The organism is Streptomyces sp. NPDC058665 (assembly GCF_042714995.1).
Lineage (GTDB): Bacteria > Actinomycetota > Actinomycetes > Streptomycetales > Streptomycetaceae > Streptomyces.
Genome location: NZ_JBHXRX010000013.1, coordinates 56468 through 158374, shown reverse-complemented (window position 1 = coordinate 158374; position 101907 = coordinate 56468). Strand labels below are relative to the sequence as shown.

72 protein-coding genes, 2 tRNA genes and 3 pseudogenes (1 of these 77 running past the window's edge) are annotated in these 101907 nt (G+C 70.4%); 45 read left to right on the top strand and 32 right to left on the bottom strand.

What is annotated here, in order from left to right; all coding sequences use genetic code 11:
• Nucleotides 1–278: 278 nt before the first annotated feature.
• The 3 genes from ACFWV8_RS11295 to ACFWV8_RS11285 all read right to left on the bottom strand — a co-directional run bounded on the left by ACFWV8_RS11295 (nt 279) and on the right by ACFWV8_RS11285 (nt 3101).
• Nucleotides 279–887 (bottom strand): TetR/AcrR family transcriptional regulator, encoded by a 609-nt coding sequence (locus tag ACFWV8_RS11295; protein WP_384199844.1) that lies wholly within the window; start codon nt 885–887, stop codon nt 279–281.
• 83 nt (nt 888–970) lie between these two features.
• Nucleotides 971–2167, bottom strand: a complete 1197-nt coding sequence (locus tag ACFWV8_RS11290; protein WP_384199842.1) for a hypothetical protein — start codon at nt 2165–2167, stop codon at nt 971–973.
• A gap of 292 nt (nt 2168–2459) precedes the next feature.
• Nucleotides 2460–3101: a LuxR C-terminal-related transcriptional regulator gene (locus tag ACFWV8_RS11285; protein WP_384199840.1), complete on the bottom strand. Its 642-nt coding sequence runs from the start codon at nt 3099–3101 to the stop codon at nt 2460–2462.
• Between the two features lie 221 nt (nt 3102–3322).
• Between ACFWV8_RS11285 and ACFWV8_RS11280 the strand changes: the two genes are divergently transcribed.
• A complete protein-coding gene (locus ACFWV8_RS11280; RefSeq protein WP_384199838.1) occupies nt 3323–5449 on the top strand; it encodes a lantibiotic dehydratase in 2127 nt (708 codons plus the stop codon).
• Between the two features lie 36 nt (nt 5450–5485).
• Here the strand turns inward: ACFWV8_RS11280 and ACFWV8_RS11275 are convergent, their stop codons facing one another.
• The 5 genes from ACFWV8_RS11275 to ACFWV8_RS11255 are packed head-to-tail and all read right to left on the bottom strand — an operon-like array spanning nt 5486 to nt 14563.
• Complete coding sequence (locus ACFWV8_RS11275; RefSeq protein WP_384199836.1) at nt 5486–6316, bottom strand: ABC transporter permease; 831 nt, start codon at nt 6314–6316, stop codon at nt 5486–5488.
• Complete coding sequence (locus ACFWV8_RS11270; protein ID WP_384199834.1) at nt 6316–7161, bottom strand: ABC transporter permease; 846 nt, start codon at nt 7159–7161, stop codon at nt 6316–6318. Before ACFWV8_RS11270 ends, ACFWV8_RS11275 begins: the two co-directional genes overlap by 1 nt.
• Nucleotides 7139–8278 (bottom strand): ABC transporter ATP-binding protein, encoded by a 1140-nt coding sequence (locus ACFWV8_RS11265; protein WP_384199832.1) that lies wholly within the window; start codon nt 8276–8278, stop codon nt 7139–7141. The genes ACFWV8_RS11270 and ACFWV8_RS11265 overlap by 23 nt, the downstream gene beginning before the upstream one ends.
• Nucleotides 8232–9014, bottom strand: a complete 783-nt coding sequence (locus ACFWV8_RS11260; protein WP_384199830.1) for a thioesterase II family protein — start codon at nt 9012–9014, stop codon at nt 8232–8234. Before ACFWV8_RS11260 ends, ACFWV8_RS11265 begins: the two co-directional genes overlap by 47 nt.
• A complete protein-coding gene (locus ACFWV8_RS11255; RefSeq protein WP_384199828.1) occupies nt 9014–14563 on the bottom strand; it encodes a beta-ketoacyl synthase N-terminal-like domain-containing protein in 5550 nt (1849 codons plus the stop codon). The genes ACFWV8_RS11260 and ACFWV8_RS11255 overlap by 1 nt, the downstream gene beginning before the upstream one ends.
• Before the next feature lie 244 nt (nt 14564–14807).
• Here ACFWV8_RS11255 and ACFWV8_RS11250 point away from each other — a divergent pair, with 244 nt between their 5' ends.
• Together ACFWV8_RS11250 and ACFWV8_RS11245 are read left to right on the top strand one after the other, a co-directional pair.
• Nucleotides 14808–20399 carry an SDR family NAD(P)-dependent oxidoreductase gene (locus tag ACFWV8_RS11250; RefSeq protein ID WP_384199826.1) on the top strand — a complete coding sequence of 1864 codons (5592 nt, stop codon included), beginning with the start codon at nt 14808–14810 and terminating at the stop codon, nt 20397–20399.
• A gap of 39 nt (nt 20400–20438) precedes the next feature.
• On the top strand, nt 20439–21572 hold the full coding sequence (locus ACFWV8_RS11245; RefSeq protein WP_384199824.1) for a helix-turn-helix domain-containing protein: 1134 nt from the start codon (nt 20439–20441) through the stop codon (nt 21570–21572).
• A gap of 78 nt (nt 21573–21650) precedes the next feature.
• Here ACFWV8_RS11245 and ACFWV8_RS11240 read toward each other — a convergent pair whose 3' ends face one another.
• Nucleotides 21651–25454, bottom strand: a complete 3804-nt coding sequence (locus ACFWV8_RS11240; protein ID WP_384199822.1) for an SDR family NAD(P)-dependent oxidoreductase — start codon at nt 25452–25454, stop codon at nt 21651–21653.
• The gene (locus tag ACFWV8_RS11235; RefSeq protein ID WP_384199820.1) at nt 25447–30228 is read right to left on the bottom strand and encodes an SDR family NAD(P)-dependent oxidoreductase; all 4782 of its coding nucleotides are present in this window, start codon (nt 30226–30228) and stop codon (nt 25447–25449) included. Before ACFWV8_RS11235 ends, ACFWV8_RS11240 begins: the two co-directional genes overlap by 8 nt.
• A gap of 209 nt (nt 30229–30437) precedes the next feature.
• Here ACFWV8_RS11235 and ACFWV8_RS11230 point away from each other — a divergent pair, with 209 nt between their 5' ends.
• The 7 genes from ACFWV8_RS11230 to ACFWV8_RS11200 all read left to right on the top strand — a co-directional run bounded on the left by ACFWV8_RS11230 (nt 30438) and on the right by ACFWV8_RS11200 (nt 42361).
• On the top strand, nt 30438–31301 hold the full coding sequence (locus ACFWV8_RS11230; protein ID WP_384199818.1) for a 3-hydroxyacyl-CoA dehydrogenase family protein: 864 nt from the start codon (nt 30438–30440) through the stop codon (nt 31299–31301).
• 2 nt (nt 31302–31303) lie between these two features.
• The gene (locus ACFWV8_RS11225; RefSeq protein WP_384199816.1) at nt 31304–31555 is read left to right on the top strand and encodes an acyl carrier protein; all 252 of its coding nucleotides are present in this window, start codon (nt 31304–31306) and stop codon (nt 31553–31555) included.
• Nucleotides 31552–32697 (top strand): acyl-CoA dehydrogenase family protein, encoded by a 1146-nt coding sequence (locus ACFWV8_RS11220; protein WP_384199814.1) that lies wholly within the window; start codon nt 31552–31554, stop codon nt 32695–32697. Before ACFWV8_RS11225 ends, ACFWV8_RS11220 begins: the two co-directional genes overlap by 4 nt.
• Nucleotides 32694–33821, top strand: a complete 1128-nt coding sequence (locus ACFWV8_RS11215; RefSeq protein ID WP_384199812.1) for an HAD-IIIC family phosphatase — start codon at nt 32694–32696, stop codon at nt 33819–33821. Before ACFWV8_RS11220 ends, ACFWV8_RS11215 begins: the two co-directional genes overlap by 4 nt.
• Complete coding sequence (locus tag ACFWV8_RS11210; RefSeq protein WP_384199810.1) at nt 33818–34732, top strand: LLM class flavin-dependent oxidoreductase; 915 nt, start codon at nt 33818–33820, stop codon at nt 34730–34732. Before ACFWV8_RS11215 ends, ACFWV8_RS11210 begins: the two co-directional genes overlap by 4 nt.
• An 80-nt stretch (nt 34733–34812) precedes the next feature.
• A complete protein-coding gene (locus ACFWV8_RS11205) occupies nt 34813–37203 on the top strand; it encodes a lantibiotic dehydratase (protein WP_384199808.1) in 2391 nt (796 codons plus the stop codon).
• Nucleotides 37204–37222: 19 nt separating this feature from the next.
• Nucleotides 37223–42361 (top strand): amino acid adenylation domain-containing protein, encoded by a 5139-nt coding sequence (locus tag ACFWV8_RS11200; protein ID WP_384199806.1) that lies wholly within the window; start codon nt 37223–37225, stop codon nt 42359–42361.
• 64 nt (nt 42362–42425) lie between these two features.
• On the opposite strand, the gene ACFWV8_RS11195 is transcribed toward ACFWV8_RS11200, so the two are convergent.
• The gene (locus ACFWV8_RS11195) at nt 42426–42665 is read right to left on the bottom strand and encodes a hypothetical protein (protein ID WP_384199804.1); all 240 of its coding nucleotides are present in this window, start codon (nt 42663–42665) and stop codon (nt 42426–42428) included.
• Between ACFWV8_RS11195 and ACFWV8_RS11190 the strand changes: the two genes are divergently transcribed.
• Both ACFWV8_RS11190 and ACFWV8_RS11185 read left to right on the top strand, forming a co-directional pair.
• Nucleotides 42658–43485, top strand: a complete 828-nt coding sequence (locus tag ACFWV8_RS11190; protein WP_384199802.1) for a transposase — start codon at nt 42658–42660, stop codon at nt 43483–43485. The two genes, ACFWV8_RS11195 and ACFWV8_RS11190, sit on opposite strands and share 8 nt — an antisense overlap.
• 57 nt (nt 43486–43542) lie before the next feature.
• Nucleotides 43543–43974: a DUF4259 domain-containing protein gene (locus ACFWV8_RS11185; RefSeq protein ID WP_384199800.1), complete on the top strand. Its 432-nt coding sequence runs from the start codon at nt 43543–43545 to the stop codon at nt 43972–43974.
• A 106-nt stretch (nt 43975–44080) separates the two neighbouring features.
• On the opposite strand, the gene ACFWV8_RS11180 is transcribed toward ACFWV8_RS11185, so the two are convergent.
• The 3 genes and pseudogenes from ACFWV8_RS11180 to ACFWV8_RS11170 form a co-directional block, all read right to left on the bottom strand.
• Entirely contained in the window at nt 44081–44209 is a 129-nt protein-coding gene (locus ACFWV8_RS11180; RefSeq protein WP_384199798.1) for a DUF397 domain-containing protein, read from the bottom strand.
• 39 nt (nt 44210–44248) lie between these two features.
• The gene (locus ACFWV8_RS11175; RefSeq protein ID WP_384199858.1) at nt 44249–44515 is read right to left on the bottom strand and encodes a Scr1 family TA system antitoxin-like transcriptional regulator; all 267 of its coding nucleotides are present in this window, start codon (nt 44513–44515) and stop codon (nt 44249–44251) included.
• Nucleotides 44493–44879, bottom strand: a pseudogene (locus ACFWV8_RS11170) (Scr1 family TA system antitoxin-like transcriptional regulator); the annotation flags it as partial. The gene ACFWV8_RS11175 and the pseudogene ACFWV8_RS11170, both read right to left, overlap by 23 nt.
• Nucleotides 44880–45018: 139 nt before the next feature.
• On the opposite strand from ACFWV8_RS11170, the pseudogene ACFWV8_RS11165 reads away from it, so the two are divergent.
• A pseudogene (locus ACFWV8_RS11165) lies at nt 45019–45509 on the top strand (peptidylprolyl isomerase).
• 590 nt (nt 45510–46099) lie between these two features.
• Here the strand turns inward: ACFWV8_RS11165 and ACFWV8_RS11160 are convergent.
• Nucleotides 46100–46396 (bottom strand): hypothetical protein, encoded by a 297-nt coding sequence (locus ACFWV8_RS11160; protein WP_384199796.1) that lies wholly within the window; start codon nt 46394–46396, stop codon nt 46100–46102.
• Between the two features lie 86 nt (nt 46397–46482).
• Between ACFWV8_RS11160 and ACFWV8_RS11155 the strand changes: the two genes are divergently transcribed.
• Entirely contained in the window at nt 46483–47418 is a 936-nt protein-coding gene (locus ACFWV8_RS11155) for a hypothetical protein (protein ID WP_384199794.1), read from the top strand.
• A gap of 302 nt (nt 47419–47720) precedes the next feature.
• Here the strand turns inward: ACFWV8_RS11155 and ACFWV8_RS11150 are convergent.
• Together ACFWV8_RS11150 and ACFWV8_RS11145 are read right to left on the bottom strand one after the other, a co-directional pair.
• A tRNA-Pro gene (locus ACFWV8_RS11150) sits at nt 47721–47794 on the bottom strand.
• A gap of 97 nt (nt 47795–47891) precedes the next feature.
• Nucleotides 47892–48830 carry a metallophosphoesterase gene (locus tag ACFWV8_RS11145; protein ID WP_384199792.1) on the bottom strand — a complete coding sequence of 313 codons (939 nt, stop codon included), beginning with the start codon at nt 48828–48830 and terminating at the stop codon, nt 47892–47894.
• 99 nt (nt 48831–48929) lie between these two features.
• On the opposite strand from ACFWV8_RS11145, the gene ACFWV8_RS11140 reads away from it, so the two are divergent.
• A complete protein-coding gene (locus tag ACFWV8_RS11140; RefSeq protein ID WP_384199790.1) occupies nt 48930–49391 on the top strand; it encodes a GatB/YqeY domain-containing protein in 462 nt (153 codons plus the stop codon).
• An 86-nt stretch (nt 49392–49477) separates the two neighbouring features.
• Here the strand turns inward: ACFWV8_RS11140 and ACFWV8_RS11135 are convergent, their stop codons facing one another.
• Complete coding sequence (locus ACFWV8_RS11135; RefSeq protein ID WP_384199788.1) at nt 49478–51736, bottom strand: transglycosylase domain-containing protein; 2259 nt, start codon at nt 51734–51736, stop codon at nt 49478–49480.
• 397 nt (nt 51737–52133) lie between these two features.
• On the opposite strand from ACFWV8_RS11135, the gene ACFWV8_RS11130 reads away from it, so the two are divergent.
• Nucleotides 52134–52511: a WhiB family transcriptional regulator gene (locus tag ACFWV8_RS11130; protein ID WP_329383894.1), complete on the top strand. Its 378-nt coding sequence runs from the start codon at nt 52134–52136 to the stop codon at nt 52509–52511.
• Between the two features lie 58 nt (nt 52512–52569).
• Here the strand turns inward: ACFWV8_RS11130 and ACFWV8_RS11125 are convergent, their stop codons facing one another.
• Nucleotides 52570–53919, bottom strand: coding sequence for an ArsA-related P-loop ATPase (locus tag ACFWV8_RS11125; protein ID WP_384199786.1), 1350 nt, complete (start codon nt 53917–53919; stop codon nt 52570–52572).
• A complete protein-coding gene (locus ACFWV8_RS11120; protein WP_384199784.1) occupies nt 53919–54878 on the bottom strand; it encodes an ArsA family ATPase in 960 nt (319 codons plus the stop codon). Before ACFWV8_RS11120 ends, ACFWV8_RS11125 begins: the two co-directional genes overlap by 1 nt.
• Before the next feature lie 118 nt (nt 54879–54996).
• On the opposite strand from ACFWV8_RS11120, the gene ACFWV8_RS11115 reads away from it, so the two are divergent.
• The 4 genes from ACFWV8_RS11115 (at nt 54997) to ACFWV8_RS11100 (ending at nt 57508) form a co-directional block, all read left to right on the top strand.
• The gene (locus ACFWV8_RS11115) at nt 54997–55158 is read left to right on the top strand and encodes a DUF4177 domain-containing protein (protein ID WP_075033571.1); all 162 of its coding nucleotides are present in this window, start codon (nt 54997–54999) and stop codon (nt 55156–55158) included.
• Complete coding sequence (locus ACFWV8_RS11110) at nt 55155–55625, top strand: RidA family protein (RefSeq protein WP_384199781.1); 471 nt, start codon at nt 55155–55157, stop codon at nt 55623–55625. The genes ACFWV8_RS11115 and ACFWV8_RS11110 overlap by 4 nt, the downstream gene beginning before the upstream one ends.
• A 162-nt stretch (nt 55626–55787) precedes the next feature.
• A complete protein-coding gene (locus tag ACFWV8_RS11105; RefSeq protein ID WP_384199779.1) occupies nt 55788–56666 on the top strand; it encodes an NUDIX hydrolase in 879 nt (292 codons plus the stop codon).
• On the top strand, nt 56663–57508 hold the full coding sequence (locus ACFWV8_RS11100; protein WP_384199777.1) for an MBL fold metallo-hydrolase: 846 nt from the start codon (nt 56663–56665) through the stop codon (nt 57506–57508). Before ACFWV8_RS11105 ends, ACFWV8_RS11100 begins: the two co-directional genes overlap by 4 nt.
• A 168-nt stretch (nt 57509–57676) precedes the next feature.
• Here the strand turns inward: ACFWV8_RS11100 and ACFWV8_RS11095 are convergent, their stop codons facing one another.
• Nucleotides 57677–58351, bottom strand: coding sequence for a Crp/Fnr family transcriptional regulator (locus ACFWV8_RS11095; protein ID WP_023539685.1), 675 nt, complete (start codon nt 58349–58351; stop codon nt 57677–57679).
• A 312-nt stretch (nt 58352–58663) separates the two neighbouring features.
• On the opposite strand from ACFWV8_RS11095, the gene nth reads away from it, so the two are divergent.
• The 3 genes from nth to ACFWV8_RS11080 all read left to right on the top strand — a co-directional run bounded on the left by nth (nt 58664) and on the right by ACFWV8_RS11080 (nt 61919).
• Nucleotides 58664–59566 (top strand): endonuclease III, encoded by a 903-nt coding sequence (gene nth / locus ACFWV8_RS11090; protein WP_384199775.1) that lies wholly within the window; start codon nt 58664–58666, stop codon nt 59564–59566.
• Between the two features lie 417 nt (nt 59567–59983).
• On the top strand, nt 59984–60592 hold the full coding sequence (locus ACFWV8_RS11085; RefSeq protein ID WP_384199856.1) for an NUDIX hydrolase: 609 nt from the start codon (nt 59984–59986) through the stop codon (nt 60590–60592).
• A gap of 127 nt (nt 60593–60719) precedes the next feature.
• Nucleotides 60720–61919, top strand: coding sequence for a MarP family serine protease (locus ACFWV8_RS11080; protein WP_384199773.1), 1200 nt, complete (start codon nt 60720–60722; stop codon nt 61917–61919).
• Nucleotides 61920–62120: 201 nt separating this feature from the next.
• On the opposite strand, the gene ACFWV8_RS11075 is transcribed toward ACFWV8_RS11080, so the two are convergent.
• The 6 genes from ACFWV8_RS11075 to ACFWV8_RS11050 all read right to left on the bottom strand — a co-directional run bounded on the left by ACFWV8_RS11075 (nt 62121) and on the right by ACFWV8_RS11050 (nt 70154).
• Nucleotides 62121–62300: a hypothetical protein gene (locus ACFWV8_RS11075; RefSeq protein ID WP_229700978.1), complete on the bottom strand. Its 180-nt coding sequence runs from the start codon at nt 62298–62300 to the stop codon at nt 62121–62123.
• A gap of 135 nt (nt 62301–62435) precedes the next feature.
• Nucleotides 62436–63398, bottom strand: coding sequence for an alpha/beta fold hydrolase (locus tag ACFWV8_RS11070; RefSeq protein WP_384199771.1), 963 nt, complete (start codon nt 63396–63398; stop codon nt 62436–62438).
• A complete protein-coding gene (locus ACFWV8_RS11065) occupies nt 63395–63895 on the bottom strand; it encodes a phage holin family protein (protein WP_384199769.1) in 501 nt (166 codons plus the stop codon). Before ACFWV8_RS11065 ends, ACFWV8_RS11070 begins: the two co-directional genes overlap by 4 nt.
• Nucleotides 63896–63978: 83 nt before the next feature.
• Nucleotides 63979–65394 (bottom strand): Na+/H+ antiporter NhaA, encoded by a 1416-nt coding sequence (gene nhaA, locus ACFWV8_RS11060; RefSeq protein ID WP_384199767.1) that lies wholly within the window; start codon nt 65392–65394, stop codon nt 63979–63981.
• Nucleotides 65395–65561: 167 nt separating this feature from the next.
• Nucleotides 65562–67517 (bottom strand): acetate--CoA ligase, encoded by a 1956-nt coding sequence (gene acs, locus ACFWV8_RS11055; RefSeq protein ID WP_384199765.1) that lies wholly within the window; start codon nt 67515–67517, stop codon nt 65562–65564.
• A 201-nt stretch (nt 67518–67718) separates the two neighbouring features.
• Nucleotides 67719–70154, bottom strand: coding sequence for a SulP family inorganic anion transporter (locus ACFWV8_RS11050; protein ID WP_384199763.1), 2436 nt, complete (start codon nt 70152–70154; stop codon nt 67719–67721).
• Nucleotides 70155–70452: 298 nt separating this feature from the next.
• Between ACFWV8_RS11050 and ACFWV8_RS11045 the strand changes: the two genes are divergently transcribed.
• Nucleotides 70453–71760, top strand: coding sequence for a hypothetical protein (locus ACFWV8_RS11045; protein WP_384199761.1), 1308 nt, complete (start codon nt 70453–70455; stop codon nt 71758–71760).
• A gap of 93 nt (nt 71761–71853) precedes the next feature.
• Here ACFWV8_RS11045 and ACFWV8_RS11040 read toward each other — a convergent pair whose 3' ends face one another.
• A complete protein-coding gene (locus ACFWV8_RS11040) occupies nt 71854–72840 on the bottom strand; it encodes an ATP-binding protein (RefSeq protein WP_384199758.1) in 987 nt (328 codons plus the stop codon).
• A gap of 102 nt (nt 72841–72942) precedes the next feature.
• Between ACFWV8_RS11040 and ACFWV8_RS11035 the strand changes: the two genes are divergently transcribed.
• Nucleotides 72943–73884 (top strand): oxidoreductase, encoded by a 942-nt coding sequence (locus tag ACFWV8_RS11035; RefSeq protein WP_384199757.1) that lies wholly within the window; start codon nt 72943–72945, stop codon nt 73882–73884.
• A gap of 391 nt (nt 73885–74275) precedes the next feature.
• On the opposite strand, the gene ACFWV8_RS11030 is transcribed toward ACFWV8_RS11035, so the two are convergent.
• A complete protein-coding gene (locus tag ACFWV8_RS11030; RefSeq protein WP_329383851.1) occupies nt 74276–75112 on the bottom strand; it encodes an HAD-IB family hydrolase in 837 nt (278 codons plus the stop codon).
• Between the two features lie 573 nt (nt 75113–75685).
• Between ACFWV8_RS11030 and ssd the strand changes: the two genes are divergently transcribed.
• From ssd to ACFWV8_RS10995, 7 genes are all read left to right on the top strand, one after another.
• On the top strand, nt 75686–76801 hold the full coding sequence (ssd, locus tag ACFWV8_RS11025) for a septum site-determining protein Ssd (RefSeq protein WP_384199754.1): 1116 nt from the start codon (nt 75686–75688) through the stop codon (nt 76799–76801).
• Nucleotides 76798–77979: a TadA family conjugal transfer-associated ATPase gene (locus tag ACFWV8_RS11020; RefSeq protein ID WP_384199752.1), complete on the top strand. Its 1182-nt coding sequence runs from the start codon at nt 76798–76800 to the stop codon at nt 77977–77979. Before ssd ends, ACFWV8_RS11020 begins: the two co-directional genes overlap by 4 nt.
• Before the next feature lie 23 nt (nt 77980–78002).
• The gene (locus ACFWV8_RS11015) at nt 78003–78929 is read left to right on the top strand and encodes a type II secretion system F family protein (protein ID WP_384199854.1); all 927 of its coding nucleotides are present in this window, start codon (nt 78003–78005) and stop codon (nt 78927–78929) included.
• Entirely contained in the window at nt 78926–79726 is an 801-nt protein-coding gene (locus ACFWV8_RS11010) for a type II secretion system F family protein (RefSeq protein ID WP_384199750.1), read from the top strand. Before ACFWV8_RS11015 ends, ACFWV8_RS11010 begins: the two co-directional genes overlap by 4 nt.
• Nucleotides 79727–79772: 46 nt before the next feature.
• Nucleotides 79773–80051: a DUF4244 domain-containing protein gene (locus tag ACFWV8_RS11005; RefSeq protein ID WP_384199748.1), complete on the top strand. Its 279-nt coding sequence runs from the start codon at nt 79773–79775 to the stop codon at nt 80049–80051.
• Nucleotides 80052–80124: 73 nt separating this feature from the next.
• Nucleotides 80125–80442 (top strand): TadE family type IV pilus minor pilin, encoded by a 318-nt coding sequence (locus ACFWV8_RS11000; RefSeq protein ID WP_384199746.1) that lies wholly within the window; start codon nt 80125–80127, stop codon nt 80440–80442.
• Nucleotides 80439–80855 (top strand): Rv3654c family TadE-like protein, encoded by a 417-nt coding sequence (locus tag ACFWV8_RS10995; protein WP_384199744.1) that lies wholly within the window; start codon nt 80439–80441, stop codon nt 80853–80855. Before ACFWV8_RS11000 ends, ACFWV8_RS10995 begins: the two co-directional genes overlap by 4 nt.
• Here ACFWV8_RS10995 and ACFWV8_RS10990 read toward each other — a convergent pair.
• A complete protein-coding gene (locus tag ACFWV8_RS10990; protein WP_384199742.1) occupies nt 80852–83383 on the bottom strand; it encodes a DEAD/DEAH box helicase in 2532 nt (843 codons plus the stop codon). The genes ACFWV8_RS10995 and ACFWV8_RS10990 overlap by 4 nt on opposite strands.
• An 80-nt stretch (nt 83384–83463) precedes the next feature.
• Between ACFWV8_RS10990 and ACFWV8_RS10985 the strand changes: the two genes are divergently transcribed.
• The 11 genes from ACFWV8_RS10985 (at nt 83464) to ACFWV8_RS10935 (ending at nt 100185) form a co-directional block, all read left to right on the top strand.
• On the top strand, nt 83464–83817 hold the full coding sequence (locus ACFWV8_RS10985) for an STAS domain-containing protein (protein WP_003967428.1): 354 nt from the start codon (nt 83464–83466) through the stop codon (nt 83815–83817).
• Nucleotides 83818–83922: 105 nt separating this feature from the next.
• Nucleotides 83923–84387: an ATP-binding protein gene (locus ACFWV8_RS10980; protein ID WP_384199740.1), complete on the top strand. Its 465-nt coding sequence runs from the start codon at nt 83923–83925 to the stop codon at nt 84385–84387.
• A gap of 305 nt (nt 84388–84692) precedes the next feature.
• Entirely contained in the window at nt 84693–87101 is a 2409-nt protein-coding gene (locus tag ACFWV8_RS10975) for a sodium-translocating pyrophosphatase (RefSeq protein ID WP_384199738.1), read from the top strand.
• A 239-nt stretch (nt 87102–87340) separates the two neighbouring features.
• A complete protein-coding gene (locus ACFWV8_RS10970) occupies nt 87341–87952 on the top strand; it encodes a small secreted protein (protein ID WP_384199736.1) in 612 nt (203 codons plus the stop codon).
• 172 nt (nt 87953–88124) lie between these two features.
• A complete protein-coding gene (locus tag ACFWV8_RS10965; RefSeq protein WP_384199734.1) occupies nt 88125–89705 on the top strand; it encodes a methyltransferase in 1581 nt (526 codons plus the stop codon).
• Between the two features lie 298 nt (nt 89706–90003).
• Nucleotides 90004–90201 carry a hypothetical protein gene (locus ACFWV8_RS10960; RefSeq protein ID WP_384199732.1) on the top strand — a complete coding sequence of 66 codons (198 nt, stop codon included), beginning with the start codon at nt 90004–90006 and terminating at the stop codon, nt 90199–90201.
• Nucleotides 90202–90607: 406 nt separating this feature from the next.
• On the top strand, nt 90608–93520 hold the full coding sequence (topA, locus tag ACFWV8_RS10955; RefSeq protein ID WP_384199730.1) for a type I DNA topoisomerase: 2913 nt from the start codon (nt 90608–90610) through the stop codon (nt 93518–93520).
• Nucleotides 93521–93643: 123 nt separating this feature from the next.
• On the top strand, nt 93644–96922 hold the full coding sequence (gene tmk / locus ACFWV8_RS10950) for a dTMP kinase (RefSeq protein ID WP_384199728.1): 3279 nt from the start codon (nt 93644–93646) through the stop codon (nt 96920–96922).
• Between the two features lie 203 nt (nt 96923–97125).
• Nucleotides 97126–98331 carry a DNA polymerase III subunit delta' gene (locus tag ACFWV8_RS10945; RefSeq protein ID WP_384199726.1) on the top strand — a complete coding sequence of 402 codons (1206 nt, stop codon included), beginning with the start codon at nt 97126–97128 and terminating at the stop codon, nt 98329–98331.
• Nucleotides 98332–98466: 135 nt separating this feature from the next.
• Nucleotides 98467–99996, top strand: coding sequence for an alpha/beta hydrolase (locus tag ACFWV8_RS10940; RefSeq protein ID WP_384199724.1), 1530 nt, complete (start codon nt 98467–98469; stop codon nt 99994–99996).
• Between the two features lie 115 nt (nt 99997–100111).
• Nucleotides 100112–100185, top strand: a tRNA-Thr gene (locus ACFWV8_RS10935).
• 89 nt (nt 100186–100274) lie between these two features.
• On the opposite strand, the pseudogene ACFWV8_RS10930 reads toward ACFWV8_RS10935, so the two are convergent.
• Nucleotides 100275–100607 (bottom strand): annotated as a pseudogene (locus tag ACFWV8_RS10930) (DUF317 domain-containing protein); the annotation flags it as partial.
• A 246-nt stretch (nt 100608–100853) separates the two neighbouring features.
• On the bottom strand, nt 100854–101219 hold the full coding sequence (locus ACFWV8_RS10925) for a hypothetical protein (protein ID WP_384199722.1): 366 nt from the start codon (nt 101217–101219) through the stop codon (nt 100854–100856).
• Between the two features lie 150 nt (nt 101220–101369).
• On the opposite strand from ACFWV8_RS10925, the gene ACFWV8_RS10920 reads away from it, so the two are divergent.
• The gene (locus ACFWV8_RS10920; RefSeq protein WP_384199720.1) at nt 101370–101723 is read left to right on the top strand and encodes a hypothetical protein; all 354 of its coding nucleotides are present in this window, start codon (nt 101370–101372) and stop codon (nt 101721–101723) included.
• Nucleotides 101720–101907, top strand: partial view of a DUF4388 domain-containing protein gene (locus ACFWV8_RS10915; RefSeq protein WP_384199718.1) — the beginning only. It continues 625 nt past the right edge of the window; 188 of the gene's 813 nt are visible here — the first part of the coding sequence; its start codon is at nt 101720–101722; the stop codon falls past the right edge of the window. The genes ACFWV8_RS10920 and ACFWV8_RS10915 overlap by 4 nt, the downstream gene beginning before the upstream one ends.

Here is a 101907-nt window from a genome sequence, read left to right as displayed (position 1 = left end):
AGTGGTGCAGTCCTAGACAGCTCCACCACACCGGAGGTCTTCGCCATGATCAAGCCCGACCAGTGTCAACAACGCTCGTGATCAATACACCTAGGCCGTGCCTTCGAAGTAGCGCCGTCCGCCTGCAAGGCGGGGCCCGCGGCGTCTGGTGCGGTGCATCGCAAGGCGGAGGATCGTGCTCGTACTGGACGTACTTGCACGACTCCGACAACGCAGCGAGGTGCCGTGCCAGACGCCGCGGGCCAGGCGGGACTTTGAAGACACGGCCTAGGGCCAAGTCAGGCGGGCGGCCAGCTCCGCAGGGCCGCGTCCGCCACTCGTCGGAGTTCGTCGTGGTCGGCGCCGCCGGCGGCCTGGACGGCGATGCCGTTCGCGACGGTCATGAGGTAACGGGCGAGCAGCGCGGTGTCGGCGTCCGCCGGCAGATCGCCCTCGTCGACGGCCCGCCGGAAACGCTCGTTCAGGTGCGAGAGGGCTTCCTCGCGCCAGGCGGCCAAGGTGTCGCGGGCCGGCCGCCCGGCGGTGCCGGCGGCCAGCGATCCCTGCACGGAGAGGCATCCGGCGGGTCGGCCGGGGAGCGTGGTCGTACGGGCCGACCCGGCGAGGACCGCGGCGGCCACCTCCCGGGCGGTCGGCTCCTCCAACGCCAGACCCACATAGGCGGCGGGGCCTTCGGCGTATCTCCGCAGCGCCTTCCGGAACAGCTCTTCCTTGTTCCCGAAGGCCGCGTACATGCTGGTACGGGTGATGGCCATGGCGTTGGTGAGATCGGTGAGGCTGGCGCCTTCGTAGCCCTGCGCCCAGAAGACCACCATGGCCCGCTCCAGGGCCTCGTCGGCGTCGAAGCCCCGGGGGCGGCCGATCGGAGACTTCCTGGTGGATTCCATGGCCGACATTCTACCGCTCTTCGGTACCGAACGGTCTGGAGGACCTCGTGCCCTGGGCGGTCAGTCGGCTCCTCCGAAGTGAGTCAGTCCGTCGGCAGGTCCTCAAGTACACGGTCGAGGCGCGTCGTTGCCCAGTCGGTGTCGGCCAGGGTGCGCAGCGTCGTCGTCCAGTTGGTGAGGATCCGGTCCAGATCGCCCCGGGTGACAGACGTACGCGAACTCATCGCTCCGATGCGCAGGAGCGGGCGGTGGCCGTCCTCGTGGGGTGGTGGGTGTTCGACCACGAAGAGGTCGACGTCCGCTCCCGTGGGGCAGATGGATACCCCGACCCGTGTGGCTTCATGGCCCGCCAGGGTGCGTTCGTTCTGTTCGCCGCCGCTCAGTTGGTTGGGCAGGAAGAGAAGGGAGAACGACAGGCCGTCGTCGGTGAGAGGGCCCTGGAGGGCGCCTTCCAACTGGTCGTACGGCACTCGTTGTTCCGTGAGGATCGTGAAGACCTCCCTGCGGAGGGAGGACAGATGGTCCTTGACCGTGCCCGTTCTCGGTGGGACGACAAGCACCCCGTCCGTGGAGAACCGTCCGACCACGCCCTCCTCGTCGGGCCGGCGTGCCGCCAGGGTGGTGGTGAGTGCCAGTGGGGTCCGGGGGTCCGACGTGGCGCCCGCGCTCAGGGCCAGGGCCTGTGCCGTCACGGCCAGCAGGCTTCCGCGTATGTGGCGGATCTTGTCCTTCAGCGTTTTCGCCAAGGCGTCGTCGAGGTCGAGGACTTCTTCGGCGGGGCCGGGCGCCGTGGCCGTGCTCGGGGACGGCCGGGCCCCCGGCCAGAACCGGAGAGCGCCCCGCACCTCCGACTCGCGCTGGGCGACGGCAGCCCGGCCCTCGGAGCTGGTCAGCCATTCCAGGCGTGAGGCGCGAGCCTGTGCGTGGTCGGACGCCGGTCGGTGGCGCTCCCCGTCGAGAAGGTCCTCCACCACCAGATTCGCCGACCAGGCGTCACAGACGCGCGGGTCCATGACGACGAGAAGCAGATGGCGGTCGGTGTCGAAGCTGAAGACCACGGCCCGTATACGGGGCACCGGGCCGGAGGGGAAGGGCTGGTGGGCTTCGCGCCGGGCGCTCGCGAAGGCGCCGCGCCGGCGGTCATCGGCCGTCTCGCCCTCCGTCCACCGACGGTCCAGGGGGACGGCAAGCTCTGCTTCGGGGCCACGGAGGGCGGAATGGCGGGCGACGACCCGCCGCAACTCCGCCTGAATGCCGGGCTCGTCGAGTGTTCCACGCAATTCCAGCGCCGCCGTCAGGCTGTGCTCCGGGCATTGCGCCGGTATGTCGTGAGTATCGGGGGAGGCACGTCGCGTCGCGCTGCCGGCGAGTGCGCCATTTTCGCCCTGCCACGCTGAGTTCACTGTCACCTGTCCCCGTGCGTACGTCATCGACAGCCACACGCTAGGCACGCGCCACGCGCTTGGCAACGCTCCCCCTGTATGTCAGTCATTGGCTGTCGCACTTTTCATGACTGGTTTCGGGGCGCCGGTGCGGTCAGACTGGAGCGGAGGTCATTCGTCGCGCGCCTGCCTACTGCACCAACCCGACTTCCACGGCGAATCTGGTGAGGCCGGCCTTGTTCACGGCTCCCACTTTCTGCCGTATTCGATATGCGTATGTGTCCACCGTGGCCTTCGAGAGAGTGAGGCGATTGCCGATCTGCTTGTGCGTGAGTCCCTGTGCGATCATGACCAGGACATCCTTTTCGCGGCGGGTGAGTTCCGGTACGCGCGCGGGCTGCTCCTCCAGCGGATCTATTTCGCGCGGCAGGAAGAGCACATCGGCGATCCGCAGTCCGAGAAAGAAGCCCCCTGAGGAGACTGCCGCTGTCGCGGCCACCAGATTCGAAGGATCCACGTCCTTGCTCACATACCCATGGACCCCGCTACGGAGAGCTTGCAGCACATAGCCCTGTTCCACCTGCGCCGACATACCGAGCACCGGAACCCTGTCGGTCATCTCGGAGAGTGACTCCGGGGAAATGCCGGGTGCGAACGGGTCGGCGATCACCGTAAGACTGTCGAGGCGTTCCTCGCCGATCCCGTAAACGCCGCGGACGTGGGGGAAAACTCCCGAAAGATGGATGTGGCGGGAATTCTCCAAAACCTTTATGGCGCCCTGTATCGCCAGGGAGCCGTCGTCGATGACGGCGACATTGATTCTTGATTCCATGATTCCCCGTTTGTGCGTGCGAAGGAGATGGAGTGGAGCAAGCCCGACTTCCGCTACCCGGGACTTCCTGGAAGGTATGGCGGAATTTTGCCCTCCGGAGCACTGCCTTCCCGCTTGCGGACCTCACCGAGGCCGTCGCGGGGGAGAAATGGGCCGAGGGTCCCCCGGACGCCCAGGCACTGGAACCGGCCGTGGAACTCGCGTCCGCTGACCACTTTCTCATGGCACTCCTCTGGCAGAACCCTCGTGCCGTCGAAGAGGTGGTCGGTCGGCTTCGGCGTCATGTCCGGGGAGAGTCGCGATCGGCGGGCGCCACCGGACGGGCCGCCCGGCGGGCCGAACGCGGCCGGCGCTTCACCACGCGTCTGCTCGGGCAGTACCTCCAGCGCTACTACACCCGGAACGAAAGCGTCGGTTTCTTCGGTCCGCTCACCTGGGGCACCTTCGCCGGCGCGCCGCGGATGACCCTTTCCGTGGGGCCCGGTCTCACCGACCAGCAGCACGTGATGTTCGAGGACTGGGCCATCCATGAACTGGGCACTGTCCTGTCCCGTCGACGGGACATCAGACGGCATCTCCCGCCGGCCATGGCGGTGGGCACCACACGTATGGGACGGATCCTGCTCCGCAGGGGCGGGGCGTCGCGCAGACTGAGTCCGGCGGAGGCGGCGGTGCTCGATCTGACCGACGGGAGGCGGACCGCCGCCGAGATCATGGCCCAAATCGGAGCAGAGGATTCCGCTCTGGACGTACTGGATGTACTGGAGGCCCTGGCCGACGACTCCGTCATCACCTGGACCTTCGACGTGCCGGTCGACCTGCGCCCCGAAGCCGCGCTGGCACGCGAACTGGCGGCACTGCCGGATGCCCGGGATACCCGGGACGCCCGCGACAAGCTGGACGAGCTGATCGCGACACGCGAAGAGGTCGGGGCCGCCGGTACGGCCGGCGAACTCGCCGAGTCCCTGGCGCGCGCCGACCGGACCTACACGGAGCTGACCGGGCAGCCGGCCAACAGGTCCCGGGAACAGGCGGAGTTCGGACACCGGCTGTTCGTGGGTGCCGACCGTCGTGCCGTCGACCTCACCGTCGGCACCCAGGTGCTGGACGAGCTGGCCGGGCCGCTGGGCCTGGTCCTGGACAGCGCGCGCTGGTTCTGCGCAAGGATCGGCGCCGAGGCCGACACCTGGTTCGCCGGGGCGTACCGGGACCTCACCCCGTTGTTCGGGCCAGACAACGTACCGCTCGACGCGCTGATCGGCCGGGTCGACGACCGCTTCTGGGACGCCGCCAGTTGCGCACACGTCCGCGACGAACTGACCGCCCGCTGGGAGCGGGTGCTGCGTCCCGACCCCGGGGCCCGGCGCATGGAGTACACCACCGCCGAGCTGGCGGGACGGGCGGCCGAGGAGTTCGCCGCCGGGCCCCCGGCCTGGTACGGGGGCCGGCACCACAGTCCCGACCTGATGCTCGCCGCGTCCGGCGTGGACGCCGTACGACGCGGTGACTACCTGGCTGTCCTCGGCGAACTGCACGCCGGCATCGTGACCGCCGACTGCCACAGCATGACGATGTGCGCCGCCGACCCGCACACGGTGGTGCGGCGGCCGGCCGAGGCGGCGCTGGAGGACGGGCCTCCGCGGTTCGTTCCGCTGCACCACCGTGCGCCGGGCGGGCCGACGGGCTTCGACTACCCCCCGCCCGAGACCTTCTCGCCGCGCTACACCTATCTGTCCTTCGGCGAGCGGACCGGTGCGCGCAAACCGCCTGTGGAACCGGTCCTGGCCCGCGAGGTGACCGTCGGTCAGACGGATGGTGACGGCCTGACGGCGCGGCTGCCCGACGGCCGGCGCCTGCCGCTGCTCACCGTGCTGGGCGAGTACCTGATCTTTCAGACCGGTTCCGGTTTCCGGGTGCTGCCGGACCTTCCCCACACCCCCCGCATCACCGTGGACCGGCTCGTCGTGGCTCGCGAGAGGTGGCGGACACCGGTCGGCCACCTCGTCCCCCGCCCGGACATGAGCGCGCGGGAGCGCTACGCGCGGGTCCGGGAGGTCGCCGAGGAGATCGGACTGCCCCGGCACAGTTTCTGGCGGTACGCCGGCGGGGGCCAGGGCAAGCCCGGTACCGGCCAGGGCAAGCCCCTCTATCTCGACACGCACAGCCCTCTGCTCACTCATGTTCTGGTCGACACCCTGACCAAGGGCACCACGGCCGGCGGGACCGTGACGTTCTCCGAGATGCTGCCGGACCCCGACGGGCTCTGGCTGCCGGACGCGGCGGGCCGCCGGTACACCAGTGAGCTGAGGATCACCGTCGCGGACGGAGCGGACGGAGCGGACGGATGAGACCAGCCCGGCTCCGGCGGTCCCGGCCGCCGGAGCTCAGAACTGGTTGAGCGCTCCCGTGCCCTGGACACGCCGCTCGGCCCGCAGGAACAGCCGTCGCCCCAGCAGCAGCCAGCCGGCCGCGGTCACCATCGCGACGGCGAGTTCGACACCCGGTGGCAGCAGGGTGTCGGTGCCCAGCGTCACGTGCCGCATCAGGTCCAGCGGCATGGTGCCGGGCAGCAGATAGGTCACCCAGCGCACGGCCTCCGGCAGTACGGTGAGGGGAAAGGCGACTCCGGAGAACGCCGCCACCAGCGGGGTGACCGGGCCCAGCAGGTCGTCCGGCCTGCGCATGGTCAGCGCCAGCGCGGCGGCCAGATAGCCGAAGCCGCAGTTGCCGACCAGCAGCAGTACCACGACGGGCAGGGCCAGCAGCACCCCATGAGGGCTGAAGGACGCTCCGAGCGCGACGACACCGAAGGCCACCAGCAGCATGCTCGCCACGGCGGTGAAGACCGTGCCCGCGGCCACCCCGCCCATGACGAACACCTCCCGTGACACGGGGACGGACCAGTTGTGCTCCAGAACTCCGGTGCTGCGGTCGGATTCCAGCGGCCCGGCCACCCCCCTGACGGCGCCCACCATCAGCGTGGCCACCAGCAGACCGACGGACACCCAGCCGACCAGGTCGTCGGTGCCCACGCTGCGGGCCAGACCGGTGGCTGAGCCGTTCACCAGGAACGCGGCGCCCAGCAGCAGGGTGGGGATCACCATCTCGTAGAGCGGCGTGAGCAGGACCAGGTTGATCATGCTCACCGGATAGCGGTACTGCACCCGGAGTTCGCGGGTCATGACGGCCCTCGCCGCCACCACTGTCGGTGTCATCAGTACTGCCCCATCTGTCCGGTCCTGCGGGCATGGCGAAGTGCTCCGCCCAGTGCCAGCACCGCCACCGCCCCCACGGCCACTCCCACGCCGATCAGCGTCAGCAGCCGGGTGGCGATGTCCGTCCGCCAGGCATGATCGAGGATCGCCCCGCGCAACAGTTCCAGGATCTGTGTGGGTGGCAGTCCCTCGCTGACGGGCTGTATCCAGTCCGGCAGCACCGCGATCGGATAGGAGACTCCGCACAGGATTCCGAGGGCGCCACGGAACACCTCGGTGATTCCCTCCGCGTCACGGAAGCGCAGCGAGACGACCGCCATGAGCGCCCCGATGGCGAAGAGCACGGGGACGGAGGCGACGATCACGCTTACGCCGGCGAGCAGTTCGTCAGGGCCGAGCGGAATGCCGAAGGCGAACCGCAGCATCAGACCGACAACACCGAACAGCAGCGCCGCGGGCAGGAGTTCGGCCACGGCCGGCCCGAACAGCACGGTGAACCGGGAGACCGGCGTCAGATGAACCATCTCCAGTGACCCCTGGATCCGTTCCAGCCGCAGGGCCGATCCGGGACCCCAGAGCATCAGGGAGATCCACAGGAACACCGCCCAGCCGAGGTAGATGAACCCGGCCACCTCCGCGGTGCCCGCGCGCGCCGCGAAGGCGTCCACCGAGTCCTGGTGCCCGCCGCCCGAGAAGCCGCTGGCCTGCGCCACGTAGGAGGCCGGTACCACCACGGCGGTCACGGCGAGTACCACCAGGTTGGCGGGGTAGCGGAGCGTTACCTGCAACTCCTTGCGTACCGTGGCCGCGAAGGAGACGGCATCAGCTCTCAGCCCTCCCGGCAACGGACTCTCCTCCCTTTCGCTCGTCGTCCGTGGTGAGGGCGAGGAAGGCGTCACGGAGACTGACCATCTCGTTCTCAAGCCGGCTGACCGTCACGTGGTGCCTGGACGTCACCTCGAAGAGCCAGGGCCCGAGGTCCTCCTCGTCCCGGCTGGACAGCGTGAGATCCGCTGTCCACCCGTCGCTCCCCGAGGCCTCGTTCCGTACGGTCACCAGGGCGCGGCGCGCCAGTTCGGCCCGCAGGGCGTAGAACGTGGCCCGTCCCGGATGGCGCACCTGGACGTTGAGGACCCGGGCGGCTCCCACCGAGCGTTTCAGTTCCACCGGTGTGCCGACGGCACGGACCCGGCCGGCGTGGATGATGCCCACGCGGTCGGAGAGGAGGTCGGCCTCGGCCATGTCGTGCGTGGTGAGCAGAATCGTGTGTCCGTCGTCGCGCAGCACACGGATGAGACTGTGCAGATCCTCCGCCGAGTGCGGGTCGAGCCCACTGGCCGGTTCGTCGAGCAGCAGAACACCGGGACGGTGCAGCACGGCCCTCGCGATCACCAGGCGCTGCCGCATACCGGTGGAGTACCGCTCCACATAGTCGTCGGCACGGTCGGTGAGGCCCACCTGCTCCAGGAGTTCGGCGATACGCGCCCGTGACCGCCGCCGGGGCACACCGTGCAGCGCGGCGAAATACTCCAGGTTCTGCCGGGCGGTGAGTTTCCAGTAGACGCTCCGCTCCCCGCCGAGGGCGACGCCGAGTTGGGCACGTACGGCGCGGCGGTGCCGCCCGGCGTCGAGGCCGTACACCCGGATACTGCCCGAACTGGGTTCGAGGAGAGTCGCGATCATCCGTACGGTGGTGGACTTGCCCGCGCCGTTGCGGCCGAGCAGCCCGAAGACCTGACCCCTCGGCACCCGCAGATCGATGCTGTCGACCGCCGGGACCGGCCGGTTCTCCTCGTCCTTGCGTCCGGGGTAGAACTTGGTCAGCCGCTCAAGTTCGATCGCGTGGTCCGCGCCCGGTTCGGAATGCCCGTAATGCCCGGTTGGTGCGGCCACGGCGAACGGGCCAGCGGCGGCCTCAGAACCGCTCCTGCCGAACGCCCTCGCCAGTGGTGTGCGCTGCACGGCGGATCACCTCCATCAACCGGCCCATGCCCCTGAACTCCGGGAAGTGCCCGCCTTCCAGGACGATGGTGTCGAAGGAGGCGGTGGTGACGCTCTGCCAGTGCGGCAGCAGCGCCGCCGGTACGGTCGCGTCGCTGCGGCCCCCCACCGCCGTGACCGGACAGTCCAGCCACGGCAGTTCGGGCCAGGGCGCGATCTCACTGACCCGCAGATCGGCCCGCGCCGTGGCCACCGCCCGGTCGAGCAGCTCGGGATAGGTGTGGAGTTCGCGGGGAATCCCGCCGTACGTCTCCAGCTTGGCCAGCAACGCCTCGTCGGTCATCGCGTGGATCGGTGTGTCCGGGTCCGGGTGGGTGGGCGGGCGCGAGGCGCCGACACACACGTGCCGGGGCGCCGGCAGGCCGCGTTCGGCCAGCCGCGCGGCGAAGGCGCAGGCGAAGCGGGCGCCGACGCTGTGCCCGTAGAGGGCGTACGGCAGCTCCGCCAGCCGCCCGCCGACGGCATCGGCGAGAGTGGCGGTCAACGCCGTCAGATCGGTCGGCAGCGGTTCGTTGTACCGCCTGTCCCGGCCGGGCAGTTGCACCGGCCAGACCTCGATCCCGTACGGGGCGAGGGCGCGCGGCCAGTCCCGGAAGAAGGACGCGCCGCCCCCGGCATGGGGGAAGCAGACCAGGCGCATACGGACATCGGCGGACGGGCGGGCCGGCTGGACCCAGGGTTCGAGCGTCTCGGTCATCACACGGCTCCGGCCTTGTCGTCCGCGGTTGTTCTCAGGAGTTCGGCCAGCAGCCTCACCGTGGAGTTCTCGAACAGGTCGGCCATGGAGACGGACTGCTGGAGGGTTTCCCGGATCCGGGTCATCACCTGCACCGCGACCAGGGAGTTGCCGCCGAGTTCGAAGAAGTCGTCGTCGACGCCGATGCTCCCGACACCGAGCGTGCTGCTCCACAGGTCCACGAGATTTCGCTGGAGGCCCGGCTCGGGCGCCACGTAGTCCGTGTCGACCAGACGGTCCTCGGTGGCCGTGGCGGTGTTCCCGTCCTCGTCGGCCCCCAGTTGCTTGCGGATGGTCTCCAGGTTCAGCGCGTCGGCGTGCCTGAGCGTGTTGTGGATTCCGACCGGGCAGACGACGAGATGCGGTTCGGGACGCCAGTGCACGATCCTGCTCAGCAGATCGAGCCCGACCTCCGCGGTGATGCCGAACTTGGCGAGACCCAGGGTGCTCGCGTCCTGGCCGAAGGTCTCGTCGTCGTGGTCCTGCCCGTCCTGCCCGTCCTGGCCGCCGGGGGACGCCGTGAGGGCGCGGATCTGGATCGGGTCGATGCGGCGCTCCGCGTAGCCGGTGATGTCGGCGAGCACCCGGCCGTCGTCGCCCAGCAGGGTGATGTCGGTGCTGCTCACTTCCGCCCCGTCGTCGGACACGCGACGGAAGTGTGCCCAGAATCCGGCGGGCAGCGGCTCGTGCACCCGGATACGCCCGTAGCCGAGCGGGAGGTAGGACTCGCCGTCGGCGATCCGCTCCGCGCCGTACTTGGCGTCGACAGCGGAGTCGAGCAGAGCGGGATGGAGCCGGAACAGGGCGGTCTCGGCGCGGTACTCCCCGGGCAGTTCGATCCGGGACAGTTCCTCGCCGTCACCGACGTCGATGCTCTTGATCGAGCCTTCCCAGCGGGAACCGAACTGGACCAGCCGGGCGGCGCCGTCGATGTACTCCCTCGCGACCGAGAACTTCGAGCACCGTGCGGACAGTTCCGCCAGGTCGAGGCGGGGCGCGGGCTCGATGAGGACGGGGGCCATCCGGCACCGCATCTTCTGCGTCCACTGCCGCGCCCCGCCGCCGGCCGGTGCTGTCGCCACCGTGACGAGGTGGCCGGCGTCGTCGGGGGTCAGCACCAGGCGCAGTTCGGTCGGCCCGGACACGGAGACCGGCCCCAGGAAGATCACGTCGGTGATGTCCGCGGTACCACCCACGGCCTCGCGGTAGGCGCCGTCGGCCATCTCGACCAGCGCGGCGCCCACCACGATGTCGGTGTCGCCGATGCGGTGTTCGCTGTGGATCCAGTGCTCGCCGGGCTCAAGGACGGTGGCGAACTCGATGTCGTCGCCCTTGCGGGTGATCCGCTGGAGCAGGGGATGGCGGGCGGGTTCCGAGCGGACCCCCGCCTCCAGCCTGCGGAACGCCTCCGGGGCCGCGGTCTCCACGGCCATGCCGAAGTCCTTCCAGCCCGTCCAGCCGATCGAGGTGACGGGCCGGCCGGCACGGGAGGCGACACAGGCGAAGCGGTCCATGAACGTGTTGGCGCCGCAGTAGTCGACCTGGCCGAACATGCCACTGACCGCGATGACCGACGAGAAGAGCACCATGAAGTCGGCCTCGTCACCGAGCAGCCGGTACAGGGCGAGCGTCCCGGCCACCTTGGGACCCAGCACCTGCTGGGCGTCCTGGTCGCCGCGTACGGCGATCATTCCGCCGCCCGCGACGCCCGCGGAGTGGAAGACACCGTGGACGGTTCCCACCCCGGGGTGCTCGCCGCGAACATCGTCGAGTGCCGCGGCCAGCGCCGCCTGGTCGGACACATCGCAGCGCAACAGGTGCACCGTGGCCCCGAGTTCCTCGATGTCGAGAAGCGAGCGCAGCTTGCGCCGCTGCCCCGGTTCGGTCTCGGGGTCGTCCGCCAGCTTCCGCCACCGCTCCCTCGGCGGCAGGGCGGAACGGCCGGCCAGCAGGAGAGTGACGGGGCCCTTCCGGGCCAGGTCCTCGGCGACGGCGAGGCCGAGACCGCCGAGACCGCCGGTGATCAGATACGTGCCGTCGGGGCGGATGGCGGGGCTGGTGGCCGGGGTGGCGTCCAGGGGTACGGTCCGGTAGTCCAGGAGCCAGCGCTTACGGCCCCGCCAGGCGACCTGGCGGTCGTTGGCCGGTGCGCCGAACTCCATGAGCACACGGCGGGCGAGGACCTCGGGTGCCTCCTCGCTGGGCAGCGCGAGGTCCACCGACCGCGCGCCGACACCGGTCAGTTCGCGTTCCATCACGAGCACCGGGCCCAGCAGGGACGACTTGGCCGGCTCCAGGGTCTCGATGCCGGTGACCTCCTGGATGTTGCTCGACAGGACGTGCAGCCGGATCCGGCCGGGGTCCCGGCCCTCCCGCGGGGTCTGGAACCGGTCGAGCCGCTGCGCCAGATGCAGCAGGTCGTAGAAGCCGTGCGTGAGACCGTCGGTGACGGCGGCGTCGGACAGCGGGTCCCCGGACGGCTCGGTCAGGGTGAAGGCATGGACGACATCGGTCGGAGGCGCCTCGTCCGCCAGCGCGGTGAGCAGGGCGTCCAGGTCCTCCGCGACGCCCGGCCGCACGGTGAAGCGGGCGGGACCGGTCTCGGCGAAACCGGCACCGGCCCGCACCACGGTGACCTTGGTGCCTTCAGCGCGTGTCAGCTCCGCGAGCAGACTCCCGGTGACCGGGTGGTCCGATCCGAAGACGAGCCAGTGCCCGGCGGTGACCGTGGGCTGCGCGCCGAGCAGCGGGGCCTCCCGCCACACCTGCGCGAAGGCGGACTCCTCGGGCGGGAGTTCACCGGCGTGCTCCTCGGCCCCGGCTGAGGCGCCGGGCCGTACCGGGTCGGGAGCCACCCAGAACTTCTGGCGCTCGAAGGGGTACGTCGGCAGCGACACCCGCGGCCCCGGTCCCGACCACCGCTCCCAGTCGATGTCGAGGCCGTTGACCCACAGCGATCCCAGGGCCTCGGCGAACACCGCGTCATCGGCGGCATCGCGCCGGGGGTGCCGCATGGTCGGGACGATGGGGACCGCGTCGAAGCCCACGTCCTGCCGGGCCAGCCGGCTCAGGGTGTCGCTCGGGCCGGCCTCGACCAGGCAGGTCTCACCGTCGACGAGGGTGGCGAGGCCGTCGGCGAACCGTACGGGGGAGCGCAGATGGGCGGCCCAGTAACGAGGGTCCTGTGCCTGGGCGTCGGTGATCCAGTCGCCGGTGACGTCGGAGACGAAGGGGAGTTGGGGGGCGTGGAGACGGTAACGCGCCACCGTGGCCGCGAACTCCTCGACGCACGGCTCCATCATCCGGCTGTGGAAGGCGTGCGAGGTCTGGAGCCGGGTGTGCGCGACCCCGGCGGACTCAGCTGCCGCCACGACGGCGTCGAGAGCTTCGATGGGACCGGCGACGACGGTGCTGAGCCGGCTGTTGACCGAGGCGATCTCGACGCCTTCCGGCAGAAGCGCCGCGGTCTGCTGCTCGGGCGCGGCCACCGCGATCATGCCGCCGGGGGGCATCTCGTTCATCAGCCGGCCGCGCGCGGCGACGATCGCGAGCACGTCGTCGAGGGTGAACACACCGGCCAGATGGGCGGCGACGTACTCACCGACCGAGTGACCGATCATGCCCCGCGGTTCGAGTCCGGCGCTCCTCAGCAACATGGCCTGGGCGTAGGAGACGGCGAAGAGCGCGGGCTGGCTGTGGCGGGTCTCGCGCAGCCGTCGTTCCGCCTCGTCGGCCGGCAGGTCCTCCGGATAGAGCAGTTCCCGCAGATCCAGGTCGAGATGGGGGCGGAGCAACTCGGCGCAGGTGTCGATCGCCTCGCGGAAGACGGTTTCCGTACGGTACAGCTCGCGTCCCATCCCGGCGTACTGGGAGCCCTGGCCGGGGAACATCAGCACCGGGCGGCGCGGGATCACCGCCCCCGGCGCCTTGATCTGACGGCTGGAGCGGGTCGACCGAAGTCCGCTCGCCACCTCGGAGACCGAGCCGCCGGCCACAACTCTGCGGAACCGGTGGGCGGTCCGGCCGCTCTGGAGGGTGCGGGCCACATCCGCGAGGCGGGCGTCGGGATGCGCGTCGAGGTGCCGGCCCAGCAGCCGGGCGGCGTTCTCGGCGGCGTCCGCGGTACGGCCGGAGACCGGGAGGGTGTATGTCCGGCGGCCGGAGGGGACCGCCTTCCCGGGTTCGCGGACGACGGGCCTGGGAGCCTCCTCGATCACCACGTGGGCGTTCGTACCGCCGATGCCGAAGGAGCTGACGCCGGCCCGGCGCGGCCGGGTACCGGCCTTCCAGGGGGTGACCTCGGTGGGGACGTAGAACGGGCTGGTGTCGAGTTCGAGGCTGGGATTGGGGCGCTCGAAGTTGATGTTGGGCGGAATGGCCTCGTGCTGGAGGGCCAGGCATATCTTGATCAGCCCGGCGGCTCCCGCCGCGGGACCGAGGTGTCCGATGTTGGCCTTGACGGAGCCGATGGGGCAGGTGCCGGTTCCCGTGGCGCCCGCGGTACGGAACGCCTTCGTGAGACCGGCGACCTCGATGGGGTCGCCGACGAGGGTGCCCGTCGCGTGCGCCTCGACGAAACCGATGGTGTCCGGGTGCACCTCGGCGACCGCCAGCGCCTCCGCGACCAGCTGGATCTGGCCCTGCACACCGGGAGCTGTGAAGCCCGCGCGGTCGCCGCCGTCGTTGTTGACGGCTGATCCCCGGACCACGGCGTAGATGTGATCACCGTCGGCGAGCGCGTCACCCAGCCGCTTCAGCGCGACGACCCCGACCCCGGTGCCGAACAGGGTGCCGGAGGCGTCGGCGTCGAACGGTCTGATGTGACCGGTACGGGAGTAGATGCCTCCCTCGTGCCAGGTGTAGCCGGTGGCGTAGGGGAGTTCCACCTCGACACCGCCGGCCAGCGCGTAGTCGCACTCGCCGCCGCGCAGCGCCTGGGAGGCGAGGTGTACGGCGACGAGCGCCGTCGAACAGGCCGTCTGCACGTTCACGCTCGGCCCGCGCAGGCCGAGCCGGTAGGAGACGGTGGTGGTGAGGTAGTCGGGACTGTTGCTGACCTCGATCGCCATGTTGCCCACGGCGGACTTGGCGGCGGCGTTGCGTGCCACGTTCCGCTCGCCGTAGAAGTTGTTGGCCATGCCGCCGAAGACACCGACCTGGCCCGGCATCCGGGTCACGTCGTAGCCACTGTCCTCGATGGCGCTGTGACAGGCCTCCAGGAACATCCGGCCCTGGGGGTCGCGGATCTCCGCCTCGCGAGGCGTGTAGCCGAAGAAGCGGGCGTCGAATCCCTCCATGTCGTCGATGAGGGCGGCGGCGTTGACATAGTGCGGGTGGCGGTGGGTACGAGGAGCGACACCGGCGTCCTCAAGCTCCTCCTCGCTCAGCATCGTGATCGACTCGACACCGCCGACGAGGTTCTCCCAGTACTCACCGGGATTGTTCGCCCCCGGGAGCCTGCATGCCATGCCCACGATCGCGATGTGGTCCTCGCGAGGTTCTTCCGCCATAGTCCGTAGTCCCTTTGAGCAGCAGACAGTTTGGGCGGCCACCGTAGGTATGCCTGCTGATTACCGGCAATGTCATATTTGTCTGACCATCAGGATGTGACGAGGTAATGGCCGACCTGGATCCGCCGAGGTGTCACGGGCACGCCGGTGACCGCCGTCGGTGTCATGTAAATCTGACATGGCTGGTGGCAGGTCTCCTCGCGTAGCTTCAGTCACCCCGACGAGCTCCGCAGGGGGACATCTCATGAGCACGCAACAGGTGGCCGCGGGTCCGGCCACGCGGCGCTTCGCCGTCATCGGCATGGCCGGCAGGTTTCCCGGTGCGCCGGACATCGACCGGCTGTGGGGCAATCTGCTCGACGGCGTGGAGTCCCTCACGGAGCTCACCGAAGAGCAACTCCGCGGCAGCAACGTGCCGGAGAAGCGCATCGCCAACCCGCGCTATGTCCGGCTCCGGCCGCTGATGGACGATCACGAGGGCTTCGACGCCCCGTACTTCCGGTATCTGTCGCGCGAGGCCGACATCGCCGACCCACAGCATCGGATCCTGCTGGAGGTCAGCAACTCCGCGCTGGAGAACGCCGGTTACGACCCCCGGCGCTACAGCGGCACCGTCGGGGTGTTCGCCGGAAGCAGCCCCGACCGCTATCTGTTCTCGAACGTCTACGAGAACGACGCGGTGCGTGCCGCGGTCGGCACCATGGCCATCGAGGTCGGCAACGCCCCGGACTATCTCGCCACGCGTGTCGCCTACTCACTGGGACTGGACGGTCCCGCCATCTCCCTCTACACCGCGTGTTCCACCTCCCTCGTGGCCATTCACTCCGCGTGTCAGTCCCTGGCGAGCGGCGAGTGCGACATGGCGCTCGCCGGCGGCGTCAGCCTCCAGTTCCCGTACTTCACGGGGCAGGAATGGGCGGAGGACAGCATCTATACGCGGGACGGCCACGTCAGGGTCTTCGACGCCGAGGCGAGCGGAACGAACTTCGGCAGCGGGGCCGGGGTCGTTGTGCTCAAGCGGTACGAGGACGCGGTGGCCGACGGCGACCACATCGAGGCGGTGGCGATAGGTTCGGCCGTCAACAACGACGGAGCCGCGCGGACGGGGTTCACCGCACCGGGCCACGACGGACAGGCCGCCGTCATCACCAAGGCGCTCGCCGCCGCCGGGGCGCACCCCGACAGCATCGGGTACGTCGAGGCACACGGCACCGCGACCGCCCTGGGGGACCCGACCGAGGTCGCGGCCCTCACCTCCGCCTACCGCCGGGCGGGCAGCGCCGCCACCCAGAGCATCCCCATCGGCTCGCTGAAGGGGAACATCGGTCATCTCGGGCCCGCCGCGGGCGTGGTGGGGCTGATCAAGGCGACGCTGGCGATCCGGCACGGTGTCATTCCGCCCGTCATCAATTTCAGCAGCCCGAATCCCCGTATCCCCTTCGCCGATTCACCGTTCTTCGTCAACACCGAGAGCGTGTCCTGGGCCGGCGACGGATCACCGAGGCGTGCCGCGGTCAGTTCCTTCGGGATCGGAGGGACCAACGCGCATCTGATCATCGAGGAGCCGCCGGCCCAGGAGCCGGCGACCGGGGCGGGCCGGCGGGCCACCGGGTCGTACGAAGTCCTCCCGCTGTCCGCCGCGAGCGAGGAGGCGCTGGCCGCGGTGCGCGGCCGGCTGGCCGAGCGGCTGGGCACGGACCCGGCGCCCGAGCTGGCGGACGTCGCCCACACCCTTCAGGAAGGCCGCCGCCCGAGCCGGCACCGTACGGCGATCGTCTGCCGGGACACGGACGAGGCGGTCACCCTGCTGAGCCGTACGGGCGGCCGGGCCCCCGTCCTGGCGCGCCGGGACGCCTCGGTGGCCTTCCTCTTCCCCGGGCAGGGCGCCCAGAGCCTGGGCATGGCCGCCGGGACGTACGCGTCCGAACCCGTCTTCCGCGACACCGTCGACGAGTGCGCCGACCTCCTCGTCGGGCACCTCGGACTCGATCTGCGGACCTACCTGTGCACGCGGCCCGAGGACTCCGGGGCCTCGGCGGAGATGAGCGAGCGGCTGCGGCAGACGGAACTCGCCCAGCCCGCGCTGTTCGTGACCGAGTACGCGCTGGCCAGGCTGTGGGAGAGCCGGGGCGTGACACCCGCCGCCCTGGTCGGCCACAGCGTCGGTGAGTACGCCGCCGCCGCGCTCGCGGGCGTGTTCTCCCTGCCGGACGCCCTGCGGCTGGTCGCCCTGCGCGGCCGGCTGACCCAGGCCATGCCGCCGGGCGCGATGCTGGCCGTGGAGCTCCCGGAGAGCGACCTCGCTCCTCTGCTGACCGACGAACTGAGCCTCGCCGCGGTCAACGGGCCGAAGGCGTGTGTGGTCGCCGGTCCCGACAGCGAGGTGGAGCTGCTGGAGGAATGGCTGGGCACCCAGGGCGTACGGCGTCGGCGGCTGGTGACCTCGCACGCCTTCCACTCGGCGATGCTCGACCCTGTCGTTCCCGAGTTCCGCGCGGTGATGGCCGGGACCGAACTCCACCCGCCGCGGATCCCCATGGTCTCCACCCTCACGGGCCGGCCGCTCGACGACGACCGGGCCACGGACCCCGGCTACTGGGCCGACCAGCTGCGGGGCACGGTGCGCTTCGCCGACGCCTGCGCCGCCGTCCACGGCCCTGGGGTCGTTCTCCTGGAGGCCGGCCCTGGGCAGACGCTGACCACGCTCGCACGGCAGTGCCTGCCGTCCGGCGCGGCTGTCGTACCCTCGCTGCCGCCCGCCGGGTCCGAGCGCCCGGAGTCGCGGACGCTCACCGAGGCCGCCGGACTGCTCTGGTGCCACGGTGTCGACGTCGACTGGGCCGCGGTGCGCGGCGCCGGGACGCGCCGGCGGATCGCGCTCCCCGAGTACCCGTACGAGCGTGCGCGCCACTGGGTGGAGCCGGACCCGGACGTGAGCGAGGAGCTGCCCGCCGCCCCGGCCGAACCGGCCGTGCTCGACGCCGCCGACGCGACACATCTGCCCGTCTGGCGCCGGCGCCCCCTGCCCCCCCGGCCGTCGTCGGCGGCCCTGTCCGGGGACGGCCTGTGGCTGGTGCTGACCCATGGCGAAGGCCCCGCCGAGGAGTTGGCCGCGGCTCTTGAGGGACGCGGCTCGCGGGTGGTACGGGCGGTGCCCGGCGACACCTTCGCCGCTCTCGGCGAGAACCGGTTCACCATCGACCCGGGCAGCCGCGCCGACTACGACGCCCTGCTCACCAGCCTGCGCGCGGGCCCCGGCCACCCCACCGCCGTGCTGCACGGACTGACCGCCGGGGCCGCCTCCGCCGATCCGTTCTCGGCCGAGGAGACCGAGCGGGTCCGCACCACCGGTTTCGACAGCCTTCTGTTGCTGTCCCAGGCGCTGTCGCAGGCCGGGCCGGATCTGACGGTGGACATCCGCGTGCTGACCACGGGGTCGAGCGACGTGACGGGCGGCGATCCGGTGGAGCCCGCCAAGGGCCTTCTGCTCGGCCCGTGCCGGGTCATCCCGCACGAGTCACCCGCACTCGGCTTCCAGCTTCTCGACCTCGACACCGCGACCCCGGGCGGGCGTCTGCTGGACGAGGTCCGTACCCCCGTCACCGATCCTCTGGTGGCCTACCGCACGGGCCGGCGCTGGGTCGCCGACCACGAGCGGGTCACCCTGCCCGAGCACACCGAGATCCCCCGCCTGCTGCGGCGGCGCGGTGTCTACCTCGTCACCGGCGGGCTCGGCGGCATCGGGCTGGAGACGGCCAAGGAACTGGCCCGTACCGTGGCCGCGCGGCTTGTGCTGGTGAACCGCACCGCGCTGCCCGAGCGAGCCTCCTGGGACGCCCATCTCGCGGAGCACGGCCCCGGCGACGAGGTCAGCCGCCGCATCCTGAGCGTCCGTGAGGTGGAGGAGCTGGGCGGCGAGGTCCTGATCGCGGCGGCGGACGTCGCCGACGAGAAGGCCATGCGCGAGGTCGTCGACGCCGCCCGGGACCGGTTCGGCCGGTTCCACGGGGTGTTCCACGCGGCCGGTGTGCCCGGCGGCGGCCTCGCCGCGCTGCGTACGCCGGAGCAGGCCCACGCGGTGTTCGCCCCCAAGGTCGACGGCACCCTGGTGCTCGACCGGCTGCTGGGCGACGAACTGGAGGTCATGGTCCTCTTCTCCTCGATCGTGTCGGTCTCCGGTGACTACGGTCTGGTGGACTACTGCTCCGCCAACGCCTTCCTCGACACGTTCGCGCAGGCCCGCCGCGGCGCGGGCGCCTGCCACACCGTGGCCGTCAACTGGTGCGGCTGGACCGAGGTCGGCATGATCGGGAACACCGCCGACGCCGCGCCCGAGATCTTCCGCCGTCTCGAACAGGGCCTGGCCCCCGCCGATGAGACGCCGACGGACCATCCGCTGCTCGGCGGGAGAGCGGACCGATCGGAGGACGAGACGACCTTCACCACCGTCGTCACTCCGGACTTCCACTGGGTACTGGCCGAACACCGCATGGGCGGCGCGGCCGTCTTCCCCGGCACCTCCTACATCGAGATGATGTGCGCCGCCCACTGGGAGCTGACCGGGCCGGGCCCCGTCGAGCTGACCGATGTGCTCTTCAGCCGCCCGCTCGCCGTCCAGGAGCCCCGCGAACTCCAGGTGCGGGCACGCCGTACCGGCGCGGGGACGTACGAGATGACCGTACGCAGCCGGTCCGTCGGGGTGGACGAAGGCCGCTGGCAGCACCACGCCATGGGTGTGGTGGCCGGACACCCGGAGGACGACGGGCCCGCGCGGCGGGATCTGGGCGCTCTCCGCAAGGAGTACGAACACGTCTGGACACCGGACTCCTACCAGCAGCCCGTCGCGCTGGTGGGCTTCGGACCGCACTGGCCGGTGATCGAGAGGTTCCATCTGGGCGACGCGGGACACCTGGTGTCGCTGAGGCTTCCCGAAGGCCAGGACGAGGACCTCGGCGACTTCGTCGTGCATCCCTCACTGCTGGACGGGGCCACCGGGCTGAGCATGTTCCTGCCCGAAGTGATCGAATCGGGCGGCAGTTACCTCCCCGTCGGCTACCGGAGGGTGGTGGTGCGGGAATCCCTCTCCGGCCGGCTCCAGAGCCATGTGCGGCCGACCGGGCAGGGGGACGACAGCGCCAAGGCGACCTTCGACATCGGCATCATGGACGAGAACGGCCGCGAGATCGTCTCGGTCGAGGAATTCACCATCCATGTGTTCCAGGCGGACGAGCTCGCCGGGACGGTTGACGCGGCGGCGGACGCGGCGCGGGCACCCGAGCCCACGGGCCGGCCGGTCCCCGCGGCGACGTCCGGCGGTGTCACGCCCGGCGCTGTCACGCACGGCGCGGGCTCCACCGACACCGGTCCCGCCGAGCAGCTGATCGCGCCGGGGGAAGGCCTCTCGCTCCTGTGGCGGGTGCTGGCCGCCCAGGACGAGAACCGGTACGTCGTCAGCCGCGAGCCCCTGGCGGCACGGGCCGACCGTATCGCCCGGATGTCGGCCTTCATCCAGTCGTCGGGAAGCAGCGATCTCGCCGGCCGCCCCCAGCGCAGAGAACCGTCCCCGGCCACGGGCGAGTCGCCGGCCGAGCAGGCGACCAGCACCGAGAAGAAGCTGACCGAGCTGTGGCAGGACGCCTTCGGCATCTCCCGCGCGGGTCTCGACGAGGACTTCTTCGACCTGGGCGGCAACTCGCTGGTCGCCGTGCAGCTCGCCGTAAGGATCAGGGACACCTTCGGAGTCAACGTGCCCGGGGTCGCGGTGCTGGAGTACCCCACCGTCCGTGATCTGGCCCGCCGGGTGGACGAGCTCCTCGCAGAGACGGGTTCCGCCTGACATGGCGTCCCCGGTGATCATCATGACCGAGGAACAGAGATGTCACTGACAGACGAATTCGTCGCCGCCGGCCTCTTCGGAGGCGGCGGCGACGCCCCCACCCCCGAACTGGCGACCGTCTACTCGTACGCGCTGAGCGTGGGCGGCCTCGTCCCCGGGACCGAGGCGTCCGTCGCCGACCGGACCGGGCTCACGACGCAGGCCGTGCTCACGGCCGTCCACCATCTGCGGCGGCTCCATCTGCTGCGCGAGCGGCCCGGACAGGAGCCGCCCGTCCTGGTGCCCGTGGATCCGGACGCGGCGTCGTCGTCGTTGATCCTGCCCATTGACGAGGAGGTGCACCGGCGTCAGGCGACCATCAGCCGGCTGCGACAGGAGCTGAACTCCTTCCACTCCCTCTACGCGCGGACCCGGCCGCCCCGCCCGCTCAGCGACGATCCGCCCCCGCTGGTGGAGTTGAACGACGCCGTCGAACTGGCCGGCCACGTGTACGACGCGGCGCACCACTGCACCGGCACCTACGTCTCGTTCGTTCCCAACAGCTGTCTGAGCGACCTGTCGGCCTCGCCCGAACAGGACGCCGGGTGGGAAGCGGAGGGATCGGTGCCGGCGGTCGCGGGAATCGAGGGCATGCTGGCGCGCGGCGTGCGGGTCCGGGTGCTGTTGCAGCACGCCGCCCGCTCCGACATCCGGGCGAGGAAGGTGTTCGGCCGGCTGCTGGCCTCCGGAGCCGAGATACGCACGACGGACCAGCTTCCCCGCCAGCTGATGATCTTCGACACCGACATCGCCTTCACCCTGCACGACGAATCACGGCAGCGGGACACGGCGGCGCCCGCCGGCGTGATGATCAGGAGCACGTCCGCGGTCCGTCTGCTCCTCGACATGGTCGACTCCACCTGGACCTGCGCCCATCCGTACGCGACGGCGACGGACGCCGAGGGCCATCGGCGGCTGGTGGAGGACAGCCTGCACAGGACGATAGTCCGGCTGCTCTCCGAAGGGCTCACCGACGACGCCGTGGCCCGCCGCCTCGGTGTCTCGGTACGGACCTGCCGCAGGTACATCGCCGCGGTCCTGCGGAACCTGGACGCGGTCAGCCGGTTCCAGGCCGGTGTCCGTGTGGGCGCCGGCTCCTCGCCACCGCCGCCGTACACGCCTCCGGCGAGCTGACGGCCGGCACCCCGGGGCACCCCCGCGGGCACCCCGACCGGTTCCGGCGGGGCCGGGCCTCACCCCGGCCCCGCCGGCTCATGCCTCCCGGCCCGCCACGGCCCCGTCGATCTGGGACGCCAGGCCCCGCACGGTCGGGTAGCCGAGCAGCGCTGTGACGGGAACCGGGACCCGCAGTTGGTCACGGGCCTGGGCGATCAGCTGGATCGCCATGACCGAGTTGCCGCCGAGCCGGAAGAAGTCGTCGTCCGCACCGACCTCCTCCAGCCGGAGCACACCGGCCCAGATCTCCGCCAGGGTCCGCTCGGTGCCCTCCTTCGGAGGCGTGTACGGGGTGGAGATGTCGGGGCGCGGATCACGTACTCCGTCGTCCTCCTGACCGGAGCCGTCGTCCGGCCGGACCACCCACTGTTCGTAACGCGCGCCGAGCGAACCTGTGGAGATCACCAGGTGCTCCACGTCGTCGACCGCCGCGACCGCGCGCTCGAAGACCTCGACGGCGTACTCCGGAGCCATGTCGAACTCACCGGGGTGGGTCGGATCCTGGACCTCCGGGCGCCAGGTGTCCCAGTTGACGGTGAGCCACCTGCCGTCCTTCTCCGCGCGCTCGGCCAGAGCCAGCGAGTCGAGAGCGGCGTTGGCGGCGGCGTACGGCCCGAGCGCCAGACCGCCGAGGACGGCGGAGAGCGAGGACAGCGTGATCACCGGGACGTCCCGCCCGTCGAGGGCCTCGCGCAGGGCGTGGAAACCGCCGACCTTCGCGGTGAAATGCGAAGCGGACGCCGCCCGGTCGACCATATGGGCCGGGCCGAAGGCCTCGGGAGCGGAGACTCCCGCGCCGTGCACGACCAGATCGAGACGGCCGAAGCGCTCCGTGGCCGCCCCGACGGCCGCCCGCATCGCCGGGCCGTCGGCCACATCGGCCCGGACCACGAGCACATCCGCACCCGCCTCCGTCAGCGCCGACAGCTCCTTCACGTACCGGTACGCCTTCGATGACGGGTCCTCCGCCTCGGCGAGATACGCCTTCCACCTGTCCGGCTCCGGCAGCGCGGTCCGCGCGGTGAGTACGACGGCGCATCCCCGGACAAGCGTCAGATGCCGGGCCAGGATGAGACCGACATGGCCCAGTCCGCCGGTGATCAGTACGACGTCTCCGGGCCGGAGCGGGCTCCCTGTCCGGTCCGTGGGCGGCAGAGGGCGGGGCTCATGGACACGGACCCATCGTTCGGTGCCGCGCAGCGCCACGGGACCCTCGTGCGGAGCGGCCACCTCGGCGAGCACCGCGTCCGCCTGCCGCCGCAGTCGGGCGGGGTTGCCGGCCGGTCCGACGTCGACGTGCCGGCACACCCAGCCGGGGTTCTCCTGGGCCAGAACGGGAAGCAGGGCGGCCAGCGCCGCCTGCGCCGCATCCTTCGGCGGCGAGCCCGCGATCTGTACGGAACCCCGGGTCACCGCGAGCAGGTTGAGGGCCTGCGACGGCGCGTGGGCGGCCAAGGCGCCCACCAGGACACGGACCGTCTCGAAGCCGTGCCGCAACCGCTCGTCGAAGGAGTGGCCGGTGTCCGGGGCCAGCGCGTGCACGACATGGCGCGGCGGCGTGGGAAGAGCACCGATCAGCCGGTGGGCGTCCTCCTCGTCACCGGGCCGGAAGACGAAACCGTGCTCGGCGTCCCCCTCGAAGGAGTCACCCGGGCGGGCGACCACCACATCCCCTTGCTCGTCGCGTATCCGCTCGGCCAGCTCCTCGCCGAGCCGGTCCGACGCGAGCACCAGCCAGGGGCCAGTCGTGTCGCCGGTCCCGGACGCCTCGGCGGGGCCCGCGTGATGCCGGCGCCACGCCGGCACATAGGTCCAGCGGCTGAGGTCGTCGGTCCGGCCGGTGTCCTCGGCCGGAGGGCCGAACAGGCCGTCGCCGACGGGGCCCACCCAGTACCGGCGGCGCTGGAAGGGATAGGCAGGCAGCGGCACGCGCCGTCTGCCTTCCCGGGCGACGGCGGTCCAGTCGATGTCCGCCCCGGCCGTCCACAGGCGTCCGAGCACACCGAGGAACCACGCTTCGGGGTGCTGACCGGCGTCGGGGCGCAGGACCTCCCGCGCGCTGTCCGCCGCCGGTGTCCGTCCGTCGTCGCCATGGCGGCACCCGAGCCGGCCCAGCGCGTCGAGAAGGCCGCGCCTCGCGGCGTCCGGCGTGGCGAGGGCGGGCGCGGCCGGGACGATCTTCCCGATGGCCTCCGCGAGCCCCTCCCACCACTGGTCCGGCGCCGCGAGCGCACTCTCCGGATCGAGGACCGCGACCGGTTCCCGCGAGCTCTCCTCCACGGCGGGCCAGTTGTCGGTGTCCGCCAGGGCGGTACGGGCCTGCGCCAGGTCCGCGCACAGGAAGGCGCGCCGGAGCGGGAAGAGCGTACGGGACTGCTGGAGGGTGAAGGCGACGTCACCGAGATCGAGGTCGGACCGCGTTTCGAGACAGTCGGCCAGATCGCGGGTCGCCTGGTCCAGGGCGGTCTCGTCCCGCGCGGACAGCACCAGCAGATGGGCGGCCGGGGCGCGTACCGCCGGCCGTTCGATCGTCGGAGGTTCTTCGAGCACCACATGGGCGTTGGTGCCGGCGAGCCCGAAGGAGCTGACCCCCGCCCGTCGTGGGTGCCGCTCGTCGGGCCAGGGCTGGTCCCGGGTGAGCACGGTGAATCTGCCGCGCTCGGCGGCCAGGGTGGGGTTCGGGTTCTCGTAGTCCGGGGTCGCCGGCAGCACCTTGTGCGAGAGGGCCATGGCGGCCCTGATCAGCCCGGCGGTGCCCGAGGCGCGGTCCAGGTGCCCGATGCTGGGCTTCAGCGAGCCGAGCACCACGGGGCGTTCCATGACCTTCGGGTAGGCACGGGCGAGCGCGGCAAGTTCGATGGAGTCCCCGAGCTGGGTACCGGTGCCGTGGCACTCGACGTAACCGATGGTCTCCGCCGGGACACCCGCGAACGAGATCGCCTGCTCCATGACCGCGGTCTGTCCGTCGACGCCCGGAGCCGTGAAGCCGGCACAGGCCCGGCCGTCGTTGTTGACGGCCGAGCCGAGGATCACCGCGTCGATGTGGTCCCCGTCGTCGATCGCCTCGGACAGCCGCTTGAGCAGGACGGCGGTGACTCCGCTGCCGTTGACGCTGCCGCGGGCACCGGAGTCGAAGGTGCGGACCTTCCCGTCCGGGGACAGGATGCCGCCTTCCTGGTAGACGTAACCGACTCCCTGCGGCAGCGGGATGAAGGCACCGCCGGCGATCGCGGCCTCGCACTCGAAGTTCAGGAGGCTCTGTACGGCGAGGTGCACCGCCACCAGAGAGGTCGAGCAGAACGTCTGCACCGTCATGCTGGGGCCGTTGAGACCCAGCTTGTAGGAGGCGAGGGAGGCGAAGGAGTCCCGCTCCAGGCCGGTCGCCATCATCAGCTCACCGCCGGGCTCGGCCAGGAGCCGGGGCGCCACATGACGTATGTAGTCCGGGTACCCGGAGCCCGCGAACACCCCGACCCGGCCCGGCATCCTGGTCGGCGGGTAGCCGGCCCGTTCCAGCACCTCGTAGGAGCATTCGAGGAACACCCGGTGCTGCGGGTCCATCATCTCGGCCTCAAGCCGGCTGAAGCCGAACAGACCCGCGTCGAACTCCTGGGCCGCCTCCAGCGGACCCGCGACCCGCACGTACGACGGGTCCGCGAGCTGCGCCGGACCGACACCGGCGTCGGCGAGCTCCTCCTCGGTCAGCGTCCGCAGCCCGGAACGGCCCGAACGCAGGTTGTCCCAGAGCTGGTTCACGCTTCCGGCGCCGGGAAACCGTCCCGCCATGCCGATGACAGCGACGGCGGCGTCGTAGTCGACCTCGTTGCCGGCCTCATTCATCGTTGTCTCCTCCTCGGCGGCTGCCGCGCCTGCGCGCCAGCTGCTGCTGCCTCTGCTTCGCCCGCTCCTGAGCCTGTGCCGACGCCGGTTCTGCCGTCGCTCCGTCGCTCTCCGGGGCGGGTACGGCGATCGCCGCCAGTGTCGCGACCGTGGGTGCCTGGTAGATCATGTGCGCGGGCAGATGGTCGAGTTCCAGCGCGCTCCGGACGGCGGCGACGATGCCGACGCCCAGCAGGGAGTTGCCGCCGAGGTCGAAGAAGTTGTCGTTGATGCCGACCTTCTCCACACCCAGGGCGTCCGCCCAGGTGTCCGCGATCACGGTCTCGGTCTCGGTGCGCGGCGGGACGTAGGGGCTGGACAGCTCGGGGCGCGGATAGCGGGTCTGGCCGCGCCCTTGCCGTGCGCCGGCCTGGATGTCGTTCATGGTGTAGTCGCGGCTGCCGCTCACCATGACGGAGAAGTCCTGGGTGGACACGAAGAGATGGTGCTCGGGCCTGGCCAGGGCCTGGTGCAGGGCGTGCCATCCTTCGTCGAAGCTGATGCCGAACCGGGCGCGGTGCTCCTCGTAGAAGGCCCGCAGAACGGGTTCGTAACCATCCAGGCCGGACTTCCAGCCGTTGTACTCCCACTCGCCCCAGCCGATCGCCATCACATTCGTCCCCGGCAGCGGATCGCTGCAGGCGTAGGCGTCGAGAAAGGCGTTGGCCGCGGAGTAGTCGGCCTGCCCGAGGGCACCGGTCACGGAGGCGACGGAGGAGAACAGGAGCAGGAAGTCAGGAGGAACGGGCAGGTCCCGTACGGCATCGGCCAGCGCGAGCGTCCCGGCCACCTTCGGGGCCAGCACCCGGTCCACGTCCTCCATGGTCTTGAACTGCATCATGCCCACGCCGGGCACACCGGCGGCATGGATGACACCGTTGAGTTCACCGAACTCCTTCACCGCGGCGGCCACCGCCTGGGCGGCGTCACCCGGCACGGAGACATCGCCCGCCACCGTCACGAACGCGCAGCCTGCGGCGTCCAGCCGCAGCAGCCCCTCGATACGGCGGCGTACCTCCTCCGTCGCGGAGGGATCGGCGAGAACGGCACTCCACTGCTCGCGCGGTGGCACCGGGGTCCGGCCCATCAGGACCAGACTGGCCCGGTACTCCGTGGCCAACCGTTCGGCCATGGCCAGACCGATACCGCCGAGACCGCCGGTGACCAGGTAGACGCCGCCCTCCCGGAGACCGGTGTCGAGCGCCGGGAGGTCAGTCGCCTCCGGCAGGTCGAGGGCGCGGAAGTCCCAGGTCCACGCCCGGCCGCCGCGCAGCGCGACCGTCTGGTTCCCCGGCTCGGTGCTCAGCTCCGTGATGAGCTGCCGTACGGGGGCGGGCTCGCCGAGCGGCAGGTCGACCGAGCGCAGGGTGACCCCCGGGCACTCCACCGGGATGATGGTGCACGGTCCGAGGACCGCGGCCCGTTCGGGACGGACGATGTCGTCCTCCGTCATCTGGTGGGCCCCCGCCGTGACGACGTCGAGCTTCCAGGGGCCGAACCCGACCTCGTGCGAGGCGCGTGCCAGGGCGATGAGTGTGTGGACGCCACGCCGCACGGTGTCATCGGCCGTGCTGTCGCGCAGGGTCCACAGGTGCACGACCCGCTCGGGGAGCCGGTCGCGCTTCTTGAGCGCGGTGAACAGCTCCAGCATGTCCTGGGTGTTGCCGGGCCTGATCCAGTAGGTGTCGCCGTCCTGGGCGAAGCCGTCTCCGGGGCGTACCAGCGTGACGCGCCTGCCGTCGTCCGACAGTTGCCGGCTCAACTCGCCGAGGATCCGGTCGCCGTCGCCGTCGTCGGTGAAGACGGTCCACTCGGTGCCCAGGTCGGCCATCGGCGGCAGCGGCGGGCGCTGTTGCCAGACGGGCAGATGGATCCAGCGCGACTCCGGCAGCAGCGGCAGCTCTTCGATCCCCTCGACGCCCTCGTGCGCGGGGCCGCCTCCGAGGGCGCCGGCGGAGGACGCCGACGACTCGGCGCCGAACCAGTACTCCTGGCGCTCGAACGGGTAGGTGGGCAGGGGGATCCGGCCGGGTGTGAAGTCGCGGCCCTTCTTGTGATACGCCTCCCAGTCGAGGTCGACCCCGCTCAGCCACAGTTCCGCCAGGCCCTCGGCGAGGGAGTGGTCGTCGTCCCTGGCCTCGGACGCCGCGGGCAGCGTGGAGACGATCAGCGGCCAGCGGGAGCGGTCGCAGTCGGCGTGGGAGCGGGCCATGGCACCCAGCGACCTGCCGGGACCGATCTCCAGCAGCACGGTGTCCTCGCGCTTGAGGAGGGCGGCGAGACCGTCCTCGAACTCCACCGGCGAGCACATGTGGCGGGCCCAGTATCCGGGGTCGGTCACCAGGTCGGCAGTCATCTCCGTGCCGGTCACGTTGGACAGACACGGACGGTCGGGGGCGTGCAGCGTGATGTTCTCGGCCACCCAGCGGGTCAGTTCCGCCGCCTTGGGCGCCAGCATGCGGGAGTGGAAGGCGTGCGTCGTACTCAGCTCGCGGCAGACGACGTCCTTCTCGCGCAGTTCCCGCGCCAGCTCGCGTACGGCGTCGGTGGGGCCGGAGACCACGCTCTGGCCGGGCGTACGCGCTCCCAGGTCGATGCCCCTGTCGTGCAGGTCGGGCACCCGCTCCCGCAGCTGAGCCGGGCTCAGGCCGACCGCCATCATGGAGCCGCCGGGCAGTTCGGAGATGAGTTCGGCGCGGTGGGCCACCAGCCGCAGGGCGTCGGACAGCGACAGCACGCCGGCCAGGCACGCGGCCACGTACTCCCCGACGCTGTAGCCGAGGAGGGCGGTCGGCTTGAGGCCCCAGTCCATCAGGGTGGCGGCCAGCGCGTACTCGGCGACGAAGACCGCGGGCTGGGCGACCCGGGTGTCGCCGAAGGGGTCGTCGGCGCCCGGCTCCGGTGTCCCGCGGCCCATCAGCGCGGCCAGGTCGCCGCCGCCCGCCGGTGTGTCGCGCGGGGCGACGAGCGGGGTGTGGACGTCGACATCCGTGTACTGGGCGAGGAGCCGCACACAGTGGTTCAGATGCCGGCGGAAGACGGGCTCGGTCCGGTACAGATCGCCGACCATGCCGGAGTAGTGCTCGCCCACACCGGCGAAGATCAGGGAGACCTCACGTCCGTGGGTGTTGTCGGTCCTGGCCAGCACGCCGGCCTTCGCGGCGGACTCGCCGGTGAGGGCCGCGGCGCCCGCGGAAGCGGAGTCGGTGACGCACACCCGGCGGTGCCGGAAGAGGGAGCGTCCGACCTGGAGGGTGTAGGCCGCGTCGCCGAGTGCGGGGCCGCCGGACTCGGCCCGCAGCTCCTCGGCGAGCCGGGTGCCCTGCTCCCCGGCGGCGGACTCGGTCTTGGCGGACAGCGGCAGGAGATGCCAGCGCCGGGGGTCCACGGGGCGCGGACGCGGGTCCGGTGCCTCCTGAAGGACCAGATGCACATTGGTGCCGCCCATGCCGAGGCCGTTGACACCGGCGATCCGGGGCCGGCCGGGCTGCTTGCTCCAGCGGACCGGGTCGCCCGCGACGTAGAACGGACTGCGGTCGAAGCCGATCTCGGGGTTGGGCTTCTCGAAGTTCAGGGAGCGCGGGATCTGGTCGTGCCTGAACGCCTGCACGACTTTGATCAGCCCGGCGACGGTGGCGGCGCGGTCCAGATGGCCGATGTTCGTCTTCACCGAGCCGATCGCGCAGTAGTTGCGGTCCGTCAGCTCCTGGCCCGTCCGGGCGAGCTCCGCCGACTTGAAGGCGCGGGCGAGGGCGGCGACCTCGATCGGGTCGCCGAGCTGGGTGGCGGTACCGTGAGCCTCGACGTACGAGACGTCCCGAGGGGACACATCGGCGTCGGCCAGAGCCGCCGAGACCGCGGCGGCCTGTCCCACGACGCTGGGCGCGGTGTAACTGAACTTCGAGGCACCGTCGTTGTTCATGGCCGAGCCACGGATCACCGCGAGCACGTTGTCCCGGTCGGCGATCGCCTGGCGCAGCCGTTTCAGTACGACCACGCCCGCGCCGTCACCGAAGTTGCCGCCCTGCGCCTGGGCGTCGAAGGTCCGGATACGGCCGTCCGGCGACTCCATGCCGCCCTCGAAGTACATGTGGCCGACCCGGTCGGGGACCCGGATGCACACTCCGCCGGCCAGCGCGATCTCGCACTCGTCACGCCTGAGGCTCTGGCACGCCAGATGCATGGCGGTCGCGGAGGTGGAGCAGAAGGTCTGGACGGACACCGCGGGACCCGTGAGGTCGAGCCGGTAGGCGATGACGGTGGACAGGGCGTCCTTGTCGTTGCCGATCATCAGCTCGTACGGGTCGAACTCATGCGTGTGCGGACCGAAGAGCCGGCTCATCATGTACATACTGACGTTGGCTCCGGCGAAGAGACCGACCCGTCCCCGGGAATCCGGGCTGCCGTAACCGGCGGTCTCCAGCGCCTCCCAGACGCATTCCATGAATATCCGCTGCTGGGGGTCGGCGATCTCCGCCTCGCGGGGGCTGTAGCCGAAGAAACGTGCGTCGAATCCCCCGATACCGTCAAGGACAGGACGCACCTTCACATAGTCCGGGTGCTCCACCATTTCGCGCGGGACGCCGGACTCGATCAGTTCCTCGTCGGTGAATTGCGTGAAGGATTCGACGCCGTTCGCCAGATTCTCCCAGAGGAGGTTCGTGTCCGGGGCGCCCGGAAAGCGCCCCGACATGGCGATCACCGCGATGTCGTGGTCACGTATCAAATGTTCCAACGTCCCGGTTCCCCTCGCACACCCTGCCCGACAACGGTCGATGAAGCAGGAGTCTGCAACGGTTCACCGCCGAACTGTCCAGTCGCTCCGGTGGCAGCATGCTGACGTCCACAAGAGGCCACCGGGCCCCTTCCGGGGACCCGCCGATCTCTCTTGACACGCCTTTCCGGCAGGACCAAGTCTTTCCGGACGAGAGGACGGAGGAAGCCATGGCCGTGATCGGCGTGGTAGGCGCGGGCATCATGGGTACGGGTGTGGCGCAGGCGGCGGCTCAGTCGGGCCACCAGGTCGTACTGACGGATCTGGACGCCCAGACGCTCGACAGGGCGCGGAGCGCCATCGAGCACAACTGCCGTATGAGCCGGCTGCTGGGCGGTCCCGCGGTGGACACGGAAGCTGTGCTGGATGCCATTGAATTCTCCAGTGATCTGAAGGCGCTTGGGTCGGCCGGGATTGTTGTGGAGAACATCACCGAAAAGTGGGATCTCAAACGGGAGTTGTACCCGAGGATCGACGCCGTATGCGATCCGGAGTGTGTGTTCATAGCCAACACATCAGCGATTCCCATCACCCGGATCGCGTCGGCGACCAGCCGCCCCGACCGGGTGGTCGGCGTGCATTTCATGAATCCGGTTCCGTTGAAGAACGTGGTGGAGCTCATTCCGGGGCATCACACGTCCGAGGAGACTCTGCGACGGACCAGGGAATTCCTCGACTCCATGGGGAAGGTGCCGGTCCAGGTGCGGGACGCGAGTGGTTTCGTCTCGAACCGCGTCCTGATGCTGACCATCAACGAGGCCGCTTTTCTGGTGCATGAGGGCGTCGCCACCGCGCAGGCGGTGGACGAGGTGTTCCGGGGTTGCTTCGATCACCCGATGGGGCCGCTGGAGACCGCCGATCTCATCGGGGTCGACACCATCCTTCTCAGTATCGAGGTCCTCCACGACAGCTTCGGGGACAGCAAGTACCGGCCGTGCCCCCTCTTGAAGGAAATGACGGACGCGGGACTGCACGGCCGTAAGACAGGACAGGGGTTCTACTCCTACGCGACGCCGACACCAGTGGGAGCCTGACCATGCCCGACAGCCCTGCCGACCGGATCCGCGCCTTCATCGGCGGACGCTTTCCGGACATCACCTTCACCGACGACGAGGACATCTTCGCCCTCGGGTTCATCAACTCGCTCTTCGCCATGGAACTGGTGATGTTCATCGAGAAGGACATCGGAGTCACCCTGCCGAACGAGGAGTTGAAGTTCGACAGCTTCCGTACCGTCACGGCCATGGCCTCGCTGATCGGCCGTCAGGCGGCGGACAGCCGACCATGACACCCGCCTCCGGTGACGTGATCGCCGTACACGACCGTACGACCGCGCGTCTCTTCGCCGACACACACATCCGGCCCTACGCCGACGAGTGGGACCGGAGCGGACAGGTGCCCGACACGCTGCTCGACGCGGTGTCGGCGGCCGGCCTGTGGGACCCGTTCCCACCCGCGCCCGCCCAGGGCGCGGATGTCACGTTCGGAACGCTCGCCGAGATCCACGAGGAGATCGGGCGGGCCTGTTCCTCCGTACGGAGTCTGCTCACCGTGCACACCATGGTGACCTTCGCCGTACGGCGCTGGGGCACCGCCGAGCAGAAGGAACGCTGGCTTCCCGAGCTGGCCGCGGGACGTGTCACCGGAGCCTTCTGCCTGACCGAACCCGAGGTGGGAAGCGACGCCACCGCCGTGACCACCACCGCCCTGCGCAAGGGCGGCGGCTGGGTGCTGAACGGCACCAAGACCTGGATCACGGGCGGCCAACTGGCGTCCCTGTTCCTCGTCTTCGCCCGTGGCCCCGGCGGCGTCGTGGCCCTCCTCGTCGAGCGGAACGCACCCGGCGTCGAGATCACGCCGATCGACGGCATGCTGGGCACCACGGCCGGCATGCTGGCCACGGTGGAACTGCGCGAGGCGCACGTGGGGCCGGACGCGCTGCTGGGGCCGGAGGCCTTCGCCACCGGGATGGTGCTCACCGGAGTACTCGACCTCGGGCGGCTGAGTGTCGCGGCGGGGTCCGTCGGCATCCTCCAGGCCTGCCTCGACGCGTGCACCGCCAGGACCGCCCGACGGGAGGTCGGGGGAGTGCCGCTGCGTGAACGTCAGCTGATCCGGGCGAAGATCTCCGACATGGTCACCGACGTCACGGCGGCCCGGCTCCTGTGCGCGGAGGCCGCCCGGCTCAAGGACGCCGGCGAGGCAGAAACGATCATGACGACCATGATGGCGAAGTACTTCGCCTCGACCGCGGCGGCACGCCATGCCTCCGAGGCCGTACAGATCCATGGAGCCAGTGGCTGCGCACCAGGCAGCCCCGTCGCCCGGTACTACCGGGACGCCAAGGTGATGGAGATCATCGAGGGCAGCTCGGAGATCCAGCGACTGACCATCGCCGACGCCGCCTACCGAACGGCAATGAACCCATGACTGATTCCCTCTCCGACGACACGAACGCCCGCCGCGCCAGGATCAAGTGCGTGGTCTGGGACCTCGACAACACGCTCTGGGACGGCATACTCCTGGAATCCGGGGACGCGGCCGACGTCCGGCCCTTCCCGCGGGTCGTCGAGCTGATCCGGCTTCTCGACCAGCGGGGCATCCTGAACTCGATCGCCAGCAGGAACGACGAGCAGGCGGCCATGAAGCGGCTCGCCGCCCTCGGACTCGCCGATCTGTTCGTCTATCCCCAGATCGGCTGGAATCCCAAGTCCGAGTCGGTCGCCGAGGTCGGCAGGTCGCTCAACTTCGCCACCGACGCGCTGGCTTTCGTGGACGACGACGCCTTCGAGCGGGCCGAAGTGGCCCACTCCCTGCCCGATGTGTTCTGTCTGTCTCCGGCCGACCTCGACGGCGTCGCCGAACTCCCGGAGTTCATGCCGCGTTTCGTCACCAGCGAGTCCGCACGGCGGCGCGAGATGTACCGCAGCCAGACCGTACGTGAGTCGCGTGAACAGGACTTCGAAGGCACCCCGGACGAGTTCCTGGCCGAACTGGAGATGGTCTTCACCATCCGCAGGGCGGAGGTCGACGACCTCCAGCGGGCCGAGGAACTGACCGTCCGCACCAACCAGCTCAACTCGACGGGCCGCACCTACTCCTACGAGGAACTCGCCGAACTGGCCACCAGTTCACAGCATGTCCTCCTGGTCGCCAGTCTCTCGGACCGGTTCGGCGACTACGGCACCATCGGTCTGGCCCTGGCCGAACGGGGCACGCCCCACTGGCACTTGAAGCTTCTGCTGATGTCGTGCCGCACGATGTCACGCGGTGTCGGGACGATTCTGCTGGGGCATGTCATGGCGCTCGCCAGGGAGGCGGGCGCGGAGGCACTGCGCGCCGACTTCGTCGAAACAGGCCGCAACCGGATGATGCGCATCACCTACGCCTTCGCCGGCTTCAGCGAGATCGACAAGGACGAATCCCGGCTCGTCCTGGAGTCGGACCTGTCCCGCATCCAGGAGCCGGCCCCCTACATCAGAGTGATCGTCGAGTCCTCCGCGGAATCCGGGCCTTCGGGGATCCCCGCAGAAACAGGAGTCACACCGTCATGAAGCCCGCGGCACGCCCCCTGGTGATCTCGCCCCGTTACCAGGGCCTTGACCAACTGACCAAGCGGGTCCGGCTGGCCGAGCGGCTCGGTGTGGACCAGGTCTGGCTGGAGCAGCAGCCCGATCAGCGGGACGCGCTGCTGACGGCCGCCGCGTATCTGGAGGCAGCCCCGTCCATCACGGTCGGCACCGCCGTCCTCCCCGTGTACGCGCGCCATCCCGTCGCGATGGCCCAGGCCGCCGCGACCATCGACGAGTTGTATCCGGGACGGTTCGTCCTGGGCATCGGCTACAGCCATAAATTCGTCAACGAGTATGTGCTGGGGCTCAGTCAGGGCAAGCCGATCGGAGTCATGCGGGAGTACACGGCCATCGTCACCGGCCTGCTGAACACCGGCGAAATAGGCTTCGAGGGAGAACACTTCACGGCTCACGCCCAGTACACCGGGGGCCGGGGCGCCGTCCCGCTCCATCTCGCGGCGCTGCGCCCGCAGATGATCCGGCTGGCCGTGCAGATGACCGACGGAATCGTGATCTGGCTCGCCTCACCGCGCTACATCAGAGAGCGGATCATGCCGGTGATACGGGAAGCCTGCGCCGAGTTCGGGAAGGACCCGGACAGCTTCTCCGTCGTCACCATCCTTCCCTCCTACACGGGGGACAACGAGGCCGACCAGATCGCCGGCTGGGAGAAGTCCGCAGCGTCCTACCGCATGCTCCCCTACTACCGGCACGTCCTGGAGGCGTTCGGGAAGCCCGATCCCCGCGAGTTCGCGCTGATCGGCTCCCGGGCCCAAGTGCGGGAACGGCTGGCCGAGTTCCGGGAACTGGGCTGTGTCCCGGTGCCGTCCCCGATGCCCGGCTCCGAGGAGGAGTTCGTTCAGACGGTGGAGGCCGTGTACGGCGACGCCTAGGCCGTGTCCGGTGGCGTGTCTTGGATCAGGCCCTGGATGTCCCCCGCCCCGCAGGCGGCCCCGGGAAGAATTGGTTGATCATGGAAAGTACGGAGTCCCCGGTGGCCGGGCTACGGGTCCCTCTTGGACAGGGCGAGTGGCTCGTATGGCGTGACTTCGCCGTACGCAGCTCGGGATTCCCGCTGTCCCGGCTGACCTCCACCGCCGACGAGATGTGCGGCGCCCTCGCCGACAAATACGCCGAAGACCCCGCCGCCGAGGCGGAGTTCCGCGCGTACTGGCCGACGGCCCTGGAGCGGAGCTGCCGGCGCATGCTGGAGAACGTCGAGTCCGGCGGCGTCCGGCAGGCTCTCCTGTGGCAGAGTCCCGGGGCTCTGGACCGCGTGGTCACCTGGCTGCACGACAGCGTCGGCAAGGGAAGCTATCTGCGGAACAGACGCCAGAAGCGGGACGAACTCACCCTCGTCAAATACCTCCAGCGCTACCACACGAAGAACGAGACGATCGGCTTCTTCGGACCGGTGGCCTGGGGAACCTTCGCCGGCCCCGGGGAGGAGTGCCGTGCCGTACCCGGGCCGCGGCTGTTCAAGGACCGGTCGGTCATCTTCGAGGTCTGGGCCCTCGCGGCTCTGGGCGATACCTTCGCCGGTGACATCGAGATCCGCCGGCATCTGCCACCGGCGCTGTCACCCCAAGTGGCCCTGCACGGGCGGGCCGTGCTGCGTTCCGATGCCCCGATGCTCGTACTCGACCGTACGCAGGCACTGGTCTGCGCGCTCTGCGACGGCCTGCGTACTCCCCGAGAGATCGCCGACGAGCTGACGCGTGCCGGCGGGACGACGCGCGTGGGTGACGGTGCGGTGGTGGCGCCGGACGCCGGTGATCCCGTCGACGCGGTCCTGGAACACCTCGACGCCCTGGTCGGCAAGGGCGTCGTCAACTGGGGTTTCGACATCCCGCCCAGCCCGGACGCCGCGGCGGCCCTGCGCGACCAACTGAGCGGGCTCCCCTCGTCGTACGGCCGGGACAGGGCTCTGGCCACACTCGGCGAACTGGACCTGTCGCGCCGCGACCTGCCCTGGTCGGACGTCCCCGCGGCACAACTGGAAGCGGCGCTGAACGGTCTCGACGCCCAGTTCACCGAGGCCACCGGGGCGGCCGCGTACCGCGATTCGGGTCACGCCGCCAAGGGGCGACGCGTGGTGATCGAGGACTGCGCCCGCGATGTCGATGTCACCATCGGCACCGGGTTCCTCGACGGGACCGCTGCGGCGATGCGGCCTCTGCTGGACAGCGCCCGGTGGCTGATGCACCGCCTGGGCGACGCCTACACGACCGTCCTGGACGACACCTTCACCAAGCTCGGCGGTGGGCAGGGACAGGACGTACCCCTGTCGCAGCTGACGGCGCTGGCGATACCGGAGATCCAGACGGGCGCCGCCGACGCTCCGGTGATCGCCGAATTCCAGGACCGCTGGCGCGAGGTACTGGAGTACAACCCGCTCCGGGCCAGACAGGACTACCGCACGGAGGAGATCCGGGACGCGGTCACCAAGGTGTTCGGCACACCTCAAGGCGCCGTGCTCCCCTGGCACTCGGCCGCCTACCACAGTCCCGACCTCATGATCGCCGAGGATGCCGGCGCCGGTGGGACCTTCGCCGTCATGGGGGAGATGCATCTCTCCCAGGTGAGCCACAACTCTCGCAACTTCAGTCGGTTCCACCCCGATCCGGAGCGTCTGGTCGCCGCCGGGGACGAGCATGAGCACCCGACACCGTGGCATGTCCCGCTGTATCCGCGCAGCGTGGACAACCTCACCTCGCACTGGTACCCGACACCGGAACTGCAATCCCGGCGGCACACCTATCTGTCGTTCGGCCCGCGCTGCGGTGCCCGGCCGGCTCCCCGTGACCTCACCGTACGAATCGACGCACTCGCCGTCCGCAGATCGCCGCAGGGTCTGATCACGGTGCGCACGGACGGCGGCGGACCCCACGGGCACGGCACGCCGCTGCTCGAAACCGTGGCCGAGATGCTGGTCCAGCGCGCGACCGACCACTTCAGGCTCATGGCTCCCCTGGAGCACACGCCACGGATCACCATCGGAAGGCTCGTTGTCGCGCGGGAGACCTGGCGGCCTCTCGCGGCCGGCGTCCCCGTGGGCAAGGGGACCGACGAGGCCGCGGCGTTCGCACGCCTCCGGCAGTGGGCACGCAGGCTGGGCATGCCCCGGCACATGTTCTGGCGCGTCCCCTGGGAGTCCAAGCCCATCTACCTGGACTTCGCCAACCCCCAGTTGGTGGGCCTGTTCGCCATGACCCTGCGGCGCGCCAAAGCGGGCGACGGCCACCGCGTCACGCTCACCGAAATGCTTCCGCGCCCCGACCAGCTGTGGCTGCGAGACGCCGGGGGCAGCACTTACACCAGCGAGATCCGGCTGGTGGCCGTCGACAACTCACGGAATTTCTAAGGCATTCGAGGGGGAACACGTGTCACAGGCGAGCATCCCCGACGGCACCGCGCAACTGGCCGGCCCCACGGTCGAACGCGGCGCCCCGTACGGCATTCCAGGGCTGCTGCGTGCCACCCGGCTCCGGCAGCCCGACACGGTCGCGTGCGAGGAGAGCGGGGGACGGTCCCTGACCTACGCCGAACTCGACGCGCTCAGCGATGCTTTCGCGGACGACATCCTGACCGCGACCGGCGGGGAGACCGGCCCCGTCGCCCTCGTACTGCCCCGTGGCGCCGACATGCTCACCGCCTTGTTCGGCGTCCTCAAGGCGGGCTGCTGGTATGTGCCGTTCTCGCTGGACGAGCCGGCGGACCGGCTCGTACCGATGCTGCGTACCGCTCGTCCGCTCCTGGTCGTCGGCGGCGCGGAACACACCCACGCGGCGTTCCAGGACTCCGGGATCCCCCGGCTCGCCGTCCGCCGGGACCTCGGCGGGGCCCCGCGTCCGCCACGGGATCTGCCGAAGGCGGCCCCGGACCAGCCCGCGTATCTGATGTTCACCTCCGGATCGAGCGGCACGCCCAAGGGAGTTCTGCAAGGAGCCGGCGGTGTGGTCAACCGCGTCCTGTGGCAGGTGGAGCGTTACGGCTTCTCGCGCGACGACCGGATCCTGCAGAAGACCCCGTACACCTTCGACGTGGCCGGATGGGAGTTCTATGTGCCCGTGGCCGCCGGCGCCCGCACGGTGGTGCTGCCCGAGGGGGACCACCGGGACCCGATGCGCCTCACCCGGTTCATCCGTGAACACGCCATCACGGCATGCCATTTCGTACCGTCCATGCTGACGGAGTTCCTGCGGGTGGCGACACCCGGCGACGTCTCGTCGGTGCGCCACGTCTTCGCCAGCGGAGAGGCTCTGCCCGCGCCCCTGTGCGCCGCCTTCCACGAGGTCTTCGAGGCGGCGGAACTGACCAATCTGTACGGGCCCACGGAGGCGGCCATCGAGGTGTCGTACTGGCCGGTGCCCCGCTCGCTCACCGCCGGTGACCAGGTCCGCATCGGACGGCCGGTCGACAACACCACCCTGCATGTCATGGACGAGGACGGCCGGCCGGTCTCCCTCGGCACGCCGGGTGAACTGTGGATCGGCGGGACGCAGGTCGCGCTGGGATACGTGGACCGTCCCGAGGCGACGGCGAGGGCCTTCCCCGAGATCGACGGGCGGCGCTTCTACCGGACCGGTGACCTCGCCCAAGTCGTGGACGGCGAGATCCAGTTCCTCGGACGCGCCGACCACCAGCTCAAGGTCCGGGGTGTCCGGGTCGAGGCCGCGGAGGTGGAGCGCGCCCTGCTGAGGCATCCGGCGGTGAAGGACGCCGTCGTGGCCGCCGTCACCGCGGACGGCGCGGCTGGCGCGGACGGCGCGGAATTCCTGGCGGCGCTCACCTCCACGCACCCCGAAGCGCGCCCGGAGGCGGGGGAGTTGCGGACCCATCTCCGGGGTCTCCTGCCGGCGGCCTTCGTCCCCGCCGGCTTCCACTGGCTCCCGTCGATACCGAAGCTCACCTCCGGCAAGTCCGACCGGGGCGCGGTCGGTGAACTGCTGCGTTCCTGGTGGGCCGTGACGGAGCGCCCGGCCGAGGAGGAACCGGGGAGCGATCCGCTCGGCGCCCTGTGGTGGTCGGCCCTGCCCGCCGGCCAGGCCGGGGAGGAGGACCAGGGCTTTCTCAGCATGGGCGGCCACTCGCTCCAGGCCGTACGGCTGACGGGACGCATCCGCGCCGAACTCGGCGTGGAGGTGCCGCTGTCGCTGCTGCTGTCGGACAACACCTCGCTGGCCGGCTTGCGGGCGGCCGTCCGGACGGCGGCACCCGGGGGCGGGCCGGCGGCCCCCGACGTCCTCACCGGTCCGGTCCCGCTCGCCGCCGGACAACGGGCGCTGTGGCTCATCAGCAGTCTGCACGGGGACCGGGCCGCGGCGTACAACGTGGTCGGCGCGGTGCGGCTGGCCGGCCGTGTCGACGTCGCCGCCCTCACGTCGGCGCTGGAAGATGTGACGGTCTGTCACCAGGCCTTCCGCATACGTGTCGTGGAGAGACCCGACGACGAGCCCGCGCTCGAAGAGGTACCCGACGCGCGTGCGGCGCTCACCGTGCACGACACCACGGACCGGCTGTCCGAGGACCGGATGACCGAGTTCGTCCGCCGGGTCGCCGGTATCCCGCTGTCCCTGTCCCAAGCACCGCTCATGGCCGTCGGGTTGCTGCGCGGGCGAGGCGACGACGAGGCGCTTCTCGTCCTGTCCCTGCATCATCTGATCGCCGACCAGCACACGCTCGATCTGGCGCTGCGGGATCTGGCCACGGCGTACCGGGGCAGGTCGCACGAGGCCACGCCGTCGCTGCCTCCGGCGCTTTCGCCGGCTCCCGCGCCTTTGCCGCCCCCGGCCCCTTCCCCGCCTCCGGCACCCGCCTCGGCACCCGCCCCACCTCCCGCACCTTTGCTTCCTCCTGCGCCCGGCTTCCTCGGCCACGCGGCTGTCCGGGCCGACACCGGCCGCCTCACGAGCGACCTCACCTACTGGAAGAAGCTGCTCGGCGACGCGCCGACCGATTCCGCACTGCCCTTCGGACGCCCCGGTGGGCAACCATCGAGTTTCGCCGGCGAAAGCGTCACCCTGCGGCTGGACAGCGCGGACAGCGGACGCGTCGACGCGTTCTGCCGCGACCACGCAGTGACACCCTTCAATCTCTTCGTCACCGCCCTCGCGACGGTGGTACGGGGCTGGATCGGGCGCGACACGTTCGTCCTGGGAATCCCGGTCTCGCGGCGCCGGACGGCTGACCAGGACGAACTGGCCGGTTTTCTTCTCAACACCGTGCCGCTGCTGCTCACCGCGACCTCCGGCACCACCCCGGCGATGCTGCTCCGGCAGGTACGCAGCCGTCTCACCGAAGCGGTCGAGCACTCCACCCCGGACTTCGAGGCGATCGTCCGGAGCCTGGAACTGCCGACCCGCCCGACGGACAACCCCCTGTTCCGGATCTGGGTCAACGACCTGTCCCAGGCGGAGCCCGTACCGGCGTTCGATCCGCTGAAGGCCACAGCCTTCCGGGCGGCAGGGCACGCCGCGCTCTTCGACGTCAACTTCTACATCCGGCGCGAACCGCACTACACAGTGGAAGCGATCGTGGCGTCCGACCGCCTGCCGGTGGACATCGCCGACCATCTGCTCGACCAGACCCGGCACGTCCTGCGCCAGATCCTGGACAGCCCCTGCCTCCCGCTGAAGAGGATCACTCTGGCGCCCGGCGCCCCTGAGGCGTCGGTACCGATGCCCCCGGCCGAGGGGGAGAGGAACGACAGCGTCGTAAGCCGGATACGGACCATCGCCGCCCGCACTCCGTCCGCTCCCGCCGTCAACAGCCCTGCGGAGGGCATCGGTTGCGGCTACGAGGAACTCCTCACCCACGCGGACGGAGTCTCAACCGCCCTGAAAGCAGCGGGAGTCGGACCGGGTGACCCCGTGCTGCTGCACGGCCGTCGAAGCGCCGCCCTGGTCTGGGCGCTCCTGGGTGTCTGGGGAGCCGGTGCGGCACCCGTACTGACGGACGCCTCGTTGCCTCCAGAGGTCGTGAACCAGTACCGCGACCTGGTCGACCCCGTCGCGGAAGTCACCATCCGCCCGTCCGCGACCCCCGCGTGGAACGTCACCGCCCTACGGGACAGGGGCGACACCTCCACCGGTCGGGGACTGCCCTCCCTGTCACACGTCCTGTTCACCTCTGGAACCACCGGCACCCCGGCGGCGGTCGTGGCCTCCCACGCGGCCCTCACCCACAACCTGGACTGGTACCGCACTTTCATCGGCCCTTCGGCTTCGGACCGCGTCGCCCTGCTCGGAGGGCTGGGGCACGACCCCCTCCTGCGTGACATCCTCGTACCGCTGCTGTCCGGCGGCACGCTGGTGGTTCCGCCGCAGACCGCCCTGGCCACACCGCGTGCCCTGTTCGACTTCCTCCGCCAGGAGCGGATCACTCTTCTGCACGGCACGCCGGCCCTGCTGGAAATGATCGCGGCGGGCCACGAGGAACAGCCCGCACACCGCCTTGACGCTCTGCGCTCCGTCCTCTCCTGCGGCGCACCCCTCACGGCCGGACTCGCCCGCAGAGTCCGTGAGTTCACCGACGCCCGGCTCATCAACGGGTACGGAGCCACCGAGACGCCGCAGATCGCGTCGTGTCATGTCGTCGCGGAGAGCGCCGGGAAGGTCGACCCGCGCCTGTCCGACGAGGAAGCCCTGCCCGTCGGCACCGGCGTCGCCGGAGCACAACTGCTGGTGGTGGACGAAGGGGGCGCGCCCTGTGCTGTCGGGCAGCGGGGGGAGGTCGTCGTACGCGGCCCCCATCTCGCGCTCGGCTATCTCACCGACGACCGCGACGCCGACCGCCTCTCGGGCCACACCTTCCACACCGGTGACCTCGGCCGCCTGGACCCCGACCACAACATCCGCCTCGACGGCCGCGGCGACCGTCTGGTCAACGTCAACGGTTTCCGTATCGCCCTCGCCCAGATCGAGGACGCGGCGCTCCGACACCCGGACATCCACCGTTCCCGGGCCCTGCTCGCCCCAAGCCCCCTCGGCGACCGACTGGAACTGCACGTGACCCCCCGGCCCGAAACCTCACTCACCGGCCCGGACGTACGCCGCCACCTGTCGGCCGTCCTTCCTCCCCACGCGATGCCGTCGGCCATCACCGTCGGCGACCAACTCCCCGCCCCCGGCCGCCACAAGGCCGCGGGCGCCTTCCGCCGGACGGCACCCCCGCCCACTCCGTCCGCCGAAAGCACCCCACTGCTCGCGGAGTTCGCGGCCCTGGCCCATGAAGCGCTCGGCACCCCGATCGACGTCGACGGCAACTTCTTCGACGTCGGCCTCACCTCGATCACCCTGCTCCGCTTCCACCGACTGGTGACGACCCGGCTCGGCCTCGATCTCCCGGTCTCGGCGCTCTTCACCTACCCCAACCTCCGCACCCTCGCCCACCACGCCCACCACCCCACCCACCCCGAGGCGCTTCCCCCCAGAAAACGCCCCCACCCCACCTCCTCCGCATCCCGCCGCCGCGCCTTGCGAACCCTCCTCACCCACCCGAACACCCCAGAAGCCCCGTAGGGTCTGTCGAACCAGACCATGAGCCGTACGTTCTCCGGGTCGTGCAGTTCGCCGAGCGTTCGCATCACTTCCCAGACCGGCCCCAGTGGGCGGTGTCTCCGGTGACCACGCGACGGCTGCGTGCGCCGGACTCATCGGTCTCGTCCCAGTTGGCGGCGCTCAACTCGGCCCAGGTGATCCAGGTGGTGCCATGGACGTACGTGGGCCCGCCGTGGCCGGCGAAGTCGGCGCGTACCCCGTTGGAGGCGTCCCCGGGCAGTCCGCGCTCTTCGGCCAGCGGCCGGAACCCGAAGCTGTTGCGCACCCCGAAGAGGCAGGCGAAGGCCGAACCGCCGGCACCGCCCGAGGAGAAGACGGACTCGCCATGGCGGAGCGAGCGGTTCGCCAATCGCGTCCGAGCGCGGCACGCCACGGTCCACGCGCTGCTGGAAGCCGGCCACAGCTGCCGCTCCATCGGGCGTCAGCTCCAGATGACCCACCGCACCGTCAAGAGCCTCGCCGACGCTGCGAAGCCGGAAGACCTCTTCCGCGGCCAGTGGCAGCACAACAGGACCTCCGTCCTCGACGAGTACAAGCCCTACCTGGACGAACGTTGGGACGAGGGCTGCACCAACGCCTGGAAGCTCTGGGAGGAGATCGTTCCCTTGGGCTATCGCGCCAGCTACGGCCGGGTCAGCGCCTACCTTCGAGAGAAGCGCACCTCGCCACGGCCGGTCACCGCGCAACCGCCGGCGCCCCGCGTGGTGACGAGATGGATCCTCAGCCGACCCGAGACGCTGACCGAGATCGAACAGCTCCGGCTCAGGGCCGTCCTGGCCAACTGCCCCGAACTCGATGCCCTGACCGCTCACGTCCGGTCCTTCGCCCACATGCTCACCGAGCGCCAGGCTGAACGACTCCCGCAGTGGCTCGACGCCGTCCGCCAGGACGACCTGCCCAGCCTCCACACTCCCGCAACCGGCATCGACCGAGACCGCGACGTGGTCATCGCCGGCCTGACGCTGCTGCCCTGGAACTCCGGAGTCGTCGAAAGCCACGTCAACCGGATCAAAATGCTCAAGCGCCAGATGTTCGGCCGCGCAGGCTTCCAACTTCTAAGCAAACGGGTCCTGCTCGCCCCGTAGCCATGTTGTCAGTCCCTGATGCGAGGATCCGGGCGACCTTACACAAAGGAGATCAGCATGGGCACCTGGGACACCGGCCCCTTCGACAACGACACAGCCGCAGACTTCGCCAACGCTCTCGACGACACCGAGCCCGAGGCGCGCGAAGCCCTGATCCGAGGCGTCCTCATCCGGACGATCGACGCCACCGGCTATCTCACGGAAGCAGAAGAGGCGGTGGCCGCCGCTGCACTCATCGCGGCGCAATGCCCGGGAGGCGAACCCGTCGACATGCCCTACGGCCCGGAAACACCCATGCCCGTGTTCCCTTCCGACCTTCGGGCACTCGCCGACGAAGCCCTCGCCCGCATCGCCGGCGACGAGGACGGGCCGGCCTCAACCTGGGTCAGCCAAGAGGACTGGAAGCAGTGGCGGTCCATACTCACCCGCCTTCGCGCAGTGCTTGCCCCGCCCCCACCCTCCATCACTCTCTTCGACGTCCAGCCATAACGGAGCGTCACTCGGCACCGAAGCTGAGCCAGAACCGTTCTCGTGAACAAAGCCAGTCCCCCTCAACGGTCGTGAGAGGGACCACTGTTGCTTGTGCTTCCGGCACTCAGGAGACCTGGTGGTCGAGCTTTCCGGCCCCGGCGGTGGACACAAACCGGGACCATGCACCGCGCGGGATGGCCAGGATTGGGCCGCTTCGATCCTTGGAGTCGCGTACGGCGACGCTGTCCTGCATTGAGGCAACCAGTTCAGAGGCTTGTTGCTCGTCTCAGCGTTAATGGGATTTCAACCTTTGGGCCAGGTGGTACACGAAGTCCGGTGTTTCTTCCGGGGTGAGAGCGTGGCTGGACATCTCGTCCCAGCGACGCGTGAACCGCTCGTACTCGCGCGGCTTGTCGGACGTGGCGACAGCGCCCCACGCCGTATCGACCTGAACCAGTGGGCGGAGCCCTTCTCCCAGGTCGAGAATCGCGAAATCGTGGGCCGCGCGGTATCCAGTCCCCTTCCCCCTCCAGGGGAAGCACCCGAATCTGGACGTGATTCAACCTGGAAAGCATGGCCAGTTCTTTCCGCTGCCCGCGCATCACTTCTTCGCTTCCCACGGTCGCGCGGACGGCGTACTCGGTGAGAATGGCACGTACGCGTACGGGCTCAGGTTGACGCTGGAGCACCCGGCGCTTGCGCTCCATGCGCAGCTCGGCATGGGTTCTGACGAACTCCGTGGTGGTCTCTTCGACCGGCGGGCCGGTCTCGTAGATCTGGCGGGCGTAGCCCTGGGTTTGCAGGAGCCCGTGCACGCCCGTCGATGAATGAGCCGGTTCAAGCGCAACGTCGAGCCGCGCCAAGGCAGCCAAGACGAAGGTGGCGGTCGCTCCTTGGGCCGACCGGAGCTGTACGCCGGTCACTCACGGCGCGGGGCAGCGTCGCCGGGCCCCGACCTGCGCGCCCGTGCTGGAGTAACTCCTCGGTGGGCCGCGTGGTGGCGGTGTGACCTGGCCGAAAGCAGCCGTGTGCGGGCGGGAGGGCGGGGAAAATCATGTGGCCATGCCGAACAACGTGTACTTCGACATAAGGTCCGACAACCAGCCCCTCGGGCGAATCGTGTTCAAGCTGTACGACGACGTGGTGCCCAAGACCGCCCGCAACTTCCGGGAGTTGGCCACAGGCGAGCACGGCTTCGGCTACGCCGGGTCGCCCTTCCACCGGGTCGTCCCCGGCTTCGGGCTCCAAGGCGGCGACTTCACCAGAGGCAACGGCACCGGCGGCAAGAGCATCTACGGTGAGATTTTCCGGACGAGAATTTCACGCTGAAGCACGACAAGCCCTTCCTGCTCGGCATGGCCAGTCCCGGGAAGAACTCCAACGGCTCGCAGTTCTTCATCCCCACCATCGTCACTGGCTGGCTGGACGGGAGCCAGGTCGTGTTCGGCGAGGGCGTGGAGGGCGTGGACATCGTCAAGGTGATCGAGAAGCTCGGCAGCGCGTCGGGCAAGACCTCGAAGAAGATCATCGTCTCCGCCAGCGGGACGGTGTAACAGCGGATCGAACGCCCGTCGCGTAACCACCCGGACGGCCTTAAGGCAGACAAGGCGAACAAGAAGCAATAGCATAACGCCTCCCTCGAAGCCGCCGAGCGCGCAGACCAGCTCGGACACCGTCCGGACACGGCAGCCGATTCGCCGGCCCATAGAACGCACGAAGCCCTTCCCGTAGTTCGCGTACGGAAAGGGCTTCGCCGCGTTCAGGCGTGCCGTCAGAACCCGCGGTCCCTATTCCAACGGCTGATGTGCATCGCGTACAAAACGTTGCCGATTCCTGCGGTCAGCAGAAGGAGCCAGAAGTGGACCCAAAACGACTGCCGCCTACGGCCTCGCCGACCGTACCCGCCGATGGACGCGGCAGCCGAGGCGGAGGCGTTGTTGTTGATGATTACGGTCGGAACCTGTCCCGCCTGGGCGGGCTGCTGGTCCGGTGTTGTTGTCATGACTCGTCCCCTCTGGGTGGTACGCAAGAGCGAAACGCACCATAGAGGCACAGATCAGATAGCCAAGGCGGAATCCACCACACTTCACCCGGTCGTGGTTCGTCACCCAGAAATCCCGGCAGTGTCCGGCCGTCGTGCTCTTCAGGCCGAGTTCACCAGCGCCTTCCGACGTCGCTTCACCGAGTCAACGAAGATGCCCGTGCGGTGGAGGAACTCCGTCTCAGCGATGCGACCCATACGGTCGGGCAGTGGCCATGGGTAACCGGCTTCGTAAGCTGCGTTGGCGATCTCGGAGCGCAGCGTTTCCGACTGCCGCAGGTACTGACCTCGAATGGCAGCGAGGGCGTTGCGCCGGCGCACCGCCGGAGTGTCCGGCGTCCTATAACAGGGCGTCCCCATGACGTTGTGCCTGGGGTTCTCGGTCGCGATCGCTTCCATCTCGCGGTTGTAGGCGTGGCCGCGGCTCTCGACCCATTCGTCTGTGCGGCGCGATCGCGGACGTCAAGCCGGACGCCTACGAGGAGATGACCCGTCTCGTCCACGACGGCCGCCCCACCGAGGCCGTGGACTACGCGAAGCAGCCGCTGCTGGTGGCGCACGACGGCGAAGACATCATCGCCGCCTCGCCGAGCGAAGAGATCGCGTACCGCAGCACACCCGCCTCAGGCCGTCTCGTCCTCGCCGGTACCGACGCACAGCCCCTCGCCCTGGCCGCAGTGCGCCTCGCGCGGGAGGCGATTCGTGGTCAGCTCCTCCTCGACGGGTGGGCCGTGCTCCACTCCTCCGCGGTCGTACGGCCGGACGACGGTGCGACCCTCCTCACCTTCGGTGAACTCCTCGCCAACGACCGGGTATTGGTCCGGCCCACAGGGGAGCGGGACGTCGAGGTCGTGCCCTGGCCGTCCGCTGCCGCGCTCGGCCTCGGCCTGCTTCACTCGCTCGGCTGGGACGTCACCGCGCGCGAGCACCTGCGGGCCGGGGGCAGCTTCCACCCGACTCGGCACGAGTCGGTGACCAAGGCGCTGCTCGCCGGCGACCACACGCCGCTGTGGGAGAACGCGAGGCGGGAGCGGAAGGTCCAGGTGTTCCCGGACCAGTTCCCGGACCTGTTCGACCTGCCTCTGGCCACCGGCGGCCGGGCGGCCGGACTCCTCTTCCCCCAGGTCGACGCCGACGCGGCGCCGGACACCGTCGACGGCACCCGGACTCTGGGTGAGTCGGACTTCATGTCGGGTGCGACGGAGGACCGGTACCCCGACGTCTTCGGGCAGGCTCAGGGGGTGGACGGTGGTGGTCGGGAGAGCGCGCGTGCCGCGGTAGCAGCACGCCTCGCCGAGCTGCCGCACCGCACCGTCCGGCCGAGCCACGACATCCCGGCGAGCGCCGCCGTGCTGACCAAGGTCGCAGACGCGATCGACCGGGAGGCGGCGCCAATGCAGTTCCTCGGTGAGGGTCTGTAGGTGCTCTCGTTTTTGGTTGTGGCACCCAGCCAGACTGTCGACGCCCGGGTCAGCCCTGGCGTCGCACGAAGCCCTGACCTGCGAGTACTTCTCGGGTACTTCTGCCGAATCTGGGTGTGAACTGGGTGTGATCTTGAAGGAGTGAGAGGCAATTGAGAGGTGTCTCAGGTGTTAGCCATCGGCACAACTGACGGGGACACGCTTCGCGGATGATGTCGGACGCGGAGAGCCATTCGCCCTAAAACGCAGGTCAGGCCCTTGATTCTCCAGAGAATCAAGGGCCTGACTCTTGCTTGATGAAGTCGGGGTGGCGGGATTTGAACCCACGACCTCTTCGTCCCGAACGAAGCGCGCTGCCAAGCTGCGCTACACCCCGATGTCGCCCGTGTCGCTGCGACATCGATTACTTTAGCCCACCCGCGCCCGCAGGCGAAATCCGGTTTAGGGCGCCGTTGAGGGTGGTGCGGCCCCCGTCAGAGGCGGGGGACCAGCGTCAGGAGGGTAGCCTCCGGGGGGCAGGCGAAGCGGACCGGGGTGTAGCGGTTCGTGCCGCAGCCCGCGGAGACGTGGAGGTAGGACGTGTGGCCCCCCGCGTCGTACGTGGAGAGGCCCCTCGCGCGGTCCGTGTCCAGGTCGCAGTTGGTGACCAGTGCTCCGTAGAACGGGATGCGGAGCTGGCCCCCGTGGGTGTGGCCGCCCAGGATCAGGGGGTAGCCGTCCGATGTGAAGGCGTCCAGTGTGCGGAGGTACGGGGCGTGGACCACGGCGATCGAGAGGGACGCGTCCTTCTCCGGGCCGCCCGCGACCTCCGTGTAGCGGTCGCGCTTGATGTGGGGGTCGTCGAGGCCCGTGAAGGCGATCTCGTGGCCGTCGATCTTGAGCCGGCCGCGGGCGTTGGTGAGGCCCACCCAGCCCGCCTCGTCGAAGGCGTCGCGCATCGGCTCCCACGGGTTGTGGACGACGTTCACGGCCGGTGCGTTGCCGTTCAGACCGTGCTTGCCCTGGGCCTTCTCAAGGAGGTAGCGCGCCGGGTTGCGCAGTGCGGGGCCGTAGTAGTCGTTGGAGCCGAAGACGTAGACGCCCGGGAACTCCATCAGCGGGCCCAGCGCGTCGAGCACCTCCGGTACGCCCTCCTGGTCGGAGAGGTTGTCGCCGGTGTTCACCACGAAGTCGGGGCGCAGGCCGGCCAGGGAGCGGAGCCAGCGCTGCTTCTTGCGCTGGCCGCGGACCATGTGGATGTCCGAGACCTGGAGGATCCGGAGCGGTCGCATGCCCTCCGGAAGTACGGGTACGGAGACCCGTCGCAGCCGGAACGAGCGGGCCTCGAAACCGGCGGCGTAGGCGATGCCGGCCACGCCGACGGCCGCGATTCCTGCGGTGACTTTCAGGGGGACTCCGTAGCGTGCGCGCATGGTGTCATCGTCGCAGACTCGGGCCGCCCGGCCGGGCACACCCCGGCGGCCCGGAAAACCGGACGGCGCGCCGTGGGGCGTACCTGACACACTGTCCGTATGACCACGCTCAAGTCCACGCTGCACGACGACCTCATCGCCGCGATCAAGGCACGCGACGAGCTGCGCTCCGCCACCCTCCGGCTGACCCTCGCCGCGATCTCCAAGGAAGAGGTCTCCGGCAAGGAGGCGCGCGAGCTCTCCGACGACGAGGTGCGGAAGGTGATCGCCAAGGAGGCCAAGAAGCGCCGCGAGGCGGCCGAGGCCTTCGCGCAGGGCGGGCGCGCCGAGCAGGCCGAGCGGGAGAAGGCCGAGGGCGTGCTGCTCGACGCGTATCTGCCGCAGCAGCTGACCGACGACGAGCTGGGCGAGATCGTCGCGCAGGCCGTGGGCGAGGCGAAGGCCGCCGGTGCCGAGGGGCCGCGCGCCATCGGTGCCGTCATGAAGATCGTCGGGCCGAAGGTCGCCGGGCGGGCGGAGGGCGGCCGGGTCGCCGCCGCCGTCAAGCAGAAACTGGCCTGAGCCTGAACGACATCAAAAGCCTGAAGGCATGAAGAAGGGGGCCCGACGAATCCTGATCGTCGCGGCCCCCCTTCCTCTGCTACTGCCTAGCCGAACGTCCCCGGGAAGCCCGGGAACGGATTGTCCCCGTTGCCGTCGCCGTTGCCCGGGTCCTGGTCGCCGTTGTCGCCGTCGCCGTTCCCGCCGCGGGAGTCGCCACCGCCGTTCCCACCGTTGCCGTTCCCACTGTTGTCGTTCCCGGGCTTGTCGCGGTCCCGGTCACGGTCCTCGTCCCTGTCGCCCTTGTCCTTCTCCGGGTTCGGGATGTTGATGGTGTTGAAGGCGGGCGCCTCCTTGCCGTCCAGCGCGCCGCTCATCGCGTCGCGCCAGATCGGTCCTGGCACCGCGCCACCGAAGACCTTGTCGTGGTACTGGCCGCCGATGGTGATGTCCACCATCTTCTTCTTGTGCTGCGGGTCACCGACCCACACCGCGCCCGCCATGTTCGGCGTGTAGCCCACGAACCACGCGGCGAGCCGGAAGTCGGTCGTACCCGTCTTGCCCGCGCTCGGCCTGCTGCCGAGCCCGGCCTCCTGGCCCGTACCGTCCTCGACCACGCCCTCCAGCAGCGTGTTTATGGTGTCGGCCGTCTTCTCCGACATCGCCCGCGAGCAGGTCGACTTCGGGACGTCCAGTTCCTTGCCGTTCGGGCCGGTGATCGACTCGATGGCGATCGGGGTGCAGTACGTGCCGCGGTTGGCGAACGTCGCGTACCCGGACGCCATCGTCAGCGGCGACATCTCCTGCGTGCCCAGCGTGATCGACGGGACCTGGTCGATCGGCTTGCCGTTGGCCCGCTCGACGCCCATCTTCCTGGCCAGCTCGGTCACCGGGCAGACGCCGATCTGGCTGATCAGCTGTACGTAGTAGGTGTTGACCGACTTGGCGGTCGCTTCCTTCATCCCGTACGGGCCGACCTCGGTCTCGTTCTCGTTCTCGACCGGGACGCCCTGGTCCGTCCACGGGCCCTTGCAGGTCTGCACCGGGCTCGGGTAGTCCATCTGGTACGGCGAGGGGTACGACTGCGTCGGCTGGATGCCCTGCTCCAGGGCCGCCGCCGCGACGATGGGCTTGAACGTCGATCCCGGCTGGTAGCCGGCACCGCCGCCCATGTCCTCGTCGACGGAGAGGTTCATGTACGTCTCGTTCTTGCCGCCGCCGTACGGCCGCGACTGGCCCATCGCGAGGACCTTGCCGGTGCCCGGCTCGACGATCGAAAGCGCCGTGGCGACCTCGTCCGTCTTGTAGACGTGGTTCTTGATCGACTCCTGCGCCGATTCCTGCGCCTGCGGGTCGAGCGTCGTACGGATGGTCAGTCCGCCCTGGTTCCAGACCTTGGCCCGGTCCTCCTGCGTCTTGCCGAAGGCGGGGTCGGTGAGGAACACCTTCCGTACGTAGTCGCAGAAGAAGCCCGCGCCCTTGACCGCCGTGATGCAGCCGTTCTTGGGAGTGCTGACCTTCAGCGCGATCTCGGTGTTCTTCGCGCGGTCGGCCTCGGCCTGCGAGATGTCCTTCACGTCGGCCATGCGCTGTATCACGGTGTTACGGCGCTTGGTCGCCTCTTCCTGGTCGTTCACCGGGTCGTACCGGCTCGGCGACTGGACGAGGCCCGCCAGCAGCGCCGCCTCCTCCAGCTTCAAGTCCTTGGCGGACTTGGAGAAGTAGCGGTGCGAGGCGGCCTCGATGCCGTACGCCTGCTGTCCGAAGAAGGTGATGTTCAGGTAGTTCTCAAGGATCTTCTTCTTGCCCAGCTCCTCCTCGACCTGGATCGCGAACTTGAGCTCGCGGATCTTGCGGCCGATGGTCTGCTGGGTGGCCTGGGCGACCTTGTCGGGGTCGTCGCCGGCCTCTTCCACGAAGACGTTCTTCACATACTGCTGGGTGAGGGTCGAGGCGCCCTGGGAGACGCCGCCCGACTGCGCGTTGCGATTGGCCGCGCGCAGAACGCCCTTGAGGTCGACCGCACCATGCTCGTAGAAGCGTGAGTCCTCGATCGCGACGATCGCCTTCTGCATGTAGGGCGAGATGTCGGTGAGAGGGACCACGGTCCGGTCGCGCGAGTAGACGGTGGCGATGGGGCCGCCGTCCTTGTCGAGGATCGTGGTGCGCTGACTGAGCGGCGGCGTCTTGAGATTGGCCGGGATCTCGTCGAATCCCTCGACCGTCCCCTTGGCCGCCAGGCCCAGAACTCCGAAGGCGGGCAAGGCGATTCCCGCCAGTACGGCTCCCGCGAGCACACTGACACCGAGGAACTTGGCGGCCTGCTGGGTCCCGGTCAGACCGCCGCCCGAGCGCTTCTTTGGCATGACAGCAGCCTACGTTCTCATTCGCCGGACACACACAAAGGCTCTGGCCTAAGCTGCACTCAACTGTCACAGCAGTGCGGTTTCGTATCAAGTCACCGACGTGAACATCCGGCTAACCGTAAAGCGTCGGAAGTCCCGTCCGATTCCGCCCGGTACGTCCTCTGACGTCCGTTGCTACTCAGGAGAGTTGACCCGACTTGTCGGGTTCGTCGCACATGTCTCCGGGTAACTCCCCTGGGTGATCTGCCGCGTACGCATAGTCCGTTCGGGCCATTCAAGATTGGGCCCGAAGGGGGTGTTGTGCTGTGTCCGCCTTCCGTAACGTCCTCAACTGGCAGCGGTGAATATGCCGCTTCCGCCGTGGGGGAGCCTCGATTCGGGAGAGGACGGCGCCGGGATGGGCTGGGTAACCGACTGGAGTGCGCAAGCAGCATGCCGCACTACCGATCCGGATGAATTGTTCGTACAGGGCGCAGCGCAGAACAGGGCCAAGGCGGTGTGCACCGGATGCCCGGTGCGGACGGAGTGCCTGGCCGACGCGCTGGACAACCGCGTCGAATTCGGCGTGTGGGGCGGAATGACCGAGCGGGAGCGGCGCGCATTGCTGCGCAGACGCCCCACTGTCACCTCATGGCGACGGCTGCTCGAAACCGCACGCACCGAGTACGAGCGCAGCGCGGGCATTCTGCCCGCCGGCCTTGAGGACGACGACGAGACGTACGGCTCGCGCCACTACGCCGACGTCATCGACGACACGTGGGCGGCGGTGGGGTAGGCCGCCGTACGGCAGGCAAGCGCGGAGCACGCCCTGGCGGGGGCCCCACACCCGTCGGTCACGCGGCCCCGGTCGCCGTGCTCCCGCCCGCGAGGCGTTCACCGATGGTCCGGAGCCCGGCGAGGTCGTGCACGTCGCCGGGCAGCGCCGCCACTTCGGCCACCGGCACCTCCGGGTGGAGCGCGGTGAAGCGGTCGCGGGTGCGCTGCTCACGCTTGAGCACCTGCATACGCTCGGCGTGCAGGCGCAGCAGACCGGCCGTCAGCTGATTCACCGACGGCGGTTCGGGTGTCGCTGATTCTGGTGCCTGGTGCGGGAGTTCGGGTGCCTGAGGGGCGGGGCCCTGCGATGTCTGTGGGTCCTGCAATGCGTGTGGGTCCTGCGGTGCCAGGGCGGCTTCGGGAGAGGAGCCCGCGGGGGCGGCGGCCTCACGCACACCATTCTTCCCGCCGGCCTGATCCACAATGCGGCCCTCTTCAAGATTTTCCGCGGCGGCCCGCGCCCGCTCGGCCGACAGCCGCGCGGCGCCGCTGCCGTGCACCCGGTTGAGGACCAGACCCGCGAGCGGCATCCCCTCGGCGGCCAGCCGCTCCACGAAGTACGCCGCCTCGCGCAGCGCGTCCCGCTCCGGCGCAGCGACCACCAGGAACGCCGTGCCGGGCGCCTGGAGCAGCCGGTACGTCGCGTCCGCGCGGGTACGGAAACCGCCGAACATCGTGTCCATCGCGGCCACGAACGTCTGTACGTCACGCAGGAATTGGCCGCCGAGCAGCTTCCCGAGGGTGCCGGTCATCATCGACATCCCGACGTTCAGGAACTTCATCCCGGCCCGGCCGCCCATCTTCGCCGGTGCCATCAGCAGCCGGATGAACTTCCCGTCCAGGAACGAACCCAGCCGCTTCGGCGCGTCCAGGAAGTCGAGCGCGGAGCGCGACGGCGGGGTGTCGACGACGATCAGGTCCCACTCGTCGCGGGCCCGCAGCTGCCCCAGCTTCTCCATCGCCATGTACTCCTGCGTGCCCGCGAAACCGGCCGACAGGGACTGGTAGAAGGGGTTCTCCAGGATGGCGCGGGCCCGGTCCTGGTCCGCGTGCGCCTCGACGATCTCGTCGAAGGTGCGCTTCATGTCGAGCATCATCGCGTGCAGTTCGCCGGCGCCCTCGATGCCCTTGACCTGCCGGGGGGTGTTGTCGAGCGAGTCGATGCCCATGGACTGGGCGAGCCTGCGGGCCGGGTCGATGGTCAACACGACCACCTTGCGGCCACGCTCCGCCGCCCGTACGCCGAGAGCCGCCGCCGTCGTCGTCTTGCCGACGCCGCCGGAGCCGCAGCACACGATGATCCGCGTCTCGGGGTCGTCGAGCAGCGGATCGACTTCAAGCGGGGCAGCCGCCGGGTCCAGAGTCATCAGGCCTCCCCAAGATTCCGTAGCTCCCCCGCCAGGCGGTACAGACCGGCGAGGTCCATGCCCTCGCCGATCAGGGGGAGTTCGTACGTAGGCAGCCCGAGCTTCGCGAGGAGGGCGCGCTGCTCGCGCTCAAGCTCCACGCGCTGGGCGTGCTCGGAGGCCTGCTCCAGGAGTGGTCCCACGAGCTTCGTGGGCGCGCTCACCCCGGCCGCCGCGAGCGCCTTGGTGACCTCCTTACGACGGTCACCCGCGACGCCGTTGACGGCCTCCTCGTCGAGGACGTGCGGGCGCACCATGTTCACGATCACCTTGCCGACGGGCAGTTCGGCGCCGCGCAGCTCGCCGATGCCGTCGGCGGTCTCCTGGACCGGCATCTCCTCAAGAAGGGTCACCAGATGCACGGCCGTCCCGGGCGACTTGAGCACCCGCATGACGGCCTGCGCCTGGTTGTATATCGGCCCTATCTTCGCGAGCCCGGCCACCTCGTCGTTCACGTTCAGGAAGCGGGTGATGCGGCCGGTGGGCGGCGCGTCCATCACCACGTAGTCGTAACTGAACCGGCCCTGCTTGTCGCGGCGGCGAACGGCCTCGCACGCCTTGCCGGTCAGCAGGACGTCCCGGACGCCCGGCGCGATGGTGGTGGCGAAGTCGATGGCGCCGATCTTCTTCAGGGCGCGGCCCGCGCTGCCGAGCTTGTAGAACATCTGGAGGTAGTCGAGAAGCGCCCGCTCGGCGTCTATGGCCAGCGCGTACACCTCGCCGCCGCCCGGGGCGACGGCGATCTTCCGTTCCTCGTAAGGAAGCGCCTCCGTTTCGAAGAGCTGTGCGATGCCCTGTCTGCCCTCGACCTCCACAAGGAGGGTGCGCTTGCCCTCCGTCGCGAGGGCGAGCGCGAGGGCCGCGGCGACCGTGGTCTTACCGGTCCCGCCCTTGCCGCTGACGACCTGGAACCTGCTCACACATTCGAGCCTAACCAGTCGGGCACCGGGCTACGCACGTGGTCGTCCGGAGGCTCCGTACGAGAACCTCGTCGGGCTCCGTACGAGGTCGTGGCACGGTGCCGATACAGTCGGGCCCATGACGAAGTGGGAATACGCGACGGTGCCTCTTCTCGTGCACGCGACGAAGCAGATTCTGGACACCTGGGGCGAGGACGGCTGGGAACTGGTCCAGGTCGTTCCGGGGCCGAACAACCCCGAGCAGCTGGTGGCCTATCTGAAGCGAGAGAAGTCCGCGTGAGCGGCGAGGCCGAGGCGGCCCTCGCTGAACTGGGGCTGACCGTTCCGCAGGTCGTACCGCCTCTGGCGGCGTATCAGCCGGCCGTACGGACGGGGGCGTACGTCTACACGGCGGGGCAGCTCCCGATGGTGGACGGTGAGCTTCCGCTGACCGGCAAGGTCGGCGCCGAGGTGACGCCGGAGGAGGCCAAGGACCTCGCCCGGGTCTGCGCGCTGAACGCGCTGGCCGCCGTGAAGTCCGTCATCGGCGACCTGGACCGCGTGGAGCGTGTCGTGAAGGTCGTCGGGTTCGTCGCCTCCGCCCCGGACTTCACGGGCCAGCCGGCTGTCCTCAACGGGGCGAGCGAGCTGTTCGGGAAGGTCTTCGGGGACAAGGGCGTGCACGCGCGCAGCGCGGTGGGCGTCGCCGTCCTACCGCTGGACGCCCCCGTCGAGATCGAGATCCAGGTGGAAGTGGCCGCGGACTGAGCGGTCGACGCGGCTGACGCGTCCGCGCGTCCGCGCGGCCGGGCCGGCCGTGCCAGCCGTGCCGGTCCTCGCCGGCCGGCTGTCGTCGCGGCCCTCCCGGGGTCCCCGGACCCCGGGAAAGGGGCTCTCGAACATCGCCCGGGAAGCCCGTAGCATCCCGGCATGCCCAATGGTCAGTGGTTCCCGCCCGAGTGGTCCGGCCGCATCCGCGCGCTCGCCCAGGGTGAGCTCAGCGTCGCTCCCGCACGGCGGGCCGCGACGGTGATGCTGCTGCGCGACGCCGTCGACGGATCCCCGGGACCCTCCGTACATATGCTGCGCCGCAGCACCTCCATGGCCTTCGCCGGAGGTGCCTACGCGTATCCGGGCGGCGGCGTCGACCCGCGCGACGACGACCGGCTCGTCCGCTGGGCGGGGCCGGGGCGCGACGTGTGGGCCCGGCTGCTCGGCGTGGACGCCGCGTCCGCGCAGGCCGTCGTCTGCGCGGCGGTGCGCGAGACGTACGAGGAGGCCGGGGTCCTGCTCGCGGGAGAGACGGCCGGGACCGTCGTCGGTGACACCACGGGGGACGACTGGGAGGCCGACCGGGCCGCTCTCGTCGACCGTGAGCTGTCCTTCGCGGAGTTCCTGGACCGGCGCGGTCTGACGCTGCGCAGCGACCTGCTGGCGGCCTGGACCCGGTGGATCACCCCGGAGTTCGAGCCCAAGCGGTACGACACCTGGTTCTTCGTGGCCGCGCTGCCGGCCGGGCAGCGTACACGCAACGCTTCTACGGAGGCCGACCACACGGTGTGGATCCGGCCCGCCGACGCGGCACTCGGATACGACAAGGGCGAACTGCTGATGATGCCCCCCACCGTGGCGACCCTGCGCGAACTACAGATGTACGGCTCCGCGGCCGAGGCCCTCGCAGCCGCCGTGGGGAGGGACCTCGCGCCCGTGCTGGCCAGACCGAGGGTGGAGGGTGACGAGGTGGTGCTCAGCTGGCCGGGCCAGGACGAGTTCACCAAGCGCGTGCCGCTGGCGGGTGGGGACCGATGACGGACGCGACGGCCCTGCCGGGACAGCCGCGCGGTGGCGTCCTGTCGGGCGCGGCGACGGCCCGCGCGGTCAACGTGCTCGCGCCCAACGCGTCCGCGATGACCCTCGACGGCACGAACACCTGGATTATCTCCGAGCCCGACTCCGCGCTCGCGGTCGTGATCGATCCCGGCCCGCTCGACGAGACGCATCTGCGGACGGTCGTCGCCACGGCCGAGGAGGCCGGCAAGCGCGTCGCCCTGACCCTCCTCACCCACGGCCACCCGGACCACGCGGAGGGCGCGGCGCGCTTCGCCGAGCTGACGCGTACGCCCGTACGGGCCCTGGACCCGGCCCTGCGCCTCGGCGACGAGGGGCTGGCGGCCGGTGACGTCGTCACCGAGGGCGGTCTTGAGCTGCGCGTCGTGGCGACCCCCGGGCACACCTCCGACTCACTCTGCTTCCATCTGCCCGCCGACCGCGCGGTGCTGACGGGCGACACGATCCTCGGGCGCGGCACGACGATGGTGGCCCACCCGGACGGCAGGCTCGGCGACTACGTCGACTCACTGCGGCGGCTGCGCTCGCTGACGGTCGACGACGGCGTCCATACGGTGCTGCCGGGCCACGGCCCCGTACTGGAGGACGCGCAGGGCGCGGTCGAGTACTACCTCGCGCACCGCGCGAGCCGCCTCGCACAGGTCGAGACGGCGGTGGAGGACGGGTACCGCTCGCCGGCGGAGATCGTGGCGCATGTGTACGGAGGCAGCGGCGTGGACCGGTCCCTGTGGCCGGCGGCTGAGCTGTCGGTGCGGGCGCAGCTGGAGTACCTGCGCGAGCACGGGCTGATCACGGGGCTGTAGGGCGCCTGGGGGCGTAGGGCAGCCCTGTGGGAGGGTCCGCGGGGGCATGCGGAAGGCCGCCCGGCTCGGGGGAGCGGGGCGGCCTTGCCGATGCGGTGCTGGCTTCCGCGCGTCGCGCGTGCGTGGCGTGTGTGCGTGGCGTGTGTGCGTCGCGTGTGTGCGTCCGGGTCAGCGCGAGCGCTTCGCGAGGCGTTCGACGTCCAGCAGGATCACCGCGCGGGCCTCCAGCCTCAGCCAGCCGCGCTGGGCGAAGTCCGCGAGCGCCTTGTTGACCGTCTCGCGGGACGCGCCGACCAGCTGGGCCAGCTCCTCCTGCGTCAGGTCGTGCACGACGTGGATGCCTTCCTCCGACTGCACGCCGAAGCGGCGCGACAGGTCGAGGAGCGCACGGGCGACCCGGCCCGGTACGTCGGAGAAGACCAGGTCGGACATCTGGTCGTTCGTCTTGCGCAGGCGCCTGGCGACGGCGCGCAGCAACGCGGTGGCCACCTCGGGGCGGGCGTTCAGCCAGGGCTGGAGGTCGCCGTGGCCCAGGCCGAGGAGCTTGACCTCGGTGAGGGCGCTGGCGGTGGCGGTGCGCGGCCCCGGGTCGAAGAGCGACAGCTCGCCGATCAGTTCGCCGGGGCCGAGGACGGCCAGCATGTTCTCCCGGCCGTCGGGGGACGTGCGGTGCAGTTTGACCTTGCCCTCGGTGACCACGTAAAGGCGGTCGCCGGGGTCGCCTTCGTGGAACAGCGCGTCGCCACGGGCGAGCGTCGTCTCACTCATCGAGGCGCGGAGCTCCGCGGCCTGCTCGTCGTCGAGCGCCGCGAAGAGCGGGGCGCGTCGTAGAACGTCGTCCACGAAATCTCTCCTTGTCGACCTGCTCAGGGACCATCGATCCCATGATGCCGGACGTGCTGCGTGTTCACGGGCGGCTCGGGCCGGAGGCGACTCTGTCTCCGTACCGGTCACCCGTTGTCGAAAACGTGCGATCAGTCACAAGTTTGACGCACCGCGCGCCAGGACCGTGCCCCGGGGCCCGATTCGGGTGGTGATCGGCCGGGGACCGGGGCGGATGTCAGTGCAGGGCTCTAGGCTGGCCGGGTGTCCAACTCGCCGGTGAGAGGGCAGGCCAAGGGAGCTGGAAGAGTGTCACCGAAGCAGAATTCCGCTGTGGGCGAACAGGCCGCCGCGAAGTCAAAAAAAACCACAAAAGCCGCAAAAAGTACGAGCGCGGAATCCGCGAGCGCCGAATCCACGGCCAAGGCCCCGAGCGCCAAGCGGCCGAAGAGCGCCAAGCCGGAGTCGCACCTGGCGATGGTCCGCCGGGCCCGCCGGATAAACCGCGAGCTGGCGGACGTCTATCCGTACGCCCACCCGGAGCTGGACTTCCGCAACCCCTTCGAGCTGCTCGTCGCCACGGTCCTGTCGGCCCAGACGACGGACCTGCGCGTCAACCAGACGACCCCCGGGCTCTTCGCGAAGTACCCGACCCCGGAGGACGTGGCCGCCGCCGTGCCCGAGGAGCTGGAGGAGGTCATCCGCCCCACCGGGTTCTTCCGCGCCAAGACGAGGTCGCTCATAGGGCTTTCGACGGCGCTGCGTGACCGTTACGACGGTGAGGTGCCCGGCACGCTCAAGGACCTCGTGAGTCTGCCCGGCGTCGGCCGCAAGACCGCCAACGTGGTGTTGGGCAACGCTTTCGGTGTCCCCGGCCTCACTGTCGACACCCACTTCGGTCGGCTCGTGCGCCGCTGGAAGTGGACCGGCCAGGAGGACCCGGAGAAGGTCGAGACGGAGATCGCCGCGATCTTCCCCAAGAGCGAGTGGACGATGCTCTCGCACCGGATCATCTTCCACGGACGCCGGGTCTGCCACTCCCGTAAACCCGCCTGCGGCGCCTGCGCGATCGCCCATCTCTGCCCCTCCTACGGAGAGGGCGAGACGGACCCGGAGAAGGCGAAGAAGCTGCTCAAGTACGAGATGGGCGGCTATCCGGGACAGCGGCTCTCCCCGCCGCCGGACTATCCGGGCAAGCCCGCGCCCCCGCTCGGCACCCCCGCCGGGGCCGAATGATCGCCCGCGCGGTGAGCGCACGGCGGGCCGGAGCCGTATCACCGGACAGACCGGCACGGCGGGGGCGCCGGCGGGCCGGCGGGCGGGAGAGGAAGGGCTGCGGCGTATGCGGGCTGGAACGATCCGGGAGACGGCGGGCGTTGTACGTCGGGGGTGCCGATGACACGGGCTGACACGCATGAAGCAAGGACCGCACAGGCCGCACGGGCCTCACAGGCCTCACGTACGACCGCCCGCGCGGCGGACACGGCGCGTACAACGCAGACCGCCCGCACAACGCAGACCGCACGCGCCGCACCCGTCGCGCGTGACGCACGAATCCATGAAAAGGCCGCACGAATCCACGACGAAGCCGTGACCGACATCCCCGTCACCACCGAAGGCCTGCCCGCGTGGCTGGCCCCGGTGGTGCACGCCATGCGCACCGTGGCGCCGGAAGAGCTGAGCCGTTTCCTCCCGCCCGAGAACGGCGTCGGCAGGCAGTCCGCCGTGCTCATCCTCTTCGGCGAGGGCGAGCGCGGCCCCGAGCTGCTGCTGATGGAGCGCGCCAGCACCCTGCGCTCGCACGCCGGACAGGCCTCCTTCCCCGGCGGCGCCCTCGACCCCGAGGACGGCGATCCGGCGACGACCGGACCGCTGCGCGCCGCGCTGCGGGAGGCCGAGGAGGAGACCGGTCTCGACCCGGCCGGGGTCCAGCTCTTCGGCGTGCTGCCGAAGCTCTACATCCCGGTGAGCGAGTTCGTGGTGACCCCGGTCCTCGGCTGGTGGCACACCCCCAGCCCGGTCGGCGCCGTCGATCTCGCCGAGACCGCGCGGGTCTTCGCCGTCCCCGTGGCGGATCTCACGGACCCGGCCAACCGCGTCATCGCCACGCACCCGAGCGGCGTCCACAGCCCCGCGTTCACGGTCGCCTCCGCGCTTGTGTGGGGCTTCACGGCCGGAGTGATCGACCGCATTCTGCACTTCTCGGGCTGGGAGCGCCCGTGGGACCGCTCCAAGGAGGTCCCGCTCGACGGGCGGTCATGACACGCTTGCCCAATCGCTGTGCCGGCCCGGTTCCACGGGTTCGGCACAGCGATTCCGCCGCAGGTCCGTCCCCCCGTCCGACGGGGCGACGGGAGACGAATCCGCGAGGCTAGCGAGGCTATTGACAGTGAACGTGCTGGACATCCTGCTGCTGCTCGCGGCCGTGTGGTTCGCGATCGTCGGCTACCGCCAGGGCTTCGTCGTCGGCATCCTGTCGGTGATCGGATTCCTCGGCGGCGGTCTCGTCGCGGTCTACCTGCTCCCCGTGCTCTGGGACCAGATCACGGAGGAGGCCGAGGTCACGACGACGGCCACGGTCGTCGCCGTCGTCGTCGTGATCGTGTGCGCCTCCGTGGGACAGGCCTTCACCACCCACCTCGGCAACAAGCTCCGCCGCTACATCACCTGGTCACCGGCGCGCGCCGTGGACGCCACGGGCGGCGCGCTGGTCAATGTCGTCGCCATGCTGCTGGTCGCCTGGCTGATCGGCTCCGCCCTGGCCGGCACCTCGCTGCCGACGCTCGGCAAGGAGGTCCGTAACTCCAAGGTGCTGCTCGGCGTTTCGCGGGTGATGCCGGACCAGACGGCGACCTGGTTCACGGGCTTCTCCTCCGTCCTCGCTGAGAAAGGCTTCCCGCAGGTCTTCAGCCCCTTCGCCAACGAGCCGATCACCGCGGTCGACCCGCCGGACCCGGCGCTCGTCGGCAGCCCCGTCGCCGCCCGCGCGCAGCGCTCCATCGTCAAGGTGGTCGGTACGGCGCAGAGCTGCGGCAAGGTCCTCGAAGGCACCGGCTTCGTCTTCGCCGAGCGCCGCGTCATGACCAACGCGCACGTGGTGGGCGGCGTGGACGAACCCACCGTCCAGATAGGCGGCGAAGGCCGGCTGTACGACGCGAAGGTCGTCCTCTACGACTGGCAGCGCGACATCGCCGTCCTGGACGTGCCCGACCTGCGCGCCCCCGTGCTCAGGTTCGCCGACAAGGACGCCCGCACCGGCGACAGCGCGATCGTCGCCGGCTTCCCGGAGAACGGGGCGTACGACGTGCGCTCGGCCCGGGTCCGGGGCCGTATCGACGCCAACGGGCCGGACATCTACCGGCGCGGAGAAGTACGGCGCGACGTGTACTCGCTCTTCGCGACGGTCCGCCAGGGCAACTCCGGCGGCCCGCTGCTCACCACCGACGGCCGGGTGTACGGCGTGATCTTCGCCCGCTCGCTGGACGACCCGGACACCGGCTACGCGCTGACGGCCGACGAGATCCGCGAGGACATCGAGCTGGGCCGCACGGCCAACCAGCAGGTCGACAGCCAGGGCTGCGCGCTCTAGGTCCGATCCGCCGGACAGGGCCTGGACCGAGGACGGCCACGCGCTCCGGACCGAGGACGGGCCGGGCCAGGAATTCCTGGCCCGGCCCGGCACTGTCCTCCGTTGTCCCCGCGATCAATACTTCCGGGTCATTCCGGTCTTCGCTCCGGTCTTCGTTCCGGTGTTCCCTGGAGCCTCCTGCTCGCGCCCACCGCTCCGTGCCTAGCCGCGCTGATGGCGCAGCCGTGCCGAGACCCAACGGGCCCTTCGGCGGAGAATAAGTGGAATACCGAGTCGGAGATCATGCCCCTGATCTTCCGGGCCGCCCCTCTCATGGGTGATCGGCACAGAGGCCGAGCGGCGGTTGCGTGCTGCGTCACCGAAGTCGTGCGTCCAGCCCATACACGGACGTTTGCCCGGGGCCCATGGTCGGTAATCGCCCAGGCGTCGGCCAATTGGCCTATGCGCCAGGCAATTGGCTGTTCGTCGTACAAACGTTCTCGGGGTCACCCGACGACCGTCCCGACACGGCGCTGATCAGCGGTCGGGCTCCGGATCCTGGAGCCAGTTGATGAGCTCCGTGGAGAAGGCCACGGGGTCTTCCTCCTGCGGAAAATGGCCAAGACCGTCGAACAGCCGCCAGCGGTAAGGCGCTTCGACGTACTCGGCGGACCCGGCCGTACTGCGCGTACGCATGGCCGGATCGAGCGACCCGTGCAGCTGGAGGGTCGGCACCCGCACCGGACGCTTCATCCGCCGGTTGAACTGGATCCCGTCCGGCCGCGCCATCGACCGCACCATCCAGCGGTACGGCTCGATCGAGCAGTGCGCCGTCGACGGGATGGTCATCGCCCGCCGGTAGATGTCGACCGTCTTGTCGTCGGGCGGCTGCGGCCCCGACCAGCCGCGGATCAGCTCGCCCACCAACGCCCCCTCGCGGGCCACGAGCTGACGCTCGGGCAGCCACGGCCGCTGGAATCCCCAGATGTACGAGCCGGCCCTGCTCTGCGAGAAGTCCGACAGCATCGCCGAGCGCCAGCGGCGCGGGTGCGGCATCGACGACACCACGAGCCGACGCACCAGCTTCGGCCGCATCACGGCGGCGGTCCAGGCGAGATACCCGCCCAGGTCGTGCCCGACGAGCGCGGCGTCCGGCTCGCCGAGCGAGCGGATCACGCCGGTGATGTCGAGCGCCAGATTCGCGGGGTCGTAACCCCGGGGCGTACGGTCGCTGCCGCCCACGCCCCGCAGGTCCATCGCGACGGCCCGGTATCCGGCCTCCGCGAGCGCCGGCAGTTGGTGCCGCCAGGTCCACCAGAACTGCGGGAAGCCGTGCAGCAGCAGCACCAGCGGCCCGTCGCCCATCTCGGCGATATGGAAGCGGGCTCCGTTGGCGGCCACGTCCCGGTGCGTCCAGGGACCGTCGAGGCGCACATCCGCCGCGACCGTCGCGGGAAGGCTGCCGGGGGCGGAGGCGGGGCCGTTTTCGGGGGCGGTCATGCAGACGAGCGTGCCACAGTCTTGCCCGTCTCATGGACCGGGCGGGGATGCGGCTTGACCGTCTGGAGGACGGCGGCCGTCTCCTTGGCGGACGCGATGCTCTTCTCCGGCGGCTTGACCCGCTTGAACTTCCGCAGCGCGATCAGCGCCAGCAGCCCCGCGATGAGCAGAAACGCTCCTCCCACGATCAGGAACGACCAGGCGAGCCCGAGGCCCCAGTTGTGGATCCCGTACGCGGCGGCAAAGCTCAGCACCGGCAGCGAGAAAAGTGCGAACACCGCCGCGATGCCGATCGCGGCGCCGCCCGTCGCGCCCCGCTTGACGTCCTGCCGCAGCTCGGCCTTGGCCAGCGCGATCTCGTCGTGCACCAGCGCGGACATCTCGGCCGTGGCCGATGAGACCAACTGCCCGAGGCTGCGGTCCCCGTTGACCTGGACGGCTGGAACGCCGTCGGCAGCGGCAGTGGTGACGGCGGCATGGCTGCCGGGGTCGCTCATCGTTGACTCCCTCGTTTCGGCTGCGCTCTCGCAGATCTGGGGTGATTCAGGCTCCGCGCCCTCAGATCATGCCGGATGTCAGATCATGCCGGACCCGCGCCGTCATCGCGCGCCGCTGCGGCGTGTTCGGCCAACCGGCGGTGCTCCGCCGCCTTCCCCTCGTAGATGGCGGCCATGCGCAGGTGGTACTCCGGGTCGTCCTGCTCGTAGACGTCGGGAATGAGGTTCATGTCCGCGTCCTGTTCCTCGGCCTCCGACAGCGCCCGGTATCTGCGCACCCGCAGTCGCAGCAGTACGGAGGCGAGTACGGCGGCGATCACCGAACCCGTCAGGACGGCCGCCTTCACCTCGTCCGTCAGCCCCGGGTCGTCGGTGAAGGCGAGCTCGCCGATGAGCAGCGAGACCGTGAAGCCGATCCCCGCGAGCGTCGCCACGGCCAGGATGTCCGGCCAGGCCAGGTCCTCGTTCAGGGTCGCCCGGGTGAAGCGCGCGGCCAGCCAGGTGCCGCCGAAGATCCCGAGCGCCTTGCCGACGACGAGCCCCAGGACCACACCCAGCGTCTCCGGCCGGGTGAAGACGTCGCCCAGTACGCCGCCGCCGATCGAGACGCCCGCCGAGAAGAGCGCGAACAGCGGCACGGCGACACCGGCCGACAACGGGCGGACGAGGTGTTCGATGTGCTCGCCGGGGGACTGTTCCTCGCCCTCGTGCCTCGCGCAGCGGAGCATCAAGCCCATCGCGACGCCCGCGACGGTGGCGTGGACGCCGCTGTTGTACATCAGGGCCCAGATGACGAGGGCCAGCGGGACGTACACGTACCAGCCGCGCACGCCCTTTCTCAGGAGGAACCAGAAGACGGCGAGACCGGCGAAGGCGCCGAGCAGCGCGAGGACGTCGATGTCGCTGGTGAAGAAGATCGCGATGATCAGGATCGCGAAGAGGTCGTCCACGACGGCGAGGGTGAGCAGGAAGGCGCGCAGCGCGGACGGCAGCGAGGTGCCGAGGACGGCCAGGACGGCGAGCGCGAAGGCGATGTCGGTGGCCGTGGGAACGGCCCAGCCATCCATGGATCCGCCGCCCGCCGCGTTGACCAGCACATAGACCAGCGCGGGCATGGCCATGCCGCAGAGCGCCGCTATCACGGGAAGGGCGGCGGCTCTCGGGTCGCGCAGCTCTCCGGCTACCAGTTCGCGCTTCAGTTCGATGCCGGCGACAAAGAAGAAGATCGCGAGCAGTCCGTCGGCGGCCCAGTGCCGGATCGAGAGGTCCAGGCCGAGCGAGGACGGGCCCAGATGAAAGTCGCCGACGGTCTCGTAGCTGTCGCTGATGGGGGTGTTGGCCCAGATCAGCGCGGTGACGGCGGCGACGAGGAGCAGTACACCGCCAACCGTCTCGGTCCGCAGGGCGCTCGCGAGATACGTCCGCTCGGGGAGCGGAAGGCGGCTGAGGAAGGTGCGCGGGGTGGCCACGAAGGGGTCTCCGGTCGGTTCGGCGGGCATGACAAATAACCTGCCGACCAGACTTCCCGGCGCACCATTGATTCCTTATTACATTGTTGACGCGCCGACCACTTTACAAAGAGGAGCCCCCGGCACAGCATGTCGGGGGTCCCTCTCCGTAGGCCCTGCTCGGTGGGCCTCTCCGCTCCGCCGGTCTGGCCGCCGGATCAGTCCTCGCTGGCCGCGCTCGGAAGCTGCGTCTGGATCAGCTCCATCACCGAGGAGTCGGTGAGCGTCGTGACGTCACCGAGCTGACGGTCCTCGGCGACATCGCGCAGCAGCCGTCGCATGATCTTGCCCGACCGGGTCTTGGGCAGCTCGGCCACGGGCAGGATGCGCTTCGGCTTGGCGATCGGCCCCAGCACCGTACTGACATGGTTGCGCAGCTCGGCCACCAGACCGTCGTCCACCGACGCCGTGCCCCGCAGGATGACGAAGGCGACGATCGCCTGACCGGTCGTCTCGTCCGTGGCACCGACGACGGCCGCCTCGGCGATCTTCGGGTGCGAGACGAGCGCCGACTCGACCTCGGTGGTGGAAATATTGTGGCCGGACACCAGCATCACGTCGTCGACCCGGCCCAGCAGCCAGAGATCGCCGTCGTCGTCCTTCTTGGCGCCGTCGCCCGCGAAGTACTTGCCCTCGAAACGCGACCAGTAGGTGTCGATGAACCGCTGGTCGTCGCCCCAGATGGTGCGGAGCATCGACGGCCACGGCTCGGTGAGGACGAGATATCCGCCGCCGCCGTCCGGCACCTCGTTGCCGTCGTCGTCCACGACGGTCGCCGAGATACCGGGGAGCGCGCGCTGCGCGGAGCCCGGCTTGGCGGCGGTGACGCCGGGCAGCGGGGAGATCATCATGCCGCCGGTCTCGGTCTGCCACCAGGTGTCCACGACCGGGGTCTTGCCGGCGCCGATGTTCTGCCGGTACCAGATCCAGGCCTCGGGGTTGATCGGCTCACCGACCGAGCCCAGGACGCGCAGCGACGACAGATCGAACTTGGCGGGGATGTCGTCACCCCACTTCATGAACGTGCGGATCGCGGTCGGCGCCGTGTAGAGGATCGTCACGCCGTACTTCTGGACGATCTCCCAGAAGCGCCCCTGGTGCGGGGTGTCGGGCGTGCCCTCGTACATGACCTGCGTCGCGCCGTTGGCCAGCGGCCCGTACACGATGTACGAGTGGCCGGTCACCCAGCCGACATCGGCCGTGCACCAGTAGACGTCCGTCTCCGGCTTGAGGTCGAAGACCGCGTGGTGCGTGTACGCCACCTGGGTGAGATAGCCGCCCGAGGTGTGCAGGATGCCCTTGGGCTTACCCGTTGTACCGGACGTGTACAGGATGAAGAGCGGGTGCTCGGCCTCGAACGCCTCCGGCGTGTGCTCGGGTGACTGGCGGTCGACGATGTCGTGCCACCACACGTCGCGGCCCTCGCTGAAGGCGGTGTCCTGGCCGGTGCGGCGTACCACCAGGACATGCTCGACCTGCGGACAGCGGGCCACGGCGTCGTCGATCGCGGGCTTGAGCGCGCTCGGCTTGCCGCGCCGGTAGCCGCCGTCGGAGGTGATGACGAGCTTGGCGTCGGCGTCCTGGATACGGGAGGCGACGGCGTCGGCCGAGAAACCGCCGAAGACCACGGAGTGCGCGGCACCGATACGGGCGCAGGCCAGCATCGCGACGGCCGTCTCGGGAATCATCGGCATGTAGATGGCGACGCGGTCGCCCTTGGTCACGCCGAGCTCGGTGAGCGCGTTCGCGGCCCGCGAGACCTCGTCCTTGAGGTCGGCGTAGGTGAGGGAGCGGCTGTCGCCGGGCTCGCCCTCGAAGTGGATGGCGACCCGGTCGCCGTTGCCCGCCTCGACGTGGCGGTCCACGCAGTTGTACGCGACGTTGAGCTCGCCGTCCGCGAACCATTTCGCGAAGGGCGGGTTCGACCAGTCGAGGGTCTCGGTCGGTTCGGTGGCCCAGGTGAGCCGCCGCGCCTGCTCGGCCCAGAAGCCAAGCCTGTCCGCCGCGGCCTGCTCATACGCCTCAGCTGTCACGTTGGCGTTGGCGGCCAGTTCCGCCGGTGGCGCGAACCTCCGCTCTTCCTTGAGCAGGTTGGCCAGGCTTTCGTTGCTCACGACATCTCCCTTTCCCAGGGCGTCCTATGTGTCCCCGGGCCTAGCTCATCAGGCAGATGCCCGGGTGACAAGGGTCTTCAGAAAATTGGTTTAGACCTATGTGGCCGGACTGGCGAGTGGGCGCAGGAGTGAGTGGCCCCGTTCCCCGGCTGTGGTGGGGAACGGGGCCACACATTCTCACGGATGCCGGAGCGGGCAGGTTCAGGCGCGCGACTTCTCGAACGCCGTCGGGGCCACCCGCTTGAACACCTCGTCGGTCCTGTCGGCGTAGCCGTCCGGCTCTCCGTCGGACGCGAGCAGATACGCCTGCGCCTCACCGACATGGAAGTACATGCCGTGCAGTTGGAGCCTGCCCTCGGCGAGGCCCCGGGCCACCGCTGTATGAGCGCGCAGATGCTCCAGCTGCTGGACGACATTGGTGAGACAGAGCTGTTCGACCACATCGGCGGGCAGCCGCCCGGAGATCCTGGCCCACGCGTGATCGTGGCTCCTCATCCGCTCCAGACTCGGCCGGCCGTGCCGCAGCCAGCGGGTGAGGGGGGAGGAGGACGGGACGGGGCGCGTTCCGTCGGCGATGTGCCGGGGCTCGTTGTCGGGTGTGTCGAGGAGGGCCTGCATCGCGGCGCATCCCGAGTGCCCGCAGACGGTGATCGATTGGACTCCGAGGACATCGACCGCGTACTCGATCGCCGCCGCCACCGAGTCGTCCTGCCCTTGCGCACCCTCCTTCCCGGGGAGGGGCACCAGATTGCCGACATTGCGGACCGTGAACAGATCGCCGGGGCCGCTCGCGGTGATCATGCTCGTCACCAGACGTGAGTCGGCGCAGGTGAGGAAAAGCTGGGAGGGCTGCTGGCCCTCGCGCGCCAGCCGCGCCAACTCGCCGCGTACGAGCGGAGCCGTATTGCGCTGGAACGAGCTGAGCCCACTGGCGAGTTGCCCGCCCCGGGACTGGCCCGACACCTGTACGTGATCGGTCTTCCGCCCCCGAGCCGGCGGGGGAAGCTCGACCGGGTCGCCGCAGTGGTGATTACGCCACGGTGTCCACGGCCGGCAGCAACTGCTCGACTGCGACACCGGCTCGGCGGGCTCGGCGATCCGGGCGCCCGATCTGCCCGTGAACTCGACCGTGCCGCCCTGCGACAGATGCGCGACCTGCCAGTCGTGCAGCGCCTCGTACGCCGCGTGATCCATGAACGACCCGTCCAACTCGACCACGCAGTCGCTCCCCTGCGGCACCTGGTGCAGCAGCCGGCTGAGCCGGGGAACGGCCAGGAACGTCAACTGGCCGCGCGCGTGCAGCCGGTGGACGCCGCCCTGCTCGTCCATGGTGATCCGCGTGCGGGTGAGCCGGTGCAGGGCGACGCCGACCGCCAGGGCGACGCCGATGGCCACCCCCTCCAGGACACCGGTGAACACCACACCGGCCAACGTCCCCGCGTAGACGAGCAGTTCGCGATTGCGCCGCACGCTGCGCATGTGCGTGATGTTGACCATCTGCACGCCGATGACCATGACCAGCGCGGCGAGCGCGGCCAGCGGGATCAGGTCGAGCACGGACACGAGGAAGAGCGCGGCGACGGCGATCCACAGCCCGTGCAGCATCGTCGAGTGCCGGCTGATCCCGCCCGCGGCCACGTTGGCGGCGCTGCGCACGGCGACGCCCGTGACCGGCAGTCCGCCGAGGGCGCCGGAGACGACGTTCGCCGCGCCCTGCCCGGTCAGTTCCCGGTCGAGCCGGGCGCGCGGGATCTGGATGTCCGGCTCCTTGCGCGCGGCCACCAGCTTGTCGACGGCGACCGCCGACAGCAGTGACTCGACGCTGGCGACCAGAGTGACGGTGAGGACGGCGGCGAGCAGTCCCAGCGCCGGCCCCTGCGGCAGCTCGGGCAGCGCGTGGCTGCTCCAGGAGGGCAGATCGACCCGGTCGAGGCTCAGCCCTGCGAGGACGGCCGCGGCGGTCGCCGCCGCCACCGCCGCGAGGGCCGCCGGCACCTTCCGGGCGGTCCGCCCCGTACGCCCGGGGATACGAGGCCAGGCGAGCAGGACGGCCACGGTCAGCGCGCTCACGGAGACCGCGCCCGGATGCAGATTCGCCAACTGGGAGGGCAATCCCTGGACGTTGGCGACGGCGGAGCTCTGCGGGGTGCCGCCGAGGACGATGTGCAACTGCGCGAGCGCGATGGTGACGCCGATGCCGGCCAGCATGCCGTGGACGATCGCCGGGCTCACCGCGAGCGCCGAGCGGGCGACGCGCAGGGCGGACAGGCCGAGTTGGGCGAAGCCCGCGAGAACGGTGATGGCGCAGGTGGTGCGCCAGCCGTACTGATGGATCAAGTCGGCGGTGACGACGGTCAGTCCTGCCGCCGGACCGCTGACCTGGAGTGGCGCGCCGCCGAAGCGGCCGACGACGAGACCGCCGACGGCCGCGGCGACGAGACCGGCCTGGAGGGGAGCGCCGGTGGCGAGCGCGATGCCGAGGGAGAGCGGAAGTGCGATCAGGAAGACCGAGATGGAGGCGGAGAAGTCCGCCCCGGCGATGCGGAATCCCCGCCGTCGTCCGGGCGGTGGAGTGTCGGCGTTCTGTTTGTGCGGACGGTGGGGCTGGTCTTCACGGGTGGGGACGCAGGCGGACATGGTTCCCGTCTCCTCCGGGGCAGCGCGGTCGCGGGATATGTGGGGACGCGGCCGTGGGTCACGGCGTGCATAGGCGGGATCATCAACAATCAGTAAATGGATCGTAATGGAGAGTAAAGATTGAGGCATGACTTTCCGGGCAAATGGGGCAGACATTCACCCCTGGGAGTGATTAGTCATTTTGTCCGGCTTGTCATACCGGATCCCCTCGGGTCCCAGTGCGACGTTGTCGGCGCTCGGCGCCGTGCTCGGCGTTTCGGCGCTTCAACGCACAGAATCTGAGGGAAGAGGTGGGCGGATGCTGGCCGCCAGAAAGAGGATCGCCTGCGGTGCGGCTGTGACGGCGCTGGCCGTGGGGCTCGCCGGATGCTCCGGGTCCGGCTCCTCGGAGACGAAGTCCGAGACCAAGTCCGGGACGAAGGCCGAGGGGGGCGCCCTCGGAGCGAAGAAGGGGCCGCCCAAGAGCGCGGTGCGGCTCATCGGCGACGGCTCGACCGCGTACACCGGCGCCCAGCCCGGCGTCCTCAAGCCGGAGCGTCTGAAGCCCGGTCAGAAGCCGCCCCAGTTCGTGGTGTTCTCCTGGGACGGCGCCGGCGAGGACAGCCAGAAGCTCTTCTCCCACTTCCGCGAGGTGGGCAAGAAGTACGACGCGAAGATGACGTACTTCCTCAGCGGTGTCTATCTGCTGCCGAAGGACAAGTCCGAGCGGTACAGCCCCCCGCAGCACGCGGCCGGCCGCTCGGACATCGGCTTCAACGACGCCGCGGGCATCAAGAACACACTGCGCGAACTGCGCGGCGCCTGGCAGGACGGCAACGAGATCGGCACCCACTTCAACGGGCACTTCTGCGGCGCGAACGGCGGTGTCGGCACCTGGTCCGTCGAGGAGTGGAAGAGCGAGATCAGCCAGGCCAAGGCCTTCGTGAAGAACTGGAAGACCAACAGCGGCCTGACGAACGAGGCCCCGCTCCCCTTCGACTACGAGAAGGAACTCGTCGGCGCCCGCACGCCCTGCCTGGAAGGGCAGAAGAACATGATGCGGGCGGCGCGGACGATGGGCTTCCGCTACGACTCCAGCGGTATCGGCAACCAGGTCTGGCCGAAGAAGGCCGAGGGGATGTGGGACATCCCGCTCCAGCTCGTCCCGGTGCCCGGCCGGAAGTTCGAGACGCTCTCGATGGACTACAACTTCATGTTCAACCAGTCGAAGACGGTCAACGGCGACCCGTCCAAGCACGAGTACTGGGGCAACCAGATGCGTGACGGTCTGCTCCAGGCCTTCGGCCGCGCTTACGACGGCAACCGCGCGCCGCTGATCATCGGCAACCACTTCGAGTCGTGGAACGGCGGCACGTACATGCGCGCCGTCGAGGAGACGATCAAGACCGTCTGTGTGAAGGACGGCGTGCGGTGCGTGAGTTTCAAGGAACTCGTGGACTGGCTGGAGGCGCAGGACCCGGAGACGCTCGACAGGCTGCGGGAGCTGGGCGTCGGCCAGAAGCCGGCGACGGGCTGGCAGTCGTATCTGACGGCGCCCAAGGCGCCTGCCTCACCGCTGGCGGCGCCGGACTCGGGGGCCGAAGGGGATCCGGGCGCCGGGCGGTGAGTTGAGCGCGCGTCAGTCGCGAGGGGTGTGAGCGGTGGGTGGGGTGGGTGCGGTGCGGCAGATCTGTCTGCCGCACCGCACCCACCGCCGCGATCAGCTCGGCTGCGGGACCGCCGTCTCCTCGCGGAGCACGAACGCCGGGTCGACCTGTGCGGCCAGGTCCGCGCCCGTCTTGGCATTGCCCCAGCTCTCCGCGTTCTTCAGGTGGAAGTGCACCATCTGCCGCGTGTAGCGCTCCCAGTCGCGGTAGGCGTACGAGTCCTCCGCCGCGTCCTCCAGCATCTGGAGCGCCACGCGGTTCTCCGCCTCCAGCAGTTCGAAGGGGGCCGGGCGGCCCTTCTCCATGGAGCGCACCCAGTCCGAGTGCCCGACCGTGACGAGCAGGTCGTCGCCCACCTCGTCCTGGAGGAAGTCCACGTCGTCCTGGGCCTGGACCTTGTTGCCGACGACGTTCAGCGCGATGCCGAAGTCCCGTGCGTACTCCTTGTACTGGCGGTAGACGGACACGCCCTTACGCGTCGGTTCGACCACCAGGAACGTCATGTCGAACCGGGTGAACAACCCGGACGCGAACGAGTCCGAGCCCGCCGTCATGTCGACCACGACGTACTCGTCAGGACCGTCGACGAGGTGGTTCAGGCAGAGCTCGACCGCGCCGACCTTGGAGTGGTAGCAGGCCACCCCCAGATCGGACTCCGTGAAGGATCCCGTCGCCATCAGCTGGACGTCGCCGTCGTCCAGCCGGACGGTGCGGGCGCAGGCGTCGTACACCGGGTTGGACTCGCGGACCCGCAGAAGCCGCGAGCCCTCGCCGGGGGGTGTCGTCTTGATCATCGAGTCGGCGGAGGTGATCCGCTGGTTGGTGCCCCGCAGATACTCCTTGATGAGCGGCAGATGCGCGCCCATCGCCGGCAGCGCGGCGGTCTGGGCCTCGTCGAGACCGAGCGCGGCCCCGAGATGCTGGTTGATGTCGGCGTCCACCGCGATGACGGGGGCCTCGTTGGCGGTCAGATGGCGGATGAAGAGCGAGGCCAGCGTCGTCTTGCCGCTGCCGCCCTTTCCCACGAAAGCGATCTTCATGTTCACCTACCGTAGCGGTCATATCGCTGTGTGCTGTCACATCGGGTGAGGAAGACCACTCCAACGTGGGGCGTGCGCTACGGGCGCGTAGCCTGGCTACCTATGAGTACGACAGCCCCGAACGCTTCGCCCGCTCCGCGAGGGCATGACCCACTCGCGGCTCTGGGCTCCCTGCCGGGCGTCCCCGACGCGGTGGATTCGGTGCGGAAGGCGGTCGACCGCGTCTACGGGCACCGCGTGATGAGACGGCGCAGCAACGAGGTCACCTCGGAGGCCGCGCTGCGTGCCGCGCGCGGGTCGGCGGCGCTCTCGGGCGCGGACTGGGCGCTGGAAGAGGTGCGCAGGCGCAGCGACTTCGGCGCGGCGGCCGACGCGTTGACTGTGGGGGCCGCGCTGCGGCTGACGGCGGAGGCGGGCCAACTGCTCTCGATCTGGCGCCAGTCACCGGTGCGAGTGCTGGCCCGGCTGCATCTGGTGGCGGCCGGCGGCGCGGGTGCGAGTACGGGAGTGGATACGGCTCGGGCCGCGGATACGGCTCCGGCCGCGGGTGTTGCCGGCGTCGCGGGCGAGACGGTCGGGCGGCCGAGGCTGGCGGGCGAACCTGTCGTCGAGACGCCGGGGCCCGAGATGCCCAAGCCGCTGATCGAGGCGCCGCTTCCCCCCGCCGACGAGGTGGCCGGACGGCTGGACGGGCTCGCCGAGTTGGTGATCGCCGGGAGTTCGGCGCCCGCGCTCGTCATGGCCGCGGTCGTGCACGGCGAACTGCTGGCACTGCGTCCCTTCGGCTCGTACAACGGCCTGGTGGCGCGGGCCGCCGATCGGATCGTGCTGGTCGGCAGCGGGCTCGACCCCAAGTCGATCTGCCCGTCGGAGGTCGGGCACGCCGAACTGGGACGCGCCGCTTATGTGGCGGCCTTCGACGGCTATCTGTCGGGAACACCGGACGGGATGGCGGCCTGGATCGCGCACTGCGGGCGCGCGGTCGAACTGGGTGTCAGGGAGTCCACGGCGGTGTGCGAGGCGCTTCAGCGCGGCGCGGCCTGACGCTTCCGCGGTACGCGCGGGAACATGGCGGTATCAACAAGCGGAGATGTGGCGGTATCGACAGAAATGCGGCGGCACCCGAAAGGTACCGCCGCTGGCACGTCCGCCGAGTTACCAAGCGTCCTCGTAGTTTTGCCCATCAGGTCGGGAACTTCGCCCGTCCCTGGTGCGGCTGGCCCGTATTCGACGGGTCGACGTCGCGTGGGTACTCGGTTTTCATGCTCGGTCCGTGGGGCCTGAGTGCGTTCTAAGGTCATCCTCTCGGATGTCCTCGGTCTCGCGGGCCGTCGATTCCTTTGTACTCCTGTCCGTGGAGAAGCGAAAGACCTCGCTCTGCGACTTTACTTTTATGTTCAAATATGGACAAACTGGACGGCCTTGACCGGTCGACTCACGCGGACGCCGCCTGACGTCGCCGGCTCGCGTACCAGACCAGCCCGGCCGTGGCCGCCGCCGCGCCCACCGCTGCCGCCGCGACGAGCGCCGGCCGTGGCGGCATGGAGAACGCGGGCAGCCGCTGCTTCAGCCGGACCGGCCGGTTGAAGACGAGAATCGGCCAATCGCGGGCCGTCGCCTCACGACGCAGCGCCCTGTCCGGATTGACCGCGTACGGGTGGCCGACCGACTGGAGCATCGGTAGGTCGGTGGCGGAGTCGCTGTACGCGTAACAGCGGTCCAGGTCATAACCCTCGGAAGCGGCGAGCGCCTTGACCGCAGCGGCCTTGGTCGGCCCGTAGGCGTAGTACTCGATCTCGCCCGTGAAGCAGCCGTCGTCGCCGACGACCATGCGGGTCGCCACGACCCGGTCGGCGCCGAGGAGTTCGCCGATCGGCTCGACGACCTCCGCGCCGGACGTGGAGACGATCACCACGTCCCGTCCGGCCGTGTGGTGATCCTCGATGAGGGAGGCGGCCTCGTCGTAGATGATGGGGTCGATGAGATCGTGCAGCGTCTCGGCGACGATCTCCTTGACCTGCTGGACGTTCCAGCCCTTGCAGAGCGCGGAGAGGTACTCGCGCATGCGCTCCATCTGATCGTGATCGGCGCCACCGGCGAGAAAGACGAACTGCGTGTATGCGGTGCGCAGTACGGCTCGGCGGTTGATCAGTCCGCCTTGATAGAAGGACTTGCTGAAGGTCAACGTCGACGACTTCGCAATGACCGTCTTGTCCAGGTCAAAGAAGGCCGCTGTGCGAGGCAAGGAGTGGTTTTCCACGAAGTCGAGCATAGGCGCCCACCATTCGGCGTAAGGTACGGCGCGTGGGTTTGCCTGAGAAGGCTCTCGGGTACACCATGGAAGTCACGGATCGTTCGCGACCGTGCTCACCCGGTCCGGCTCCTCCCCCCCCCGAGTCGGTCTGGGGGACGACCCCCGCTCTCCCCCCCCGGCGGGGGTCGTCGCATGTCCGGACGCGTTTCTGAGGCTCGTGCCTCCGCTCTCTCCACACCCGCTCCTCTCCTGGTGCTTCGCGTGCGTGGGTCTGATTCGTACTCTACCCGTCACTGTGCGTAGTTGCCAGGGTGCTCTGGGAAGTCACCGGTATGAGCTACGGAGATATTCACAACCGGTGAGTTATCCACAGTTTTTGAGCAAGATCCACACGTTTTTTCCGCGCGATGCAGGGTGATTTCCCGCCGCGAAAGTTCGCGGTAGCCGGAATCGCAGATGCCGGATCACTCCGAGATCGCTGAGAGCCCACTGAGCGGATGCCCTTCAGGTGTCCCCGGATGGTGTGGGTGAGCGCCTTCGGTGGTGACCGCGGAAGTTGATCCGGGATCACGGTAATAGGGGGTGGAGAGAATGGCTGGATTCATGACGTCCGAGCGCTCGCCGGTCGCCGAAGAGCGCCGGACCGGACCGCTGATCGTGACCGAGGACGCCGACCTGCTCGACGATCTCCTGCGGCTGTGCGCCGCCGCGGGCGCCGAGGCGGAGGTGCACCACTCGGTGCCCGAGCGCCGGGGCGGCTGGGAGTCCGCGCCGCTGGTGCTGGTGGGGGACGACGCGGCGGTCCGGTGCCGGTCCGCGACCCGCCGCCAAGGGGTTCTGCTCGTCGGGCGGGACCAGGACGACCCGGACGTATGGCGGCGGGCCGTCGAGATCGGCGCCGACTGTGTGCTGCGCCTGCCCGACGCCGAGAGCTGGCTCGTCGACCGGATCGCCGACGTCGTCGAAGGGGTGGGGCGGCAGGCCCTGACCGTCGGGGTGATCGGCGGCCGGGGCGGAGCAGGCGCTTCGACGCTGGCCTGCGCCCTCGCCGTCACGGCGGCCCGCCAAGGGCAGCGCACCATGCTCATCGACGGCGACCCGCTCGGTGGTGGGCTCGACGTGCTGCTCGGCGGCGAGCGGGCCGAGGGCCGCCGGTGGCCGGATTTCGCCGCGTCCAAGGGGCGGGTGGCGGGGGGCGCGCTGGAGGAGTCGCTGCCCCGGCTGCACGATCTGCGCCTGCTGAGCTGGGACCGCGGGGATTCCGTCCTCGTCCGGCCGGAGGCCATGCGGTCCGTCCTCGCGGCGGCCCGCAGGAGGGGCGGCGTCGTGGTCGTGGATCTCCCGCGCCGGATCGACGAGGCCGGGGCGGAGGCGCTGGCGCAGTTGGACGTCGGCCTCTTGGTGGTGCCGGGGGAGCTGCGGGCCGTCGCCGCCGCGAGCAGGGTCGCGTCGCTGGTGGGCATGGTCCTGCCGGACCTGCGGGCGGTCGTCCGTGGGCCGTACGCGACGGGGCTGAACGACAGGTGGGTGGCGGACGCGCTGCGGCTGCCGCTCGTGGGTGAACTTCCCGCCGAGCCTGGCCTGTTGGCCGCCGGGGAGGGCGGGGCGCCGCCAGGGGCGAGCGAGCGCGGTCCGCTGGCGCGGTTCTGCGCCGCCTTCTGGGAGCGGGCGCTCGCGGGCGCCGGGGACGGGAGCGTGACCGCGTGAGCGCCGTGGCGCGGGCGAGGGGCGCGCAGGTCGGCGGAGCGCTCCTTGACGCCGTACGGCAGCGTCTGGCGGAGAGCGGGGCCGAGCCGACCCCCGCGCGCGTGGCGGCGGCTCTGCGGGCCCAGGGAAGGCTTCTGGGGGACGCGGAAGTGCTCGGCGCCGCCGAGGAGTTGAGGTGCGAACTGGTCGGGACGGGTCCGCTGGAGCCCCTGCTGGCCGATCCCTCCGTGACCGATGTGCTGGTCTCGGCGCCCGACCGGGTCTGGGTGGACCGGGGTGGCGGGCTGGAGCTGACGGGTGTGTCGTTCGCGGACGCCTCGGCCGTACGGAGGCTGGCGCAGCGGCTTGCCGCGGTGGCGGGCAGGCGGCTGGACGACGCGCGCCCCTGGGTGGACGCGCGGCTTCCCGACGGGACACGCATGCACGCGGTGCTGCCCCCGGTCGCCGTCGGATCGGCGTATTTGTCGCTGCGGGTCGTCCGTCACCGGGCCTTCTCCCCGGCCGAACTGACCACCGCCGGGACACTGCCGCCAGGTGGCGAGGGGCTGCTGCGGGCGCTGATCGAGGCACGGGTGTCGTTCCTGATCAGCGGCGGCACGGGCTCGGGGAAGACAACGCTCCTTTCGGCCATGCTCGGGCTGGTGGGGGAGCGCGAGCGGATCGTACTGGCCGAGGACTCGGCGGAGTTGAGGCCCGACCACCCGCACGTGGTGCGCCTGGAGGCGCGGCCCGCGAACCAGGAAGGAGCGGGCGAGGTGACCCTGCGGGACCTGGTGCGCCAGGCACTGCGGATGAGGCCCGACCGGTTGGTGGTCGGGGAGGTGCGAGGCGCGGAGGTGACCGAACTCCTCGCGGCTTTGAACACGGGCCACGAGGGAGGCTGCGGGACGGTTCACGCGAACACCGCCGCCGATGTCCCAGCGCGCCTGGAGGCGCTCGGAACGGCCGCCGGCCTCAACCGGGCCGCTCTGCACAGCCAGTTGGCGGCGGCGCTGTCGGTGGTGATCCATCTCGTACGGGACCGGGCCGGGAGGCGTCGTATCGCCGAGGTGCATGTGCTGGAGCGTGACGCGGCGGGGCTGGTGGTGACGGTACCCGCGCTGCGCTGGGCCGCGGAGGGGTTCGCGTACGAACGGGGCTGGCCGAGGCTGCGCGCGCTGATCGGGGTTGCGTTGTGACGGCTACGCCGTTCCCGGCCGCGATGGCGTGGGCTGTCCTCTGCGCGGCCTTGTGCGCGGTGCTGGCGGTCTGGGAGCAACTGGACCGGGGGCGGGCGTCGCGGCGGGCGGAGTCGCTGTTCGGCCTCACCGGCGGCGGTGGGCGCGCGAACGCGACAGGTCCGGCGGTGAGGTGGAACGCGGCACCGACCTGGCAGCGCGTCGCGAAGGCCGTCCGCGATCGGCTGGCCGGGCTCGGGAAGGAGTGGCTCTGTCTGCCCGTCGCGGCGGCGCTCGCTCTCTGGGGTGAGTCGGTGCTGCCTCTCGTCGCGGGCGCGGCGGCCGTGCCGCTCGTGGGGCGGCGGCTGAGGGCCGGGGAAAGGCGACGCTGTGCGGAGCGGCGCGAGGAGGCCGTACGGGGCCTGTGCGACGTGCTCGTGGGGGAGTTGAGGGCGGGAGCGCAGCCGGCGGAGGGGCTGACGGCAGCGGTCCGGACCGTCGGTGGTGACCTGAGCGGTCCGGAACTCGCCCTGGTGGTCGCGGCTGCCCGCTTCGGCGGCGACGTCCCCGGGGCCCTGCGAAAGGCGGCCGGGCAACCGGGTGCGGAAGGGCTCGTCGGGGTCGCGGCCTGCTGGCGGGTCGCGGTGGACGGTGGCGCGGGACTGGCCGCCGGACTCGACCGGCTGCGCGCGGCTTTACGGGCGCAGCGGGATCAACGGGAGTCCATGCGGGCCCAGTTGACCGGCGCGTGGTCCACGGTCGTGGTGCTGGCGCTCCTGCCCGTGGTGGGCCTGGCGATGGGCTGGGCCATGGGCGCGGACCCGATGTGGGTGCTGCTGCACACCCCTGCCGGTCTGGGCTGTCTGGCGGTGGGCGGGCTGCTGGAGGCGATGGGTTTCTGGTGGGCCGGGCGCCTCGTGCGGGGCGGGAGCGCCGGCGCGAGTACGAGTGCGGGCGGGGGTGCGTCATGAACGGGCCGCTCGTGGAAGGCGACTTCGTCCACAGCCTGTGGGTGACCGCCTCGTTGGTGGCGGCGGTGGTGTCCGTGGTCCTCGCATGGTCGGGGTGGCGGCGCGAACGAGCCGCGTGCGGGCGGATGGCTGCGTTGCTGGCCATGGAGGTGCCGCCGACGAGGCGCGGCCCGCGGCCGGAGTACGGAGCGTGGCTCCGGCGGTCGGGCCCGCCGCTGGGGGTCTTGTGCCTCGGCTGGGTCCTGATCGGCGGGGCGGCCGGGCTGGCGGTGGGGCTCGCGGGGGCGTACGGCGTCCGGCGATGGCTGCGTACGCAGAAGCCGGCCGCGGGCGCGGCGACGGACGATCTGGGTGAGGCCGCGCGGCAGTTGCCGCTCGCCGCCGATCTGCTGGCTGCCTGTGTCTCGGCCGGAGCCGGTCCGCGCGAGGCGGCGGAGGCGGTGGGGGAATCGCTGGGCGGGCCGCTGGGCGACCGGTTGGTGAGTACGGCGGCGGCCCTGCGGCTCGGGGGTGAACCGGTTGGGACGTGGGGGCGGTTCGGCGAGATACCGGGCGCCGCCGAGCTGGCCCGCTGTCTGGAGCGGGCCGGGTCCACGGGGGCTCCGGCGGCGGAGGCGGTCTCCCGGGTGGCCGACGACCTCAGGGCGGAGCGCGCCCGGCAGGCCGCGGCCCGCGCCGGACGGGCCCAGGTGCTGATCACCGCTCCGGTGGGGCTGTGCTTCCTGCCCGCCTTTCTGGCGGTGGGAGTGGCCCCGGTGGTGATCGGCCTGGCGACCGGGCTGCTGCGCGGCAACTGAGCCGCTTCGAACGACTTCAACTGTGCTGATCCAACGGGAGGTTGACATGAAGATGCGGGTGGGACTGCCGGGATGGCAGGTGTGGCGTGTGGTGGAGGCGGCGAGCAGGGTGAGCCGACTGCACCGGAGCAGGCTCCGGGTGGGCAGCGGTTCGCGGTTCCGTACCGCCGTGCGGGCGGACTCGGGGATGGCGAGCGCCGAGTACGCGATGGGGACTCTCGCCGCGTGCGGCTTCGCCGCGGTGCTCTACAAGGTGGTCACGAGCGGGACCGTCGCCGGCGCTCTGGAATCGGTCATCGGGAATGCCCTCGATGCGAAGTTCTGAGTCCGTGAGGGCCGGTGGCTCCCGGACATCCGGGGCGGGCGGCGACCGGGGGTCGGTGACGGCGGAGGCGGCCGTGGCGGTTCCGGCACTGGTGGTGTTCGTCGCGGCGTTGCTGTGGGCCCTGACGGCGGCCTCCGCGCAGATCCAGTGCGTGGACGCCGCCAGGGCGGGGGCTCGGGCGGCGGCCCGGTCCGAGCCCCGGGCGGCGGCGGTGGAAGCCGCGCGCTCGGCCGCCCCGGAGGGTGCCCGGGTCACGCTGGGGAGGTCGGACGACCTGTGGCGGGTGCGGGTGGAGGCCCCGACCCCGGGACCGCACGGCATCGCGCTGACGCTCGCCGCGGAAGCGGTGGCACCGGCGGAGGACACATCGCCGGGCGGAGCGGTGCCATGAGCCGGGATCGCGGGTCGGCGACGGTGTGGGCCGCCATGGCCACGACGGCGCTGTGTGCGGTGTTCGCCGTGGTCCTCGCCATGGGGCAGGCGGTCGTGGCCAGACACCGCGCGGGCTCGGCGGCGGACCTGGCGGCGCTGGCGGCGGCCGGACACGCGCTGCGGGGAGCGGAGGCGGCCTGCGCGCGGGCCGCCGAGGTGGCGGGGGCGCAGGGCGCGGAGGTGGTGCGGTGCGCGCTGGCCGGTGAGATCGCCGACGTGACCGCGCGGGCGGGCTTCGGCCCGTACACCCCGACGGCCAGGTCCCGCGCGGGCCCACCGGACGCACGGACGGCACCCGCGCCTGCCGTGGGACCGGCCCGCCCTCGGGCGGGCCCGCAAAGTCCCGTCTGGCTCGCGGCGCGCCCGCCCTAGCCCGTGACCTCGGCTCCGGCCTCGGCCTCCCGTGGGCCCGGCACGTCCGCCGGTTCCATCGGGTCCGGCAGGTCCGTCGATGTCGGTGCCGAGCGCAGGAGTTCGGTCAGGAGTCGTACCGCCGCGCGTTTGTGCAGGGGCTCGTTGCCGTTGCCGCACTTCGGGGACTGGATGCAGGACGGGCAGCCCGCCTCGCACTCGCAGGAGGCGATGGCCTCGCGGGTGGCGGTGAGCCACTCGCGCGCCGTGTGGAAGGCGCGTTCCGCGAAGCCCGCGCCACCCGGGTGGCCGTCGTACACGAAGACCGTCGGCAGCAGCGTGTCCGGGTGGAGCGGTACGGACACGCCGCCGATGTCCCGGCGGTCGCAGGTCGCGAACAGCGGGAGCATCCCGATGGACGCGTGTTCGGCGGCGTGCAGGGCGCCGCCCAGTTGCTCCGGGTTCACCCGGGCGGCGTCGAGCTGGTCCTCGGTGACCGTCCACCAGACGGCCCGGGTGCGCAGGGTGCGGGGAGGCAGATCGAGCTTGCTCTCCCCCAGGACCTCGCCGGTGATGAGCCGGCGGCGGAGGAAGGAGACGACCTGGTTGGTGACCTCGACGGAGCCGTAACAGAGGCGCCCGCCGCCCCAAGGGATCTCCGTGTCGGTTTCGAGGACGGAGATGGCGGTGGTGTCGCGCGCGGTCGTGGAGTAGGGCGGGCTGGCCTCCTCGACGAGCGCGACCGAGTCCGCCAGGTCCAGCCGCTTCACCAGATAGGTGCGCCCCTGGTGGAGATGGACGGCGCCGTCGTGCACGGCGGTGTGGGAGGCCGGTTCGTCGACGGTGCCCAGCAGCCTGCCGGTGTTCGCCTCGACGATCTGGACCGGCCGGCTGCCCTCGCCCCGGATGTCGGCGAGATCGGCGGCCCGCTCGCGGCGCGTCCAGTACCAGCCGGTGGCGCGCCGCCGCAGCAGACCGGCTTCGACGAGCTGTGGCAGAAGCTCGGGCACGGCGGGGCCGAAGAGTTCCAGATCGGCTTCGGTGAGCGGCAGTTCGGCCGCGGCGGCGCACAGATGGGGGGCGAGGACGTACGGGTTGTCCGGGTCGAGCACGGTGGACTCGACGGGCTGCTGGAACAGCGCCTCGGGGTGGTGGACGAGGAACGTGTCCAGCGGATCGTCCCTGGCGACCAGGATGGCCAGCGCGCCACGCCCGGCCCGCCCGGCGCGGCCCGCCTGCTGCCACAGGGAGGCGCGGGTGCCCGGATAGCCGGCGATGACGACGGCGTCGAGACCGGAGACGTCGATGCCCAGCTCCAGGGCGGTGGTGGCGGCGAGGCCGAGAAGCTCGCCGGAGTGCAGGGCGCGTTCCAGGGCTCGGCGTTCCTCGGCGAGATAGCCGCCCCGGTAGGCGGCGACGCGTTTCACGAGGGAGTGGTCGACCTCGGCGAGGCGTTCCTGGGCGATGACGGAGACCAGTTCGGCGCCACGCCGGGACCGTACGAAAGCGACCGAACGGACCCCCTGAAGGGTCAGGTCGGTCAGGAGGTCGGCCGTCTCGGCCGTGGCGGTACGACGGACCGGCGCGCCCTTCTCGCCGTGGAATTCGGTGAGAGGCGGCTCCCAGAGGGCGAAGACCGCCTCGCCGCGCGGCGAGGCGTCGTCGGACACCTCCTGGACCGGCAGGCCGGTGAGCCGCCCGGCGGCCCGCGCGGGCTCGGCGGCGGTGGCCGAGGCGAGGAGGAAGACGGGTTCGGAGCCGTAGCGGGCGCAGACGCGCCGCAGCCGGCGCAGGACCTGGGCGACGTGGGAGCCGAAGACACCGCGGTAGGTGTGGCACTCGTCGATGACGACGTAGCGCAGGGCGCGCAGGAAGGAGGACCAGCGGGGGTGCGCCGGGAGTATCCCGCGGTGCAGCATGTCGGGGTTGGTGAGCACGTAGTTGGCGTACTGGCGGACCCATTCGCGCTCTTCGACGGGCGTGTCGCCGTCGTACACGGCGGGGCGCACGCCGTTGCCGAGCGGTGCGGCGAGCGCCTTCACCGCGCGGCGCTGGTCGGCCGCGAGCGCCTTCGTGGGCGAGAGGTACAGGGCGGTCGTGCCCCGGCCGTTCGGTGCCTCGGAGCCGTCCAGGAGCGCGGTGAGCACCGGCGCGAGGTACGCGAGGGACTTGCCGGACGCCGTGCCGGTGGCGATCACGACGGATTCGCCGTCCAGGGCGTGCTCGGCGGCCGTGGCCTGGTGGGCCCACGGGTGGTCGACCCCGGCCAGCTGAATGGCGTTGATCACTTCTGGCCGGATGCGGTCGGGCCAGACGGCATGGCGGCCCGCACGCGGGGGCAAGTGCTCCGTATGGGTGATGCGCGCAGCACGGCCCGGCCCCGCGGTGAGCCGGTCCAGGACCGTACTGGGGGAAGGGCGGGAGTCCCCGCTCTCGGGCGGCCTGCCAGGACCGTGATTCGTGGCCATCGGCACCGAGTGTGTCACTGGCGTGGCGGACAATGGTCCTAAGGCGTCGTGCATGGATGCCGGTAAGTGATTGAATGCCATCGCGGCTGGCGATACGCCCCCTGGCTCCGTCGGGAGAGACCCGAGGGGCGACCGCTCGATTGCAAGGTGCTGGAGGATCCGTGGACCTGTCCCTGTCGACTCGCAATGTGTCCGGCCCCGGTGGCGACCGTACGGTCGTCGAGGTCGGTGGCGAGATTGATGTGTATACCGCGCCCAAGCTGCGCGAGCAGTTGGTCGAGTTGGTGAACGACGGCAGCTACCACCTGGTCGTCGACATGGAGGGTGTGGACTTCCTCGACTCGACCGGTCTCGGCGTGCTCGTGGGCGGACTCAAGCGTGTGCGTGCCCACGAGGGCTCGCTGCGTCTGGTCTGCAACCAGGAGCGCATTCTCAAGATCTTCCGGATCACTGGCCTGACCAAGGTGTTCCCCATTCACACCACGGTCGACGAGGCCGTCGCCGCCACCGACTGAGGCCGGCCGGAGACTTTCGGAAGGAAGGGCAGGGGGCACCGGGCGTCATGCCCGGGGCCGCCCGCGCCCCAGTTTTCGCACGCTCGTACGTCTGAGGGGGATCGCATGGCCACCGTTGAACTCCGCTTCAGCGCCCAGCCCGAGCACGTCAGGACGGCCCGTCTGGTGGCGGCTGCCGTGGCGCGCCGGGCCGGTGTCGACGAAGCAGTGTTGGACGAGGTCAGGCTCGCCGTCGGTGAGGCGTGCAGCCGCGCGGTCAATCTGCACCGCACCTACGGCCTGACCGCGCCCGTGCGCGTCGTGCTGAACGAGGAGGAGAAGGTCTTCTCCATCGAGGTCGGTGACGGGGTGCCCGCCCCGGGCACCGCCGCCGCGGCCGAGGACGTGCCGGTCTCCGGCGGGTCCGTCCCCGCGGGCGATCTCTACGAGGCCGACAGCGGCGACGGCGAGGACGAGATGGGCCTCGCGGTCATCAGCGGTCTCGTCGACGACGTGGAAGTGACCTCCGACGATCACGGCGGCGTCATCCGGATGAGCTGGCCGACCGCCTCGGCGGTCGCGCTTCCCTGAAGACGCGTGTGCGTACGCTCCGGGGCGGGCTGCCGGCCCGTCCGGGGCGGCTCGCCGCCGGGTCGGCCGCAAGCGCGTGATCCAATTTCTTTGAGGCCCTGCTGAGCAGGGTCTTTTCTATTTCTCCGGGGAAATTGATCACCGGTCAATGCGCTTATCCCATTACGCATTTCGGAGTGCGTTTCAAGGTCCGACCATTTGCGACACCGTAAGTCAAGGTCAATTACACGCGGCGCACTCTGTTTTGATCAGCTTCCGCTCCCTACAATCCGTCCATCTTGAGCGCTGAGCGTCAAGGAGGACGAATGGCGGGGCACATCGATCCACAACTGTCCGAGCACCCCACTTCTCTCGCTGCCGCGATACTCACGGACGGCAACAGACTGATCGTGATCGTCGTCGCGGTCATCGCGCTGGCGGCGCTGCTCGTCGCCCAGCGGCTGGTCCGTCAGGTGCTGGCGGCCGACGAGGGCACCGATTCCATGAAGGAGATCGCGGCGGCTGTACAGGAAGGCGCGAATGCCTATCTGGCACGGCAGTTGCGCACCCTCGGCGTTTTCGCCGTCGTGGTGTTCTTCCTGCTGTTGTTGCTGCCGGCCGACGGTTGGGCGGAACGCGCGGGACGTTCACTGTTCTTCCTGGTGGGCGCGCTTTTCTCGGCGGCCACCGGATACTTCGGCATGCGCCTCGCCGTACGCAGCAATGTGCGCGTCGCCGCGGCCGCGCGAGAGGCGACACCGGCGGAGGGAGAACCGGAAAAGGACCTGACCGCCGTCGCGCACAAGGCAATGAAGATCGCTTTCCGCACCGGTGGTGTGGTCGGCATGTTCACGGTGGGCCTCGGCCTGCTGGGCGCCTCCTGCGTCGTCCTCGTCTACGCCGAGGACGCGCCCAAGGTGCTGGAGGGCTTCGGGCTCGGCGCCGCGCTGATCGCGATGTTCATGCGTGTCGGCGGCGGCATCTTCACCAAGGCCGCGGACGTCGGCGCCGACCTCGTCGGCAAGGTCGAGCAGGGCATCCCCGAGGACGACCCGCGCAACGCGGCGACCATCGCCGACAACGTCGGCGACAACGTGGGCGACTGCGCCGGTATGGCGGCCGACCTCTTCGAGTCGTACGCCGTGACGCTCGTCGCCGCGCTCATCCTCGGCACGGCCGCGTTCGGCAACTTCGGGCTCGGATTCCCGCTGATCGTCCCCGCGATCGGCGTCATCACGGCGATGATCGGCATCTTCGCGGTCGCGCCGCGGGCCTCCGACCGCAGCGGGATGTCCGCGATCAACCGCGGCTTCTTCATCTCCGCGGTGATCTCGCTGGCCCTGGTGGCCGTGGCGGCGTACACGTATCTGCCGTCCACGTACGCGGAGTTGGACGGTGTGACGGCCGATGAGATCACCTCGCACCCCGGTGACCCGAGGACGTTCGCCCTGGTCGCCGTCGCCATCGGTATCGTCCTCGCGGCGCTCATCCAGCAGCTCACGGGCTACTTCACCGAGACCAACCGGCGCCCGGTGCGCGACATCGGCAAATCGGCGCTCACCGGGCCGGCCACCGTCGTCCTGGCCGGTGTGGCCGTAGGCCTGGAGTCCGCCGTCTACACCGCGCTGCTGATCGGCCTCGGTGTGTACGGGGCGTTCCTGCTCGGTGGTACGTCGATAATGCTCGCCCTCTTCGCGGTGGCGCTGGCCGGTACGGGGCTGCTCACCACTGTCGGTGTCATCGTCGCCATGGACACCTTCGGGCCCGTCTCCGACAACGCCCAGGGCATCGCCGAGATGTCCGGGGACGTCGAGGGCGCGGGCGCGCAGGTGCTCACCGACCTCGACGCCGTGGGCAACACCACGAAAGCCATCACCAAGGGCATCGCCATCGCGACCGCCGTACTGGCGGCGGCGGCGCTCTTCGGCTCGTACCGTGACGCCATCGCCACGGCCGTCTCGGACGTGGGGGCGAAGGCCGGCGAGATGGGCTTGAGTCTGGACATCTCGCAGCCCAACAACCTGGTCGGGCTGATCCTCGGCGCGGCGGTCGTGTTCCTCTTCTCGGGGCTGGCGATCAACGCCGTGTCGCGGTCGGCGGGTTCGGTGGTCTACGAGGTGCGGCGGCAGTTCCGCGAGCGCCCCGGGATCATGGACTACACGGAGAAGCCGGAGTACGGACGCGTCGTCGACATCTGTACGAAGGACGCGTTGCGGGAGCTGGCGACGCCGGGTCTGCTCGCCGTACTCACCCCGATCGCGGTCGGCTTCTCGCTCGGCGTCGGCGCGCTCGGCTCGTTCCTGGCCGGCGCGATCGGCACCGGCACGCTGATGGCCGTCTTCCTCGCGAACTCCGGCGGGGCGTGGGACAACGCCAAGAAGCTCGTCGAGGACGGTCACCACGGCGGCAAGGGCAGCGACGCCCACGCCGCGACCGTGATCGGTGACACGGTCGGCGACCCGTTCAAGGACACGGCGGGACCGGCGATAAACCCGCTGCTGAAGGTCATGAACCTGGTGGCGCTGCTGATCGCTCCGGCGGTGGTGCAGTTCAGTTACGGGGACGACGCCAGCGCCGGGGTACGCGCGGTGGTGGCGGTTCTCGCGATCGGCGTGATCGTCGGAGCGGTGTACGTCTCCAAGCGGCGCTCGGTCACCGTCGACGACGGGGGCGGCGACGGAGGCGGATCCGGCGACGGGACGACCAAGTCGCCGGATCCGGCGGTGGCTTCGTAGACACGCTGGGTGACCACCTCGTACCCGCTACGGCGAGATGGTGGCCCAACTGGCGGGCGGGCGGCGCGCTTTGACGCGTCTCCCGCCCGTTCCGCCTGTCCGGGAGGGCGGCGGCGTGAGTGTTCTCTCTCTTGGCCCAAATGGCATCAAGAGCGTATTTATCGGACATCGGGCGTGCGGTAGTCGCCCACTTGGCGTGTATGTTCCGGGGCCGAGAGCCTTGGAAGGGACCCAATCCGGTGAACAAGAAGCTCGCAGCCGCGCTGTCCGGCGGTTCGGTACTGCTCATAGCGCTGTCGGGGTGCAGCGACGACAGCGGCAGCAAGGTGAATGACTGGTCCAAGAAGGTCTGTGACCAGGTCCAGCCGCAGCTGACGAAGATCGCCAACGCCAACGCGTCGATCCAGCAGGCGACCTCGGACAGCAGCACCCCCGCCGACGTCAAGAAGACCGACGCGGCGGCCTTCCAGTCCATCTCGGACGCCTACAAGGCGCTGGGCGCGGCCGTGAACTCGGCGGGCGCCCCGCCCGTCAAGGACGGCGAGACGACCCAGAAGGAGGCCGTCAGCGAGCTCAACGCCACGGCCACGGCGTACGCGGGGCTCAAGACCAAGGTCGACGACCTCGACACCAAGGACCAGGCGAAGTTCGCGGACGGTCTCAAGGGCGTCGCCGACGAGCTGGACAAGCTCAGCAAGAGCGGTGACCAGGCGCTGCGGAAGCTTCAGTCCGGTGACGTCGGAGCGGCGATGGCCGAGCAGCCCGGCTGCCAGCGGCCGAAGACGTCCGCGCCCGCCGAGGGCGGATCGGGCGGGGACTCGGCGGAATCGTCCGCCGGACAGTCCTCCTGAGGTGCGCCCGGCCTTCTGCCGATTCGTCAGAAGTGTGCCCGGCGGTCAGAAGAACGACCCGTCGTACGTAGGCATCGCGGTATCGCTCCCGGACGTGAATCGCGCGGCCCGGCACCCCATTCGGGGGGCCGGGCCGCGGGCGTTTGTCAGTGGCAGCCGCCACAATGGACAGGTGAGTACGACCAGCCTTCCCGCGCCCGACAACTCGCCCCGACTGCGCGAGGCCCTGCTCGCCGCCGGCTTCACCGTCGACGGCCTGCTGGACCTGCTCGGCGCGCCCGCGTACGCCGCGCTGGCCCGCAGCGAGACCGTGCCCGCCCTGCGGGCCACCCGTGGCGCCAGCCCGCTCGAAACGCTCGTCAGACTTTTCCTGCTCCAGCGGGCGGTCCCGGCCGACCGTGCCCGCGCGGCGCTGCCGCTGGCGGAGTGCCTGGCCGACGGCTGGGTCGTAGAGAACAGCGGCGCGGGCGGCGGCACGGGGGCCGACGGGGCAGCCGCCACGGAAGGCGGTACGAGCGGCGAGGAAGACGGCGCGTTCGTGAGGGCCACCGTGGACGTGCGGCCGTACGGCGGCCCCGAAGGAGAGGACTGGTTCATCGTCTCCGACCTCGGCTGTTCCGTCGGCGGCGCCTCCGGGGCTACCGGCCACGGCGAGGGTGTGGTCCTCGGCGTCGGCGGGGCCTCCACGACGCTCGCCGGACTCACCGTCCGTACACCGGTCGCCAAGGCCCTCGACGTCGGCACCGGATCCGGCATCCAGGCCCTGCACGCGGCGCGGCACGCCACCAGGGTCACCGCCACCGACCTCAACCCGCGCGCGCTCCGGTTCGCCCGGCTGACCCTCGCCCTGTCCGGGGCGCCCGCGGCCCACCTGCGCGAGGGGTCGCTGTTCGGGCCGGTCGACGGCGAGACGTACGACCTGATCGTGTCGAACCCGCCCTTCGTGATCTCCCCCGGCGCCCGGCTCACCTACCGCGACGGCGGTATGGGCGGCGACGACCTGTGCCGGACGCTCGTCCAGGAGACGGGCGACCGCCTCGCCGACGGGGGGTACGCGCACTTCCTCGCCAACTGGCAGCACGTGGAGGGCGAGGAGTGGCAGGACCGGCTGCGGTCCTGGGTGCCGCGCGGCTGCGACGCCTGGATCGTGCAGCGCGAGGTGCAGGACGTGACGCAGTACGCGGAGCTCTGGCTGCGCGACAGCGGCGACCACCGGGCGGACCCGGGGGCGTACGAGGCGCGGTACGAGGCCTGGCTGGACGAGTTCGACGCGCGGAAGACCAAGGCCGTCGGCTTCGGCTGGATCACCCTCAGGAAGTCGGGGCACGAGCTGCCGTCGGTGGTCGTGGAGGAGTGGCCGCACCCGGTGGAGCAGCCGCTCGGCGAGACCGTACGGGCCCACTTCGAGCGGCAGGACTATCTGCGCACGCACGACGACGCCGCGTTGCTCACCGCCCATTTCGCGCTCGCCCCCGAGGTCGTCCAGGAGCAGGTCGGGCTGCCCGGCGCGGAGGACCCCGAGCATGTGGTGCTGCGCCAGAACCGCGGGATGCGCCGGGCGACGAAGGTGGACACGGTCGCCGCGGGCTTCACCGGGGTCTGCGACGGCTCGCTGAGCGCGGGGCGGATCCTGGACGCGATCGCCCAGCTCATGGGGGAGGATCCGGTGCTGCTGCGCGACCGGACGCCGCAGGCGATCCGGCTGCTGGTGGAGGAGGGCTTCCTGCTGCCGGTGGCGGCGCCCGCGGCCTGAGGGGTCGGGCGCCTGGTGGGCAGGGCGCCTGATGGGGTGGGCGTATTTCCGGTGGCCCACGCGACGGAGACCGTACGGCTGCGGTTGGCGGGTGCCGGGGCCCGACCCGTACGGCGCGCGCCGGGCGCCGCCCGCGTACCGGCACCCGGTGTGCCGACACTCCGCGTACCGGCACCCGGCGGACGCCGCGCGAGTGAACCCCCCACGCCGTTCACGCGGAATTCGCGCCAATGACGCACCGAGGTGCCAGCCTCGGCCTGCGGAGCCGCGCGGTTCCGGGAATCGAACGGGGTAGGGCATGGAGAGCGGGCCGGCGATCTTCGCGGGGGCGGCGTTCGCGCTGTTCGGAGCCGCGCTGCTGCTGTGGACGGGTGCGCGTGTGGCGCACCGCGCCCCCGTGGCGCACGGTGTCAGCCCTGCGACTTCCATCACGCTGGCGACGCTCGCGGGCGTGTCGTTCCTCGCCCTCGGCGTCTGGTGCTTCGGCCGGATCTGATCCCCGCCCCCTGAAAGACGGCCCGGCGGCCTAGGGGTCCGGCGCGCCCGACCGGTCGTACGACGCCCGATCACGCCGGAATCCTGCCCGGAACGTGCCCGCCGCCGACCCCCGGGACCTGCGGCGAAGCCCTTTCCCCGGCCCGCCGGCCACCCGCTCCGTACGGCGCTCGCGGGCCCTCCGGCGCGGCGGGCACCTGGGTCCGGGCGGCAGAAACGTACGGACTCGGGTTACCGTTCGAGTGGCCGTTGCGGTCTTTCGCCGTTTGACACGGGGGCGGGTTGTACCGTCACACTCCGCAGCGAAGCAGCGTCATAGCGGGGCAAGTCCTGCCCCGCGCTGCCGCACTGCCGTACCGCGTAAGGCGGTACGGGCCATCGAGTGCCGACCGGAGAGAAGAGCGAAGTTGTCCCCGACCAGCGAGACCGGACACGCCGGCCGCCGACTCGTCATCGTCGAGTCGTCTGTCAAGGCGAAGACGATCAAGGGCTACCTCGGCCCCGGCTATGTCGTCGAGGCGAGCGTCGGGCACATCCGCGACCTCCCGAACGGCGCCGCCGAGGTGCCCGAGAAGTACACCGGCGAGGTGCGCCGCCTCGGTGTGGACGTCGAACACGACTTCCAGCCGATCTATGTCGTCAACGCCGACAAGAAGTCCCAGGTCAGAAAGCTCAAGGAGCTGCTGGCCGATTCCGATGAACTCTTCCTCGCCACCGATGAGGACCGCGAGGGCGAAGCCATCGCGTGGCATCTCCAGGAAGTCCTCAAGCCCAAGGTCCCGGTCCACCGGATGGTCTTCCACGAGATCACCAAGGAAGCGATCAGGGCTGCCGTCGCCAACCCCCGCCAGCTCAACAAACTGATGGTGGACGCGCAGGAGACGCGCCGGATCCTCGACCGGCTGTACGGCTACGAGGTCTCGCCGGTCCTCTGGAAGAAGGTCATGCGCGGCCTGTCCGCGGGCCGTGTCCAGTCCGTCGCCACCCGGCTCGTCGTCGAGCGCGAACGGGAGCGCATCGCGTTCCGCTCCGCCGAGTACTGGGACCTGACCGGCACGTTCGGCACCGGCCGTGCGGGCGACGCCTCCGACCCGTCGTCGCTGGTCGCCAGGCTCGTGTCCGTCGACGGCCGCAGGGTCGCCCAGGGCCGTGACTTCGGCCCGGACGGCCGGCTCAAGTCCGACCAGGTGCTGCATCTGGACGAGGCCAACGCCAACGCCCTCGCCGTGGCCCTCCGGGAGACGGCGTTCTCCGTACGCTCGGTCGAGTCCAAGCCGTACCGCCGCTCCCCGGCCGGCCCCTTCCGTACGACGACGCTCCAGCAGGAGGCCTCGCGCAAGCTCGGCTTCGGCGCGAAGGCCACCATGCAGGTCGCCCAGAAGCTGTACGAGAACGGCTTCATCACCTATATGCGTACGGACTCCACGACCCTCTCGGACACCGCGATCTCCGCGGCCCGCGCACAGGTCACACAGCTGTACGGGGCGAGCTATCTGCCCGACAAGCCGCGTACGTACGCCAACAAGGTCAAGAACGCGCAGGAGGCGCACGAGGCGATCCGCCCCTCCGGGGACCGCTTCCGTACGCCCGCCGAGACGGGCCTGACCGGCGATCAGTTCCGGCTCTACGAGCTGATCTGGAAGCGGACGGTCGCCTCCCAGATGAAGGACGCGGTCGGCAACAGCGTCACCGTCAAGATCGCGGGCGCGTCGAGCGACGGCCGGGACGCCGAGTTCTCCGCGTCCGGCAAGACGATCACCTTCCACGGCTTCATGAAGGCCTATGTAGAAGGCGCCGACGACCCGAACGCCGAGCTGGACGACCGCGAGCGACGGCTGCCGCAGGTCGCCGAGGGCGACCCCCTCTCCGCTGAAGAGATCAGCGTCGACGGCCACGCCACCAAGCCGCCGGCTCGCTACACCGAAGCGTCGCTGGTCAAGGAGTTGGAAGAGCGCGAGATCGGCCGCCCGTCGACGTACGCGTCGATCATCGGCACGATCCTCGACCGCGGCTACGTCTTCAAGAAGGGCACGGCGCTGGTCCCGTCGTTCCTCTCCTTCGCCGTGGTGAACCTGCTGGAGACGCACTTCGGCCGACTCGTCGACTACGACTTCACCGCGCGGATGGAGGACGATCTCGACCGCATCGCGCGGGGCGAGGCGCAGTCCGTGCCGTGGCTGAAGCGGTTCTACTTCGGTACCGGTACTGGTACGGGTGCCGGTGACGACTCGGAGGGCGCGGCCGCCGCAGGCGCAGCCGCGGCGGGCAACGGCGACGGGGACCATCTGGGCGGGCTCAAGGAGCTCGTCACGGACCTCGGCGCCATCGACGCCCGCGAGATCTCGTCCTTCCCGATCGGCGACGGCATCATGCTGCGCGTCGGCCGCTACGGGCCGTACGTCGAGCGCGGCGAGAAGGACGCGGAGGGCCATCAGCGGGCCGACGTGCCCGAGGACCTGGCGCCCGACGAGCTGACGCTTGAGTACGCGGAAGAGCTGCTGGCCAAGCCGAGCGGCGACTTCGAGCTCGGTGTGGATCCGCGCAGCGGGCATCAGATCGTGGCCAGGGCCGGGCGTTACGGCCCGTACGTGACCGAGGTCCTGCCCGAGGGCACCCCGAAGACCGGGAAGAACGCCGTCAAGCCGCAGACCGCCTCGCTGTTCAAGTCGATGTCGCTGGACACGGTGACGCTGGCGGACGCGCTCAAGCTGATGTCGCTGCCGCGTGTGGTCGGTACGGACGCCGAGGGCGTCGAGATCACCGCGCAGAACGGCCGTTACGGCCCGTATCTCAAGAAGGGCACCGACTCGCGCTCGCTGACCCGCGAGGAGCAGCTCTTCGACATCACGCTGGAGGAGGCGCTGGCGATCTACGCCCAGCCCAAGCAGCGGGGCCGGGCCGCGGCGAAGCCTCCTTTGAAGGAGCTCGGGACGGACCCGGTGAGCGGGAGCCCGGTCGTCGTGAAGGACGGCCGCTTCGGGGCGTACGTCACCGACGGCGAGACGAACGCGACGCTGCGGACGGACGACAGCGTCGAGGAGATCACGCCGGAGCGCGGTTACGAGCTGCTCGCCGAGAAGCGCGCCAAGGGACCCGCCAAGAAGAAGACGGCGAAGAAGGCCCCTGCGAAGAAGGCCACCGCCAAGAAGGCTCCCGCCAAGAAGACGGCGACGGCGAAGAAGACCGCGGCCAAGAAGACGACGACGGCGGCGAAGAAGACCGCAGCGAAGTCGACGGCCGCGAAGAAGTCGGCGGCGTCGTCCCGTACGGGAACGGGCACGGGAACGGGCACCAACTCCGGTGCCGGCGACGACGAGTAGCAGGACGCGGAAACGGCGCGACCGCCGCACGGAGCCTCCACGGGGATCGCCCGGAGGTCCGTGCGGCGGCTGTTTGTTCGGGCGGGCCTCCGGGCACCGGCGGGCTCCGGATAGGCTGGGCGGATGACGCGAGCCGAGCAGCCAACGGTCGTGAGCCCCACCTCCGACTCCGACGCACTTGCCGCAGACTCACGAGAGCGTGCCGTACGAGCTTTGTTGCGATTCCCTCCGCTGCGGCGGCTGTGGGGCGCACAGCTCGTGGGCGGCATCGGCGATGCACTCGCCCTTCTCGTGCTTCTGCTGCTGTCGTTGCAGGCGGCGGTCGCCGAGGGCTCGTTCGGGGCGGGATACCGGGGAGTGGCGTTCGCCGTCGCCGCGGTCTTCGGTGCCCGGATCCTTGCCACAGTGCTCTTCGGAGCCGTACTCCTCGGGCCGCTGTCCGCGCTCACCGCGCCCGGATCCGGGACGCGCGTGTCCGGAGCACGGGCGGGCGACGGCGCCGAGGCAGGCAGCGGCGCCAAGGGCGGTCCGCTGGACCGTCGCTGGACGATGATCGGGGCCGACGGCGTACGCCTCGTGCTGCTCATCATCGCGCCGCTCTGGCTCGACTGGAGCCCCGAGAACGCGCTGCCGATCCTGCTCAGTACGGTCTTCGTCGCCGGTGTGGCCGAGCGCTTCTGGACGGTGGCCAAGGAGAGCGCGGCGCCCGCCCTGCTCCCGGCCCCGCCGCCGGAAGGCGACGCCGTACGCCCGATGCCCGACCGTCTCGACGCGCTGCGCAGGCTCTCGCTGCGCACGAGCTTCGTGGCGATCCCGGTGGCCGCCGCCGTGCTGCTCGTCGTCACGCTGATCAGCAATCTGATCGGTACGGGCGTCGAGTGGTTCTCACTGCACCAGGCGGCCCTCGGGTCGTACGTCGCGGCCGGACTGTTCGCCGCCTCCGTGTCGACCCTGTTCATGCTGGAGCTGCCCGGCGGCCCCACCCCGCGCCCGCGCTCGCCGCTCGAAGGCCTGCGCCGTCCGACGACCGGAACGGGTCCGGACAAGGGCCGTACGGGCGCGGTGCCGCTGCTGGTGTTCGCCGCCGCGGCCGTGGCCGGCGCCGTCGCGTCCGCCGCCGCCGTCTCCGTACTGCACGCGAAGGACCTGGGCGGCGGGCCCGTCGCCTTCGCCCTCCTGATCCTCGCCCTGACGGGCGGCGTGGGGGTCGGTATCCGCGGCGCCGCGAAGGTGCTGCCGGGGCTGTCCCGGCGTCGGCTGTTCGCGCTGGCGATCGCCTTCACCGGTGTCGCGCTGCTGGTCACGGGACTCGTGCCCGACACGGCGACCGTGCTGTTCGTCGCGCTGCTCGCCGGTGTGTCCGCCGGGATCGCGGCCGCCACCGGTCACGGGCTGATCGACCAGGAGACCGAGGAGTACCGGCACGGCCGGCACACCGAACACCTCCAGGCCGTTGTCCGCGTCTACGTGGCGCTCGGCGCCGTGGTGGCCCCCGTACTCGCCGCCGCGATCGGACCGCACCGGCTGGCCTCCGGGGACTTCGTCTTCGCGCACGGCGGCGCGGCCTTCACACTGATGCTGGTCGGCGCGCTGCTGCTGCCCGTGGCCGCCGTCGTACTCGCCAAGACCGACGACCGGTCGGGCGTACCGCTGCGGCGTGATCTGGGTGACGCGCTGCGCGGCGGCGCCGACCCGGCGCAGGCCCCGGCGGCGAACGGCTTCTTCATCGCCGTGGAGGGCGGTGACGGCGCCGGGAAGTCCACCCAGGTCGAGGCGCTGGCCGCGTGGATCCGCGCCAAGGGCCACGAGGTCGTCGTCACGCGCGAGCCGGGCGCGACGGCGGTCGGCAAGCGCCTCCGGTCGATCCTGCTGGACGTGTCGAGCGCGGGTCTGTCGCACCGCGCGGAGGCGCTGCTGTACGCCGCCGACCGCGCGGAGCACGTCGACTCGGTCGTACGCCCCGCCCTGGAGCGCGGCGCGATCGTCATCTCCGACCGCTACATCGACTCCTCCGTGGCCTACCAGGGCGCCGGGCGCGATCTGGCGCCGACCGAGATCGCCCGTATCTCGCGCTGGGCCACGGACGGTCTCGTACCGAATCTGACGGTGCTGCTCGACGTCTCGCCCGAGGCGGCGCGGGAGCGCTTCACGGAGGCGCCGGACCGGCTGGAGTCCGAGCCGGCCGAATTCCATCAGCGTGTACGGGACGGCTTCCTCACGCTCGCTGCGGCGGACCCAGGCCGGTATCTGGTCGTGGACGGGGCGCAGGAGCCCGAGGCCGTCACCACTGTCGTGAGGCACCGGCTCGACCAGATGCTGCCGCTGTCGGCGGCCGAGGTGAAGGCGCAGGAGGAGGCGCGGAAGGCCGCCGCCGAGGAGGCGCGGCGCCGGGCCGAGGAAGAGGCCGCGCGGAAGGCCGAGGAGGAGCGCCAGGAGCGCGAGCGGCAGGCGCAACTCGCCAAGCTCCGCGCCGAGGAGGAGGAGCGCAAGCGCCGCGAGCTGGAGGAGGCGCGGCAGCGCGAGGCCGACCGGCAGGCGATGGAGGCCAGGGAGCGGGCCGAGGAGGCGCGCAGGCTGGCCGAGGAGGAGCGCGTACGGCGCGAGGCGGAGGACGCCACGCGGCGGGCGGAGGAGGAGCGGCTGCGGCGGCTCGCCGAGGAGGAGAGCCGGCTCAGGGCCGAGGCGGAGGAGCGGCGGCGCGAGAAGCAGCGCAAGGCGGAGGAGGCGCTGCTGAGGGCCGAGGAGGCGCGGCGGCTGGCGGAGGAGGCCGGAGCCGCGGGGGGCGCGGGGGGCGCGGGGGCTGAACGTCCGGAGTCGGACAACGAGTTGACGGTGCCGACGCCGGTGGTCACCCCGGACGACGCCACCCAGGAGGTGCCCGCGCCGCCGGGCGGGGACAGGTCGGGCGACAGGGGCGACAGGGGCGACTCGGGTGACTCGCGTGATTCGGGTCGCTCGGGTGACTCGGGTGGCTCGGGTGCGGACAACGACGAGACGCGGGTGATCCCGAAGGTTCCGGACCCGGGGGAGGAATCGGGGCGGTCGGGTTCCGGCGGGGCTTCGGGCTCGGGCTCCGGCCCCTCGGGGGCGGTGGACCGGGCCGTCGACGAGACGGCCGTACTGCCGCCCGTACGGGACGCCCATCCGGGCGACCGGGTGCCGCCCGGCTACTTCCGGGACAACGCGCAGGGACCGGCCACAGCGCCGCCGGTGGTCGGGAACGACCAGACGCGGGAGCTGCCGCAGGTCGATCCCGAGCGGCCGGCACGGCGGCGTTCGGACTGGGCGGAGGAGACTCCGCTGGACGATCTTCCGACGCTCGCCGACGAACTGCTCGGCCCGCGTGACGATGACGACGACATCGGCGGGGCGCGTGGTGGTCGCGGCCGGGGTGGCCGCTGAGGGACCGGTCGGTGGGGGGCCGTTCGGGCGCCGGTTGGCAGGGGGCCGGCCCGCGTGCTGGGGCCGTGGGCCGGAATGTGGGCCTCCGCCCCGGTGGGACGGGATTGTCAGACCCTGCCCCCACAATGGATCTCGAAAGTCGGCATCCGGTCCCGATCCCGGTCCGGATGCCGTGGCGCGCGACTCGGAGGCGGTGACGGCGCATGACCGTATGGGACGACCTGGTCGGGCAGGAGCGCCTCGCCGACACGCTCACCGCCGCCGCCCGTGACGCGGACGCCCGGGTCACCGCCGAGGCCTCGGGCACCCCGCCGCCCGAGGCGACGAAGATGACGCACGCGTGGCTGTTCACCGGCCCGCCGGGCTCCGGCCGTTCCACCGCGGCGCGGGCCTTCGCCGCCGCCCTCCAGTGCACCAGCCCGGACCGCGCGCTGGGCGGTGTGCCCGGCTGCGGGTTCTGCGACGGCTGCCACACGAGTCTGATCGGTACGCACGCCGACGTCGAGGTGGTCCGCACCGACCTGCTCTCCATCGGCGTCAAGGAGACCAGGGAGCTGGTCCGCCGGGCCCAGCTCTCCCCGGCCGTCGGCCGGTGGCAGGTCATCGTCCTCGAAGACGCGGACCGTCTCACCGAGGGCGCGGGCAACGTGCTGCTGAAGGCCGTCGAGGAGCCCGCGCCCCGTACGGTCTGGCTGCTCTGCGCCCCCTCCCTGGAAGACGTCCTGCCCACGATCCGCTCCCGCTGCCGCCATCTCACGCTCCGTACGCCACCGGTGGACGCTGTCGCGGACGTCCTGGTGAGACGCGACGGCATCGAGCCGGAAGCCGCGGCGGCAGCCGCGCGAGCCACGCAGGGGCACATCGGCCGCGCCCGCCGGCTTGCCACGGACGAACGGGCCCGCGCGCGCCGGGCCACCGTCCTCAAGGTCCCGCTGCGCGTCGAGGACATCGGCGGCTGCCTCCGGGCCGCCCAGGAACTGATCGACGCGGCGGGGGAGGACTCCAAAGAGGTCGCCGAGGGCGTGGACGTCAAGGAGACCGAGGAGATGAAGGCCGCGCTCGGGGCCTCGCCGGGCGGCCGGATGCCGCGCGGTACGGCGGGCGTCATGAAGGAGCTGGCGGACCGGCAGAAGCGCCGTTCGACCCGTACTCAGCGCGACAGCCTCGACCTGGCGCTCACCGACCTGACGGGCTTCTACCGGGACGTTCTGGCGATCCAGTTCGGCTCGCGGATCGGACTGGCCAACGACGACGTACGGGACGCGCTCGACCGCATCGCGAGAGCATCGACGCCGGAGGCGACGCTGCGCCGGATAGAGGCGATCTCGGCCTGCCGCCAGGCGCTCGACCGCAATGTGGCACCGCTGCTGGCGGTGGAGGCGATGACGGTGTCGCTGCGGGCGGGCTGAGCCGGACCGAGCCTGGTCCGCGTCGGGTCCGCGTCTGGCCTGGTCCGCGTCGGCCTGTACGCCGTCCTGTTCGCAGGAGTCACCCGTACGGACAGGGAAAAGCGACACCCACCACGCGGCGGCTAGGCTCCTCGAATGGACTTCAGGCGCCTCCTCCGTCTCTCGGCCGCCGGGCTCGCCGCAGCGGGTCTGCTCCTCTCCGGCTGCACGTCCGACGATTCGTCATCGGGCGAGGCGTCGCCGGAGTCGGGGGCTCCGACCGCGCTGAAGAAGTACTACGGGCAGAAGATCGACTGGCACGGGTGCGGCGTTCCCGAGTTCAAGTGCGCCTCGTTGAGGGTGCCGCTCGACTACGACCGGCCGAACGGCACCGAGATCAAACTCGCCATCGCCCGCAAGAAGGCCACCGGCCCCGGCGAGCGCCTCGGCTCCCTCCATGTGAACCCGGGCGGCCCCGGCGGCTCGGCCATCGACTATCTCCAGGGGTACGCGGGCATCGGCTACCCCGCCCCGGTCCGCGACCGCTACGACATGGTGGCCATGGACCCGCGCGGCGTCGCCCGCAGCGCGCCCGTCGAATGCCTCACAGGCAAGGAGATGGACGCCCACACCCAGGTCGACCAGACCCCCGACGAACCGGCCGAGCGGAGCCTCCTGGCCGAGTCCTTCAGGAAGCTCGCCGAGTCCTGCGAGAAGCAGTCGGCCGAGCTGCTGCCGCACGTCTCGACCGTCGAGGCCGCCCGTGACATGGACATCTTCCGCGCCGTCCTGCGCGACGAGAAGCTGACATACGTCGGGGCCTCGTACGGCACCTTCCTCGGCGCCACGTACGCCGAGCTCTTCCCCCGGCGCGTCGGCCGCCTGGTCCTCGACGGTGCGATGGACCCCTCCCTTCCGGCGGAGGAACTGAACCGCGACCAGACGGCGGGCTTCGAGACCGCCTTCCAGGCGTTCGCCGAGGACTGCGCCAAACACCCGGACTGCCCCCTGGGCACCGGGTCGCCGGAGGAGGCGGGCCGCCGTCTGACGGCCTTCTTCAAGGCCCTCGACAGGAAGCCGATCCCGACCGGCGAGCCCCGCAAACTGGGCGAGTCCCTGGCCACGACGGGCGTGATCAACGCCATGTACGACGAATCCGCCTGGCCCGGCCTCCGCGAATCCCTCAGCAGCGCGATTGACGACGACGACGGCTCCGGACTCCTCGCCCTGGCCGACAGCTACTACGAACGCGAGGGCGACGGCTCCTACACGAACCTGATGTTCGCCAACGCCGCGGTGAACTGCCTGGACCTCCCGCCGGCCTTCGAGGAACCCACCGAGGTCGACGCGGCGGTGCCCTCCTTCAAGAAGGCATCCCCGGTCTTCGGCACGGGCCTCGCCTGGGCCTCCCTGAACTGCGCCTACTGGCCGACGAAGGCGACGGGCACCCCACACCGCATCGAGGCGAAGGGCGCGCCCCCGATCCTGGTGGTCGGCACCACCCGCGACCCGGCGACCCCGTACAAATGGGCCCAGTCGCTCGCCGAGCAGCTCTCCTCCGGCGTCCTGCTGACGTACGACGGCGACGGCCACACGGCGTACGGCCGGGGCAGCGACTGCGTGGACACGGCGATCAACACCTACCTCGTCGAAGGCACCCCACCGAAGAACGGCAAGAAGTGCTGACCACACCCCCCTCCCCAGCCAAACCCTGGTTCGGGGCACCCCCAAGAACCCTGTAGACTCGCACCCGCTGCTGATGCGAACCTGACCGTGCGCGGACAGAACAAATCCGCAGCTTGCCGCCTTAGCTCAGTTGGCCAGAGCAACGCACTCGTAATGCGTAGGTCTCGGGTTCGAATCCCGAAGGCGGCTCGGAAGAACCTCAGGACTCACTCGCCGTGACCTGGGGTTTTTTCATGCCCGGGGCATGCCGAAACGCGCGGCGGGGACGACGTTGTCCGTCACTCGGCCGGAGCGCGAAGGAGCCAGTCTTCGGTGCTTTCGGGCAGCACCCGGCGCAGGACCGGAGCCGAAGAGGCAAGGGATGCGGCGAATGCCGCGACGAGATCGTGCGGCACGCCGGCGGAGAACGACGCCGCCCACAAGTACGGTGCGCCAAGGGCGGGTTCGGCCCACGCCTGCCACCCGGCCGGACCCGCCTCGTCTGCCACCACGGTCAAGGCGCGCGGGTCACCATCCTGGATGAGCGGCGGCACCTCACCGAGGCTTACGCACGTGGTGAACATCGGGTCCACCGCCCCGGAACGGGGATGGTCGATGTCGCGCAGCCGGCCGCGGGTGGCCAGTCGACGACGTCGACACCGGGGGGCTTCACCCGAATGAGGTTTGGTATCGGGCCATGTTGGCACGCCGCATTCTGATCCGAGGCCGTGCGCGGGCGGGCGACGAGGTTCTGGCACGGCGGCGGTCGCGCCGCCCGGGGTTCGACAGCGTTCGGGCGTACGGATCTCGGTCGTGCACCCCGTCCTGTCAGGGACCGTCAGGGGGGCACGAGCGGTCGGCCGTACGCCCGGCCGCCGTCAGACCTCCAGTTCGGCCTCGATGCGCTTGAGTGCGTGGCGGGCCAGCGCGAGGTTTCCACGGCCGCGGTCGAGCGCGAGGTACAGGAAGAGGCTGCCGCTGCTGCTCGCCATGGGGCGGATCAGGTGGTACTGCTGGCCGAGCGTGATCAGGATGTCCTCGACCGTGTCGTTCATCTGGAGCGTCGCGAGTGTGCGGTTCTTCGCCCGCACGACCTCGGTGTTGCCGGCGGCGGCGACGTCCAGGTCCAGGCCCTGACCGCCGCCGAGGGTGCCGAGCGACATGCCGCTCTCGTAGTCGACCACGGCAACGCCGATGGCACCGTCCACGGTCATGGCTTCCTTGAGCGCTGTTTCGAGGTTCATACCCTTGCCCTGTCTTTGACTGTTTAGTGGCTTTTTGACCGTTGATCGGTGACGGATCAGAAAAATACAACTAGACGCTCTGTTCTGACACTTTGAACTTAAACTACTGTGGTTTTTGTAATCTTGTGAAGCATCAGTGAAGGGGTACGGGTGTCATCGCTCGAAGCTTCCCTGTCCCAGTTGCTCTCGGCGCCGGGCATCAACACGGTCGCGCTCGTCGACGCGGTGACGGGTCTGGTCTACGGTCAGGCGGGCCTGGGGGGCGTCGACGGCATCGAATGCAGCGACTTCGCCGCGCTCGTCGGTGACGGACTCCATGCCGCCGGCGCCCAGGGGGATCTGGAGAGCATCGTTGTGACCAGTTCACATCATCACCACATTCTGCGTAGTCTGCCGAGGCAGGGGGATCCGGTGTTCCTGGCCGCCACGCTGGAGCGGGAGCAGGCCAACCTGGCGCTGACCCTGCACGAGTTGGGCGTCTACGCGACGGGGGCGATGACGTGAGCCCACGGTCCGGCCGTCCGCACAATGTTCCGGCGCTGTTGAACTCGCTGCACCAGGACCAGTACACCGGCGCCGTGCACCTCACCGGTTCGCCGGGCGGGTCCATCCATCTGCGCAACGGTCTGGTGGTCTCGGTCGAGACTCCGGCCGCTCCCAGCGCAGAATCCATTCTGCTCAAGACCGG

What these genes read in the sequence shown, in the direction of transcription:
- ACFWV8_RS11040 (WP_384199758.1), bottom strand. Translation starts at nt 72,840, where the DNA reads ATGAAGATCGCTTTCGTGGGAAAGGGCGGCAGCGGCAAGACGACGCTG.
- ACFWV8_RS10925 (WP_384199722.1), bottom strand. Translation starts at nt 101,219, where the DNA reads ATGAACCTCGAAACAGCGCTCAAGGAAGCCATGACCGTGGACGGTGCC.
- ACFWV8_RS11105 (WP_384199779.1), top strand. Translation starts at nt 55,788, where the DNA reads ATGCCCAATGGTCAGTGGTTCCCGCCCGAGTGGTCCGGCCGCATCCGC.
- tmk (WP_384199728.1), top strand. Translation starts at nt 93,644, where the DNA reads ATGACGCGAGCCGAGCAGCCAACGGTCGTGAGCCCCACCTCCGACTCC.
- ACFWV8_RS11215 (WP_384199812.1), top strand. Translation starts at nt 32,694, where the DNA reads ATGACTGATTCCCTCTCCGACGACACGAACGCCCGCCGCGCCAGGATC.
- ACFWV8_RS11245 (WP_384199824.1), top strand. Translation starts at nt 20,439, where the DNA reads ATGTCACTGACAGACGAATTCGTCGCCGCCGGCCTCTTCGGAGGCGGC.
- ACFWV8_RS10990 (WP_384199742.1), bottom strand. Translation starts at nt 83,383, where the DNA reads ATGGCATTCAATCACTTACCGGCATCCATGCACGACGCCTTAGGACCA.
- ACFWV8_RS11075 (WP_229700978.1), bottom strand. Translation starts at nt 62,300, where the DNA reads ATGGGCTGGACGCACGACTTCGGTGACGCAGCACGCAACCGCCGCTCG.
- ACFWV8_RS11180 (WP_384199798.1), bottom strand. Translation starts at nt 44,209, where the DNA reads ATGCAGGACAGCGTCGCCGTACGCGACTCCAAGGATCGAAGCGGCCCA.
- ACFWV8_RS11140 (WP_384199790.1), top strand. Translation starts at nt 48,930, where the DNA reads ATGACCACGCTCAAGTCCACGCTGCACGACGACCTCATCGCCGCGATC.
- ACFWV8_RS11205 (WP_384199808.1), top strand. Translation starts at nt 34,813, where the DNA reads ATGGAAAGTACGGAGTCCCCGGTGGCCGGGCTACGGGTCCCTCTTGGA.
- ACFWV8_RS11115 (WP_075033571.1), top strand. Translation starts at nt 54,997, where the DNA reads ATGACGAAGTGGGAATACGCGACGGTGCCTCTTCTCGTGCACGCGACG.
- ACFWV8_RS11085 (WP_384199856.1), top strand. Translation starts at nt 59,984, where the DNA reads ATGCGCACCGTGGCGCCGGAAGAGCTGAGCCGTTTCCTCCCGCCCGAG.
- ACFWV8_RS11220 (WP_384199814.1), top strand. Translation starts at nt 31,552, where the DNA reads ATGACACCCGCCTCCGGTGACGTGATCGCCGTACACGACCGTACGACC.
- ACFWV8_RS11045 (WP_384199761.1), top strand. Translation starts at nt 70,453, where the DNA reads ATGCTGGCCGCCAGAAAGAGGATCGCCTGCGGTGCGGCTGTGACGGCG.
- ACFWV8_RS11070 (WP_384199771.1), bottom strand. Translation starts at nt 63,398, where the DNA reads ATGACCGCCCCCGAAAACGGCCCCGCCTCCGCCCCCGGCAGCCTTCCC.
- ACFWV8_RS10975 (WP_384199738.1), top strand. Translation starts at nt 84,693, where the DNA reads ATGGCGGGGCACATCGATCCACAACTGTCCGAGCACCCCACTTCTCTC.
- ACFWV8_RS11125 (WP_384199786.1), bottom strand. Translation starts at nt 53,919, where the DNA reads ATGACTCTGGACCCGGCGGCTGCCCCGCTTGAAGTCGATCCGCTGCTC.
- ACFWV8_RS11155 (WP_384199794.1), top strand. Translation starts at nt 46,483, where the DNA reads ATGACCCGTCTCGTCCACGACGGCCGCCCCACCGAGGCCGTGGACTAC.
- ACFWV8_RS11030 (WP_329383851.1), bottom strand. Translation starts at nt 75,112, where the DNA reads ATGCTCGACTTCGTGGAAAACCACTCCTTGCCTCGCACAGCGGCCTTC.
- ACFWV8_RS11135 (WP_384199788.1), bottom strand. Translation starts at nt 51,736, where the DNA reads ATGCCAAAGAAGCGCTCGGGCGGCGGTCTGACCGGGACCCAGCAGGCC.
- ACFWV8_RS11255 (WP_384199828.1), bottom strand. Translation starts at nt 14,563, where the DNA reads ATGGCGGAAGAACCTCGCGAGGACCACATCGCGATCGTGGGCATGGCA.
- ACFWV8_RS10980 (WP_384199740.1), top strand. Translation starts at nt 83,923, where the DNA reads ATGGCCACCGTTGAACTCCGCTTCAGCGCCCAGCCCGAGCACGTCAGG.
- ACFWV8_RS10960 (WP_384199732.1), top strand. Translation starts at nt 90,004, where the DNA reads ATGGAGAGCGGGCCGGCGATCTTCGCGGGGGCGGCGTTCGCGCTGTTC.
- ACFWV8_RS11240 (WP_384199822.1), bottom strand. Translation starts at nt 25,454, where the DNA reads ATGAATGAGGCCGGCAACGAGGTCGACTACGACGCCGCCGTCGCTGTC.
- ACFWV8_RS10945 (WP_384199726.1), top strand. Translation starts at nt 97,126, where the DNA reads ATGACCGTATGGGACGACCTGGTCGGGCAGGAGCGCCTCGCCGACACG.
- ACFWV8_RS11145 (WP_384199792.1), bottom strand. Translation starts at nt 48,830, where the DNA reads ATGCGCGCACGCTACGGAGTCCCCCTGAAAGTCACCGCAGGAATCGCG.
- ACFWV8_RS11210 (WP_384199810.1), top strand. Translation starts at nt 33,818, where the DNA reads ATGAAGCCCGCGGCACGCCCCCTGGTGATCTCGCCCCGTTACCAGGGC.
- ACFWV8_RS11285 (WP_384199840.1), bottom strand. Translation starts at nt 3,101, where the DNA reads ATGGAATCAAGAATCAATGTCGCCGTCATCGACGACGGCTCCCTGGCG.
- ACFWV8_RS10940 (WP_384199724.1), top strand. Translation starts at nt 98,467, where the DNA reads ATGGACTTCAGGCGCCTCCTCCGTCTCTCGGCCGCCGGGCTCGCCGCA.
- ACFWV8_RS11010 (WP_384199750.1), top strand. Translation starts at nt 78,926, where the DNA reads ATGAACGGGCCGCTCGTGGAAGGCGACTTCGTCCACAGCCTGTGGGTG.
- ACFWV8_RS11130 (WP_329383894.1), top strand. Translation starts at nt 52,134, where the DNA reads ATGGGCTGGGTAACCGACTGGAGTGCGCAAGCAGCATGCCGCACTACC.
- ACFWV8_RS11065 (WP_384199769.1), bottom strand. Translation starts at nt 63,895, where the DNA reads ATGAGCGACCCCGGCAGCCATGCCGCCGTCACCACTGCCGCTGCCGAC.
- ACFWV8_RS11015 (WP_384199854.1), top strand. Translation starts at nt 78,003, where the DNA reads ATGGCGTGGGCTGTCCTCTGCGCGGCCTTGTGCGCGGTGCTGGCGGTC.
- ACFWV8_RS11230 (WP_384199818.1), top strand. Translation starts at nt 30,438, where the DNA reads ATGGCCGTGATCGGCGTGGTAGGCGCGGGCATCATGGGTACGGGTGTG.
- ACFWV8_RS11035 (WP_384199757.1), top strand. Translation starts at nt 72,943, where the DNA reads ATGAGTACGACAGCCCCGAACGCTTCGCCCGCTCCGCGAGGGCATGAC.
- ssd (WP_384199754.1), top strand. Translation starts at nt 75,686, where the DNA reads ATGGCTGGATTCATGACGTCCGAGCGCTCGCCGGTCGCCGAAGAGCGC.
- ACFWV8_RS11005 (WP_384199748.1), top strand. Translation starts at nt 79,773, where the DNA reads ATGAAGATGCGGGTGGGACTGCCGGGATGGCAGGTGTGGCGTGTGGTG.
- ACFWV8_RS11185 (WP_384199800.1), top strand. Translation starts at nt 43,543, where the DNA reads ATGGGCACCTGGGACACCGGCCCCTTCGACAACGACACAGCCGCAGAC.
- ACFWV8_RS11250 (WP_384199826.1), top strand. Translation starts at nt 14,808, where the DNA reads ATGAGCACGCAACAGGTGGCCGCGGGTCCGGCCACGCGGCGCTTCGCC.
- ACFWV8_RS11280 (WP_384199838.1), top strand. Translation starts at nt 3,323, where the DNA reads ATGGCACTCCTCTGGCAGAACCCTCGTGCCGTCGAAGAGGTGGTCGGT.
- nhaA (WP_384199767.1), bottom strand. Translation starts at nt 65,394, where the DNA reads ATGCCCGCCGAACCGACCGGAGACCCCTTCGTGGCCACCCCGCGCACC.
- ACFWV8_RS11050 (WP_384199763.1), bottom strand. Translation starts at nt 70,154, where the DNA reads ATGTCCGCCTGCGTCCCCACCCGTGAAGACCAGCCCCACCGTCCGCAC.
- ACFWV8_RS11225 (WP_384199816.1), top strand. Translation starts at nt 31,304, where the DNA reads ATGCCCGACAGCCCTGCCGACCGGATCCGCGCCTTCATCGGCGGACGC.
- ACFWV8_RS11100 (WP_384199777.1), top strand. Translation starts at nt 56,663, where the DNA reads ATGACGGACGCGACGGCCCTGCCGGGACAGCCGCGCGGTGGCGTCCTG.
- ACFWV8_RS11260 (WP_384199830.1), bottom strand. Translation starts at nt 9,014, where the DNA reads ATGACCGAGACGCTCGAACCCTGGGTCCAGCCGGCCCGCCCGTCCGCC.
- ACFWV8_RS11275 (WP_384199836.1), bottom strand. Translation starts at nt 6,316, where the DNA reads ATGACACCGACAGTGGTGGCGGCGAGGGCCGTCATGACCCGCGAACTC.
- ACFWV8_RS11295 (WP_384199844.1), bottom strand. Translation starts at nt 887, where the DNA reads ATGGAATCCACCAGGAAGTCTCCGATCGGCCGCCCCCGGGGCTTCGAC.
- ACFWV8_RS10995 (WP_384199744.1), top strand. Translation starts at nt 80,439, where the DNA reads ATGAGCCGGGATCGCGGGTCGGCGACGGTGTGGGCCGCCATGGCCACG.
- ACFWV8_RS11160 (WP_384199796.1), bottom strand. Translation starts at nt 46,396, where the DNA reads ATGGAAGCGATCGCGACCGAGAACCCCAGGCACAACGTCATGGGGACG.